Raw genomic sequence first — 83,875 nt, forward strand, 5'->3', positions numbered from 1 at the left:
AGGAGTCGCCATAGAGAAAGAATTACGCATTAACGATCAGATTAGAGTTCCACGGGTTAGAGTGATTGATGAGAACGGTCAGTCACTTGGCATAATGAATACCCGTGATGCCCTGAGGTTGGCTGAAGAACGAGGTTATGACCTTGTTGAGGTTGCTCCGAATGCTAATCCACCAGTTTGCAGGTTGATGGACTATGGTAAGTATAAGTATGAGAAGCAGAAAGAAGAAAAGTTGCACAAGAAGCAGAAAGCAACGACAGTTTTGAAAGAGTTAAGATTTCATCCCAATACAGGTGAGCATGATTTTCAGTTCAAAGCGCGTCATGCGAGAGATTTTATACTTGATGGTCATAAAGTTAAAGCGCAGGTTATTTTCAAGGGTAGAGAGATCTTGCATACCGAGTTTGGTGAAAAAATTTTGAGGAAGTTGATTGAATTTTTATCTGATGTTGCAAAAGTTGAGCAGGATATACGACTTGAAGGAAATTCAATGAGTGTTTTATTTGCACCCGATAGGAAGAAAATTCAGATGTTGAAAGAACAGGAAGAAAAAAATAAACAATTTGGAGGAGAGTCATCAGATGCCAAAAGTGAAGAGCAATCGCGCAGCGATGAAGCGATTTAAAGTTACCGCAACTGGCAAGATAAAAAGGCAAAAGGCAGGAAGAAGCCATCTTGCCACAGGAAAATCAAGGAAAAGGAAAAGGCAACTTCGTAAGCCAACACTTGTTCATCCATATGAGGAAAAAAGGATCAAGCAACTAATTCTTGCGTGATTTTAAAAACTAAATCAATGAATCGGGAAAGATGAGAGCAACGAATAAGCCAGCATCAAGGAGGCGGAGGAAGAAGATACTTGAGAGAGCGAAAGGGTTCTGGGGGATGCGAGGCAACACCCTCAGACAGGCAAAAGACCATGTTGCGAAAGCACTTCAATATTCATATCGCGACAGAAGAACCAAAAAACGTGAATTTAGACGTCTTTGGATAGCAAGGATAAACGCAGCAGCAAGATTAAATGGAACAACTTATTCAAAACTCATTTCAGCTCTGAAAAAGAAGCAAATTGAGATCAATCGTAAGATGCTTGCCGATCTTGCGGTGAATAATCCCGACGCTTTCTCTGAGGTTGTAAAATTTGCCTTTAGTTAAAATTTTTCTCCCATCGTTCGGGTTTGTTTTTTAGCTTAGCCCGATGATGGGAGTTTTTTATTTATTTGAAAAGTTTGAACACAAAGTTTCATTGAAAAAATGATTAATCATATTGAGGAAGTTAAAGCAAAGTTCCTTGAAGAGATTGACGCTATAGAGGACGAAAAACAGCTTGAGGAATTTAGAGTTAAATATCTTGGGCGAAGGGGAATAATTCAAACATTGTTTGATAAACTTAAAGAGATACCCCGTGATGAGAAACCAGTTGTTGGAAAACTTTTGAACGAATTTAAAGAACTTGCTCAAGCAAAATTTAACGAGAAAAAACAGAAGATTGAGGGAAATAAAAAGAAAGTTAAAGAATTAGTTGACCTAACAATTCCAGGGCGATACAAATATACTGGGGGAATGCACCCGCTTACGCAGACGCTTGAAGAGATAAAGAAGATTTTCATCTCAATGGGGTTTGATGTCGCCTCGGGTCCAGAAATTGAAGATGATTATCATAACTTTGAAGCGCTTAACATTCCGCCGGAACATCCCGCAAGAGATATGCAAGATACATTTTTCATCAAGGAAAATATAATTTTGCGAACCCATACATCGCCTGTGCAAATAAGGGTTATGGAATCAAAACAACCACCTGTTAGAATAATTGCTCCAGGAAGAGTTTATAGAAATGAAGCGATAAGTGCCAGGAGTTATTGTTTGTTCCATCAAGTTGAGGGATTGTATGTTGATGAAAATGTTTCCTTTGCAGAGTTAAAAGGAACTTTGCTCTCATTTGCAAAGCAAATGTTTGGAAGCAGTGTTAAGTTAAGGTTTAGACCAAGTTTTTTCCCGTTCACTGAGCCAAGCGCTGAAGTAGATGTTAGTTGTTTTATTTGTGGGGGTAAAGGTTGTAGAGTCTGCAAATACGGGGGATGGCTTGAAATTCTTGGCTGTGGGATGGTTGACCCCAATGTTTTTAAGTTTGTTGGTTATGATTCTGAAAAATACACTGGTTATGCTTTCGGTATGGGAGTTGAAAGGATAGCAATGCTTAAGTATGGAATTGATGACATAAGGTTATTTTATGAGAATGATTTTAGATTTCTTGAGCAATTTTAAATTTGAAAAACAAAATTGAACTTAAGAAAGTGAAGGTTTCGCACAAATGGCTGAAAAATTACATTGAACTTGAAGCAGAACCTGAAGAGGTAAAAGAAAAACTTACAATGCTTGGACTTGAAGTTGAAAGCGTTGAGTATCTTGGGGAAAAATTTAAAAATTTTTATGTTGGGGAGGTTCTGGAAGTAAATAAGCATCCAAATGCTGATAGATTAACGGTTTGTAAAGTCAGCATCGGGAAAGATACACTTCAAATAATCTGCGGAGCCCCAAATGTATCATCGGGTCAGAAAGTTCCAGTTGCTCTTGTTGGTGCGATTATACCAAGAAATCAGCATGACCCCGAAGGAAAGCCGTTCGTTTTAACAAGAGCAAGGATTCGTGGAGTTGAATCATTTGGAATGATTTGTTCCGAATATGAACTTGGACTTGGGGATGATAAAGAAGGTATTCTGGTCCTTGAACCAAATGCAAAAGTTGGACAACCACTTGCTGAGTATTTCGGGCTTGATGATTTTGTTTATGATATCAGTATAACTCCGAATCGCCCCGATTGTTTAAGTCATATTGGGATTGCCCGTGAGCTTGCGGTTGCTTTTGGCTTAAAACTCAAAAAACCAGAGATTAAGGTTGTTGAATCAGATAAAAAAGTTACAGATTACGCTTCCGTTGAGATCATTGATCCACTGAATTGTCCAAGATATACAGCCAGAGTTGTTTTAAATGTCAAGGTTGAACCATCTCCAAAATGGCTTCAAAATTATCTTCAATCTGTTGGTTTGCGACCGATAAATAACATTGTTGATATAACAAACTTTGTCCTTTATGAAATTGGGCATCCGCTTCATGCGTTTGATTATGATAAACTCGCTGGGCATAAAATTATTGTGAAGTGTGCTGAAGATGGTGAAGTTTTTATAACTCTTGATGGCAAGGCAAGGACATTGAGAAAAGATACTTTGATGATATGTGATGCCCAAAAACCTGTGGCAATTGCAGGTGTGATGGGTGGAGCAAATAGCCAAATCACGGAGGAAACAAGAAATGTTTTAATTGAAAGCGCTTATTTCAATCCTATAAGTATAAGAAGAACATCAAAATATCTTGGATTATCAACAGACGCATCTTATAGGTTTGAAAGAGGCGCTGACCCCGAGGCTGTGATCTGGGCTTTAAATCGCGCAGCTCAACTTATGGCTGAAATCGCAGGTGGTGAAGTTCTGCGAGGGATAATTGATGTTTACCCAGTTAAAATTGAACCAAAAGTTGTTAGTTTAAGATTTTCAAGATTGAATTCTATAATCGGGCTTGAAATACCTCGCGATGAAGTCATTAAAATCCTTGAGGGGCTTGAATTTGAGGTTTTGAATCTTGATGAGAAAGGTTTAACAGTTAAAGTTCCAACATTTAGACCTGATGTTGAGCGGGAGATTGATCTTATTGAAGAGGTTGCAAGGGTTTATGGTTATGACAAAATTCCTGATAAAATGCAATCCATCGTTCATTTCTCAGCTGAAAAGATAAAAATTGATTTCCATAATCTTGTTCGTGGAAGGTTGATTGGCGCTGGATTTAAAGAAGTTGTAACAAACAGTATGCTTGATCAGGATAAGGCTGGACTTTTTGGTGAAAATTTTGTAAAAGTTTTAAATCCGTTGAGCAAGGAAATGTCAGCTTTGAGAACGAGTTTAATCCCAAGTGCGCTTGAGGTGGTTAAACATAACTTTGGATATGGTATAAGAAATTTGAAATTTTTTGAAATAGGGAAGGTTTTCAGGATCGCTTTTGATGAGGATGAAAAACAAAAATATGTTGACAATTATGTTGAGGAAGAAAGGCTTTTGATTCTGATGACTGGCGTGGCTGAGCCAGTTTCATATGATTTGAGAGAAAGAGGTTTTGATATTTATGACCTAAAGGGTGAGGTGGAAAAGTTGTTCAGAGGTCTTTTTCTTGAAAATTATCAGTTTATTTATTATTCTAATAATAGTGAGCTTGCGGAGTTTGAGATAGGCATTGAGATAGCTGGAAAATATGCAGGAAAATTGTTTAAGGCAAGCGATGATCTCTTGAAAAAGTTTGATATTGAGGCGGATATATACATTGCTGAAATTGATTTTGAATTGATTTGCAAACATTCAAAAATTGAAGAGAGGCGATATGTAGAATTGCCGAGATTTCCAAGTGTTTATAGAGATCTTGCTTTTGTTGTTGATGAAGGAGTTCCGGTTGGAGAGATTGAGAAAGCGATAAGGGAAAAAGCTGGTGAGATTTTGAAATCAATTCGTTTATTTGATATTTATAGAGGTGAAAGAATTGGAGAAGGTAAAAAGAGCGTTGCTTTTTCGCTTGAAATTCTTTCAAAAGAGAAAACATTGACGGATGAAGAAGTTAATGAGCTGATTAAGAAGGTTGTAAATTATGTTGAACAAAAACTTGGTGCTAAACTTAGAGCATATTGAGATTGAAAGAGATGGAAAATAAAAACGGCGTTTCAAGCTTTATTAAGATTTTTGAAGAGCTTCAGGGAAAATTTGATAAGGTTTTTGAATATGTACAGAATTTGAGAAATGAGAATGAAAGCTTGAAGCAGAAAATATCTTTACTTGAAGCGGAGATTGATGCATTAAGGCGGGAGAACGAGGAGATGAGGAAAAATGGTATTGTTTTGTTCTCTCCTGATGAGAGAGAGGAGTTCAAAAGGAAAGTTTCAGCTTTGCTTGAGAGGTTAAATCGTTATCTTTGAAAAATTTTTGACGCTGGTTTTCCCGTGAGAACAGAAAATAAACTTTTATGGAGAATAATTTGGATTTATCACAATCAAAAGTCGTAAAGGTAAAAATTTTTAACACTGAATATACCTTAAAAGTTGAAGATGAGGATCTTGCTTATAAAGTTGCGGAGTATGTTGATAAGGTGATGAATGAGTTGCATAACAAGTTTCCTGATCAGTCTATTTTGACGATTGCAATTTTGACTGCGTTGAACATTGCTGAGGAATTATTTCGTGAGCGGGCAAACAGAGGATATGTGGAAAGTGAGATAGAGGATTTGTTGCGTGGTTTGTCGTCAAGGGTAGATATGATATTAAGTATATGACCGCGCTGTCAGCTCAGTTTGAGCTTGGGGGAGAACCAGCGTCAAAGACCCATTGGTAGCCTGGCTCTTGGATGCGGATTACAGGCCACGATCCCACCTATTTAAAGGTGGGATTCCGCTGTCCTGGTTTAGCCAGGACATCAAAAGCGGACGGTGGAAGTAAGAAGTATCCAGGCGGGCACCGGTTCTCACCGTTAAGCTTGCTGGGCTGGCAAGCGCGGTTTATTTTTTAAAGTTATTTGAAAAGAAAATCTTGGAGGGAGGACATGGTTGTATACATAGTTATTTCAGCTGCTGTTTTGTTTGCGTTTTTCATAGGGTGGTTTTTTCATTCAAAAGTTGAGGAAAAGAAAATTGGAACCGCTGAAGCTCGGGCTCAAAAGATAATTGAAGATGCAGAGCGCGAAGCAAATAACATCAAGAAAGAAAAACTTCTTGAAGTAAGAGATGAATGGTTTAGGAAAAAGCAAGAATTTGAAGCAGAAGTAAATCAAATAAAGCAAAAGCTTCAATCTTATGAAAAACAACTTCTTTCAAAGGAAGAGAAGCTAAACGAGCGAGCTGAGGAATTAAACCGAAGGGAGCAGGAATTAAATAAAATCCAACAAAAACTTGAGGAACAGAAAAAACTTTTAGAAATTAAACAGATGGAAATTGAGCAGATCATTGAGGAACAAAAAATTCAACTTGAAAAGATAGCAGGTTTAACCCGTGATGAGGCTAAAAAGATACTTATTGATAGTATGGTTTCAGAAGCAAAAGCTGAAGCAGCTAAGATGATTCGCGAGATTCGTGAACAAGCCAAGGAAGAGGCTAAAAAAGAGGCACAAAAAATTATAGTCCAAGCAATTCAAAGAACAGCAGCTGACCATTCGGTTGAAACAACTGTCACGGTTTTACACATTCCAAATGATGAATTAAAAGGGAGGATAATAGGAAGAGAGGGAAGAAACATTCGTGCTTTTGAGCAACTTACAGGATGTGATATAATTGTTGATGATACCCCAGAAGCCGTGATAATTTCTGGTTTTGATCCATTCAGAAGAGAGGTTGCGAAGATTGCGCTTGAAAGATTACTTGCCGATGGTAGAATTCATCCAGCAAGAATTGAGGAGGTAGTTGAAAAAGTTAGGCAGGAACTTGAAGAGGAGATCTTCAAGGTTGGTGAAAATACATTGCTTGAACTTGGAATTCACAATGTTCATCGCGAGATAATTCGGCTTGTTGGGAAGATGAAATACCGTTCAAGTTATGGTCAAAATGTTTTACAACATAGTATAGAAGTTGCTTATCTTGCAGCTATAATGGCGTCAGAGCTTGGTCTTGATGCACATCTGGCAAAGCGAGCAGGTTTGTTCCATGATATAGGTAAAGTTGTTGATAAACAAGAAGGACCACATGCTTTGATAGGTTATGAAATTTTAAGCAGATATGGAGAGCATCCTATTGTCGTTAACGCCGTTGGATCACATCATGAAGATATCCCGATGGAAACACCTATCGCAGCAATTGTTCAAGCAGCCGATGCGATAAGTGGAGCAAGACCTGGAGCAAGAAGAGAATCAGTTGAAGGTTATGTGAGGAGGTTGCAAAAACTTGAGGAAATTGCAAAGTCATTTGAAGGTGTTGCAAAAACATACGCAATTCAAGCTGGTCGCGAAGTGAGAGTTATAGTTGAACCTGACAAAATAGATGATAATCTCGCAGATCAACTTTCAAGAGACATCGCTGCAAAAATTCAAGAGGAGATGGAGTATCCAGGTCAAATAAAGGTTACGGTTATAAGAGAGGTTCGCGCAGTCGCTTATGCGAAATAAGTGCTTTGATTTTATAAAGGTGGGGGGTAATTACCCCCACTTTTTTATTTCTTGAAGAATTTTTAACTTTTAAAAAAAAAGAACAAAATTGCAATTCAAACACGGTATACTGACTATAGGAGTTACGGGAGGAATTGGTTCAGGAAAAACAACTGTATGTAGGTTTTTTGAGGAACTTGGAGCAAAAGTTATCTATGCAGATGATCTCGCTAAAAGAATTATGGAAGAGGATGAAAATCTAAAGAAAAAAATTAAAAAAATCTTTGGTGAAGAGGCTTACATCGGGGGAAAACTTAACAGGAAATTTATAGCTGATATCATTTTCTCTGATGAAACAAAAAAAAGTAAACTTGAATCGCTTGTCCATCCCGCTGTCATAAGGGAAATCATATCGGAGTTTAAAAAAATTGCAAGGGAAAAAAGTTATGATTTTGTGATAGTTGAAGCTGCACTTATATTTGAATCTGGATTTGATAGCGAGCTTGATTATATCATTGTCGTTGATGCCGATGAAGAAGTGAAAATTAAAAGAATAATGGAGCGTGATAATTGTTCAAGGGAGGAAGTTCTAAATAGAATGAAAATGCAGATGAACCCTGCCAAAAAAAGGGAACTTGCGGATATATTCATACAAAATGATGGGGATATTGAGACATTGAGAAATAGAGTTAAGTTTCTCTATTCACTTTTTCAAAAAATTTCAAAATTAACTGGGGATAGTTGATGTCAGTTTTTGAACTTGAAAAAGGTTTATTCTTTCAAACTTACAGACGGCTTGGAGTTCATATCAAGCGTGGTGAAGGGGTTTATCTTATTGATTCAGAAGGGAGAAAATATCTTGACATGATTGCTGGTATTGGGGTGAACGCCTTGGGATATGGGAATGAAAAAGTTAAAAAGGCGATGGTTGACCAGATTGAAAAATATATACATCTCTCAAATCTTTTTGTTCAGGAACCACAGATTGAACTTGCAAATTTACTTGTTCAACTTTCGGGCTATAAAAAAGTTTTCTTCACAAACAGCGGTGCCGAGGCGATTGAAACCGCGATTAAACTTACGAGAAAATGGGGAAGGAAATTTGGGAAGGTTGAAATAATTGCTTTTTCAAATTCATTTCATGGCAGGACCATGGGAGCTCTTTCACTAATGGACAAAGTAAAGTATCGGGATGGATACGAACCTTTTTTGCCTGAAATTTTAATTGCAAGATATAATGATGTTGAAGATATAGAGAAAAAAGTGAGTCATAAAACAGCGGGTGTTTTTCTTGAGTTTATTCAAGGCGAAGGTGGAATTGTTCCTGCAGATGAAAAATTTGTTAAAAAAATTTTTGAACTTCGTGATGGGTTTAACTTTCTTGTAGTTGCGGATGAAATTCAAAGTGGCTTGTGGCGCACTGGAAAATTTTTCGCTTTTGAACATTATAATGTAAAGCCAGACATAATCGCACTCGCGAAGCCACTTGGTGGAGGGTTACCGCTTGGGGCTGTGCTCGGGAATGAAAAAGTTGTTGATGTATTTACAACTGGTGCACATGGCTCAACATTTGGGGGAAACCCTGTAGCGTGTTCCGCAGGTTATGCAGTTATAAAAGAGATTCAAAATGGAATTGTTGATAATGTTAAGTATATCGGAAATTATTTGCAGGAAAAACTTTTGATGCTTAAGGAAAAATATCGTGGGCTTGTAAAAGATATTCGTGGAATCGGGTTGATGGTTGGAGTTGAACTTAGCATTGAATGTTTTGATGTGGTTAATCGTTTGATTGCTAAAGGTATTATCGTAAATTGCACAAGTAATAATGTTATCAGGTTATTGCCACCCCTTATAATAGAGAAGGAGCATGTAGATTTATTTATTGAAAAATTTGATGAAGTTTTAAACGAGATTAAACAATAAAGTTTCAGGAGGTTAAAATGAAGACAAAAAGGTTGAAAATTTGGAACGAACAAGATTATCTTAACTGGGTTAAACAGGAAACACCTCTAAAGGAAAAATACTTTGCGATGTATTCAACTGTATGGGATGCGGTTGTAACAAATCCAAATCTTATGAACATTCCCTTTGATGATCATATGGTTCATCGTGGCGATGGTGTTTTTGATAATTCGCTCGTTATTAATGGAAAGGTTTATCTTCTTGATGAGCACCTTGATAGGATCATTCGCTCTGCGACAGCAATAAGTATAAAAATTCCGTTAACGAAGCAGGAAATGAAAGAGATAATCCTTGAAACAATTGCTATAACTGGAAAAAGAGATTGTATGGCAAGATTTTGGATTTCAAGGGGAACTGGGGGGTTCAGCGTTTATCCTGATGAGTCACCGCGGGGACATTTTTATCTTATTATAACCTCACTCCCAAATTATCCGTCAAGGTATTATGAAGAAGGTTTAAATGTTGTAACAAGTCCTTTTCCATTAAGGCAACCTTTTACTCCCCAGGTTAAAAGTTGCAACTATCTTGCAAATGCTATGATGGAACTTTTTGCGCATAATGTTGGGGCAGATACCGCAATTGGGATTGATTCGGAAGGTTATCTCACCGAGGGTTCAAATAAAAATGTTGCAATCGTAACTTGGGACAAGGTTTTTAAATACCCACGGCTTGAAAAAGTTTTACACGGGACAATGCTTAAAAGAGCTATTTACTTTGCGAATTTGCTTAAGGAAGAAGGCATTTTAAAAGATGTGGTTTCAACAGATATCCCAATAAGTGAGGCATATAATAGCAGTGAGATGATGTTTTTCAGCACGACCCTTGTTGTTGCACCAATTGTAAAATATGACGGAATCACTATTGGTGATGGAAAGCCAGGGAAAATTTATAAAAGATTAAGGGCGATGTTTAAAAAAGATATGACTGAAAACAACGAAGTTTTAACCCCTGTTGATTATGATTAAAAAGTGAGCCCGGGAGGGATCGAACCTCCGACCTCCTGCTTAAAAGGCAGATGCTCTACCACTGAGCTACGGGCCCAAAGCAATACAAATATACAAAATTTTCAATTCTTAAGCAAATTTTAGGCTCTAACATTTAGCGTATCTCCAAAGGGGGTTATTTTTAGTCTTTAAACTAACCTTTCACCTTTGGGTGATGACTTGACAATTGGAAACTTTTTGTTTATTTTTATATAGACATTTGTCTATATGTCTATAATTCAAAACAAAGGAACAAAACGCATGGCAAAGGTAAAAATTTCAAAAGTTGCAAAAGCACTTGCAGATGAAACAAGATGTAAAATTTTTGAATTGATCGCAAGATCAAAAGAAATAAGCTGTAAGGAAATAACCGAAAAAATGGGATTGAGACAGCCGACGATATCACATCATTTGAAAGCTTTACAGGAAGGCGGACTCGTAAATGTTAGAAGAGAAGGACAGTATCACTATTTCAGTTTGAACAAGCAAGTTTTAGAGGAATTTTCAAACTATCTCTCAAAATTTTTAAACTAAAAAATTATGCTCACGAAAATAAATAAATATCGTCGTATTCAAAGAATTATCCCTGGTATAGAAGTAATTGATGGAGCTGGCGTAAGATTGAGAAGATACATTGGCTCACCTTACCTAAATTATCTTGACCCATTTCTTCTTCTTGACGAGTTCAAAAGTGATGACCCTGAAGATTACATCGCAGGATTCCCTCCACACCCACATCGTGCATTTCAGACTTTGACTTATATGGTGTGGGGAAGTTTTGAGCATAAAGATAGCACGGGAAGCACTGGAAGATTAAATTCAGGTGAATTGCAATGGATGAACGCTGGAAGTGGAGTGATGCACTCAGAGATACCACTTATGAAAGAGGGTTTGTTATGGGGATATCAACTTTGGCTTAATTCACCCGCAAGGGAGAAAATGAGCGACCCGTTTTACCACAATTTTAAAGCGATTGAGTTAAATGAGAACGATGTAAAAATAAATCTCCTATCGGGGATATTTAATGGAACCGAGCAGAGAAACTGGGCTTATTATCATTTTTTGTATCTTGATATTAGATTGGTGGAAGGAATTGATTTTGAATATGAAATTCCGGGTGATGTTAATTCATTTTGTCTTGTCTCAGAGGGACAAATAAAATTCCCTGATGGAGCGAAGGTAAATCAACATCATCTTGCGGTTTTAGACGATGGCAATTTAATTAAATTTACTGCGCTTAAGAATTCAGTTGTCTTGCTTGGATGTGCAAAGCCTTTAAATGAGCCCGTCGCTCGCTGGGGACCATTTGTTATGAACACAGCAGAGGAAATTTATCAGGCAATAGAAGATTACCAAAAAGGTCATCTTGTTAAGAAAAGAGCAGTTGATATTTAAAATCATCTTAAAAACAAAAAACGGTGCAAACATGCTTACAAAACTTTCAAATAAGGTTATAAGCGATATAGATTTGTTAGTTATAAGGATAATACTTGGGGTTATCTTTATAGCCCATGGTTATCCGAAGATATTTGTTTTTGGGATCCCTGGGTTTGCTAAATTTTTAGGCGGGCTTGGTGTTCCGCTTCCGGGGCTTTTTGCTGTGATTGTATCTTTGGTTGAATTTGTTGGCGGAATTGTACTCATACTTGGAATTTTCTCAAGATGGGTTGGGTTATTACTTGCGATTAATATGATTGTTGCAACATTGCTTGTTAAGGTTAAGGTTGGACTTATAGATCCGATGGATAAGCCAGGGGTTGGAGCTGAACTTGACCTTGCACTTTTTGCATGTGCCTTAGCAATTCTTGTCTTTGGTCCAGGTTCAATTTCTGTTGAGTTGGGAATCTTTAAAAAAGAAATTTCATAAAAAAGGAGGAAATAAACATGGAAGCGATCTGGGTAATTGGGAGAATTTTATTTTCAGCGCTTTTTATAATGTCTGGCTTTGGGCACTTTAGAAACTATAAAGATATGGTTCAATATGCTCAGATGATGAAAGCACCATCTCCGAATGTAACCGTTCCGTTGACTGGTTTGATGATAATACTTGGAGGGATAAGTGTTTTATTTAACTTTTACTTAACAATCGGTGCGATTTTACTCTTTTTATTTCTTGTTCCAACTGCTTTTATAATGCACAAGTTTTGGGCAGTTCAAGACCCCGGACTTGCTGCGAATCAGATGGCTCATTTCATGAAAAACCTTGCACTTGCTGGGGCTTCATTAATTTTAATTTATCTTGATAGTTTAAGGTGAACTGTAGGGCCCCGACACATGTCGGGGCATTTTTTAAATTAATTCAAAAATTCCCGCAGCACCCATACCACCGCCGATGCACATTGTGACCATTCCATACTTTACATTTCTTCTTTTCATTTCGTTTAAAATCGTCACGGTCAGTTTTGCTCCTGTACAGCCAAGTGGATGTCCAAGCGCAATTGCTCCACCGTTGACATTTATAATTTCTTCGTTTAATCCAGCAAGCTTTATAACAGCAAGAGATTGAGCAGCAAATGCTTCATTAAGCTCAATTAGTCCGATATCGTCAAGTTTAAGTCCCGCAAGTTTTAGTGCCTTTGGGATTGCTTCAACTGGACCAATTCCCATTATTTCCGGTGGGACACCGGCGACGGCGTAAGAGACGAATCGCGCTATTGGTTTTAGTCCAAGTTCATTTGCTTTTTTATCAGACATGACCACAACAACAGCGGCGCCATCGCTCATTTGGGATGAGTTCCCAGCGGTGACTGTTCCTCCTTCCTTAAACGCTGGCTTCAATTGAGCAAGCTTTTCAAGTGATGTATCAGCACGAGGTCCTTCATCGGTGTCAAAAATTTTTTCTTCAACAATTTTTTCCCCTTTCCCATTAATATATTTGTTGACGACTTTAAGGGGGACGATTTCATCTTTAAATTTCCCTTCTTGAATTGCTTTTAATGCTTTTTGATGGCTTTTCAAAGCGAATTCATCTTGCATTTCTCTCGTGATGTGATATTTTTCCGCGACTCTTTCAGCTGTTAAACCCATGCTGATATAAACCTCTGGATAATTTTCAGCAAGATATGGGTTTGCTGAAAATTTGTTCCCGGTCATTGGAACCATGCTCATTGATTCAACCCCGCCTGCGATTATGATATCAGCATATCCAAGTTTGATTCTTTCGGCTGCGAAAGCAATTGATTGTAAACCAGACGAGCAAAATCTGTTGATTGTAATTGCTGGGACGCTTACCGGAAGTCCGGCTCTTAAGCTTGCAATTCTTGCTACATTTAGTCCCTGTTCACCCTCGGGAAATGCGCAACCAATTATAACATCATCAATTTCTTCAGGATTAAGGTTTGGGGTTCTTTTAACGGCTTCAGAGATTACGATTGCAAGCATTTCATCAGGGCGGAAATCTTTAAGTGCTCCCCTTTTTGCCCTTCCAACTGCAGTTCTTACTCCTGTTACTATTACTGCGTCTTGCATTTTAACACCTTTTTATGTTTTTGAAATTAATTTCTTAACGGTTTTCCATATTTTAGTATATGCTGCATTCGTTCTTGTGTTTTCTTTTCACCGCATAGGCTTAAGAATGCTTCACGCTCAAGGTCGAGGATATGCTGTTCGCTTACAATTTGTGGTGATGTGAAATCACCACCTGACATTATATAAGCAAGCTTCTTACCAATGTGAGCTTCATACTCGGTTATGTAATTAGCTTCCCGCATAAGATAAATCCCGACGAGGAAATTTGCATAAAGTTGTTTTCCAAGCGCAACGATTTCAGCTGGGAGCGGTGGTTTATAGCCTTCCTCAACCATAGCAAGCGCTATTTTTTTAGCATCATAAATTAGATAGTCTTTGTTCATTGAAATTGTGTCAAATTCTCGCAAATATCCAAGTTTTTTAGCTTCAAGTGCACTTGTTGAAACTTTTGCGAATGCGATCGTTTCAAATGCTTCTCTTATAAATGGGGTGAGGTCAACATTATCTTGTTTCGGTGCCCTTTGAATTGCTCTTAAAAGCATTTCTTTTGTCCCACCACCAGCTGGGATTACACCAGCCCCAATTTCAACTAAACCAATGTAACTTTCGGCATAGGCGCGAACTTTTGGAGCATGGAGAACAATCTCACATCCACCCCCAAGCGTCATCCCATGTGGGGCAACAACAACTGGCTTGGGAGAATATTTAATTCGCATGTTCATTCTTTGGAACATCCTTACAGCCCTGTCAATTTCTTCCCATTCACCTTCTTGTGCTAACATGAGTATCATCATAAGATTTGCACCTGCTGAAAAATGTTGACCTTGATTTCCAATTACGAGCGCTTCATAATTTTTTTCAAGCTCATCAAGAGCATAATTTGCCATTACGAGAATATCCTCACCAATTGCGTTCATCTTCGTATGAAATTCAAGACATAAAATTCCCTCGCCAAGATGAATCAAACTTGCACCCGCATTTTGCTTTATAACTCTTGATTTATCCTCTTTAAATAAAGCAAGGTTGATTATCTCAGGTTTAGCTTTCATTTCAATATAATCCTTAACTCCGACGACATCATAAAAGTAAATTTTCCCATTCCTTTTCTCATAGAAGCTTTTCTTTCCAGATTTTATCATATCTTTAACCCAATCAGCAACTTTAAATCCATATGATTCAATTTTCTCAATTGAGCTTTCAACCCCAATTAAATCCCACATTTCAAATGGACCTATTTCCCAATTGAAACCCCACTTCATTGCATTATCAATATCAACTATTGTATCGCTGATTTCGGGAATTCTATTTGAGGTATAAGCGAGAACGGCGCTGGTTGTTTTCCAGAAAAATTCACCTGCTTTATCTTTTGCGTTCATCAAAATTTGAATTTTATCTTTCAATCCTTCAGTTGCTTTTGCCATTTCAAGAGACCCTAATTTCACTTTCTGTCTTTCTCTATAGCTCAAGGTTGAGAGATCAAGAACAAGTATTTCACTTTCTCCATTCTTTTTAACACGTTTATAGAACCCCTGCCCAGTTTTTTCTCCAAGCCATTTATTTTCAAGCATCTTTTGAATCACATCAGGAACTTTGAAATAATCCCTCATCTCATCATTTGGGACAGCGTTGTAAAGATTATTTGCAACATGAACAAGTGTATCAAGCCCAACAAGATCAAGCGTTCTAAAGGTTGCGCTTTTAGGTTTTCCCGTCACGGGACCTGTTAATTCATCAACTTCTTCAATTGTAAAGCCATTTTCAAGCATATAGTGTAGAACATACATCACTGCGAAAACCCCGATCCTGTTGGCTATGAAATTTGGCGTATCTTTGCAGTAGACGATTCCCTTCCCAAGGACTCTTTCACCAAATTCAGCTATTGTTTCAATTACTTCTTTTGATGTTTCGGCGGTCGGAATTATCTCAAGAAGTTTCATGTATCTTGGTGGATTAAAAAAGTGTGTACCGAGGAAATGTTTCCTGAAGTCATCGCTTAAGCCATCAGCTATTTCGGAAATTCTGATCCCGGAGGTGTTTGAGCTTACAATTGTTCCGGGTTTTCTAACCATATCAACTTTTTTGAAAAGTTCTCTTTTCACATCAAGCCGTTCAACCACTGCTTCAATTATCCAATCAACCTCAGATAACCAATTTAAATTGTCCTCAAAATTTCCAATTGTTATCAATTTTTCAAGTTCTGGGATGAAGAACGCATTTGGTTTTAATTTTTTAGCTCTTTCAAGACCTTCACGAACAATTCTGTTTCTTACATCGGGGTTTTGAAGTGTTAATCCTTTTGCTTTTTCATCTTCAGTTAGTTCTTTTGGAACGATGTCAAGTAGGTAAGATGGGATTCCTGCATTGGCGAGATGAGCTGCAATTTGTGCCCCCATCACGCCTGCGCCCAGAACAGCAACTTTTTTGATGGGTTTCATTTTTTAATTTTGCCCTTTTATTTTTAAATGGATTTTACTCTTTGTAAAATGAATCAATTAGGTCTTTATACCTTGCTTCAACATTTCTTCGCTTTACTTTCAAGGTAGGCGTGAGGTAATCATCTTCAATTGTCAAGACACCATCAATCACTGCAAATTTTTTTATCGTTTCCCATTGCGCAAGATGCTGATTTACCTGATCAACGATTTTTTGATATAATTCTTGAACTTTTGGATGATTTACAAGTTCAGCATTATTTGAATAAGTTATGTTGTTTTCATGCGCAAATTGTTTTAAAGTTTCAAAATTTGGAAATATGAGCGCTGAGGCAAACTTTCTGCCCTCACCTATCACAATGGCTTTATCAATATATACATTTGAAGAAAGGAGATTTTCAATAACTTGAGGCGCTATGAATTTTCCACCGCTTGTTTTGATTAAATCTTTCTTTCTGTCTGTGATAAATAAAAAGCCATCTTTATCTAAATAGCCGATGTCGCCAGTTTTGAACCATGTATGTTCAAATGCTTTTAAGGTTGCTTCTTCATTTTTGTAATAGCCTTTCATAACATTTGGACCATCAACCAGAATTTCACCGTCTTCTGCAATTTTAACTGCAACGCCGGGGATCACTGGGCCAACCGAACCAATTCTATTTCTTTCAAGTCGGTTTACAGATATAACAGGCGATGTTTCTGTCAATCCATATCCTTGGAGCACTGGAATGCCAGCGGCGGTAAAAATTCTGGCGAGGTCGGGTCTTAATGCAGCGCCACCGGAGACGATGAATCTAAATCTTCCACCAAATCTTTGTCTGATTTTTTTGTAGACAAGTATATCTACAAGTTTATGTTTTATTTTGTATGAAAGGGGAAATCTTTTTTCAGGATCATATTGTTTTGCGATGTTCAGTGCCCAATTGAAAATCTTACGCTTTAACGGGGACATTTTTTGAACCTGGGCAATCATTCGTTCCTCCGCCTTTTCAAGGAACCTTGGAACAGTGGTCATAACCGTCGGTCTTACCTCAAGAAGATTATCAGCAAGTTTATCTATTGATTCGGCATACCAAATTTGAATTCCGATGTAGAGATAAAGATAAATTATCATTCTTTCAAAGATGTGCGAAAGAGGAAGATAAGTAAGAGCAATTTCTTTTTCTGCATCCCATGTAAATAGCGATGCACAGGTCGTAGCGTTTGAGATCAAATTTGAATGTGTGAGCATTACTCCTTTCGGCTCACCAGTTGTCCCAGATGTGTAAATTATAGTGGCAAGGTCGTCGGGTTTAACTTTGGATTTTAACTCATCATAAAGGTTTGGGTTATTTTTATCAAGTTCTTTCCCTTTTTCTTCAAGTTCTTCAAGCGTCATGAGATTATCGGCGGATTTTTCAAAAGTTATAACTTTATCCACGAGTCCAACTTTTTCAATCACAGGTAAAACTCTCTCATAAAGTTGCTTTGTTGAAATAAAGATCATTTTTGATTCCGAATTTGTAAGTATAAACTCAACTTGAGGTAGTGATTGAGTTGTGTAGATTGGCACATCAATTGCACCAATTGAAATTATCCCAAGGTCTGTCAATGTCCATTCGGGTCGGCTTTCGGATAAAAGGGCGATTTTATCTCCAAATCTTATTCCAAGACTGTAAAGACCCAGTGCAATATTTTTAACACGATTGAAAGCTTCATCTGCGGAGATTGATTTCCACACTCCCTGTGATTTGTAGTTCAGGAGTTTGGGATTGCGATATGTTTTTACCCCGAATTCAAAGAGCTCAGCGAGATTTTGAAACTTCACCATAGCAATCATCCCCGTTTTGGTTTTGAGGTCTGTTTACATTCAAAGTTTAAAAATTCCTTTGAAAAAATCAAATTTTTGGAGAGGTTGGAGGAAATGAAGTTTGGCAAATAGGAATAATTTAACTATTGACTTTTAACAAAAAATGTTTTATTATTAAAAGAAATAATGAAAATTAAGGAGGCTGATAATATGAGAAAGCTTCTTTCAATAACGGTGCTTTTAATTCTGGCAGTTTCACTTGCAAACGCTCAGGGTGGCAATTCCGTAAAGCCTGATGTTGAGGCGGCGAAACTTTTTAATGAAGGTAATTCGCTTTTAAGAAGTGGGAATTATAAGGCAGCTATTGAGAAGTATGATGAGGCATTAAAAATCCAACAAGATCCAAGGTTTTATTATAATAAGGGTCTTGCACTTAAGGCTTTGAGGCAGAATGAGGAGGCAATCAAGGTATTTAAGGAAGCAATAAATCTTAAAAATGATTTTGCCCCAGCTTATAATGCCATTGCTGGAATTTATCTGGCTCAGGGAGATTATGATAACGCTATTGAAAATTACACCAAAGCGTTGCAGTATGATAAAAAGCTTGATGTGGCGATGAAAGGAATTGTTGAGGCGTTGCTTGGTAAGTCAAACGCATTAATTCAGGCGGGAAAATTTCAGGAAGCAGTTGATCTTTTAACTCAAGCAACGACTTATAGACAGGATTACCCGAAGGTTTATGTTATGCTTGCGCTTGTTTATAATAAACTCTCACAGCATGATAAAGCAGTTGAGTCAGCAAAGAAAGCAATTGAGATAAATCCAAAAGCCACGAATGCGGATGCTTATTTTGAGCTTGGGATTGCATATAAAAAACTTGGTCAAGTTGAAGAGGCGAGAAAAGCATTTCTTGAGGCGAAGAAAGACCCACGGCTTGCAAGAAACGCACAGTATGAACTTGATCTTTTGAAGGAGCAGTAAATTTTAAAATTTAAATTCCAATTTTTTGCCCGACCTGATTGGTCGGGTTTTTTGTTAAAATAGTGAAATTATGAAAAACGCAGATATAAAATTTTTAGCAAGGGTTGTTTCGCTTGTTTCGCTCGGGAAGACAAAAAATCTTGAAGAGGAGTTAAAGAAAAATCTTTTAATTGAAACAAACCTTAGGAGGGTTGAAGAGGCAATTTTGCAGTGTTATCTTTTTGCGGGATTCCCAGCAGTTATAGAAGGTTTTATTGTTTTGAGAAAATTAGCGAATAAAAGATCAGCAAGACCAAAAGATTATAATGTTAATAAGTTTTATTTAAATGGGGTTAAAACTTGTCAAAAAGTTTATGGTGAGAATTTTGATAAACTAATTCAGAATATGAAGTCACTGCACCCAGATCTCCTTAAATGGATGTTAATTGAGGGGTATGGTAAAGTTTTAAGTAGAGATGTGTTGAGTTTAAAGGAAAGGGAACTTTTGAATGTGGCAATTCTTACCTCGCTTGGTTGGGAAAGGCAATTGTATTCTCATTTGAAAGGGGCATTGAATGTGGGTGTAAAACAAAATGAAGTTATTGAGATTATTGAAACGATTTCCGATATTTGTGGAGCAAAAAAGGCAAATACAGCATTGAGAATTTTTCAGAAAATTTTATCTCTCTCGTAATTTAATAACATAAGCGATGAGATCTGCTATTTCTTGGTCTGTTAATTTATCTGGGGTAAAAAACGGCATTGGGGTTTTGCTTGAGGCTGGTGAGCCTGCACGAACCATCTCAATTATTTTTTCAGGGGTGATCTTTTCGGCAAATATCGGCGGGGCAAGGTTGATTTCATCTAAATGGCATTGTTCACAGGCTTTCTCGTAGATTACTGCGCCATTTTCGGGATTTCCAACGAGATTTAAAATTTTATCTTTGATCTTTTTGACTTTTTCGGCTCTTTTTGATTCATCCTCCCAGGGTAGGATAAGGGGTTGAGATGTTAATTTTTCAACTTCAATATCTCCTGATATGAATTGAAAGTAAGCTAATAACGCCTGAGCATCTTCGGGAGGCAAAGCTTTCAGTGGATTTGAAATTTCTTGTTTTTTCTGATACAAAACAACGCACAGACCAGCTCCAGCTGCTGTTATATTTAATGCCTCTCCTCGGAATTTGCCATACCATGTGACTTTTCTGGTATGAGCACCTATCAAGTTATGCCCCGGTCTAATTTTATCATCGGGATAGTTTAAATCGTCAAAGTCAGCATGGCAGTTTGCACACGCGAACCCTGTAGTCCCATAATTTGAGTCATAAAAAATTTCCCGTCCTCGTTTTACCTCTTCGGGGAGTTTAATTTCTTTTCCACCCCGTGAACACGATGATAAGAAAATAATCGTAAGGAACATAATTGAAATTCGCAAAGACATATGCCTGGCAAATTTAATCTTTGTTTTATCTTTAAGATATCACAAATCTGGATTTTTTTAAAATTTCATGCAAAAGATGTGTGATGATTTATTAACGGGGAAATTCTGATATCTCTTCGGGTTATGTTTTTTCTTTTTCACAATTTTGTTAAATTTTAAAAAAGCAACTTTAATTGAGGAAATGCCCAAGATTGACCTTGTTGAGCTTAAAAAAAGGTTGAAGCAAATAAAGCTCGTTGCATGTGATATTGATGGAACTTTACTGAGTTCGGATAATCAAATCGGAGAAAAAACGATGCAACTTGTGAGAGAATTAAGGAATTTGGGGATTAGGTTTACCCTTATCACGGGACGTGTCCATTCGGCTTCGGTTAAATATGCGAAGATGCTTGGTGTTGACGACCCAATAGTTTCATTAAATGGTGCGCTTGTAAAGTTTCCAGAGGGTGAAACAATAAAAGCCTTTTATCTTCCCGAGAAGCGAGTTCTCAAAGCCCTTGAACTTGCCGAAAGGTATTTTGTTAACATACTTTTTTATTCAGAAGATAAAGTTATCTATACGCCTGAGAATACGATTTTCCCCTCATATATTGGAAATCTTGAAGCTGAAACTATGGAAGTTGATTCATATTATGACCACACTGATAAAGTTCTGCGTGTTGTTTTCAGTTCCGATAGATCACGGATACTTTACAAAATTGCACATAAGCTTGAGCCACCATTTTTCTCAAATATATCAACATCAATATATCCATCCCTTAAATATGATAGATTAACCTATCTTGAGGTAAAACGCAGGGGAATTTCAAAGGCAACTGGTTTGAAATATGTTCGCAAGTATTACGGGTTGAAACGGAAAGAAGTTGTAGGGATTGGCGATTTCTATAACGATCTTGAATTCTTAAAGAAGGTTGGAGTTGCGGTTGCGATGAAAAATGCCGTTGCGGAAGTAAGATTTAACGCTGACTATGTAACAACGAAGACAAATGATGAAGATGGTGTAAGTGAGTTTCTTGAGATTTTACTTGAAGCAAAAAAATTAGCCTGAAATATGAAAATACGAAGTTTTACATCCCTTTTTCAAAGGGATTTGATTTTGAAAGTTCTTATGTTTTTTCTCATTCCCATCTCTGCTGTGTTCTTGTTCAGGAGTCCACATGCGTTTGAATATAAATATGAAATTGGAAGCGTCTGGCTTTATGATGATGTGGTCGCTCCTTTTTCCTTCCCGATATACAAGGACGAAAAACAGTATCAAGAAGAACTTGAGAAAGTTTACAGCAGAGTTTATTTTATTTTTGATGTTGATACACAGGTATACAAGAACCAGCTGAACGAATTACGGAAATTCTTAACTAACTTGAAATCATATCTTGATTTAAAGCAAAATTATCAGGTCAAATTAAATCAGCGGGTTAATTTAAATCTTCTCAAGCATGATTCTATTGAAATTGAAAATTTGAGGGAAAATTTAATTCAGAAGGTCACCAATGATGAACTTAACAAAATTGAATCAATGTATAAAATTGGGTATTTTGATTTCAACAAATTAAAGATTGTTGGGGAGACATATCTTGCGTTGGTTTATCAACCAGTGGGTGTGATCTCGGTTCCAAGATCGGAGTTGAAAAGAAATGAAATAGTTTTAAGAAGGGGGAAGTTTGAGGAGGTTTATAAGCAAGGGAAATTTTATGACCTGAGGGAAAGTTTTGAACTTGCAAAAGAGTTAACACGGAGAAATTTCCCAGAGCTTATTGAGGTTGATTCGGTTTATTTTGATATAATTGCGAAAATTTTTTATTCATTTGTTAAACCAAATTTGGTTTTTAACGAATCTGAGACGAACAATTTGATTGAGCGGGAAAAGAGTAAAGTTTTAAGAACTGCTGGCATCGTTCGTGAAAATGAAAAAATAATATCAAGGCATGAGATAATAACCCCTGATAAGTATTTAAAGCTTGAATCCTTAAAAAGAGCGCAAAAGGAGCGTGGCATTGGAACTGGACAAGTTATAAAAGACCTTGGGCGTTTTATCCTTACGGGGACCCTATTTGCTATCTTCTGGATTTATCTTTACATGTATAGAAAGAAAATTTATTTTGACAATAAACTGCTCTCGCTTATAACTGCTCTTTTTCTTCTGGAAATTTTGCTTGCCTTCTTGATAACAAAGATAAAAACCGGGTATGAGATATACTATCTTATCCTTATACCAGCGTTTTCAATGTTGATGACGGTGATTTTTGATTCAAGGGTTGCATTTTGGGCAACTGTGGTGATCTCACTTATAATTGGTTCTCTTATAGGTTACAATTATGATATAGCATCAGCTTCGTTTGTTGCTGGGACTATTGCTATTTACTCCGTAAGAAGCATTGGGAATAGAATGCAGATTTTCAGGAGTTTCATTTTCATTCTTATTGCGTATGTCTTTGTTATAGTTGGATTTTCTTTTCAAAAATATGAGTCCATTGCTGTTATTTTCGCAAAACTTGGTTTTGCGACGGCTAACGCTTTCCTTTCGCCAATTTTAACATATGGTTTGTTAATTTTTCTTGAGAGAATTTTTGGGATTATGACTGAAATCACCTTGCTTGAGCTTTCTGATTTCAATCATCCACTTTTGCGTGAGCTTTCAGCAAGGGCTCCTGGGACATTTCACCATAGCATCGCAGTTGCAACTCTTGCTGAGGCAGCAGCGAAGGCGATTGGAGCTAATCCTGTGCTTGCACGTGTTGGGGCATATTATCATGATGTTGGGAAAATTTTTAATCCGGAATTCTTTGTTGAGAATCAAATGGAATCAGACAAACTCCACAACTCAATTATGCCTGAGCAAAGCGTTCATATAATCATCTCGCATGTTGAAGAAGGGCAAAAAATCGCAAAAAGATATAAGCTTCCTTCAGAGATAATAAAATTTATCCCTATGCATCATGGGACAACACTTGTGGCTTACTTCTATGGAAAAGCGTTGAAAAGAAAAGAACTTAGAAACATTGAAATTGAGGAAAGTAATTTTAGATATAAAGGACCAAAGCCAGATTCAAAAGAGACTGGAATAGTGATGCTTGCTGATTCTGTTGAAGCTGCTGTTAGGTCTCTTGATGAGAAAACCCCTGAGAACATAGAGAAAACGGTTGAAGCGATATTTGAAAGTAGAATTGAAGATGGTCAACTTGACGAGTCAAACTTGACATTTAAAGACATTGAGGATATAAAGAGAACATTCATTCAGATACTGGTCAACCTTTATCATCCAAGGGTTAAATATCCAGGGCAGGAAGAGATTGTAGAAGAGGCATCTGAAAGAAAGGAAGTTAAGATAAAGGCGAAAAGGAAAGCGAGAAGATTAAAAAATGGCGCAAGTTAAAGGTAAATATGTAGATGAAAGTTTATTAAGAATCCGAAGTGTTAATTGGCAACGCTTTTTAAAGCATTTTCTCAAGTCAATTGAGATTGAAAAAGGTTATTCTAAAAACACTGTTGAATCATATTCAGTTGATCTTGTTCGCTATGTGTCTTTTCTTGAGGACAACGGGGTTGAACATCCAGATTTTGTTAGTGAGGAGTTAATAAGAAAGTATATTCGGGAACTTAGCTTAGTTGGTTTAAGCCCATCAAGCATATCAAGAAATGTAGCTTCAATAAGAACATTCCATAGGTTTTTACTTCTTGAGTCTTATTCAAAGAATTATCCAGCTGAAAACATTGAGCATCCGAAAATAAGAAAGAAGCCACCCGAGGTTTTAACTGTTGATGAGGTTTTTGCGCTTCTTGAACAACCTGATACTTCAACACCACTGGGGATAAGAGACAAGGCGATTCTTGAATTTATGTATGCAACGGGGGTTAGAGTTTCTGAGTTGATAAATTTAAGGCAAATTGATTTATATTTTGATATGGAATTTGTGCGAGTTTTTGGTAAGGGTTCAAAGGAGAGATTGGTTCCAATTGGAAAGGTTGCAATTAAATGGGTGAGGGAATATCAGTTGAAAATTAGACCAAAACTTGCTAAAATTGATAGTGGAGATTTTCTTTTCTTAAGTAGATTAGGAAAGAAATTGACGAGGATGAGCGTGTGGAAAATTGTTAAAAAGTATGCTCTGATGGCTGGGATAAAGAAGGAGATTCATCCTCACACGCTTAGACATTCGTTTGCGACACATCTTCTTGAGGGTGGCTCGGATTTAAGGTCTGTTCAAGAGATGCTTGGACATGCAAGTATAACCACAACTCAAATTTACACTCATATAAGTAATGAGACGATAAGGGAGATCTATTATCTTTACCACCCGAGATCAACTTAAATTTTTTTAAAACCAAAACAAAGAGGAGAAAAACATGGCAGGACAACTTCCAAACTGGGAAAACATAGCAGAAAAAATTAACAGCTATGTTGATGATGTAAGAAACGAATTTGAACAAATGCTTGGTGAAATAGTTGAGATTCCAACTGTCAGCATGGATCCATCTTATAAAAACGATATTGAACGGGGTGCTGATCTTGCGGTTGAATTTTTGAAAAAATTCGGATTTGAAGCGAAAAAATGCACAACCCCTGGAAACCCAGTTGTCTTTGGATCTTATGTAACAGATCCAAAAAATCCAACTGTTGCAATTTATAACCATCTTGATGTTCAACCGGCTGGTGGTCCTGAATGGATTCGGGAACCCTTTAAATTCACCAAGGAAAATGGTAAATATTATGGTCGTGGTACAACTGATGATAAGGGACCGGCGCTTACTGCTTTATTTGCAGCTCGTTTTGCGGTTGAAAATGGGATTCCGATAAACATTAAATTTATTTGGGAATTTGAGGAAGAAAACGGAAGCCCAAATTTTGGATATTTCATCAAGAATTACAAATCGGAACTTAAAACGAATTCTGTGCTTGTTTCCGATACCCTGTGGATTTCTTCAGACAAGCCAGCTATACCTTATGGATTGAGAGGATTACAAGGGGCAAGGCTTGTCCTTGAAACAGGAACAAAAGATGTTCATTCTGGGACAACAGGTGGCTGGGCGAGAAATCCAATTGGGGAACTGTGTCAACTTATTTCACAGCTTTACGATGCAAAAACTGGCAAAGTTAAAATACCCGGATTTTATAAAGATGTGAAGAAATTAAGCGATAAAGAATTAAAAAATTTCCTTTCTTCTGGATTTGATGTGAAGAAAAGAATGGAAGTTTTTGGATTTAAAAGTGTGAGAACAAAGGATAAAGCTGAAGTTTTGAGAAGGATCTGGGCTGAACCAACTTTTGAGGTCCATGGGATTGTTGGAGGTTATACTGGACCAGGGATAAAAACAATAGTTCCGCCAAGAGCTGAGGCAAAGATAAGTATGCGCCTTGTCCCGAACCAGACACCAAAGAAAGCTTTTAAGTTGCTCAAAGATTATGTCAAGAAGCTCAATCCAGATGTTGAGGTTGAACCTGAAAATGCGTTGGAGCCATATCTTGGTGAGTTTGAAGGACCTTATGCGAGTGCAGCTGTGAAGGCAATTGAATATGCGTTTGGCGTCAAACCTGCCTTTATAAGAGAAGGTGGTTCTATCGGTGCGGTTGTCACAATGCAAAAACTTCTTAAAGTCCCAATCGTGATGATTGGTTTGAGTCTTCCAGAACATGGTTATCATGAGCCAAACGAAAACTTTGATTGGAAACAAGCATCCGGTGGGATGAAAGCATTTGTGAGATACTTTTATGAGATCTCCCAGATAAAATGAAAACTTAAAATAAAAGGGGCTTTCTTCCGAAAGCCCCTTTTTAGTTTAAAAACTTGAAACTTAACAAAAATTTTATTATTAATTATACTGTGTTTTTTAGAATTTGTGTTAAACTCTAAAAAACAGGAGGAGGTGAAATTGAAAGCATTAGGGAGGCATCTTTTAATTGAGCTTTTCAACTGTGACAGAAAACTTTTAAACGATGTTAATTTCGTTGAAAAGGTTCTCACAAAATCAGCAGAACTTGCAGGGGCGACGATTGTGAAAACTTTTTTTCACACTTTTAATCCACATGGAGTAAGCGGGGTCGTCGTGATTGCAGAATCACATCTAACAATTCACACATGGCCAGAATATGGATACGCAGCAATTGATGTCTTTACATGTGGCGATGATGTTGATCCATATGTAAGTTATCAGTATCTGAAGGAAAAATTTAAGGCAAAGAGCGCTTACCTTATGGAGGTAAAGCGTGGACTTTCGGAGAATATCATGGGAACGATTACAAAGAAAATATCAGCAGGAGTCCTTGCAGGAGAAAAGTGAAGTAAATACGGATATCCCAAATAGTAGTAAAGAAGATTTTTGGTTTACTGAATACGGTCCAACGAATACTTCTATTTCTTTAAGGGTGAAGTACAAACTTTTTGAAAAAGAAACACCATATCAAAAGATAGAAATTTTTGATTCCTATGATTATGGCAGAGTGATGGCTTTAGATGGCTTCATAATGCTAACTGAAAAAGATGAATTTATTTATCATGAGATGATCTCGCATGTTCCTCTTTTTACTCATCCAGAACCAAAGTATATACTTGTCATTGGTGGCGGAGACGGTGGAGCGGTAAGAGAAATTCTAAAGCATAAATCCGTTGAAAAAGTTGAACTTGTTGAAATTGATGAAGAGGTGGTGAATGCTTCAAAAATTTATTTCCCACAAATTGCCTCATGTCTTGAGGATAAAAGGGTTGAGATAAAGTTTCAAGATGGGGTTGAGTTCATAAAATCAAAAAAGGGAGTTTATGACATAGTTTTGATAGATTCACCAGACCCAATTGGTCCAGCGATCGGGCTTTTTGAAGAAGATTTTTATAAAAATGCTTTTTTTTCTTTGAATGACTCTGGGATTCTCGTTGCTCAATCTGAATCACCCTTTGTTTTTCCAGATTTAATAAAGCGAGTTTACTCAATTTTCAAAAAATATTTCCCAATTGTTTATTTTTACCTTGCTAATGTCCCAACTTACGCAAGCGGTGTGATAAGCTTCATCCTCGGCTCAAAAAAGTTTGATCCGTTAAAAAACTTTGATCCTGAAAGGGTTAGGGGTTTTGACGCCAGTTTTAGATATTACAACGAGAAAGTTCATCTCGCATCGTTTGCTCTCCCGAACTTCTTCACGGAATTGCTTAAATGAACACTTTGAAATGCGGGTTTTTAGAAAAACATATATTCTTATTCTGACTTTGGCTTTTTTTGTTTCATGCGGTTCGGAAAAAGGGGAAGATAAAGATAAAAAATTTGTGCAAGTATATGCCGAGATTTTGTATTTGACGGAAAAATTTAAAACCGACACAATCCAACTTAAGACTAAAATTGATTCAGTTTTGAGTGTAAACCAAGTGGAAATGAAACAGATTGATTCAATTGCGAGCTCATACGGTAAAGACCCGAAGAAGTGGTCCGAATTTTTTGACAAAGTAAAAAAATATCTTGATGAAAAAAGCTTAAATGTCCGACCCAAAAAACATTGATGAAGTATATCTTTACTCTATATGGCTTTCGCACGCTGGTAAAATAAACTTGAAAACAAAAAGTAATGATTTAATTGAAGTTCTTGACACTGGCGAAGTTAATACCGATGACGGGGCTGATTTTGTAAATGCAAGGATTAAAATTAATGAGAAAATTTACCGTGGCGATGTTGAAATTCATGTAAAAGCTTCTGATTGGAAAACCCACAAACATCATCTTGACGATAGATATAACACCGTTATCCTTCATGTTGTTTTTAGAGATGATACGAAAGATGGTTTCGTTCAGACAAGTTCAGGAAGAAAAGTTTTAACTGCGGAAATTGAATGGGAAAGTGAAATTTTTAAAGCAAATGTGAAGAAAAACGATAAAATTAAGTGCTACGATATCAACAAGGTGGTCCCAAATGAGGAAAAGCTTAAATGGATAAGAAAGCTTGGATTGACCCGATTGTTTTTCAAAGCCAGAAATTTAAGCGAGAGGTTGACCGAGATAGTTGATGAAAATTTCTTTTTAATTTCCGAATCGCCCAGAGATTATTTACCAACGCATCAAAGTTATTCCCTTTATCAGTTATCGCATCGTTTTGTGTGGGATCAACTTCTTTATGAAAAGATTATGGAAGGGCTTGGATATTCAAAAAATAAATTGCCATTTCAAAAGCTTTCAAGAAATTTGACATTGAAGTTTATATCTGAACATTCATTTGCTCATTCATATGAAAAACAAATCTTTAAAATTCAATCTTTGCTGTTTGGAGCATCTGGGTTATTAGATCATTTCATTAAAAAGAAAGTTGACCATGAAACGAAACTTCTTCTTGAGGAGATGTATAATGAGTGGATGAATGTGAGGAAATTTTACCATCGTGAGGTAATGCATCATTCCGAATGGAAGTTTTTAGCTGTAAGACCTGCAAATTCACCTGTATTTAAACTTGCTGGCGCTTCGGTTTTAATATGGCGTTTGATACATGATGATTTTTACGCTAAAATAAACGACATAATACTTTCAAATTTAAACCCAATTGAAAAAACACAACACCTTGTGAATTTATTCCGTGTCAAATCCGAAGGTTATTGGGAAAATCATTACAACTTTGGTCGCAGTCGTGGCGTCAAAACTGGGTATACAGTTGGAATCTTAAAGGCAAGGGAGATCATTGTAAATGTTGTTCTACCGATAATGCTTACATTTTCAAGAATTTTCAAAAATGATGAAATTGAGAAAAGAGTTATTGATATTTACAAAAGTTTTCCAAATTTATCAGCAAATTGGATAACGGCAAAAATTGAGGAAGAGCTTTTCAGAGGTGCGGTGAAGCTTTCATCTTCAGGTTTGACACATCAAGGCGGGATTCAGCTTTATAAGTTTTACTGTTCAAATTCCATGTGCAATGCTTGTGCAATAGGAAATAAACTTTTTCTATAAATCACTTTACCTTGTTGATGAAATTGTGAATTTTCTCCCCGAGTTTTTCACCTCCCGTTAGTTTTATGAAAGCGTTGTTCAAATCTGTTACATCCGCAATTTTTAGTATCTCTTCAACTGTTCCAGAGGCTATGATTTCGCCATGGTTAATTATGATGAGTTTATCACAGATTTTTTCAATGACATCAAGTAAGTGTGAAGAGTAGAAGATAGTTCTGTTATTTTCGGCAAGTTTTTTTATGATTTCCTTGAAAACTTGTATTGCATTTGCATCAAGACCGTTCAATGGCTCATCAAGAAACAGAACCTTTGGGTCATGCATAAGGGCGGATATGATCACAATCTTTTGTTTCATTCCCTTAGAAAAACTTAACATTGGCTCGTTTCTATGTTCATAGATTTCAAAGATCTCCATCAATTCAGTTATTCTTTTTATGATCGTTGTTTCATCCATTTGATAAACTCTACCAACGAAAGAGAGAAATTCCATAGGGGTTAATGTTTCAAACACTGCTCCTGATTCTGGGACATAGCCAATTATTTTCTTTACAGCGTTTGGATTTTCAACTATATTTATTCCATCTATATATGCGGTGCCACCTGATGGTTTGATTATACCGGTGAGAATTTTTATCGTTGTTGTCTTCCCAGCACCATTTGGTCCGATATATCCGCAGATCTCTCCCTTCCCGACACTAAAGCTTACGCTGTTTAAAACCGCTTTACCATCAAAGTATTTTATTATTTTGATTGCTTCAATCATCTTAAAATCACCGTAAAGTTTCTCGTTTCGCTGATTGAATTTATGATATTTTCTCCTTTTGTAAAAGTTGCAACCTTCCAGAAGTAAGTTTTGCCACTGTAAAGGGACGAGCCGGTGTAAGAAACGGAAATGGTATCATTTGAGCTTTCTGAATATACAACCCTTTTCCATATTTCATTCCCAAATCTTGATGTTGATATAAAGATAACATAACCAGAGGCATGTTCAACTTTTTTCCACTTGAAAGTTAAATCGTAGCTTGTAATTGCGTTGTTTTCTGGTTTGATTAGTTCAGGTTGCTTCAAAATTATATCATCCTCTTCATAACTTGGTTTGCTTTGAAGTCCACCTTTATCAATAGCGACAATTTTGTAATAGTAGCGTTGATTTAAAGATAGATTCAATGTATCCCTGTAAAAATTTATCGTTGAAGTTCCAACGAGGTTAGAGTCGTGAGTTGTAAAGTTAGGTGTTTTTGATCTGAAAATTTTATAAAGTTTTATGTCCCCATCTGGATTTTTATACCAGCTTAAATTTATGTAGATTCCATCGGGATCGTTATGAGCTTCAACTGTTAATCCATAGGGTTGGACAGGCGGATAAAGGTTTAAAGGTTTTGCTCCCACGATTACACTTGGTTCGCTTTCATTTCCAGAGTTATCAACGGCGGTTATATAATAATAGTATGTTGTGTCATAGTCAAGGTCTTTATCCCCAAATATATTTTCGGATGTTTGCGAAATAAATGAGAAATTTAGGCTATCGGTGGAGCGGTAAATTTTATAAAACGCAAAGTCCGATTCTTTATTCTTTTCCCATACGAGAATTATCATTCCATCCCCCGCAAAGTAGATATACACTCCTTGTGGCGGTGACGGTGGAGTTGTATCAGGTTCTGTTATTTGTTCCATTTCCCTTGCACAGCCGAATATGATGATTAAACAGAATAAAAGAACAAACGCACGCATTTAACTCTGCGAAGATAATTTTATTAATGTTACTTCAGCTGGGGCATTGAACCTTATGGGTGCAAGTGTAAATCCAAGCCCATTGTTAACATTTATCAACATTGAGCCAAGTTGATAACTTCCCGAAACATATTTTGTTTCAATCTTTGAAGGTATAAGCTTGTATCCGAAGATTGAAAAGACGACTTGACCACCATGGGTATGTCCAGCGAGAAAAATTTTATAACCATTATCATGTGCGAATTTAACGAGATTCTCGGAAGGTTGGTGCGTTATGAAAATTTTAAAGTCAGAATTGTTCTTGAGAGCAAGTTCTGAAAGTATTTCACTGCTTGGGCGTTTGCTGTAGATATTTGTTACAAGCGTTAAACCAATGTTTGCACCATCAATTTTCAAGTTTATGTTTTCGTTATCGTATAACCTTAAACCGTATTTTCTCATTTCATTTGCGATATTTCCAATCCCAGCCCAGTAATCGTGATCCCCAACGCATGAGTAAATTCCAAATTTTGATTTTATCCTTGATAACATTTCAACCGCAACAGGTATATGTTCAGTCCCATAAGTTACAAGGTCACCTGTGAAAACAACAATGTCTGGTTCAAGTGAATTTACAAGGTTTATATACCTGTCAATTTTTTCTCTACCTGTTCTGATGTCTGCTTGGATGTCACTTATGTGAACTATTTTCAGGGCATTTAAACTCGGAGGAAGGTTTGAGGATTTTAGATTTATCGTATTAAGTTTTATTGAGTTTGAATCAGCATAGATTTTAACGCCAGAGTATAAAGCCATCGTGAGCGAGATTAAAATTATCAATCTTGGATAGAGAAAATTTATTTTCATTTGAATTGATGAGGTAACAAAAGGAGTGATGAATAATTTTACAATGTCAATTATTAAAATTGGAAACAAAGTTTGAATTGCGAAGACAAGCCCGAACCAAAATGGATAAGTGAAAAAAGCATCAAAGATTCTGTTCCCAAGTCTTAAGGATGAGATTATACCTTGGAAACCACTTATATAACCTATGAGACCAACCAAGGGATAGGACAAAAGATAAACCGGGATAAAAACCGCAAAAAGTTTTACGATGGTTTCGTTTGTGTTTGTAATTTGTTTAACCACGCTTGAGATTTTGACTGAAAGATACAGATAAATTAAAATTAAAAGTCCGAGCAAAAGTAATGTCATTTTCAAAACCCACGGCAAGGCTTCACTTTGAATTTTATTTCTTATTTCTCAAAAATTTTAAAAATTTGTCGCAACAAAAACAAACATTTGGGTATTTTGTTTTTATTTCAGCCTTTTATATTTTTTCTCAAAAATTTTAATATCGTGAATGAATCGTTGTAGAGAGTTTGAGGTGGCTATAAGTGCGGTTCTTGAGGCTGGAGAAGTTTTGATGCGGTATTTCAAGAATAAAAATTATCATATCACATATAAAAGCAAGTTTGGAAAAAGCCCTGTCACCGATGCGGATATTAAATCAAATGAAATTTTGAAGAAGAATATCGTTTCTGTCTTTCCTGATGATGGGTGGTTTTCAGAGGAGACGGCGGATGATATGTTAAGACTGGAAAAACGAAGAGTTTGGATTGTTGATCCACTTGATGGAACAAAAAGTTTTATAAGGGGAGTCTCTGAGTTTACGATTTCAATTGCCCTTGTTGAAGATGGGATTCCCATTGTCGGTGTCGTTTATAATCCGCCAGGTGAGGAATTGTATTTCGCCAGCAGAGGTAACGGTGCGTATTTGTTTAAAGGTGATACATTGAGGGGTTTAAAAAATATAAATGTTGAAGAGATTAAAGATTACCGATTTTACGCATCTAAATCTAAAAAATCAGTTAAAGAGGCAGTGATCATTGCAAGTAGGGGGGAAATTGAGAAGAACGAAACATTGAAAAATTTAGTTGGGAAATTTGGTGAGGTGAGGTTTAGAAAAAGTATCGCATATAAAATCGTTAGCGTTGCAATTGGTTGGGCTGATGCGTTGGTAAGCCTTTCAAGTAAGAATGAATGGGACATCGCAGGGGCTCATGTTATAGCGGAGGAGGCGGGCTTGAAAGTTACCGATTCATTTGGTGAGAAAATTTTTTATAATGAGCGAAATGCTAAAAAGAAAGGGATTATTGTGGCTAATGAGATTTTGCATAATGAAATTTTAAAAATTCTAAATTTACGCAAATGAATCTTTCGTATAAGTTTAAAAAGCACATCATTGAGCGTCTTGGATATACTTGAATCCAAATTTGATTGAAAGTTCGGCTTTCATTAACTCTTTTCCAAGATAAGCAGCGTGCGAGAGCTGTGTGATCCATCCATTTTTAATGATCGTCCAATAGATGGCTTTGGCTTCTTCCCCTTCAATGATTCGTAGAAGTTTATTATCGTAAGAGTAATGTTCAACTATGATGAGTTTTCTTTCCATCTGAGGTATTATTACAAAGTATCCCGCTTTGTCCATCTCAACTTTATCGGGTTTTTTAGCTTTTATGATAGTTACAGTGGAAACTTGAATAGATTTTTTCTCTTTTTCAAAATTTTCGCAGCAAGATTTAGTAACTTCTTCTGAGACTTCTTTAATTTTCTCAAGAATTTTATTTACATCTTCACAGCCAATCATATCCACAACTTTAACTTGTTTCCGAAAGGTTTCCACTTCTTGAAGGGTTACATTTTTTAAAATTGGACGCTTACCGGGAGAGTTTATGATTCTCATATTTTCGTCAATTCCATTTTCCCACAGGGCGATCAAACTTGCTCCACTGCGATGACCCTCAGCATCCTTTCCAACCAGAAGAAGGACATGGATTGTTGGATTTGTTATAGTATTTTTGATCACCTTTTCAATGCCTATGTTTTCTGTCTCGGTTTTTCCGACGATACAGAGTTCCTTCGGTCTAATTTTAGCAAGACTTTCTGCGAGTTCAACGCTTGCAAGAGTTGAAACAGCAACTGGGCAGTTAGCACCATCGCAAAAAGCGAAATACTCCCCTGGAACGGAAGGCCAGATTTTTTCCTTGGTTTCAAAAACACAACTTCCGCTTTCAAAGCTTGAAGATTCGGGGAAAATCTGGTTGAAGACATTCATAGCTACAGCTGGATAGCAATACCTGCATCCAAGACATTCATACTTTACCTCACCCATTTGTCCAAACCACATTTCAAGATTTTCAATTAAGTTTCCAAAGTCAGGAACTGATTTAGAGATGGATAGTAAGCTTTCCAATGTTTCCTTCATACATCCACATTTTCTGCACTTTTCAAGGCTCATCCCCTTTTCAAGCTCGGAGAGAATTTTATCTATTTGAAATTTTTGCGTCATCTTTGTTTTTGCTTTTGTTAGTTTAAAAAATTTTGGGATCTTTTTAAGAACGGATGGAATTATTGCACACACCTTAAATTTAAAAATTCTTTTTTCAGATAAAAACTCAACTATAAACTTCATTTTTTGAGTTGTAGTTTTATTTTAGTTAAATTTAAAAAGTTAGCCCAAATAAATGTAACATTATCCATGAAGGCTTTATTTTTGCTTTTAAGTTTTGTTATATCATATCTGCTATTTGACATAAGAGGGAATAAGGTGGCTAATTTGAAAATTGAATATGGTAGTATAAACATAGATGGCAAATTTTATAATCTTGACCCGAATTTTAAGCGTGGGAAATTTTCTGTTGTTTTTCCATTTATTGCAAGGAGAATTTTTGAGATGATATTTGGGGGTGGGAGTGAGAGGAGAAGATGTGATTTTGAGATTGTTGAATTTGACGAGAAACTTTATGAGAGAAAAAATCCGGAAAACAAAATAACATGGGTTGGACATTCAACATTTCTTGTCCAGATGGACGGTGTTAATTTTATCACGGACCCTATTTTCAGCATGAGGGCAGGTCCATTTGGAAATAAAATTGGCTCAAGGCGATATGTTCCGCCAGCCATGAGAGTTGAGCAACTTCCCAAAATTGATTTCGTTATAATTTCGCATAACCATTATGATCATCTTGATATTTTAAGTTTAAAGAAGATAGTTGAGCTAAATTCTGATGTTAAAATTTTTGTTCCGTTGAAGGTAAAGAAATTGCTTGATAGGGAAGGGATTGGCGAAAATACAGTTGAATTAGATTGGTGGGATGAGTTTAATTTTAAAGGCTTAAAAATAATTTTTACACCAACCCAGCATTTTTCTGGCAGATGGTTAGGTGATTCTAATGAGACATTATGGGGTGGATATGTTATAATCGGGAAGAAAAAATTTTATTTTGCTGGCGACACAGGTTATTTTTTTGGATTTAAATTAATCGGAGATGCTTTTGGTCCTTTTGATATTGTGTGTCTCCCGATCGGGGCTTATGAACCTTCGGAGATGATGAGACCTGTGCATATGAATCCAGAAGAAGCAGTTAGAGCTTATATGGACCTGAAAGGTAGGATTTTTTGTGCGATGCATTGGGGTACTTTTGATTTATCTGATGAAAAATGTGACGAACCACCTAAGAGATTGTTTGAGTGTGTTAAGAAATTAAATCTCAATGTGGATAATTTCAAGATTTTCAAGCATGGAGAGACAATCAAGTGGTGAATTTGTTTTTTAGTGTCTTTTCAATTAAATTTTAAATGTAATTTGTTCGTTCTTTAATGGTTATGCGACCCGTGGGGGTGCTTCCCAAGAGAGATTTTGGGAGGCTGAGAGTATACCCCTTGAACCTGATCTGGGTAATGCCAGCGTAGGGAAACGGGTCGTGACTGAAACTTTCATAGATAAAGCCGTTTTTCCCTATGCTGATTTTGGAAAAACGGCTTTTTTATTTAGTTATCCCCCCCTTTAGCCCACCCCCACGGGATTTAAAAATCCAAATAAAAACAAAAAAACCAAAGGAAAAATGAAAAAAGCATTAACTTTTTTCCTGCTTTTGCAAATTTTTGTGTCTTTCTCATTTGCTCAGGGCAAAGTCAAAGGTTATGTTTTTGACTCTGAAACAAATAAACCACTTCCAGGAGCAAATGTTTATGTGGAAAACTTGACAATTGGCTCGGCAACGGATCAAAATGGTTATTTTGAGATAAGCTATGTCCCGGCTGGGAAAATAGATGTCATTGCAAGTTTTATTGGTTACGCAAGGCAGAAGAAAACAGTTGAAATGGTCCCTGGGGCGGAGGTTAATTTGACTTTTTATCTTAAACCAACCGTGCTCCCATCTCAAACTGTTGTTGTCACAGCTCTTATAGCGACTGAGCGAGAATCTCCTGTTGTTTTTTCAAATTTTGAAAAGCAACAGATAAAAGATTTCTATACAACTCAGGATGTTCCAATTTTGCTTTCGGAGCTTCCATCTGTTCTCTCATACTCTTGGTCGGGAAATGGGATAGGGTATAATTATTTGAATCTTCGTGGTTTTGACCAAAGGCGAATTTCTGTTCTTGTGAACGGGATACCTCAAAATGACCCTGAAGACCATGGGGTTTATTGGCTTGATATGCCCGATTTGCTTGCGAGCGCTGGGAGTGTTCAGGTTCAAAGAGGTGCTGGAAGCGCATTTTATGGTCCACCTGCAATTGGTGGCTCTGTTAATATCATAACTTCAAATTTTTCACTTGAACCAAAAATTTCACTTTTCACAGGTTATGGAAGCTACAATACGAAAAAACATTCAATTGCAATAAATTCTGGATTAATTGAAAACAGATATTTATTTTACAGTCGTCTTTCCTATATAGCCACGGATGGTTACAGGGAGAAATCATGGGCTAAGTTTCCAGCTTATTTCTTTAGCGCGATAAGATATGATGAAAATATGACAACGCAAATCAACCTTTATGGTGGTCCCTTTGAAGATCATTTAGTCTATCGCGGGATCCCAAAATCGTGGGTGAAAGATAAAAGCAAAAGAAGGGCAAATCTAAATTATATGGATGTCACAACAAGAGATGATGAGATTGAAAATTTCAGTCAACCGCATTATGAATTTCTACATGAATGGAGGTTAAGCGATAATTTGGTTTTAAATAATACATTGTTTTACATCCGCGGTGTTGGATTTTGGGATATGGATGCTTCATGGGCTGATACAATTTATTTTCGCCTTTCAAGTCCATATGCGTTGAAATATGGCTTTTCAACATCATCTCAAAATCCTGGTGAAGCTATAGCACGGTATTTCATTGATTTAAACCAATATGGGTGGTTGCCAAGGCTGATGCTTAAACATGATGGTGGGGAATTAACAATAGGTGCTGAATTTAGATTACACAGAGGACTTCATTGGGGAAAGATTGTATGGGCTCAAAATCTTCCAGAGAAGTTACCAAGTGATTACAAATTTTATCAATATAGGGGCGCAAAAGATATAATTTCGTATTATATTCACGAATTTTTCAAGCTAAAACCAAATTTGAAGTTGATGGCGAGTTTGCAATTTGTTTACAATAGATACAGAGTTTATAACGAAAAGGAATTTTATGATTACGATTTGGGCAAATGGGTAAGCAATGAGTTTACAGTTCCGTTTTACTTTTTGAACCCGAAAATTGGGATAAGTTATGATTTAACAAAGAATATAAACATATTCGGTAGTTTCTCAATTACAAGTAGAGAGCCAAGCAGAAGAGATTTATATGACGCAAGTGACGGGCATTGGTATCCGTGGGGCAAGAGACCAAATTTTGAAGTCAGACCAGATGGAAGTTATGATTTCACAAAGCCACTTGTTAAACCAGAGCGACTTTTTGACCTTGAATTTGGAGGTGGCTATTTTTCCGATAATTATAAGTTTACCGCAAACTTCTATTATATGGATTTCAAAGATGAACTTGTGAAAAGCGGACAATTGAATATATTTGGTGATCCAATTGTTGGGAATGCCGAAAAAACGAGACATGTTGGGGTTGAATTAACATTTGAACTGAAAGATTTGTTAATCAATGGATTTGAAATAAGTGGTAATGCGACAATAAGTAGAAATAAAATTATAAAGCATGGAGTTTATGTGTGGGAAAATCCATATACGGGTGAAAAATATTCAACTCCACGAAGAATTCCACTTGATGGTAAAAGAATCGCAGGTTTTCCTGATAATATGGCTTCATTGAGAATTTCTTATAGAAAAAGTGGGCTGTTTATTTCAATCCTTGGGAAGTATGTTGGGGATTTCTATACAGACAATTTCAACCTCATTCCGTCAAATAATGTTAACCGCATAGATAGGAAAGTTGATGCTTATACTGTTTTTGATTTAACAGCGGGGTATAAGATTGATAAGGTTTTGAGTTTTAAAAATGTTGAGCTTAAGCTTCAAGTAAATAATCTATTTAACGCACTTTATGCGGGTTCTGGAGTTGGCGATGAGTTTTATCCTGGGGCTGAGCGAAATTATTTTGTAGGTATTGGGTTTGAATTTTAAATTTTAATTGTCCTGAAATGGGGGTGCATGAGCCCCCGTTTGCTTAAAATTTATATGAGGTGGTTTTGAAAGCAATTTTAATATGCAATGGAAATGCTCCTTCAGAGAGTTTTTTAAAGAAAATTGTTAAAAATTATAACTCTGTTGCTTGTGCAGATGGCGGAGCTAATTTAGCATACAGATTTGGGATTCAACCTGATTTTATAATTGGAGATCTTGATTCAATTGAGAAAAATGTAAAGGATTTCTTCAAGAGAAAGGGTGTTGAAATTATATACGATTCAGATCAAAACAGCACGGACATTGAAAAGGCTGTTAAGTTTTTAATTCATCGGGGATATGTCAGCATTGATATAATATCAGCGATTGGAGATAGGCTTGATCATAACCTTGGGAATTTAAGTGTGCTTGTTAATTACCATGGAAGGGCAAGGTTGAAAATAATCGATGAAAAAACTGAAGTATTTTTTGCAACTGGGAAATTTTCGTTTAAAGCCAATAAGGGTGACATTATTTCACTTATTCCACTTGGTAGGAAGGTTTTCATTTCAAAAACAATTGGATTAAAATTTAAACTTCAGAATGAGAGTTTAACTTTCAGTGGGAGAGGAGTAAGTAATGTTGCAACTGCGAAAAGGGTTTTAATTCGTGTGAAGCGTGGCGGAGTGTTTGTCATTAGAAAATTAAACACCTTGGAACTATGAGAGTTAATTTTGCTATAGAGGATATCATCCTGATTGTGTTGTATTTTGTCAGCGTTCTTTATATTGGTTTTAGAGCAAAAAAGAGCGACAATAATGATGCAGTTGAGGAATATCTGCTTGCTGGGAGAAGCTTAACTCTTCCGATGTTTGTTGCAACGCTTGTCTCAACCTGGTATGGCGGGATTCTTGGAGTTGGTGAATTTACATACAAGCATGGTTTGGCTGTTTGGTTTGTTTTTGGATTACCATATTATGTTTTCGGATCTATTTTTGCATTTGTTCTTGCAGGGAAAGTCCGAAGATCAAAACTTTTTACTATTCCCGATAGGCTTGCTCAGGTATATGACAAAAGGACATCATTTTTGGGGACGATTTTAACTCTTATTCTTGTCACACCCGCTCCTTATTTTTTGATGCTTGGAGTTCTTTTTCAGATTATTTTTGGGGTTGATTTGAAATTAAGCATTGTGATAAGCACGCTTCTTTCGGTAAGTTATCTTTTTGCTGGTGGATTTAGGGCGGATGTTTATACGGATATTTTTGAGTTTTTTCTCATGTTTGTTGGCTTCAGCTTGATAATTCCATTTGCTATTGTAAAGTATGGGGGCATTAACTTTATCGTTTCAAATGTTCCAAGGGAGGTATTGACATTGACAGGCGGGAATTCAATTCAGTATATAATTGCCTGGTTTTTAATAGCGGTTTGGACACTTGTTGATCCTGGTTTTTATCAGAGATGCTATGCGGCAAGAGATGAGAGGACGGCTAAATATGGAATTCTTATTTCAATTTTGTTTTGGATGATTTTTGATTTCATGACTATGACAGCGGGTCTTTATTCCAGGGCGATATTGCCTGGGCTTGAGCAACCGCTTATGGCTTATCCTTTACTTGCTGAGGTTGTTTTGCCAAAGGTTGCGAAAGGTTTGTTTTACATCGGGATGCTTGCAACGATTATGTCAACCTTAAACACGCTTGTTTTTATTTCGGCAGTTACAATTGGTAATGATATAATTTGGAAGCTAAAGAAAACCCATAATGAAGTAAACAAGATAAACTTTTACACAAGGATAGGGCTTATTATAACATCTGTGTTATCAATTTTGCTTGCGATTTACTTTCCTTCAGTTGTTGACCTTTGGTATATAATTGGGACTTTGACGATACCTGGGCTTTTGATACCAGTTATCACAAGTTATTTTGAGAGTTTAACTCCAAGTCCAAGGCATGCATTTTTGATCATGGTTTCAGGTTTTACTTGTTCGTTTGTTTCATTTGTTATCGGTCAAGTTTTTAAAACGCCCTCTGGTGAGCCTATTTATCCGCTTGGGCTTGAGCCAATGTTTCCGGGGTTAATTCTATCTTTTCTGGTTTATGTGCTTGGGAAACTTAGGGATAAAAATTTGTTTTTTAGAGCTGAAAATGTTATTTTTACAAACAAAAAATTGAAAATTTAAAGGTAGGTTCCTAAAAATGGCTCGTTTTGATGTGATTGTAAACAAGACATTTTCGCCGAAAAAGGAGGAAGTTATCAATCAAAGAAAGTGGTATTTAATTGATGCGGAGGGTCAAACCCTTGGCAGGTTAGCCAGTAATATCGCCAGAATTTTAAGAGGAAAACATAAACCGATTTTTTCACCGCATGTTGATTGTGGTGATTTTGTTGTTGTGATCAATGCTGAGAAAATCAAGGTCACCGGGAAGAAAGAGGAGAAGAAATTTTACTTTAGCCATTCTGGTTATCCAGGCGGTGAAAAGTTTGAAAGTTTGCGTGACCTTTTAAAAAGGAAACCCGAATGGGTTCTGTGGCATGCAGTTAAGCTCATGCTTCCGAAGAATCGGCTTGCGAGGAAAATGATAAAAAAACTCAAAATTTACGCTGGACCTGAGCATCCTCATCAAGCGCAAAAACCAGAACCAATACCAGAAGAATTGCTTTTAAAGTAAAACAAAATCTTAGGGTTCAAAGATATGGCTGTAATTTCATATGATGCTGTTGGGAGAAGAAAAACATCCGTCGCAAGGGTTCGCTTGATCCCTGGCACAGGGAAGATAATTGTAAATAAAAGGGAGTTTGAGAATTATTTCCCAATTGAGGCACATAGGGTTGATGTAGTTCAACCTCTTGTTGTGACAAATACACTTGGGCAATTTGATGTGATCGCAAATGTTAAGGGCGGTGGCTTAACAGGTCAAGCAGGCGCAATTCGGCTTGGGATAGCCAGAGCCCTTTTAAAAGTTGATGAAACATATAGAAAAATTTTAAGACAGTATGGACTTTTGACTAGAGACCCGAGGATGGTTGAGCGTAAGAAGTATGGACAGCCAAAGGCAAGAAAAAGATTCCAATTCTCAAAGAGATAAACTTAATAATTACACATACTCTCCGAGTCCCATATTAAATGGGATAATCTTTGCGGAGGTGTTCGGAATTTGCTCCGAATCCCGCAAAGATGTGAGGAGAGTAGAGGATAAACCAAAAACAAAAATGGAGGAAAAATTTTTATGCCGAGAGTTGAGCTTCAACAGTTACTTGAAGCGGGAGTTCATTTCGGGCATTTAACCCGCCGGTGGAATCCGAAGATGAAACCGTTTATTTTTATGGAGAAAAATGGTATCCACATTATTGATTTGAAAAAAACCCAAGAATATCTTGATATCGCTTGTGAAGAAGTTAAAAAGATTATATTGCAAGGGAAGCAGGTTCTATTTGTTGGTACAAAAAAACAGGCGAGGGAAATTATAAGAACCGAAGCCGAGAGAGCTGGGATGCCCTATGTAATTGAGAGATGGCTTGGTGGAACTTTGACGAATTTCGTCACAATAAGAAAAAGCGTTAAGAAATTGCAGAACATTGAGAAAATGGAAGCAGATGGCACAATTGATGAATTAACGAAAAAAGAAAGATTGAGAATCCTACGTGAAAAAGAGAAATATCAAAAGATCCTTGGCGGTATAAGAGATATGGTGACATTGCCGGGGGCAATTTATGTGGTTGACATTAAGAAAGAACATATTGCGGTTTCAGAAGCAAGAAAATTAAATATCCCAATTTTTGCAATGCTTGATACGAATTGTGATCCCGATTTGGTTGATTATCCGATACCTGCAAACGATGACGCAATTAAATCAATTCAACTTATCACAAAAGTTTTCACTGACGCAATTCTTGAAGCCAAAACGGTTATTGAATCTGAAAGATCTCTTGTTGAAGCTGAACGAAAATAAAAACAAAAATTTGAAGGGCTGAAAAATGGAAATAACCCTTGAGCAAATAAAAGCGCTACGCGAGAAAACCGGAGCAGGTATAATGGATTGCAAAAAAGCACTTATGGAAACAAATGGAGATATTGAGAAAGCAATAGAATATCTAAGAAAGAGAGGTGCATCTGTTCTTGAGAAACATGCAAACAGGGAAACGAAACAGGGACTTATTGAAGCTTATATACATGCAGGTGGAAGAGTTGGCGCAATTGTTGAAATTAACTGTGAGACTGATTTTGTCGCAAGGACTGAGGAATTTAAACAGTTGGCTCGTGATATAGCAATGCAAATAACAGCAATGAACCCAAAGGTTGTTAGCAGAGAGCAATTGCCTGAAGAAATAGTGAAAAAGGAATTTGAAATTTATAAAGAGCAGGCACTTGCAGAGGGTAAACCTGAAGATGTAGCAGAAAAAATCGCGCAGGGAAAACTTGAGAAGTTCTTTGAGGAAGTGTGTCTACTTGATCAACCATTTATAAAAGATCAAGGCAAAACCGTGAGAGATTTGATCCATGAAGCTGCTGCTAAGTTTGGTGAAAACATAGTGATAAGGCGATTTGTGAGATATTACCTTGGGGAAAGCGTTGAGAGATAAAAAGGTCTCAGGTTTCTCTGAGACCTTTTTTTATGCTTGAAAATAAAAATCTAAGTCAAAATGCCTCAACAACCAGTTTATAAAAGAATTCTTCTAAAGGTCAGTGGGGAAGCTTTAATGGGAGATCGCGGATATGGAATTGATCCGGTGGTTTTGAATAGATTCGCTGATGAAATTAAAGAAGTTCATGAACTTGGTGTTCAAATTGGAATTGTCATAGGCGGTGGCAATATATATAGGGGAGTTGATGCAGTTGCTGAGGGAATTGATAAAGTTGTCGGGGATCAGATGGGTATGCTTGCGACCGTTATTAATGCACTTGCTTTACAGAGCGTTCTTGAGAAAAAAGGTGTTATGACGCGACTTCAAACCGCGATTGTGATGGAGCAGATAGCAGAACCATTTATAAGAAGAAGAGCAATAAGACACCTTGAAAAGGGTAGGATTGTTATATTTGCCGCTGGGACTGGAAACCCCTACTTTACAACAGATACAGCTGCAGCGTTGAGGGCAATTGAGATAAAAGCTGATGTCATTTTGAAAGGAACTCGGGTTGATGGAATTTATGACTCTGACCCTGAGAAAAATCCTTCCGCCGTAAAATTTGACCAAATTTCTTATCTTGATATTTTAAAACTTGACCTGAAGGTTATGGATTTAACAGCCATTACACTTTGTCGTGAAAATAGTCTACCGATAATAGTTTTTAACATGAACACACCTGGAAACCTTAAGCGTATAGTTCTTGGGGAAAATGTTGGAACAAAAGTTGTACATGTAAATGAGGTTTCCTCAGAAAGGTAAAAACAAAGTGGTTTTAAGCCATGGGCACGCCATCAACAATACCTGAAATACTTAAAGATGCTGAAGAAAGGATGAAAAAATCGGTTGAGATAACAAGGCAGGAACTCGCAAGGATAAGAACTGGCAAGGCAACAACCGCTTTACTTGACGGAATTAAGGTAGATTATTATGGACAGCATTTACCTATTAACAAGGTTGCAACCGTAAGCGTAACTGATCCACATACCTTGACCGTCACACCTTGGGACAAATCTCTGATACCTGTAATTGAAAAAGCAATACTTACATCCGACCTTGGATTAAATCCGACAAATGATGGCAATGTTATACGAATTCCAATCCCACCTTTAACCGAGGAGAGGAGAAAGGAAATTGTTAAACTTGTTAGGAAATTCGGGGAAGAGGGAAAGGTTGCGATAAGAAATGTTAGAAGAGATGCAAACGAGCATTTGAGAAGAATTGAAAAGGAGCAACATATCTCAGAAGATGAAAGAAAAAGAGCGGAAGAGCAGGTTCAAAAGTTAACAGATAAATATATAAAGGAAGTTGATCTGCTTCTTGAGCAGAAAGAAAAGGAGATAATGAGCTTTTAAAGATTTATTTTATGTCCCCATCCAAAAAAACGATAAGAGAGCAAATTTTATCAATTCGGAACTCACTTGATCCAGATGAAGCAAGAAAGAAAAGCAGATTGATTTTTCAAAATTTAAAAACCTTGTCAGTTTTTAACGACGCAAAAACAGTTCATACCTATGTTTCTTCAAAAAAGAATGAGGTTGATACAATTGAAATTATAAGTTATCTTCTCTCTTCAGGGAAAAAGGTTGTTGTCCCTGTGGTTGATAAAGAGAAAAAAATCTTGAGGAATTCGGAATTAAAAAGTTTGACCAATCTTAAAAAATCAACATTTGGAATTCTTGAACCAGAGGAAATAATAGATGTTGATATAAATGAAATTGATCTCGTTCTTGTGCCAGCGATTGCGGTTGATAGGGTTGGAAATCGTATAGGTTTTGGCGGTGGGTATTATGATAAATTTTTAAGTCAGGTGAGTTGTCCGAAAATTGCTCTCGTTTACAATTTTCAAATTGTTGATGAGATAAAACCGTCACAAAATGATATTCCGGTTGATTTTATAGTTACTGAAACTGAAATTATAAATTGCGGGCGCATGAAACAATGAGGTGTAAAGCGCCGTATTTAACAGTAAAAACCAACAAAAATTAATTTAAAAATGAAGCGACTTTACAAATCAAAGCGTGATAGAATCATTGATGGTGTTTGCGGTGGGATTGGGGAATATCTTGGAATTGACCCGGTTATCGTTAGGATAATTTTCATTCTTCTTTTCTTTATGGGTGGTATTGGTTTATTACTTTACATTGCTGGTATGTTGATAATTCCAGTAAATCCTGAGCATAAAGAAGAAAAATTTAAACCCGAAGAAAAAACACAAACCTCAGGTAGAGGTATACTTTTTATATTCGGTGTGATTTTAATAATTATTGGATTGGGTTTGTTGCTTGAAAACTTGGGATGGCCGTTCTGGCGCTTTTTTAAAATCGGATTTAATTATGCTTTTCCCGTTTTTCTTATTGCGATTGGGCTGTTTTTAATAATAAATTATGCACGTAAGAAGCAGGACAGCCAACTTGCTAAAATAGAGGAAGAAAAAACTCAAAATGAAACAGAGTTGGAGAACATGAAACGACTTTTTAGATCAAGGAAAAATCGGATGATATTTGGTGTGTGTGGGGGGCTTGGTGAATATCTTAACACAGATCCAACGGTTGTAAGAATCCTTTGGGTTATACTTGCTATATCCTCGCTTGGAATTGCTGTATTGCTTTATCTTATCATGGCCATAATTGTCCCAGAAGAGCCGGCGGTTTAAGCAAGGTTAAGCACCATAAGTTTAAGTTCCGTCATTTCTTCAATTGCATATTTCAAGCCTTCACGACCAAATCCGCTATCTTTAACCCCTCCATAGGGCATATGATCAATTCTATAAGTTGGATAATCGTTTATTATCACACCTCCAACATCAATTTTCTCAAATGCGTAAAAAATTTTTTTGATATTATTTGTGAAGATCCCTGCTTGAAGTCCATATCTTGAATTGTTGACCATTTGAATTGCCTCTTCAAATGAATCATATTTTTCAAGGGTTACAACTGGAGCAAATACTTCTTGGCAACTTACCTTCATATCTGGCTTAACATCAATTAGGATGGTTGGTTCATAAAATGTGTAATTTCTTTTCCCACCTGTTAAGATTTTAGCCCCATTTTTGACTGCTTCGTTAACCCAATTCTCTGTTTTTATTGCTGCATTTTCATCAACAAGCGGACCAACTATTGTATCTGGTTCAAATGGATTGCCAACTTTTAATTTTTTTGTTTCCTCAACAAAGCGTTTTTCAAATTCAGGGTAGATATCTTTGTGAACATAAATTCTCTGGACAGCTATACAGGATTGCCCTGCTTGACCGAAAGAGCCAAGGGCGATTCTTTTAACAGCGAAGTCAAGGTTAGCATCTGGTTCAACCACAACTGCAGCATTTCCACCGAGTTCAAGTGTGACCTTTTTCTTTCCAGCTATATTTTTTAATCTCCAACCAACCTCGCTACTCCCTGTAAATGTAACCATTTTTATTCGTTCATCTCTTACGAGAAGCTCAATTTCATCAGATTTGCAGGGGACGAGGTTAAATCCACCAGCTGGATAACCAGATTTTTCAATTATTTCAGCAAGCATTATGCTCACGATGGGTGCTTGAGAAGATGGTTTTAGAATTATTGCATTTCCGCTGGCTATCGCTGGGGCAACCTTATGGGCAACAAGATTCAGCGGGAAGTTGAACGGAGTTATGGCAAGTATGATTCCGATTGGAAATCTTTTAACAAGCCCTAATCTTTTTTCTGAATGAGATGCTAAATCAAGTGGTATGATTTCACCATTAATTCTTTTTGCTTCCTCACTTGCGATTTTGAATGTGAAAATTGCTCTATCAACCTCTGCTCGCGAGAAAGTTATTGGCTTTCCCATTTCCCTTGTTATCATCTGGGCAAAATCTTCACGGCGTTTTGCTATTTCATTTGAGATAAATTCAAGTATTTCAGCTCTTTTGTGGGATGGGATTTCTTTTGTTTTTTCAAAAGCGTTTTGCGCTGAGATGACAGCATCTTCAAGATCATCTGGCGAAGCAAGATAAACTTCGCCAGCAATTTCCCCGTTGAAGGGGCTTTTGATTTGGATTTTTCTTGGAGAAGTTCTCCATTCACCATTGATGAAAAATTTATATTCAGTGACCATGGCTGTAGATGTGTTAATTTTATAACTCAAGAATTTCTTTTATCTTCTGAACGACATCTTCAAGGTTTATTAATATTCTTTGACCCGACTTTCTTATCTTTATTTCAACCTGGTTATTTTTTAAATTTCTCTCGCTTACAATTACCTGCAAAGGCATTCCAAGTAGATCAGCGTCTTTAAACTTAAACCCAGGGCTTACATCCATTCTATCATCATAAATTGTTTCAATTTTTTCCCTGTTGAATTTTTCATAAAGTTTATCAGCTGTTTCAACGACAACTGGGTTTTCTGTATTTACAGATATTAGATGAACATGAAATGGTGCGATCGCTTTATCCCAAATTATCCCATTTTCATCATGATTTTGTTCAATATGACAGGCGATTATTCTTTCAACGCCGATGCCGTAACTTCCCATAATTATTGGTTTTTCTTGTCCATTCTCATCAAGAAAGGTTGCTTTCATTGATTCAGAGTATTTCGTTCCAAGTTTAAATATGTGTCCAATTTCAATCGCATTGACAATTCTTAACGGATTTCCGCAGTTGACACAGGGTTCACCCGCTTCAACTTTTCTCAAATCAAAATATCCATCAACTTTGACATCTCGTTCCATATCAATGTTTGCTATGTGATAGTCGTCTTTATTTGCTCCACTTATTAAGTTATTTGCCCCTTTCAATCGGGCGTCAGCTATAATTTTAAAGTTTTTCAATCCAATTGGTCCAATTGAACCTGCATTAGCTCCTGTTAAATTTTTTAATTCATCTGGTTCCATTGGAGTTATTTCACCGCCACCAAGTGCTTTTAGAAGTTTTGCTTCAACAAGTTGGTCATTGCCGAGCATTAAAATCAAAACAGGTTGTCCATTATGTTTGTAGACAAGCGATTTAGCCAGTATATCTGTTGGGACATTTAAAAATTGAGCCAGTTCATTTATCGTTCTAACATTTGGGGTATAAATTTCTTCAAGTGGTTTGCTTTCGGGATATCTTTTTGCTGGTGGAACGTTTGATTGAGCTATTTCTGTATTTGCAGCATAACCACATTTATCACATAAAACAACGGTATCTTCTCCATATGGTGATTCAACCATAAATTCTTCAGATGCGGAGCCACCCATTGCTCCAGTTGAAGCACCAACGATGAAAAATTTTAGCCCACACCTTGTGTAAATTTTTATGTATGCTTGTTTATGAAGTTCGTAAGATTTATCAAGCCCTTCCCATGAGGCATCAAGACTGTATGAATCTTTCATTATAAATTGTCTTCCTCTTATAACTCCACTCCTTGGGCGAGGTTCATTTCTAAACTTAGTTTGAATTTGATACCATATCTGGGGTAAATCTTTATACGATTTTATATGGTGCTTTGCGATAAGGCAAATAACCTCTTCATGTGTAGGTGCCAAAACAAGAGGTCTATTTTTCAATTGAAAGATCACATCACCGAAATCGCGTAATCTACCAGTTTCCTCCCATAGTTCAATTGGATTTAAAGCAGGAAGGTGAAATTCTTGCCCACCAATAGCATCCATTTCTTCGCGAATTATTTGCATAACTTTTTTTGCAACTCTCCATCCAAGTGGAAGAAAAGAATAAACTCCAGCTGCAAGTGGTCGAACAAGTCCGGCTCTTATCATCAGCTTATGGCTTGGCATGGTTGCATCAGAAGGATCCTCTTTCAAAGTTGGAACAAACCCAGAAGATAACCTCATTTAGGGTCTTATTTTTGTTTTTAAATTTGTAATATTTTTTCAAATTTTACTAATTGCGAAGAAAAAATCAAAGAATGGAACTCAACCAACTTTTGTTTGGAGGTGCCATACAAGGTATAAAAGCACAAGCGTGAAAATAATGTAAAGAATATAGATAAAATTTGAGAAGAATTCTTTAAAAAGAGCCCAGATCTCGGCAAATGATTCCTTCATATGTTTTCCAAAATTTTGTTTATTTTTTCTTTAAATTCCACCGCTTTTTCCCTTGCCTTTTGAGCAAAATTTTTGGAATTTGAGGCATAAATAATTGCACGACTTACATTTATAAGAGCAATTTTATCTTTGTTAACCCCATATTTCAACGCAAGTTCAAGATTCCCTTTTTGCTCTCCAATTCCCGGTATTAAAAACAATGTTTCATCGGATAATTCACGAACAAGTTTTATGTCTTCTCCTTTCGTTGCCCCAACAACAAAACCAAGATTTTTAAACTTTGAACTTATAAATCTTTCTGCAATATGTTGGAAAACAAATTTATCAGCACATTTTAGATATTGAAAGTCAAAAGCTCCCTGATTTGTGCTTAAAACCACAACGAACACAAATTTATCCCCAAACTTTACAAAAGGTTCAATTGATTCAACTCCAAAATATGGATTAACTGTGATTGCATCTGCCCCAAGTTCAACAAACAAACTTTTTGCATACATTTCGTTAGTTGAGCGTACATCACCACGCTTTGAATCAAGGATAACAGGTATATCTTTAGGGATTGCATCAATTGTTAATTTTAAAATTTCAAATCCACGGGCACCAAGCGCCTCATAAAATGCGGTGTTAATTTTATAAGCACAAACAACATCGTAAGTTGCTTCAATTATATCGCGGTTGAACTCCAAAATAGAATTAATTGATTTTGGAAAATTATTTGGAATTTTTTCAATGTTGGTATCAAGCCCAATGCAAAGAAGGGAATTATTTTTTGCAAGTGCTTTTTTGAGTTTATAAATAAAATCCATCTTCAAGATAAAACCTTATCTTCAATCTTTTGAAGTCGCCTTAAAATATCTCCAATGACAACATTTTCCTTTTTCAGAGATTCAACCTCTCTTGTAAGTTCGCCAATTTTTTCAACCAATGAATTTATCATAAATACCACATTATCAATTCTTTTATTCGTATCATCAATCCTTAAACTCAACTCAGATCTTGTTTCGTCAATCCTTGCATTTAACTCGGTTCTTAATCCATCAATCCTTTCGTATAGTTCAGCTCTCAACCCATCAATTCTTGCGTATAGTTCAGCTCTCATTTCATCAATTTTTGCATATAGTTCGGTTCTTAGCTCATCAATTCTGCGACTTATTTCGTTAATGTAAGCGTTTGTATCGGAAAGGCGTGCAGAGAATTCATCCATTCGTCCGTGAAGTTTAGAAATGTCTTGTTTTATAACTTCAATTTCAGGCAAAATTACGGCTTTTATTGCTTCAATTATTTTACTTGTTGCATTCGCCATTTAAATCTCCATTTAATGAGTTTTTCTAAATTTAAAACAATTTTTAGATAAATTCAATCCCGTTTGAAGAACTTGAAATTAGCAAAGATAAAATCCTGCGCTATTATAGCCCCTCCCCCACTTGACAATCTAATTTTTATTTGTTATATTTAAGCGTATTTTCTCCTAAAAAATTTAGGTAAAAATAAAAATTGACCTAAAATTATGTTAAAAATTGACGATATTGACCTTAAAATTTTAGACATTCTCCAGAAAAATGGAAGGATAAAGCGTAATGACCTTGCTCAAATCGTTGGACTTTCTGTTCCATCGGTGAGCGAAAGGTTAAAAAAGCTTGAAGATGAAGGGATAATAAAAGGATATACCGCCTTACTTGATTCAAAGAAGCTGGGGAAGGATATAACAGCATTTGTCTTTGTTTACATTGATTCGTCAAGGAATTATCCTTTATTTATTGAGAGGGCTATGGAGGTTGAGGAGATATTGGAGTGCCATTCAATCACGGGTGAGGGATCACACCTTTTGAAAGTTAAAACTGAGAACACATCAACGCTTGAAAAACTTCTTGCGAGAATTCAATCTTGGCCAGGTGTTACTGGGACTAAGACGAATATCGTTTTATCAACGATTAAAGAAACAACGAGAATAAAAATTTTTAATGAGGATTGAACTAAAGTTTTTAAATGGAGGTGTTATCGGTGGGCGAATTTAAAATTGTTGCTGATACGGTTTGGACTATGATAGCTGGTTTTCTTGTTTTTTTCATGAATCTTGGTTTTGCAATGCTTGAAGCGGGGCTTCAAAGGAGTAAAAATGCTGTTAATATCTTAATGAAAAATTTTGTTGTTTTTTCTGTTTCTTCAATTTCTTTTTTCATCATAGGTTGGGGTATTATGTTTGGAGATGGGAATGATTTTTTCGGTATCAAAGGTTTATGGTTTGTTTCGGGGCAGGATAATTCCCCTGCGACTGGCGAAAGTTATCTTGGCGTGTATAAAGCAATAAGTTGGGCATCAGTTCCATTATGGGCGAAATTTTTCTTTCAACTTGTTTTTGCTGGAACATCTGCGACAATTGTGTCCGGAGCTGTTGGGGAAAGGATAAAGTTTAAAAGTTTTCTAATTTTTTCATTCTTGATGATTTCGTTTATTTATCCAGTTGTTGGGCACTGGATTTGGGGTGGTGGATGGCTTAGTAAACTCGGATTTCTTGATTTTGCTGGTTCAACTGTGGTTCATTCCGTTGGTGGCTGGTCTGCGCTTACAGGAGCGATATTACTTGGTCCAAGGCTCGGCAAATATAAAAATGGAAAGATTAATCCAATCCCTGGACATGATTTAACACTTGCTACGCTTGGGGCGTTTATCTTGTGGTTTGGATGGTTTGGTTTTAATCCCGGGTCAACTATGTCGGCAAATTTCTCATATATAGCAAAAATTGCAACAGTTACGAATATGTCCGCAGCTTCAGCAACTTTGTCAGCCTTAATAACATCATGGGTTTTCTTGAGGAAGCCTGATTTAACGATGGTCCTTAATGGATGTCTTGCGGGTCTTGTTGCTATAACCGCTCCGTGTGCTTATGTTTCAGTTTTTTCGTCCCTTTTAATTGGCTTTACGGCTGGTGTGATCGTTGTCTTTTCCGTTTTGTTGTTTGATAAGCTTAAAATTGACGATCCAGTTGGGGCTATATCTGTTCATTTGATGAATGGAATTTGGGGAACGCTTACGGTAGGTTTATTTCATGAGGAAGAGGGTTTAATAAACGGGATGGTAAAGTTGTTAAAAGTGCAACTTTTGGGTGTGATTGTTGTTGGCGTATTTGCATTCACGATTTCATTTGTTCTTTGGCTTATTATAAAAGAAATTTTGGGATTAAGAGTTTCAAAGCAAGAGGAAATTGATGGGCTTGATCTTACTGAACATGGTCAGGTGTGTTATCCTGAATTTTCAATCCTTGGGTCAAGTTCTTTTGCAGTTGAGTTTCAGGAAATTGAACATGAAAAAGTTCCAGAAGTTAAGAAAGTATCAAAGAGAAAACCTCCAATCACTTTGGAAAAGCCCAAGATACTTGAGGCGGAAAGGGCAGATGAAAATAAAAGTTTCAAAATCAAGGTTGAGAATCTGGATAAGAAAGTATTTATCAATCTATGGCGTCAGATGTGTTCGGGGGATTGGAGAAAATTACCCTTGGAATTTAAGGAGATATATCCGAATGTTAAATTATTTTCTGGGGACGAAATTTTATTTTCAAAGGGCAATCCAGATGTCATAGTTGAAAAATTCGCTAAAGTTTTGAGTAGAGCGGGTTTTAAAGGATTTAAGATAAAAATTATAAAAGAGTAATAAAAGGAGGTGTTAAGTATGCTGTGGGTTATTTTTGTTTTTTTCGCTTTGCTTGCAATTTCTATTCTTGCATTTACCTTACTTTATGTTAAGACTCCACCACACCTTGCTTTTGTGAGGACTGGATTCGGGGGTAGAAAAGTTGTGATAGATGGCGGTTCAATTGTTTTACCTATAATTCAGGACATTCAATGGATATCGCTTAAAACATATAAGCTTGAGGTTTTTAAATCAGGTCGTGAGGCTTTTATAACGAAAGATAAGTTAAGAGTTGATATTGGAGCCGAATTTTATGTCAAAGTTGAACCAACCGAGAAAAGCATAGAGATGGCATCAAGAAGCTTGGGTGAGAGCTCGTTTTCTGAAGATGGAATAAAAACTCTTGTCGAGGAAAAACTTATCTCAGCATTAAGAGCTGTTGCTGCGACAATGGATATGGTTGAAATTCATGAGAATAGGCGATTATTTGAAGAAAGGGTTATGGAAAACTTAAAAGATGCCCTTCTTCAAAATGGACTTACACTTGAAAATGTCTCCGTATATTACCTTGATCAAACAGATAAAAACTATTTTGACCCAAACATATATTTGATGCAGAGGGATTAAGGCAGATAACAGCTCAAACTTCAATGAGGTTGAAGGAGAGGAACGAAATAGAAAGGGAAACAGAAGTTGCGATAAAGCAAAAGGATGTTGAAACCTTCAAATTGAAACTCCAACTTGACAAGGATAAGGCTTTTGCTGAAGCTGATCAAAGTTATCAGGTGGAGACATATAAAGCGAAACGGTATGCTGAAATTGAGCAATTTAAAGCTGAGCAAGATAGGATAGCCCGTGAGGCTGTGATCCAAAAGGAACGTTCTATAAGAGAGGCTGAAATTCAAAGTGAAACAGCTTTGGTAAAACAGGCAAAATTTAAAGAGGAAGCCGAGATTGAAAAGCAAAGGGTGATTGAGCAATTAAAGCGTGATGTTGAAATATCAATTTTGCTTAAAGAAAAGGAAAAAGCAGAGGCTGAGGCTTTGAGGTTGCAAGCGAACGCAGTTGAAGAAGAAGCAAAGCAAAAGATAATAACGGTTGCGGAAAAAGCAAAAGCTGAGAGATTGAAGGAAATCGCATTGATTGAAGCATTGAAGGAACTTGAAGTCGCTGAGCAAAAAGCTAAAGCGGTTGAGATATTGGCTAAATCAAAGATGAAAGAGGGTGAATCGGAGGCCTTTGTTAGAATGAAGAAATTTGAGGCGGAAAATGTTTTAAGTGAAAAGATAATCAACAGAGACATTCTATTGAATTTAATTGAAAAAGCCCCAAGTATATTGGGTGAGCTTATGGCGCCCGCAAAAAATATAGAGGGAATTAAAATACTTCAAATAGATGGGTATCGCCCCGACAATTTGCAATCTTCCTCAATTCCAGTTGGAATCATCAACGCAATAATTGGAGCAAGCGCTTTGATCCCAATTTTGAGGGAATTAATAGATTTTGCGAAGGTGGATAAAAATGTCGTTGAAAAAATAGCGGAATATATCCCAGGTATAAAGGGAACAACTAAACAATAAATTAAAAACAAAATTGATAAAATCTCATGAAAAACGAAGCAATTGAAAATGTTTTTAGAATGATCAAAGAACATAAAGTTAAAATGGTTGACTTAAAGTTTATGGATTTCCCAGGTCAATGGCAACATTTCAGCGTCCCTGTGCATGAGTTAACAGAAAAATCGTTTGAAGAGGGATTTGGATTTGATGGTTCAAGCATCCGTGGATGGAAAAGCATAAATGAAAGCGATATGCTCGTTATCCCTGATCCGACAACTGCTTTCATTGATCCATTTATTGAGGTTCCAACGATAAGCTTAATATGTGATGTTTATGATCCTTTAACGAAAGAAAAATATGAAAGATGTCCTCGTTATATTGCTCAAAAAGCGGAAATGTATTTGAAGTCAACAGGAATTGCTGATACGGTTTATTTTGGACCGGAGGCGGAATTTTTCATCTTTGATGATGTTCGTTTTGATCAGAATGCGCATGAGGGATATTATTACATTGATTCAATTGAAGGGCAGTGGAATTCAGGGCGAGATGAAAAGCCAAATCTTGCTTATAAGCCAAGATATAAAGAAGGTTACTTCCCTGTTCCCCCGACTGACTCGCTCAATGATATAAGAAATGAAATGGTGTTGATTATGGAGCAATGTGGTCTTGAAGTTGAAGCGCAACATCATGAGGTTGCAACTGGAGGTCAATGTGAGATTGATTTTCGCTTTGCTCCACTTGTGAGATGTGCAGATAACCTTTTGATCTTTAAATATATTGTTAAGAATGTTGCACGAAGACATGGAAAAACCGCTACATTTATGCCTAAGCCATTGTTTGGGGATAATGGTTCTGGGATGCATTGTCATCAAAGTCTGTGGAAAAATGGACAACCATTGTTCTACGGCAATGGTTATGCGAATTTAAGTGAAATTGCACTTTATTACATCGGTGGAATCTTAAAACATGCCCCAGCTTTATGTGCTTTCACAAATCCGACAACTAATTCGTATAAACGCCTTGTCCCTGGATTTGAAGCCCCCGTAAATCTTGCTTATTCACAGCGGAATAGAAGCGCAGCAATCCGTATCCCCGTCTACTCATCAAGTCCAAAGGCAAAGAGAATTGAAGTGAGATTTCCCGATGGTTCTTGCAACCCGTATCTTGCTTTCTCAGCAATGCTTATGGCCGGGATTGATGGAATCATAAACAAAATTGACCCCGGCGAACCATTAGATAAGGATATCTACGCTCTTCCGCCAGAGGAATTAAAAAACATTCCTTCAACCCCAGGTTCACTTGAAGAAGCGCTGAGAGCGCTTGAAAAGGATCATGAGTTTCTTTTAAGGGGCGATGTCTTTACAGAGGATGTGATAGAAGCGTGGATAAAATATAAATGGGAAAAAGAAGTAAACCCGATGCGTATGCGTCCCCATCCATATGAGTTCGTTATTTATTTTGATGTGTGAAAACTGTCCCCACTTCGGTGGGGGCTTACCCTTATTAAGATTTGCAGAAACCTTTTCACACCTTTGGGGTTATATAGGTAGAAAGGAATCAAATTCCCTTTAAAATGAGCGTATTGAGAGGTGCCAGAAAGTGATTGGGAAATATTTGAAAGAGTTAAAAATGGAGATGAATTAGCGTTTAAGGAAATTTATGAGAAATTTAAGCTTCCACTATATAGATTTTGTTTGCGGATGGTTTTTGATGAAGATACGGCAATTGACATAGTTCATGATGTTTTTATGAAGATATATGAAAATAAAAATTTGATTGAACCTGCTTCTTTTTCCCTTTCAACTTTGCTTTTTAAAATAGCCAAAAATAGATGTTTAAACTTTCTGCGAGATAGGAGAGAAAAAATTCAGGTTGATAGTGTTGAGATAAATTCAGGTTGTGATGTTGAAAAAAATTTTGAAGTCATTGACGCAAAAGAGAAATTGCAAAGAATTTTGAACTTACTTGATGACGATTATAGAGCGATTTTGATTTTGAGAGAGTGGAACGGTTTAAGTTATAGCGAAATAGCAAAAATTTTTGACACGAGCGTTTCGGCTGTTAAGGCAAAACTTTTCAAAGCGAGAAGAAAATTAGCAGAAATTTACAAAAAATATTACGGAGATGAGTAAAATGAAATGCGAAGATATTCAAGAAATACTTAGTTGTTTTGTTGATGGGGAACTCAATGAAAACATTGATTATGCGTTTTCTCATGTTTTTTCATGCCTTGATTGTCAGGAATTTTTAAAAGTCACACTTAAATTTAAAGTTGATGCAAGTAAAGATAAAATTGAATTTCCCGAGGTAGAAGAATTTGAAGTTAAAGGAAAAGGAAACTTGATAAGAAGATTTGTGAGATCTTTAAAGGTTGAAATTCCTATTCCAACGGGACTTCTTTCGGCAGTTGTGGTTATGTTGTTTTTACTTTCCTTTTTGCTTGCTGTTTTTGTCTATGATAAAGCGATGATGGTTGAACAAGGTAAGTTCCAGGTTCCAGTTCACAAGGAAAAAACACGAATCGTGGTTGTTTATGGAATACCGCAGGTCATAGTTTACCCTGATATGAAAATAAAAGAAAAATAAAAGGAGTGAAAATTATGGTTCGGAAAATTTTTATTCTTATGTTGGCGGTGATTTTTATTGCCTGTCAAAAGTCAAAAGAAAATGGGGATTTAAATTCCGAGATATTGCCTTTGACCCCGAAGGCTGAAATCAATAAAGAAAGTTATGCTATGATAGTAGATACCCCGCCAGGGATAATAGGTGGATTAGAAGCAATTCAGAAGAAAATTAAATATCCAGATAGCGCGATAAAAAACGGAATTGAGGGAACTGTGTATGTGATGGCTTATATAAATGAAAATGGAGAAGTTGATTTTGCTGAAGTTATAAAGGGAATAGGTTACGGTTGTGATGAGGTAGCAAGAGATGCTGTTTTACAGATGAAATTTACATCACCCTATCATCAAGGCAAGCCAGCAAAGGCAAGAGTAGTGGTGCCAATAAGATTTAAAATGAGAAAATAAAAAATAGAACAATAGCCCAGCAACAGCAAAACAGTTTGTGACTCGGTTTTAAAAGCGGTGAAGAGGGATTTTTTATCTCGGGGTAAAATCTGCACTAAATTATTGCGCAATATTTAATCATTTCATTATTTTATAGATGAGAAAAACAAAAACTCTGTGTGAACTTTTTATGAGAAGATTAATCATAATTTTTACGCTGTTTTTATATGTTGGCGTTTCTGCTGATGACCTGAAGAAGTATTTTCAACTTGCAGGTGACGAATTTGGTGTCCCAGCTGAATTACTTGAAGCGATTGCATTTGTGAATACAAGATGGGTTCATATTGAGCCTGAAAAACTTGAACCAGCTTGCAATGGTAAACCGCCTGCTTATGGGATAATGGGCTTGCACGATGATAATTGGTTTGGACATAGTTTAGTTGAAGGAGCTAAATTGATTGGCGTTCCAGTGGAGGTCGTCAAGAAAGATTTATATCAGAACATAAGAGCTGCATCTGCGTTGCTTGCCAAACTTTCAAAGGAAAGGGGATTGAAAAAGGGAGTTGCAAAGATTGAAGATTATAAAGATGTCCTCGCAAAGTTCAGCGGAATTCCTCAACCAGAGATAGCTCAGATTTTTGCATACGATGTTTATAAGGTTTTGTCAACAGGGTTTGAAGGGTTTGGTATAAAGATTGAGAAAATGGAAATTGATATGTCAATTTTTCCAGATGATTTATTTGAAAGAGCAAATTTAAAAATTGTAAAGCCAGATGAAATAAATTCAGAAGATTATCCCCCAGCTGTTTGGGATCCGAGCCCAAATTATACAGAAAATAGACCTTACACAACAAGAATTGTAATTCATGTGACTCAAGGGAGTTTTGCTGGTTCAGTTTCTTGGTTGAAAAATCCAGCATCAAATGCGAGCGCACACTATGTTATTCGGAGTTCCGATGGGTATATAGTTCAACTTGTAAGAGAAAAAGACAAAGCGTGGCATGCAAGATGTTGGAATAATTTCACACTTGGGATTGAACATGAAGGTTGGATTCAAGAGCCAGATCGTTGGTTTACCCCTGTTATGTATCTTGAATCCGCCAAACTTGTGAGAAATATGGTTAATAGGTGGGCAATCCCGGTAGATAGTAATCACATAATTGGGCATAATTTCTGGCAACAACCGCAGTGGCCAGTTGTCCGTCAAGAATGGGATTTTGCCACTTATGACCCTATATCAACTTATCCTACATCCTGCAATAATCATACAGACCCGGGATCTGGATGGAACTGGAGTTATTATTTAAGTTTAATTCGTTCTAACCAAGTTCCGCCGAAAGTTATTTCAGTTGTGCCTGAGTCTGGGGCTCGTAATTTTCTTGCTTATAAATCTGTTGTGATTAATTTTTCTGTGCCAATGGATAAAGCATCTGTTGAAACAAATCTTATTATGACTCCCGCTGATACGGTGACATTTATATGGAGTTCTGATCAGCGAACGCTTGAGATAAAACCTAACAAGTTTTGGGAATTTTCAACAACATACACGATAAAGATTGATACAGGAGCTAAGAGTGTTTTTGGTTTAAAGATTGACGGTGATGGCGATGGAGTGCCAGGAGATCCGTATTACATTGAGTTTACGACGACCGCACCTGATATCTATCCCCCAATTGTTGAAAAGGGTTATCCAACGGGTGAGAATGTGAGTATATACGCAGAGATGAAATTTGTATTCAACGAGCCGATTGAAAGCGCAAGTTTGGCAAGCAGAGTTAAGTTAGTTGATGAAAATGATCAGACTATTTCAATTACTGGGGGTAAACATGTTATAAAGAATGACAAAAGTATAGTTACATTTAAACCTTCAAGCCCGCTTTCAAACGATAAAATTTACAAAGTTAAGTTTTTGGCTGGTCTAAAGGATTTATTTGGCAATGCAACGACATCTGATTATGTTTTTGTTTTCAAAACCGAGCCGGGGATTTTCTATCGTGGAAATGTAATTGATTCTTTTGAAACAATTGGTTCGTGGTGGAAACCAACTCAAAGCGGAAGCACAACAGGTATAGACACAAGCGTAACTAATTTCGTTATCTCCGGGGAGAAAAAGATAAGTGCTTCAAACTCTGGTAAATTAATTTATAAATTCACCGGTGAAACTGGCGGAGTTGTAAGAGTTTATAATTCCTCAAAGCCGACAGTTTCAGATGCGAGTGGAGATATTGGACTGTGGGTTTATGGTGATTTGAGTGGAAATCAACTTGAATTCTGGTTTTACAATCCAAATAATTACATTGTAAATCTTGGTCCTGTAAATTGGTATGGATGGAGGTTTATCTCATTCCCAATTTCGTCTGTTCCTGGCTCAAGCAAGCAATTTCACAGCATTGTCATAAGACAGTCCCAAGGTGCTGATAAAGAGGGAGAAATTTATTTTGATGATTTACAAGTTGGCGGAAGAATTACTGCTGTTGCAGATAATACATTGCCATTGGAATTTTCGCTTGAACAAAATTACCCAAATCCATTTAATTCATCAACCTTGATAAGGTTTAGTTTGCCTCAACGTATGTATGTTAAACTTTATGTTTACGATGTTCTTGGAAGGTTCATTGCTTCTGTTGTTGATGAAGAGCTTGAGGCTGGGATTCACACTGTAAAGTTTGAAGCGGAGGATTTGCCTTCGGGTGTTTACTTCTACAGAATTGAAGCTGGACAATTTCTCAAGGTTAGGAAAATGGTTTTGGTAAAGTAAAAGTCCCTGTCTCTTGTGTTTTGAATTGTGGGGGTGTTCAATAGCGATTTTACATTTTAAATTATCGGTTAAATTTGTTTTATTTTTTGTAGTTTCATAAATTGTTTTTGTGATAAGCTTGAAAAAATTTTTTGACGGTGATGAAGAATATCGCAATCCTTGGGTCAACTGGCTCAATAGGAAGAAATGCAATTGAAGTAATTAGAAATTTTCCTGACCGATTTAAGGTTACTTATCTTGCGGTAAATAAAAACATAGAGCTTCTTTTTGAGCAGGTAAAGCTCTTAAGACCAAGAGGTGTGGTGATTTTTGATAAAGAAAAAGCAAGGGAATTTTCAAATTTTGTCAATGGCGAGATTGAAGTTCTTTCTGGAGAAGAAGGATTGCTTGAGGTTGTTAGTAGAGATGATGTTGATGTTGTTTTAAATTCACTTGTTGGATTTTCTGGATTGAAGCCGACGATAAAAGCAATTGAAAGCGGAAAGAGAATCGCCCTTGCAAATAAAGAAACACTTGTTGTCGCAGGTGAGATAATCACAAAACTTTTAAAGGAAAATAATGTTGAACTTATCCCTGTTGATAGCGAACACAATGCTATTTTTCAGTGCCTCGTTGGAGAGAATGTTTCAGACATTAACAGAATAATTTTGACCGCCTCTGGTGGACCTTTTCTTTACAGGGATAAAGTTGAGCTTGAAAATGTAACAGTTGAAGAAGCGTTGAAACACCCAAACTGGAAAATGGGAAATAAGATAACAATTGACTCTGCAACTTTGATGAATAAAGGGCTTGAGGTGATAGAAGCACACTGGCTTTTTGGGTTAAGCGTTGATAAAATAAAGGTTGTAATTCATCCACAGTCAGTGATTCACTCCATGGTTGAATTTGTTGATGGTTCTATAAAAGCGCAACTTGGTGTGCCAGATATGAAAATTCCAATTCAATATGCTTTGACTTACCCTGAGAGAACCTATGCAGATTATGGTAGAGTGGATTTTGTAAAACTTGGTCAAATGACATTTCTTGAACCGGACCTTGATAAATTTGAATGTTTAAGAATTGCCTATGAGGTTGCAAGTATTGGAGGGACTTATCCGACTGTTTTAAATGCTGCAAACGAGGTTGCTGTTGAAGCTTTTCTTAATAAAAAAATCAAATTTACGAAGATACCAGAGATAATAAAGAGAGCAATTGATGCGCATAAACCTAAATTTAACCCTGAACTTGAAGACATTTTAAGGGTTGATTCAGAAACAAGAAAATTTGTAAAAAATTTGGAGGAAATAAGTTAAGATGGAGGTAATAAAGACAATATTTTACTTTGCTATAACAATTGGTGTTCTCGTTCTCGTCCATGAATTTGGTCATTTCATAGCTGCAAAGCTTTCAAAGATGCGAGTTGAGGTTTTCTCTATTGGATTTGGGACGAGGTTAATTGGCAAGAAAATTGGTGAGACAGATTATAGAATCTCTGCTTTTCCTTTGGGGGGTTATGTTAAAATTGCTGGTATGGTTGATGAAAGCTTGGATACAGGTTTCTTGGGTTCAAAGCCCGAGCCCTACGAGTTTAGAAGCAGACCGTTCTATCAAAAATTTTTTGTTATAACAGCTGGTGTAATTATGAACATGCTTCTTGCTGTGTTTCTTTTTTGGGCGGTTTTTATGGTTCAAGGTAAAACATTCAGAGATGTGAATGAGGTTGGATATATAGTTCCGAATTCGCCCGCTTTTGAAGCGGGATTTAAAGAAGGTGATAAAGTTTTAACTTTGAATGGGAAAAGGATAAATTATTGGGACGATATAATAAGAATAGCTTTCGTTGATGATTTGAACAAGGATCTTCTATTTGAGGTTCAGCGTGATGGCGAGAAAAAGTTTATATTGATTCCACGTGAGAAAATACCCGAGTTTTCATCTGAGGAAATTCTTGGAATTTTGCCTAAGCATATTGAAACGATGGTGATGGCAGTTGAACCAGGTCGTCCAGCTGAAAAAATTGGGATACAACCCAAAGATGTGATAATTTCGGCAAATGATGAAAGAATTTATAGTCCTTCACAACTTACATCAATTATAAGATCAAACGCTGGCAAAGAGATAACATTGAAAATAAAACGAAATGATAAAATTTTTGAACAAAAGGTAACCCCCGATCCTGATGGAAGAATTGGGGTGCAAATTACAGGCGTTTACAATGGTCCAGTGAAAAAAGAAAGCTATAATCCAATTGAAGCACTGTGGATTGGAGTTAGAGAAACCTATAGGGTTTCGGCTTTAACCATAAGTGGTATAAAACAGCTCATCACTGGGAAAATTCCTATTCAGAAGGGGATTGCTGGACCTATAAGAATTGCGAAATTTGCTACTCAAAGTGCGGATATAGGTTTTACCGCCTTCCTTGGATTTATGGCTATTTTAAGCATAAGTCTTGCATTTCTTAACATCTTCCCCTTCCCTGGACTTGATGGAGGACACCTTGCAATTTTGATAATTGAAGGAATTATAAGAAAGGAACTTTCATATAAAGTTAAAATTGCAATTCAGCAGGTTGGCATCGTCATTCTTATAATTTTGATGATATTTGTGCTTTATAACGATATCGTTCATTTTTGACTTGTGATTTTACTCACTGAATTAAAAACATGGCGAGATTTAAATTTAAAACGAGGATAAAAATAAAATTTTGGAGTGTGTTATGAAAAAATTTTTGATTTTTATACTTTTTACAACGCTTGCCCTTGGGCAAGTCAGGATACAAGTTACTGCTCCAGCCACACTTGACCAAGTGAATATCGCTGATCTTGATGTTAGTAAGTTAAAGGATTTACCGCTTTTATTTACTGTAATGATCACGAATTCTGGCGACCCGATCAGAGTGAAGCTGCATTTTCAAGTATTTGTGAGAATAGGGAATGAGCCTGAAGATATTTTAGCTGACGCATGGAGTTTGCCATTCACAGTGGAAAGGGGTGGATTAAGTTTTACCAATCAAGATCTTGCTTCGGGGCGAACGGGTATAAAAAGCGATGGAGGAAGAACGCAAATTTATGAGGATAAGATAAAAAGGATAAAAGATCTCGCTCAATCAACGGGAAGATTACCAGCTGGAAGATATAGGTTTTTGATTCAAATCTTGAACGAAGCGGAGCTTTCAATTCTTGACTCATGGGAGAAGGTTTATGAGGTGACGAATCCATCAAGGATTGACCTTGTTTCACCAGCGTATCAATCCGAGGTAAGGACGCAATTTCCAATTTTCAAGTGGATTGCTCCATATTTTAAAGAATTTGAGATTTCTGTTTATGAGAAGCTTCCGAATCAAGAAACACCTGAGGAGGTTGTTTCAGGTGATAGAAATTTGAGATGGAAGTATAAAACAACCGAAACTCAGGTTCAGTATCCTCAGGAAGCTCTCCCACTTGAAGATGGCAAGACATATTTCTGGTATGTTAAGTCATATATTCAGGGCAGTCGTGGGACGGAGGAGGTTAAAAGTGAAATATGGAGCTTTGATGTTAAGCTTGGTGTGCCAGTCACAACGAGAATAACCCCAAGCCTTACTCCCGATCAGAGGCGAAATCTTGAAAATCTTGTAAAGGTTTTAAGGTCAAGTGGCAATTCTGAACTTGCAGATTTGCTGAATGATATTGTGTCTGACCTTGTGATTTTAGTTGATGGAAGACCAGCAACCCCAGCTGAAATTGAGGAAATCCTTAAACTTTTAACGGACAAGGGTAAATACGAAGTAATAATTGAAGAAAAATAAATTTTGATTTGGAAAGATGAAAAGGGAAATTTTTAAACTTGGGCTAATTTTAACATTTGCAATTTTGTTTTTGGGTTTTGTTAGCTATGCTCCAACAATTGCTGTTATCCAACTTGTTAAGAACAAAGCATATCATAAACCGCCAAAAATTGAAGAATGGAAACCAGCTCAGAAAGGATTGGGGCTTGAATCTGGGGCACTTATCAAAACAGATGAAAAATCTTTTGTCCTTGTGAAGTTCCTTGACGGAAGTTTTCTCAGGGTTGATGAAAACACGGTGATTGAAATTGTGGGTGAAAATCCGAAAGGAAATTATTCCCGAAAAGTTAATATTGAAAACGGTGGTGTTGATTTCAAAGTGACGAAGGTTAAAGGTAAATTTGAATTTACAACACCTTTGTCCGTTGCTACAATAAGGGGGACGGAAGGAGTTTTAATTTCCAGAGCTGATGCGGATACTTTGATGGTTAGAGAAGGCATGGTTGATTTTTTGAACAAAATTTCAAATACAAGCAAAACTGTTGGAGCGGGGGAAATTGGAATATCAAGAAAGGATGGAGAAATTTTAACTCGCTCAATGACTGAATTTGAACTGAGGAAATCTCAAGAAATAAAAAGATCAATTGAAAAGAGGGAGATTGAGATAAGAGGTAAAACGGGGGAAGGAAAAGAAATCAAAATTAAAATCAAAGAAAAATAAATACCCCCATGCACAAAATTTTCGCTGTTTTTATTTTAATTTTTCTTTTTGTGACAATTTCCCCCGCCCAAACAAAATATGTTTTGAGCGTTGTCCCAACTCAAAAAGGTATAAGCGGGGAGAACTTAAAATTGAGAATTGAATTCGCAAATGTTGCAGAGATAGCTGAAGTAAAATTATTTTATAGGTCAGCTGGTGAAAGTGAATTTAATCAGATTGAAATCCCATTATCCCGTGAAAACATTGTGATTGTGACGATCCCCGGGAAGAATGTAAAGGCACCTTCGCTTGAAATGTTCATTGAAGTTGTGAATAAAAATCAAGAATTAAGTTATTTCCCGGGCAAAAGCAGAGATGAGTTTATGCAAGTACCTATTTCAGGTTCCGAGGACTCAGAAGCGATCATAATTTTAAGCCCTGAAAAAGGAGCAAGCCTTCGCCCGGAGGATTTGATTGTATCCGCTTCGCTTATAGAGGTTGAAAATTTTGACCCTGGGAAAACTCAAATCTTGTTTGATAATGTTGATGTAACAAATTGGGCAATGATTTCACCTGAACTTGTTACTTTCGTCCCCGATAATTTTAATTTTCAAATTAAACCCGGCGTTCACAAAGTCACTATAATTTTGAAAGATACACTTGGCAAAATCGTTGCAAGAACTTCGTGGGAATTCAATGTTTTGTCCCCTGTTGAGGTTGTGCAAAGAGAGAAGATAAATTATGGGGCGAATTTTGAACTTGAACTAAGGCAAGAATCGGTTAAAAATAGCAGTAATTTTTATATTCGTGGCAGGGGTAATTTCAATGGTAATTACAGATTTTTAAACTTTAACACAAATCTTTATTTGACAAGCGAAGAACGTTCAAATATTCAACCACAACATAGGTTTTTGATTGAGGGTAATTTGTCCGACTGGGTTAAAATTGGGTTTGGCGATGTTTATCCAAATTTTTCATCGCTTGTGCTGAGCGGATATAGAGTTAGAGGTTTCTATGGGAAAGTTGATCTCAGATATTTCCAAATTGAGGTTGTAAACGGTGAAACGAAAAGAGAGATTGAAGGGGCACTTTTAAGGGAAATACCTATTGATAGTTTATCAGAGACGCTCCCGCAAAATAGTATTTATGATACAGCGAGCGGGAAAGTTTTTGTTTATAATTATGGAGTTTACAAGAGAAATCTTTTCGCTGTAAAACCTGCCTTTAAGTTCAAGAAAAATTTTGAACTTGGTTTCACATATCTTGTTTCAGAAGATGATAAAGGGTCAATAAGGTTTGGTGGCAATCCACAAAAAAATGTCGTTTTAGGCTCAAATCTTTTGCTTTCTTTGGATAACACGAGGACTGAAATAAGGGCGCAAGGTGCGCTAAGCGTAAGAAATGAGAACTTGAAAGCGAAAAGCTGGACGGATGAGGACATTGATTCGCTTTTTAAAGATACACCAAGTTTGAGAGATAATTTGAAAAAGTACCGCCCTTTAATTGAAAAGTTTATACCAGTAAATCAATATGTAGTTCCAATAAATCCGCTTGGATTCTCCAGCCTTGCTTATGAGATCGGGGTGAACTTGAATTATTTTGGGAATTTTTTCAAGTTTGATTATATCTTTCACGGGAACGAGTATTTATCTTTCGGGCAACCATATTTGAGGCAAGATATTCGCGGGTTCAAAGTTTTTGATAGGTTGAGGCTGTTGAGAAATCAAGTATTTTTGACATTCAGGTTTGAAAATTTAAGTGATAACACAAAAAAACAGCGTGATTATACCACAAACTTTGTTACATGGGAAGTTTCGGCGATGTATTCGCCACTTATGAATTTACCAAATCTTTCATTAACATATTCGCAATCAACCAGTGATAATGGAGTGCCTAATGCGGATACACTTAGAGCATTGAATGTAAGTGTGAATAAGTTAAGTTTTGACATAAGTTACAGTTTTGAATACATATTTAGAAATCGTGTGAATTTCACCTTTTCTCTGACTGGCTCTGACGATAGAACGATATTAAATTCTGATTTTAAAAATGTGAATCTCCTTCTTTCGCTTTATTCTGATGTTAGAGAAAATATTCGTGGTAATTTTATATTGGCTTTTAACAGTTCAAAATTTAAAAGACCTATTTTTGATACTGCGAATAAGTTTATTGGGGTGCGTGATGAAAAGTTTAATTATGTTTCATTTGGTGGTGGAGCTGATTACAGACTTGGGAAGACGCGGGTTTGGGGTAATCTTGCACCAAGTTTTGGGGATTTGAGGCGACTTTATATTTATTTCGGTGGATCTTATGAGGTTGCCCGAAATCAAAGTTTAAATTTCAATTGTAATTTGCTTTTCTATAGCTATGTTGATGTGGTTGCGTATTTAACATACAGGATAAGTTTTTGAGAGATGGATAAGAAAGTTAAATATGAAGTTTTAAAAATTTCTCTGCTTGTTGCGTTTTTGAGCGCTATAATTTCTTTTATCACAGCTGAATATATTTCCACTTTAAAGGGGGTTGAGTTGAGGACGATAGATTTACGTTTTAATTACAGAGGAAGTGTTTTTAATTTTGCGGATTCCTCAGATATTGTAATTGTTGCGATTGACGAGTCTTCGCTTGATCGGGCTCCTCATAGGTGGCCATGGCCGAGAAGTTATTATGCTAAATTGTTAAGAAATTTAAAGAAAGCTGGGGCTAAGATTGTAGCTTTTGATATCAATTTTGATTCTCCCGATAGAAATCCCGAGAACGACGCTGAATTTAGAAGGGCGGTTGAAGAAGTTGGGAATGTAGTTCTTGCAGGTCGTGAGGCAAAAGGGGCAGCTTTAAAAGGTAGAATTATTGAAGCGAAAAATTTTCTGAGGAACATCTTCATTGGGACAATGGGTTCGTATCCGGGGATAGTTGAGGTTTTACGCGATTATGATGGCGTTTGCCGAAGATATGTGCCCGTTTTTTCCGCAGGTGATACAGTTTTCCCAAGCTTTGGACTTGCGATTTTGCTTTTATATTATGGATTTACAATTGATTCAGTTTATGATTTACCACCAAGGCATCCTTTTGAGAATGGTTTTTTTAAAATTGGCAGTTTGAAAATTCCCAAGTTTGATGATAAAACTTGGCTTATAAATTTTGCTGGACCAGCGGGGACTTTCAAATATATAAGTTTAATTGATGTACTTGATGATGAAGATTTTAAAACGAAGGATGAGCTTATATATGGCGATATAAACACATTTGATAACCCCGAATTTGGGCTTCTTCACGATAAGGTTTTCAAAGATAAAATTGTTATAGTTGGCAGTGCAATTCCAGAATTTAAAGGGGAGCTTGGTGATCTTTTACCAAGCCCGTTTGTTAAGGATGAGAGCAATCTTATGTATGGGGTTGAGATTCACGCAAACGCTGTTGCAACTATTCTTGAGCAAAAATTCATCGTTAAAATTTCTGGTTTTGCTTCATTTTTGATAATTTTTATGATTTCTTTGTTAAGTTTTGCGCTCGCTGTTGGGGTAAGACATTTAAAAATTCGCCCAGAATTTTTAACTGAAATCTTTGGGGTTTTAAGTTTAATTTTACTTTTTGTTTTGTGGAGTTTTGTTGTCATCATTTCTTTCAATAATAATTTCCTTCTCCCTGTGGTGTCACCAGTTCTTGGTGGCACTATTGCTTATATTGGTTCAATAGTTTATCAGTATTTAACCGAGAGAAAACAAAAAAAGCTCATAAAGACGATATTTGGCTATTATGTTCATCCTTCCGTCGTTAATCAACTTGTTTCAAATCCTGAACTTGTTCGTCTTGGTGGTGAGAAAAGGGAGATGACGGTTTTATTTTCAGATTTATGGAACTTCACAACTATAAGTGAAGCGTATCCACCAGAGTTTATTTTCAATCTTTTGAATGAATATTTTGATTCAATGACAAAAGTGGTATTCAAATACGGGGGGACGCTTGATAAATATATTGGTGATGCGATTGTTGCTTTTTGGGGTGCTCCAATTTATTATGAGGATCACGCTTTACGGGCATGTCTTTGTGCATTAAAAATGCAATTTGAACTTGAAAAATTGCGGATAAGATGGGAAAAAGAGGGGAAACCATTGCTTCATATGAGAATCGGAATTAACACTGGTGAAATGATCGTCGGAAACATTGGTGGTTACGGTAGATTTAATTATACAGTCATAGGGGATAGTGTAAACCTTGGTGCACGACTTGAGGCGATAAATAAAGAGTTTGGAACAAGCATAATCATAAGTGAATATACCTACGAAAAAGTTAAAGGTTTTTTCAAAGTAAGAGAGATAGGTGAAATAACAGTGAAGGGGAAAACAAAACCCGTAAAAATTTACGAACTTCTTGATGTTCTGCTCTCGGAGAAGAAACTTATCAAGGTTATGGAGTGAAGTTTTTGTTTTTTAGTCTGGTATAAATTATATAAATTCCATCAAGGACAAGCGACGGTTCATAAAAATCAATTACATTTGTTCGCTCAATTATTGTTTTTGCAAGCCCACCCGTTGCGATAACCTTTGAATGCTGACCTATGATATTTTTAATTCTTTTTATCATTCCTTCCATTGCGTCAATAGCTCCATACATTATCCCAGATTGCATACTTGCGACAGTGTTTTTCCCTATCACATCTCTTGGGAAATGAAGCTCAATCTTGGGTAATTTCGCGGCTCTTCTGTGAAGTTCAGCAGCGCTTGTTTCAATCCCTGGGGCTATAACTCCACCAAGATATTCACCATTTTCGGATACTACATCATAAGTTGTTGCTGTCCCAAAATCAACAACTATAATAGGTCCCCCATATTTTGTATAACCGGCAACGGCGTTGCACAGCCTGTCAGCACCTACAGCGCTTGGGTCATCATATAAAATTTTTATCCCGAGATCAATCTCAGCTGAAACGATAATCGGATCAATTTTGAAATGCTTTTGGCTCATCCAGACGAAAATATCTGTAAGATTCGGAACAACAGATGAAATCCCAACCCCACTTATACTTTTTATATCTATATTCACATCGTTGCAAAAAAATTTGACGAGAAACCAAGCTTCATCTTCTGTTCTCGTTATTAAACTTGAAACTCTCCAATCGTGAAGCAATTTCCCATTTTTGTAAATTCCGAAAACAGTGTGTGTGTTTCCAATGTCAATTGCCAGAAACATTTTCCGTTTGAGATTTTGTTTGAATTTCATTTATGAAAGAAATGATATGTTCCTTAATCTCATCTCTAACTTTTCTGAAAACTTTCATTTTTTCTTCTATTGTTCCAGTTGCTTCGGCTGGATCTTCAAAACTCCAGTGAATCCTTTTTGTCTCCCCAGGGAAAGTAGGACATGATTCCTTGGCTTTGTCACAAACTGTTATTACATAGTCAAAACTTTGTCCGAGAAACTCAGTTACGCTTTTTGATCTGTGATTTGAGATATCAATTCCAATTTCTTTCATTGCTTCAATTGCGAGAGGATGGACAAATGATGGGTGAGTCCCTGCAGAGAAAACTTCAAATTTATTATCCCCCAAATGTCTTAACAATCCCTCTGCCATTTGGCTTCTACAGGAATTTCCAGTGCAAAGGAAGAGAACTCTTATCATTTTCTAAATTTTTTTATTTGAAATGAAAAATAAAAAGGGAGACTTGCGTCTCCCTTTTAGAAAGATCACACTGGCAAGAGATATTTTTCAAGTTTTGCGAGAAGATTTTTCTTAGGCATCGCTCCGACTATTTGTTCAATGACCCGACCATTTTGAAAAAGCAAAAGAGTTGGGATGCTCATTATTCCGTATTTCATCGCCGTTTTTGGATTATAATCAACATTTAATTTCCCAACTTTTAATCTGTCAGCGTATTCATTTGCAATTTCTTCAATTATTGGAGCGATCATCCTACATGGAGCACACCACTCAGCCCAAAAATCTACAAGCACAAGCTTATCTGATTTAAGAACTTCATCCTCAAAGTTCAAATCAGTTAATTCAATTATGTTTTTTGACATTTTTATCCCTTGATTTATTTTGGAATTAGTTTGATATTTTTCTCTCCGAACAATTCTTTTAAACTGTTAATCAAATCAGTTGATGGTTTGACAAGGTTATAAGGAATTTCAAACTTTTGAACAAAAGTTCCGCTATTTACAACATCAATCTCAATTATGCAGTTTCCCTCTTCACACTTTCTGAGAAGTTCGGATAATTTTTCTACCTTTTCTGGGGTTTCATTTTTATCTACTGTAATGATGACTTTGTGTATAAATCTTTCCTTTGCCTCTTCAAGGGGACAAACTTCTTTGACAGTGATTCGCAAGGAATTCCCTTGCTTTTTTGCTTCACCCGTGACTAAAACGAGCGCTTCAACATAAAGATGCCTTGAATAATTTTTATAAACATCGCTGAAAGCAACACATTCTGCTTTTCCGGTGAAATCTTCAAGTTCAAAAATTAACATTTGATTTTTATTCTTATCAAGTTTTGTTTCCATGTCAGTTATAACACCACATACGCGGACGATCTCTCCGTCATGGACCGAATCTGGGTCTCCAAGTTTTGCAGTTGAAAAAGTTTGAACCTCGTCAAAGTATCTCATTAGCGGATGTCCTGAAACATAGAAACCGAGGACATTCCTTTCATATGAGAGTTTTTCCATTTCACTCCAAGGTTCAACATTTGGAAGCGGTGGATAATTTTCTTCTGTTGAACTGTTGCTGAAAAGATCAAACAGACCCACTTGCCCGTTTTTCTTGTCCTTCTTGGTTTTTTCACCATAGTTCATTGCCATTTCCACCGCTTGCAGAAGCTGTGCTCTATGTCCACAGTTTAAGGAGTCAAACGCACCTGCTTGGATCAAGCTTTCAATTGCTCTTTTATTAACAACTCTTAAATCAACTCTTGCGCAGAAATCAAATAAATTTTTAAATTTGCCCCCCTCGTTTCTAACTCTGATTATTTCATTTACTGCGTTCTCACCAACATTTTTAATTGCACCAAGCCCAAACCTTATTGTTTTCTGATTTATGACCGTGAAATCAAGATTACTTTCATTGACATCTGGAGGTAAAACTTTAATTCCCATCCTTCTACAATCTTCAATAAATTGCACTATTTTATCTGTGTTGTTCAATTCGCTTGACATTGTCGCAGCCATAAATTCAGCAGGAAAATGAGCTTTAAGATACGCAGTCTGATATGCAAGATAGGCGTAGGCAACAGCATGACTTTTATTAAATCCATATGATGCAAATTTTTCAAGCATGTCAAAAATTTCTTCAGCAGTTTTTTTATCAACCCCATTTTTAACAGCGCCGTCAATAAACTCATTTCTTTGTTTTGCCATAAGTTCTTTGTCCTTTTTACCCATGGCTCTTCTCATAAGGTCAGCTTTTGCAAGCGAAAATCCAGCAATCTGATTTGCAATTTGCATCACTTGCTCCTGATAAACAACAATTCCAAATGTTTCTTTTAAAATCGGCTCAAGCTTTGGATGGAGATATTCAATAGGTTTTCGTCCGTGTTTTCGTTCAATGTAATCATCAATCATATTTATTGGACCTGGTCTATAGAGTGCGTTCATCGCAGCAAGGTCATTAATGTTAGTTGGTTTTAACCTCCTTAGGTATTCTTGCATCCCAGAACTTTCAAATTGGAAAACCCCAACTGTTCTACCCTCACCAAGAAGTTGATATGTTTTTTCATCATCAAGTGGTATTTCATCAATGTTTATTTCAATTCCATAATTTTGCTTAACTAGTTTTAATGTGTTAACTATGACGGTAAGCGTTCGTAACCCAAGCATGTCAACTTTTAGAAGCCCGGCTTTCTCAAGATAATCTTTATCATACTGTGTCATCAATTCAGTTTGTGGAGTTTGATAGAGTGGAACATAATCGCTTATGTCCCCGGGTGCGATGACGATCCCTGCAGCATGTGTTGAAGGATGGCGATTTAAACCCTCAAGAATAAGTGCATATTTGACGAGTTCTTTTAATTTAGGATCGGTTGTATTTTTAAGCCATTCAAGTTCAGGTCTCTCAAGCGCTTCATTTAAAGGCAATGGTTTACCCAGCTGAACAGGTATATTTTTCGTAATTGAATCAACTACTTGAAGTGAAATTCCAAGAACCCTTGCAACATCTCTTACCACTGCACGAGATGAAAGAGTTCCAAATGTTATTATCTGCGCAACGGATTTCTCACCATATTTTTTCTTAACATACTCAATCACGAGCTCTCTTTTATCATCCGCAAAATCAATGTCAATGTCCGGCATTGAGACTCGTTCGGGATTCAGAAATCTTTCAAAAAGTAAATCATGCTTTAGGGGGTCAATATTTGTAATTCCAAGTGCATATGAAACTATTGAGCCTGCAGCTGAACCACGCCCTGGACCAACAGCGACTCCCATCTTTCTTGCTTGATTTATAAAATCATGCACAATGAGAAAGTAAGTTGAAAATCCCATCCTTTTAATCACATCAAGTTCATATTTGAGCCTATCTTCAACTTCTCTGGTTATTGTTTTGTATCTTTTCTGCAACCCTTCCCAGGCAAGTTTTTCAAGATATTCATCCGGGGTTTTTACGCCAGCGTCTTCCGGAATTGGAAAATGGGGCAGATAATTTTTCCCGAGCTCAATTTCAAGATTACATTTCTCTGCGATTTCAAGCGTTGTTTCAATCGCTTCGGGAAAATCTTTAAATGCTTGATACATCTCCTCAGCTGTTTTGAAATAAACTTGATCTGTTCCATATTTTAGTTGGTAGATGTCCCTGACGGAATTTTTATCTTGAATTGAAATGAAAATGTTGTGAGGAATCGCGTGTTCTTGTTTAATGTAGTGACAATCGTTTGTAGCAACGAGTTTTATCCCTAATTCTTTTGAAAGCCGTGGCATCCCTTGTAAAACAGGTTGTTCTTTATCTATGAAGTGATTTTGAACTTCAAGATAAAAATCATCCCCAAAAATTTCTTTAAATTTTTTAGCCATTTTCTTAGCACCTTCATAATCACCATCAACAAGGTAAGTTGAAACAACACCACCGATGCATGATGAAAGGGCTACAAGTCCATCTTTATATTTTTCAAGGACTTCAAAATCAATCCTCGGTTTATAGTAAAATCCTTCAGTGTGACCAATGGTGATTAGTTTTATCAGATTTTTCCAACCAATTTCATTTTTCGCAAGCAGAACGAGATGTTTGTAATGTGTTTTTTTATTTCTCACCGCAAGATCTGATTCTTCATCTTTGCTTCCCTTCGTTTTATCAAATCTTGATCCTTCCGTGACTATGTAAACTTCACTCCCAATGATCGGTTTTATACCTGCTTCCTTTGCTTTAATGTAAAACTCAAGTGCACCGAATAAAACTCCGTGATCGGTTAACGCAACTGCCGACATTTTGTTTTGAACGGCAGATTCAATAATTCCATCAATTGTGCTTATGGCATCAAGAATACTGTAGTGGGAATGATTGTGGAGATGAACAAACTCCGCCATTTATCACCTTTGTTTTTATTTAACAGCTTTGGAAATAGGGACACGAAAATATAAAAAGTAAGTTTTAAAAATTCAAAAATTTAATTCGTAAGTTTGGGAAGGTAAGACAGGTTAAGACAGAGTTTAACACATTGCGCGGGGTTTTTTTAATAACAAGCGCCAAATTAATTCGTCTTTTTATTCCTAAAGATAAAAACGAAATTATTTTTGGATCTCGCCTTTTTATTTCGTAAGGTCATAAATTGCAAAATTTGAAATGTAAACAGGTCTATCAAGTGATGAATATCTTGTAATAACTTTTATGATATTAGCTGGTTCATCAAAGGCTCTTGCTTCAAGTATGGCGGTTTTACCATTGATCAAACATTTCAAAGAATTTCCTTTAACTTCAATTATGACCTTGTTCGTTGCATTTATGTCAAGATTTAAAGAAGTTGACACTCTTTCACTTTTGACTCTGTGATACTCTATCTCTACTTGATTTAGTTCTTTTCCGTAAGCTGTAGCAAAAAGTATAGTAACAGTGCTGTATCCAAGTATAACATCAAATTCAAGGCGATAATTTTGAGGCAATGTTTCAATTGCCGGTTTTGCTTTGAATTCACTTGAAAATATCTTCATCCATCTTTTGCCTTTATATGTTACAACTTCAGCACTTCCAATCTCAACTTCCCATTTAGATGGTGTTTCTCCCTCATTGTATCCTGTGAAATTATCAGAGAAAATTACTATGCCAGATGTTTCAGATTTTGTGGTTGCGGGTTGTTCAGCTTTCTTTTCTTCAGCTTGAGTAGTTTCTTCTTTTTTCTCTTTGCCTTTATACTCACCTTTAAACTTTTCTCTAACTTGTGCATCAAGGGTAGAAAAGGAGAATAAGATAACTAAAATTAAAATTGCCAATTTCATTGTTGCCCTCAAAATTTAGTTTGAAAATTAGTTAAAACTTTATTATGGAGTTGTTCCAAATATGAGATCCCAGAGCGGACTTGAAACACCAAAAGCTCTATCAGGTGCTTTATAATGATGTTGTAAATGATGCTTCCAGAGATAACGGAGTTTATTTTTAGGTGGTTTGAAATGATGAATTGCATAGTGCGTCATATCGTAAATTATATAGCCCATGACAAAACCCGGGAAAAACGAGAAAGCATAAATTCCAAATGAAAATCTGAAGATGTACCAGAAAATTAAAGCGAGAATTAAACTTGCAGCTGGAGGCATTACAAGTCGTTTCGGGTCATTTGGATATTGATGGTGAACGCCGTGGATCATAAATTGTATTTTAAAGCCAAGAGATGTTTTGGGTTCAAAGTGAAAAACAAATCTATGTAAAAGATATTCAGCAAGCGTCCATGAGAAAACGCCACTTGCAAAAAGTCCAGCGACTGTAAGGGATTTAAAATTTAGTTTATTCAACGAATAGAAAATTAAATATGAAACAATTGGTAGATATATCACAGCTGGGGTTAATGGGTGAGTTTTCGTTAGTGTTTCAAGGAATTTATTTTTAAAAATCGTCGCCGAACCTTTTTTAGGATAAAGATAATCGGGTATTCTGGTAGATGCCCTGACGTATTCAGCCATGTTGTTATGCCCCATATTTTATTTTTGTGAATTTAATTTAAAAAATGCCACAAATAAAAGCAAGCCAAACCCGAAAAGGCATTTAATTTGACTTTTAAATTTTAAAGCATTATATTTACATCGTAGATATTTGATATCCAAAATTAATGGTATAATTTATGATAGTATCAAAGACACTTGATTATGCGGTAAGAACATTGATATACCTTGGCAAGCGACATGGTGGTGGAACAGTTTTGATGAAAGAGATAGCTGAAAAACAGAAGATACCGTTGAGTTATTTAGCTAAGGTTATGAGGCAGCTTGTAAGGGCTGGGATAGTTTTTTCAGAATACGGACCAAATGGTGGATATTCATTGAAGAAATTGCCATCAGAGATAACATTGAGGGATGTTTATGAAGCTGTTGAAGGGGAGTTAAGGATGGTTGAGTGTTTTGATGTTCCTGGGTCAGTTTGTGTTTTTACTTCTTGTTGTGGGCAGGCGGATATATGGCATGAGGTTGAGAAAAAATTTATAGATATTCTTGAAGGCATAACCATTCAAGATGTAATTGCACGTGATTGTGTTTATTCAGAAAAATTCTTAACAATAAACAAAAGGGAGAAAAGACATGCCAACACTTGAGGTTAGAGATTTATATGTGAGCGTTGATGGGAAAGAGATTTTGAGAGGGCTTAATTTCGCTGTTAATAAAGGTGAAGTTCATGCGTTGATGGGACCGAATGGCTCTGGGAAAAGCACGCTTGCTTATACAATAATGGGTCATCCAAAATATAAGGTTGAAGGCGGAGATATTTTGTTTGAAGGTAAAAGCATACTTGAGATGAAGCCAGATGAGAGAGCAAAGCTTGGTTTATTTCTTGCATTTCAATATCCTGTTGAGGTTCCTGGGGTTACTCTTTTTAATTTTTTGTGGAAAGCGATACAGGCTAATAATCTTGATCCAAGGGTGGAACGTATATCCTGGTTGCCGAAATCAGTGGTTGATTATAAAAGGGAGTTGATAGATAAAATCAAGAAGTTAAATATGAGTGAGATTTTTGTTTATAGACCTATTGGGGTTGGATTTTCAGGTGGTGAAAAGAAGAGGATGGAAATTTTGCAGATGGCGATGTTAAAGCCAATTATAGCTTTTCTTGATGAACCTGATTCGGGACTTGATATTGATTCTCTTAAGATTGTGGCTGATGTTGTGAATTCAGTGCGTACCCCGGAGCTTGGTATAGTGATGATAACTCATTATCAAAGGATTTTAAATTACATAAAGCCAGATTTTGTGCATATAATGCTTGATGGTAGAATCGTTAAATCTGGTGGACCTGAGATAGTTGAGAAGCTTGAGCAAGAAGGTTATGCTTGGATCAGGGAAACGGCTGCTGAATCAGCAGATTAAAAATAAAAATTAAAATGGAGAAATTAACATGCAAGCAACGGAAAGAAAAATAGATATTGATTATACAAGATATGACTTTAAGGATGAAATAAAATATATTTATCAGGCAAAGCGTGGTTTAAGTAGAGAAGTTGTTGAGGAAATCTCATATTGGAAAAATGAACCTGAGTGGATGCGGCAGTTTAGATTGCATTCGCTTGATGTTTTTCTCAAAAAGCCGATGCCGACCTGGGGAGCTGATCTTTCCGAGATAAATTTTGATGAATATATTTATTACATAAAGCCGACGGATAGAAAGGGCAAATCCTGGGATGAGGTCCCAGAGAAAATAAGGCAGACATTTGAACGGCTCGGGATACCTGAGGCTGAGAGAAAATTCCTTGCAGGGGTTGGAGCCCAATATGAATCCGAGGTTGTATATCACAGCCTGCGTGAGGATTTGATGAAAAAAGGTGTGATTTTTACAGATATGGATACTGCGGTTAGAGAATATCCTGATATAGTGAGAAAGTATTTTGGCACGGTTGTGCCACCTGAAGATAATAAATTTGCAGCTCTTAACAGTGCGGTCTGGAGTGGTGGAAGTTTTGTTTATGTTCCGAAGGGTGTTAAGGTTGATTTTCCGCTTCAAGCGTATTTTAGGATAAATGCAGAAAGCGTTGGGCAATTTGAAAGAACGCTTATCATTGCGGAGGAAGGCGCAAGTGTTCATTACATTGAGGGTTGTACAGCTCCTATTTATAGAGAAGATTCACTTCACAGTGCTGTAGTTGAGATCATAGCCCTTCCCGGTTCCCATGTCAGATACACGACTGTTCAAAACTGGTCAAAGAATGTTTATAATCTTGTTACGAAGAGAGCAGTTGCTTACGAGGGAGCTTTCGTTGAGTGGGTTGATGGGAATTTGGGTAGCAAGGTGACGATGAAATATCCAGCGGTTTATCTTCTTGGTAAGGGTGCTAAGGCGGAAATTCTTTCAATTGCTTATGCAGGTGCAGGGCAGCATCAAGATACAGGGGCAAAGGTAATTCATGTGGCTCCTTATACAACGAGCAACATCGTTTCAAAATCAATAAGCAAAGATGGAGGTAGAACAAGTTATAGAGGTCTTGTTAAGGTGCAAAAGGGAGCAATTGGTGTTAAGTCAACAGTTAGATGTGACGCTTTGATGCTTGATGAGTTCTCAAGGTCTGATACTTATCCTTATATGGAGATAGAGGAGGAACTTGTAAGTATCGGTCATGAGGCAACCGTTGGCAAGATAAGTGAAGATCAACTTTTTTATCTTATGAGCAGAGGATTGACCGAAAGTGAGGCATTGACACTTGTTGTTCTTGGTTTCATTGAACCATTTGCGAAGGAGTTACCGCTTGATTATGCTATTGAACTTAACAAACTTATAAAACTTGAGATGGAAGGAGCGATTGGCTAAATAAAAATTTCGGAGGTGAGTGAAATGCCATTTTTCATAGTTCAACATAGACATGAAGCAAATAATTGCCCTGCACGAAATCCAGAACTTGGGCAAATTCTTCTTAAACATCTTGCTTCTGCAGGGGATTATAAAGTTGAAATTAAATCCGAAGGTGTTGTTGATGGATCACATAGATTATTCTTGTTCATTGAGTCGGAGAGCCGTGAGAATGTTGAAAATTTCATGAAACCATTTTCTCAATTTGGTGAGGTTGAGATTTTATCTGCTTCGCTTTGCGAATCCGTCGTCCAAAGAGGCGGTTGCTAATTTATTCAAAATTTTTTAACTTTAACCGAAAACTAATTTGCTGGAGATAGAGTAAATGTCAGAAATTGTATTGCCGAATTGTTTAGCCCATGAAACAATAGATAAACTTTCAACCCAGAGAAACGAACCCCTTTGGTTTCGGGAAAGGCGAAATCAGGCTTTTGAAATTTTAGATGAATTAAACCTGCCCGAATCAAAATATACGAAAATAAAAGGATTCAAAGCAGAAGTTTTAAATCCATTTCTTGTCGGTAACCCTGATAAAGTTCTTTTTGATGCAGGTAAACTTGACATCTTCATCGTTCAGGCGAATACATCAACAAAGTATAAAATTTCGCCTGAATATCGTGATAAAATTATTCTGATGCCACTTGTAGAAGCACTTGATAAATATGGGGATCTTGTGCGAGAGAAGATATTTACAAAATTCAGATATGACCAAAATAAATTCACAGCGTTACATCTTGCATTTTTAAATTCTGGTGTTTTTGTTTATGTTCGTGATAATGTTGAGCTTGATAAGCCGATTTACATCGTCAATGAGGTTCAATCTGAAAATGTGGGGATATTTTCACATAATTTGATAGTGATTGGGGAAAATTCGCATGTGACCATTGTTGAGGAAAATCATTGCTGTCTTGGGAGTGAATATGCGGTTGTGACAAATGTTAGTGAGATATTTGGGGGCGAAGGAAGCGGTATCAATTTCATCAGTATAAATAACCTTGGTTATGGGATTTATAACTATATTGAGAGAATTTTCAGTGCTGAAAGGGATGCGAGGATAAACTTTATTGGAAACTGGCTTGGTGGTAGATTTACGATCTCCAAACATTCTGCGTTGCTTGAAAGACCTGGTTCGGAATTAAGGGATGTTCAAATTGCTTTTGGCAATGGATCACAGCATTTTGATTTGACAAGTTACACACAACATTTAAGTCCATATACGAAAAGTAATGTTGTCATGCGTGGCGTTGTGAAGGATAAAGCGAGGGTAAATTTTTATGGACTCGTTGATATTGAAAAAGATGCTCATGATTCCGATTCGTTTTTAAGTGAACATGCGATGCTTTTAAACCCAGGTGCGAGGGCAAATGCGATACCCTCACTTCAAATTAAAAATGCAAATGTAAGGGCTGGGCATGGAGCAACAGTTGGTCAGATTGACGAGGAACAAATTTTTTATCTTATGACCCGAGGGTTGAATGAAAGTGAAGCGAGAAAAACAATTGTTGAAGGTTTTCTTCTCCCAGCGTTTGATGAAATAAGAATTGATTTCGTTCGGGAAAGGATTCAGGAGATGATCCATCAAAAATGGAATATATAAAAATAAAGTTCTGCTTTTTCAATGGACGAACTTCAAATGGAAATCCTTCTTGACCATTATCAAAACCCGAGAAACTTTGGGCACCTTGAAAATCCAGACATAGTTCACGAGGAGGGGAATCCTTCGTGTGGTGATCAGATAAGAATTGAAATTAAACTTGAAGATAACAAAATAGCTGATATTAAATTTACGGGGAAAGGCTGCACGATAAGTCAGGCGTCAGCTTCAATTCTTACAGAAATTGTTAAGGGGAAATCGCTTGATGAGGTTAAAAATTTTAGCAAGGAAGATATGCTTAATGCTCTTGGAATACCAATCAGTCCGATAAGGCTGAAGTGTGCACTTCTTGGATTAAAGGTTTTAAAGGCTGGTATTTATGGGATTAACACCTGGCCTGGTGAAGAGGATTAAAAACAAAATTTTCCATCTGTTATGACAACTGCTGGTGAATATATTGAAATTGCAAATGTAAATGATGTCAGGAGTGGTGAATTTAAGGTTTTTGATGTAAATGGCGAGTCAATAATTTTGATAAATCTTGATGGTGAATTTTTTGCTTACAAAAATCAGTGCTCACATATGGAACTTGAACTAAGTGATGCGGAGATTGAGGGTGAAATTTTGACATGTCCTTGGCATGGTGCACAGTTTAACATAAGAACTGGTGATGTCGTAAGGCTTCCAGCTTCTGAACCGCTTGAAAAATATGAGGTTAAAGTTGAGGGCGATAAAATCTTTATAAAAATTTAAAAAGAACCAACCATGAAAAAGCAACATCAAGAAATTTTAACAACGAGAATTGATCTTGAGAAAATCAGAAACGATTTCCCCATCTTGAATCGGATTATTAATGGACATCAAGTTATTTATTTTGACAATGCAGCGACAACACAAAGACCAAGACAGGTTATTGAGGCAGTTAAAAATTTCTATGAAACCATGAATGCAAACATTCACAGGGCGGTGCATACTTTGAGTTATGAAGCAACCGTTGCTTATGAAGAAGCACATAAGAAAGTCGCCAAATTTATCAATGCTCGCTCATGGCGTGAAATAGTTTTTACAAGGAATGCAACAGAAGCTGTCAATCTTGTTGCTTATGCATGGGGGTTAGCAAATTTGAAAGAGGGAGATGAAATAGTTGTCACAATCATGGAACATCACTCAAATATCGTCCCTTGGCAATGGCTTAGAAAATTTAAAGGTATAACTTTAAAATTTGTTGATATCACGGATGATGGTTATTTAAAAATTGATGAATTTGAAAAATTGATAACCGAAAAAACAAAGCTCGTTGGTGTAGTCCATGCTTCAAATGTTCTTGGGACTATCAACCCGGTTAAAGACATAGTTAAAATCGCAAAGTCTAAGGGAAGCTATGTTTTAATTGATGGAGCGCAATCAGCTCCGCATATAAAAATTGATGTTCAGGATATAGGATGTGACTTTTTTGTTGCGTCAGGGCATAAGATGCTTGGACCAACTGGGATAGGTTTTCTTTATGCTCGGCGTGAGATACTTGAGCAAATGGAGCCATTTCTTTATGGTGGAGATATGATAAGCACTGTTACAATTGAAGGTGCAACTTGGAATGAGTTGCCATGGAAATTTGAAGCTGGGACGCCAAATGTTGCTGGTGGTATTGGACTTGGTGTAGCTGTTGATTATTTGCAGAGCATCGGAATAGATAAAGTTTTTGAGCATGAAAAAGAGTTGTTAAATTACGCTTTTGAAAAAATGGCAGATATTCCTGATATAGAAATTTACGGACCTAAGAAGAATCGGCTTGGTGTTATCTCGTTCAACATTCGGGGTATTCATCCGCATGATATTGCTGGCGTTCTTGATCAACACGGTATCGCTGTTCGTTCAGGGAATCACTGTACCCAACCACTTCTTGCACGGCTTGGGGTTGATAACACAGTGAGGGCAAGTTTCTACATTTACAATACATTTGAAGAAATTGACAGATTTGTTGAAGCTTTGAAAAAAGCTGTTAAAATTTTCAAAAGATAAAATTTTTCAATGTGATGACCCTGCGGTTTCCAATATATCTTGATAACCATGCGACGACGCCTGTTGATCCGCGTGTCCTTGAGGCGATGCTTCCTTACTTTACTGAAAAATTTGGGAATTCCGCAAGTCGTCAACATCAATTTGGCTGGGAAGCTGAAGCAGCGGTTGAAATGGCGCGAAAGCAAGTTGCAGATCTAATTAACGCAAATCCAAAAGAAATCATCTTCACAAGCGGGGCAACTGAATCAATAAATTTGGCTCTGAAAGGAATTGCATTAGCTTATTCTGAAAAAGGTAAACATATAATCACCACTCAAATTGAACATAAGGCGGTGCTTGACTCGTGTAAGCGATTGGAAAAGATGGGCTTTAAGGTTGATTATGTTCGTGTTGATAAATATGGGCTCGTTGATCCAGATGAAATTAAGAAAAAAATTACTTCCGAGACTATCCTTATAAGCGTAATGTTTGCAAATAACGAAATCGGGACAATTGAACCAATTGAGGAAATTGGGAAAATATGTTCTGAGTTCGGTATTTTATTCCATACGGATGCAGCACAAGCTCTGGGCAAAATCCCAATTGATGTTCAAAGGTTAAATATTGACCTTATGTCAATGTCTGCACATAAACTTTATGGACCTAAAGGTGTCGGTGCGTTGTTTATAAAAAAGAAGATGCCAAGAATTAAAATTGTACCTATTATTGATGGCGGTGGTCATGAGGGTGGACTAAGGTCTGGGACTTTAAATGTTCCAGGAATTGTTGGGTTTGGGAAAGCATGCGAGCTCGCAAAGGTTGAAATGAAAGATGAATTTGAAAGAATCAAAAAACTTCGTGATAAGCTTCAGGATGGAATTATGGGCTCACTTGATGATGTTTATTTAAATGGTCATCCTATTCAGAGATTGCCCAATAATTTGAATTTGAGTTTTGATGGTGTTGAAAGTGAAGCAATGCTTATGGGGATGAAGGAAATTGCTGTATCCACAGGCTCTGCCTGTTCGTCTGCAACAGTTGAAAAATCGCATGTTTTGAAGGCAATCGGCTTGAATGATGATCTCATCGCAGGGGCTATAAGATTTGGAATCGGAAGATTTAATACAGGGGAAGAGATTGATTATACAATAAATCGTGTTGTTGAAGTTGTCAAACATTTGCGGAATATCTCGCCAAAGTATAGATTAAAAAAAGAAATGTCAAAAATTTAAAAATAAACCTAACTTTGAACAGATGAAAGAAATGAAAGAACTTCAGATTTTAAAAGACAACTGGGAGGAATTTCTAAAGTTCATGAAAGCTCGTTACCCAATTTATCATCTTTCAAATGTTTTCGTTAGGGATATTGAGTATGCGATAAGAGATTATTTCCTTGATAGAGGAGAGAAGATAAGCTTTGCTGAGGCGGAGTATCTTGCACAAAAATTTGCCGAGTTTTTGGTTGAAAAAGGAGTTTTCAGGGTCATAAAAAATGAGTTCAATAGGGTATGGAGTCTAAACTATCCAGCCTTTAAGAAACCGAGTGTTCAAAAACAGGAAAAATAAAAAACTTAACAACGGAGGAATAAATGGAGCAGATAGGTCAGGAACAAATTGAAAAAATCAAAATTACAGATAGAGCAGCTAAGGAAATAAAACAAATCATTCAAGATAACAATATCCCTGCGGAATATGCTTTGAGAGTTGGTGTAAAGGCGGGAGGATGTTCGGGGTTTTCGTATGTTTTGTTATTTGATGAGGTAAGAGAGAATGATGTTGTGTTTTTATCAAATGGGATAAAGGTGACCATTGATCCCAAGAGCTTATTTTATCTTGAGGGAACGGAGCTTGATTTTATTGATAGTTTAATGGGGCGTGGTTTTGTTTTCCATAATCCGAACGCAACGAGAAGCTGTGGCTGTGGTCATTCGTTCTCTGTGTAAAATGGGGCATGGTTAAAAAATCAAAGCTGAGGAATTAACTTATGGTCACGCGAAGAAAATTTTTGAAAGGAATTGGATTAGCTTTTCTTTCTATTCCCTTTATCAAGTTTTCAAATTTATTTTCACA

At 36.6% G+C, this 83,875-nt stretch carries 83 protein-coding genes, 1 tRNA gene and 1 riboswitch; of the genes, 64 read left to right on the top strand and 20 right to left on the bottom strand.

Translation table 11 applies throughout. The annotated features are described in order from the left end of the window. The 11 genes from infC to AT685_RS01585 all read left to right on the top strand — a co-directional run. A partial coding sequence (gene infC, locus AT685_RS01535; RefSeq protein ID WP_072151256.1) for a translation initiation factor IF-3 occupies positions 1–625 on the top strand: 625 nt, incomplete at its 5' end. Then, on the top strand, positions 582–776 hold the full coding sequence (gene rpmI, locus AT685_RS01540; RefSeq protein ID WP_047134784.1) for a 50S ribosomal protein L35: 195 nt from the start codon (positions 582–584) through the stop codon (positions 774–776). The genes infC and rpmI, both read left to right, overlap by 44 nt. Positions 777–807: 31 nt before the next feature. Further along, positions 808–1,152: a 50S ribosomal protein L20 gene (rplT, locus tag AT685_RS01545; protein WP_072150831.1), complete on the top strand. Its 345-nt coding sequence runs from the start codon at positions 808–810 to the stop codon at positions 1,150–1,152. 99 nt (positions 1,153–1,251) lie between these two features. Continuing rightward, positions 1,252–2,262: a phenylalanine--tRNA ligase subunit alpha gene (pheS, locus tag AT685_RS01550; RefSeq protein ID WP_072151257.1), complete on the top strand. Its 1,011-nt coding sequence runs from the start codon at positions 1,252–1,254 to the stop codon at positions 2,260–2,262. Between the two features lie 2 nt (positions 2,263–2,264). Continuing rightward, complete coding sequence (gene pheT, locus AT685_RS01555) at positions 2,265–4,724, top strand: phenylalanine--tRNA ligase subunit beta (protein ID WP_159420448.1); 2,460 nt, start codon at positions 2,265–2,267, stop codon at positions 4,722–4,724. A gap of 11 nt (positions 4,725–4,735) precedes the next feature. Then, the gene (gene zapB / locus AT685_RS01560; RefSeq protein WP_072211826.1) at positions 4,736–5,008 is read left to right on the top strand and encodes a cell division protein ZapB; all 273 of its coding nucleotides are present in this window, start codon (positions 4,736–4,738) and stop codon (positions 5,006–5,008) included. Positions 5,009–5,055: 47 nt separating this feature from the next. Then, positions 5,056–5,361: a cell division protein ZapA gene (locus tag AT685_RS01565; protein WP_072151259.1), complete on the top strand. Its 306-nt coding sequence runs from the start codon at positions 5,056–5,058 to the stop codon at positions 5,359–5,361. A gap of 266 nt (positions 5,362–5,627) precedes the next feature. After that, positions 5,628–7,178 carry a ribonuclease Y gene (rny, locus tag AT685_RS01570; protein ID WP_072150495.1) on the top strand — a complete coding sequence of 517 codons (1,551 nt, stop codon included), beginning with the start codon at positions 5,628–5,630 and terminating at the stop codon, positions 7,176–7,178. An 88-nt stretch (positions 7,179–7,266) separates the two neighbouring features. Beyond that, positions 7,267–7,902: a dephospho-CoA kinase gene (gene coaE / locus AT685_RS01575; protein WP_081040526.1), complete on the top strand. Its 636-nt coding sequence runs from the start codon at positions 7,267–7,269 to the stop codon at positions 7,900–7,902. After that, positions 7,902–9,080, top strand: coding sequence for an aspartate aminotransferase family protein (locus tag AT685_RS01580; protein ID WP_072151260.1), 1,179 nt, complete (start codon positions 7,902–7,904; stop codon positions 9,078–9,080). Before coaE ends, AT685_RS01580 begins: the two co-directional genes overlap by 1 nt. 17 nt (positions 9,081–9,097) lie before the next feature. After that, on the top strand, positions 9,098–10,084 hold the full coding sequence (locus tag AT685_RS01585) for an aminotransferase class IV (RefSeq protein WP_072151261.1): 987 nt from the start codon (positions 9,098–9,100) through the stop codon (positions 10,082–10,084). 4 nt (positions 10,085–10,088) lie between these two features. Here AT685_RS01585 and AT685_RS01590 read toward each other — a convergent pair. Further along, positions 10,089–10,160, bottom strand: a tRNA-Lys gene (locus AT685_RS01590). Positions 10,161–10,363: 203 nt separating this feature from the next. On the opposite strand from AT685_RS01590, the gene AT685_RS01595 reads away from it, so the two are divergent. From AT685_RS01595 to AT685_RS01610, 4 genes are read left to right on the top strand one after another with little or no spacing between them, the layout of a single operon-like run. Beyond that, entirely contained in the window at positions 10,364–10,636 is a 273-nt protein-coding gene (locus AT685_RS01595) for an ArsR/SmtB family transcription factor (RefSeq protein ID WP_072150492.1), read from the top strand. Positions 10,637–10,642: 6 nt separating this feature from the next. Then, positions 10,643–11,497: a pirin family protein gene (locus AT685_RS01600; protein ID WP_072151262.1), complete on the top strand. Its 855-nt coding sequence runs from the start codon at positions 10,643–10,645 to the stop codon at positions 11,495–11,497. Beyond that, positions 11,469–11,969, top strand: a complete 501-nt coding sequence (locus tag AT685_RS01605) for a DoxX family protein (RefSeq protein WP_081040528.1) — start codon at positions 11,469–11,471, stop codon at positions 11,967–11,969. The genes AT685_RS01600 and AT685_RS01605 overlap by 29 nt, the downstream gene beginning before the upstream one ends. 17 nt (positions 11,970–11,986) lie before the next feature. After that, positions 11,987–12,358, top strand: coding sequence for a DoxX family protein (locus tag AT685_RS01610; protein ID WP_072150490.1), 372 nt, complete (start codon positions 11,987–11,989; stop codon positions 12,356–12,358). Between the two features lie 33 nt (positions 12,359–12,391). On the opposite strand, the gene AT685_RS01615 is transcribed toward AT685_RS01610, so the two are convergent. From AT685_RS01615 to AT685_RS01625, 3 genes are read right to left on the bottom strand one after another with little or no spacing between them, the layout of a single operon-like run. After that, positions 12,392–13,570, bottom strand: coding sequence for an acetyl-CoA C-acyltransferase (locus tag AT685_RS01615; protein ID WP_072151263.1), 1,179 nt, complete (start codon positions 13,568–13,570; stop codon positions 12,392–12,394). 26 nt (positions 13,571–13,596) lie between these two features. Further along, a complete protein-coding gene (locus tag AT685_RS01620; protein WP_072151264.1) occupies positions 13,597–16,005 on the bottom strand; it encodes a 3-hydroxyacyl-CoA dehydrogenase/enoyl-CoA hydratase family protein in 2,409 nt (802 codons plus the stop codon). Between the two features lie 34 nt (positions 16,006–16,039). Further along, the gene (locus AT685_RS01625; RefSeq protein ID WP_159420449.1) at positions 16,040–17,812 is read right to left on the bottom strand and encodes an AMP-dependent synthetase/ligase; all 1,773 of its coding nucleotides are present in this window, start codon (positions 17,810–17,812) and stop codon (positions 16,040–16,042) included. Between the two features lie 189 nt (positions 17,813–18,001). On the opposite strand from AT685_RS01625, the gene AT685_RS01630 reads away from it, so the two are divergent. Both AT685_RS01630 and AT685_RS01635 read left to right on the top strand, forming a co-directional pair. Then, a complete protein-coding gene (locus AT685_RS01630) occupies positions 18,002–18,772 on the top strand; it encodes a tetratricopeptide repeat protein (protein WP_159420450.1) in 771 nt (256 codons plus the stop codon). 70 nt (positions 18,773–18,842) lie between these two features. Next, positions 18,843–19,445: a carboxymuconolactone decarboxylase family protein gene (locus tag AT685_RS01635; protein WP_072150956.1), complete on the top strand. Its 603-nt coding sequence runs from the start codon at positions 18,843–18,845 to the stop codon at positions 19,443–19,445. On the opposite strand, the gene AT685_RS01640 is transcribed toward AT685_RS01635, so the two are convergent. Further along, a complete protein-coding gene (locus AT685_RS01640) occupies positions 19,431–20,171 on the bottom strand; it encodes a c-type cytochrome (RefSeq protein WP_072151267.1) in 741 nt (246 codons plus the stop codon). The two genes, AT685_RS01635 and AT685_RS01640, sit on opposite strands and share 15 nt — an antisense overlap. Positions 20,172–20,373: 202 nt before the next feature. Here AT685_RS01640 and AT685_RS01645 point away from each other — a divergent pair, with 202 nt between their 5' ends. From AT685_RS01645 to AT685_RS01680, 8 genes are all read left to right on the top strand, one after another. Continuing rightward, the gene (locus AT685_RS01645) at positions 20,374–21,240 is read left to right on the top strand and encodes a Cof-type HAD-IIB family hydrolase (RefSeq protein WP_072212623.1); all 867 of its coding nucleotides are present in this window, start codon (positions 20,374–20,376) and stop codon (positions 21,238–21,240) included. A 60-nt stretch (positions 21,241–21,300) separates the two neighbouring features. Then, entirely contained in the window at positions 21,301–23,565 is a 2,265-nt protein-coding gene (locus tag AT685_RS01650; protein WP_159420451.1) for an HD family phosphohydrolase, read from the top strand. Further along, positions 23,552–24,502 carry a site-specific tyrosine recombinase XerD gene (gene xerD, locus AT685_RS01655; RefSeq protein ID WP_072151270.1) on the top strand — a complete coding sequence of 317 codons (951 nt, stop codon included), beginning with the start codon at positions 23,552–23,554 and terminating at the stop codon, positions 24,500–24,502. The genes AT685_RS01650 and xerD overlap by 14 nt, the downstream gene beginning before the upstream one ends. Positions 24,503–24,536: 34 nt before the next feature. Next, positions 24,537–25,922 carry a M20/M25/M40 family metallo-hydrolase gene (locus tag AT685_RS01660; RefSeq protein ID WP_072151271.1) on the top strand — a complete coding sequence of 462 codons (1,386 nt, stop codon included), beginning with the start codon at positions 24,537–24,539 and terminating at the stop codon, positions 25,920–25,922. A gap of 138 nt (positions 25,923–26,060) precedes the next feature. After that, entirely contained in the window at positions 26,061–26,468 is a 408-nt protein-coding gene (speD, locus tag AT685_RS01665) for an adenosylmethionine decarboxylase (RefSeq protein WP_072150778.1), read from the top strand. Next, positions 26,395–27,336, top strand: coding sequence for a polyamine aminopropyltransferase (gene speE, locus AT685_RS01670; RefSeq protein WP_267885897.1), 942 nt, complete (start codon positions 26,395–26,397; stop codon positions 27,334–27,336). Before speD ends, speE begins: the two co-directional genes overlap by 74 nt. A gap of 10 nt (positions 27,337–27,346) precedes the next feature. Next, complete coding sequence (locus AT685_RS01675; protein ID WP_072150773.1) at positions 27,347–27,673, top strand: hypothetical protein; 327 nt, start codon at positions 27,347–27,349, stop codon at positions 27,671–27,673. After that, on the top strand, positions 27,651–29,105 hold the full coding sequence (locus tag AT685_RS01680) for a DUF2851 family protein (RefSeq protein WP_072151273.1): 1,455 nt from the start codon (positions 27,651–27,653) through the stop codon (positions 29,103–29,105). The genes AT685_RS01675 and AT685_RS01680 overlap by 23 nt, the downstream gene beginning before the upstream one ends. A 1-nt stretch (position 29,106) precedes the next feature. Here AT685_RS01680 and AT685_RS01685 read toward each other — a convergent pair whose 3' ends face one another. Genes AT685_RS01685 through AT685_RS01695 form a run of 3 tightly spaced genes read right to left on the bottom strand, consistent with a single transcriptional unit; the run spans position 29,107 to position 32,030 of the window. Then, entirely contained in the window at positions 29,107–29,868 is a 762-nt protein-coding gene (locus AT685_RS01685; RefSeq protein ID WP_072151274.1) for an ABC transporter ATP-binding protein, read from the bottom strand. Then, positions 29,865–30,836 (bottom strand): fibronectin type III domain-containing protein, encoded by a 972-nt coding sequence (locus AT685_RS01690; protein ID WP_072151275.1) that lies wholly within the window; start codon positions 30,834–30,836, stop codon positions 29,865–29,867. Before AT685_RS01690 ends, AT685_RS01685 begins: the two co-directional genes overlap by 4 nt. Next, positions 30,837–32,030 carry a metallophosphoesterase gene (locus AT685_RS01695; protein ID WP_072151276.1) on the bottom strand — a complete coding sequence of 398 codons (1,194 nt, stop codon included), beginning with the start codon at positions 32,028–32,030 and terminating at the stop codon, positions 30,837–30,839. A 148-nt stretch (positions 32,031–32,178) separates the two neighbouring features. Between AT685_RS01695 and AT685_RS01700 the strand changes: the two genes are divergently transcribed. Then, positions 32,179–33,030 carry a 3'(2'),5'-bisphosphate nucleotidase CysQ family protein gene (locus AT685_RS01700; RefSeq protein WP_072151277.1) on the top strand — a complete coding sequence of 284 codons (852 nt, stop codon included), beginning with the start codon at positions 32,179–32,181 and terminating at the stop codon, positions 33,028–33,030. A 27-nt stretch (positions 33,031–33,057) separates the two neighbouring features. Here AT685_RS01700 and AT685_RS01705 read toward each other — a convergent pair whose 3' ends face one another. Beyond that, positions 33,058–34,290, bottom strand: coding sequence for a DUF4346 domain-containing protein (locus AT685_RS01705; RefSeq protein WP_234696212.1), 1,233 nt, complete (start codon positions 34,288–34,290; stop codon positions 33,058–33,060). 66 nt (positions 34,291–34,356) lie between these two features. Between AT685_RS01705 and AT685_RS01710 the strand changes: the two genes are divergently transcribed. The 12 genes from AT685_RS01710 (at position 34,357) to AT685_RS08705 (ending at position 45,500) form a co-directional block, all read left to right on the top strand. Continuing rightward, positions 34,357–35,421, top strand: coding sequence for an MBL fold metallo-hydrolase (locus AT685_RS01710; RefSeq protein WP_081040529.1), 1,065 nt, complete (start codon positions 34,357–34,359; stop codon positions 35,419–35,421). Positions 35,422–35,484: 63 nt separating this feature from the next. After that, positions 35,485–35,591: riboswitch (TPP riboswitch) on the top strand. 131 nt (positions 35,592–35,722) lie between these two features. Next, entirely contained in the window at positions 35,723–38,239 is a 2,517-nt protein-coding gene (locus AT685_RS01715; protein WP_072151278.1) for a TonB-dependent receptor, read from the top strand. 65 nt (positions 38,240–38,304) lie between these two features. Beyond that, the gene (locus AT685_RS01720; protein WP_159420452.1) at positions 38,305–38,943 is read left to right on the top strand and encodes a thiamine diphosphokinase; all 639 of its coding nucleotides are present in this window, start codon (positions 38,305–38,307) and stop codon (positions 38,941–38,943) included. Then, a complete protein-coding gene (locus AT685_RS01725; RefSeq protein ID WP_072151280.1) occupies positions 38,940–40,400 on the top strand; it encodes a sodium:solute symporter family protein in 1,461 nt (486 codons plus the stop codon). The genes AT685_RS01720 and AT685_RS01725 overlap by 4 nt, the downstream gene beginning before the upstream one ends. A 16-nt stretch (positions 40,401–40,416) precedes the next feature. Beyond that, positions 40,417–40,890 (top strand): 50S ribosomal protein L13, encoded by a 474-nt coding sequence (gene rplM / locus AT685_RS01730; protein WP_072151281.1) that lies wholly within the window; start codon positions 40,417–40,419, stop codon positions 40,888–40,890. A 24-nt stretch (positions 40,891–40,914) separates the two neighbouring features. Continuing rightward, the gene (rpsI, locus tag AT685_RS01735) at positions 40,915–41,307 is read left to right on the top strand and encodes a 30S ribosomal protein S9 (RefSeq protein ID WP_072151282.1); all 393 of its coding nucleotides are present in this window, start codon (positions 40,915–40,917) and stop codon (positions 41,305–41,307) included. Positions 41,308–41,448: 141 nt separating this feature from the next. After that, positions 41,449–42,171: a 30S ribosomal protein S2 gene (gene rpsB, locus AT685_RS01740; protein ID WP_072151283.1), complete on the top strand. Its 723-nt coding sequence runs from the start codon at positions 41,449–41,451 to the stop codon at positions 42,169–42,171. A gap of 25 nt (positions 42,172–42,196) precedes the next feature. Continuing rightward, positions 42,197–42,802, top strand: coding sequence for a translation elongation factor Ts (tsf, locus tag AT685_RS01745; RefSeq protein WP_072151284.1), 606 nt, complete (start codon positions 42,197–42,199; stop codon positions 42,800–42,802). A 60-nt stretch (positions 42,803–42,862) separates the two neighbouring features. Beyond that, entirely contained in the window at positions 42,863–43,606 is a 744-nt protein-coding gene (pyrH, locus tag AT685_RS01750; RefSeq protein WP_072151285.1) for a UMP kinase, read from the top strand. 20 nt (positions 43,607–43,626) lie between these two features. Next, positions 43,627–44,199, top strand: coding sequence for a ribosome recycling factor (gene frr, locus AT685_RS01755; protein WP_072151286.1), 573 nt, complete (start codon positions 43,627–43,629; stop codon positions 44,197–44,199). Between the two features lie 11 nt (positions 44,200–44,210). Further along, on the top strand, positions 44,211–44,789 hold the full coding sequence (locus tag AT685_RS01760; RefSeq protein WP_072151287.1) for a 5-formyltetrahydrofolate cyclo-ligase: 579 nt from the start codon (positions 44,211–44,213) through the stop codon (positions 44,787–44,789). A gap of 51 nt (positions 44,790–44,840) precedes the next feature. Further along, complete coding sequence (locus AT685_RS08705; protein ID WP_320409065.1) at positions 44,841–45,500, top strand: PspC domain-containing protein; 660 nt, start codon at positions 44,841–44,843, stop codon at positions 45,498–45,500. Here the strand turns inward: AT685_RS08705 and AT685_RS01775 are convergent. From AT685_RS01775 to AT685_RS01790, 5 genes are all read right to left on the bottom strand, one after another. Next, the gene (locus tag AT685_RS01775) at positions 45,497–46,921 is read right to left on the bottom strand and encodes an aldehyde dehydrogenase family protein (protein ID WP_072151288.1); all 1,425 of its coding nucleotides are present in this window, start codon (positions 46,919–46,921) and stop codon (positions 45,497–45,499) included. The genes AT685_RS08705 and AT685_RS01775 overlap by 4 nt on opposite strands. A gap of 19 nt (positions 46,922–46,940) precedes the next feature. Beyond that, positions 46,941–48,638 (bottom strand): proline--tRNA ligase, encoded by a 1,698-nt coding sequence (locus tag AT685_RS01780; RefSeq protein WP_072151289.1) that lies wholly within the window; start codon positions 48,636–48,638, stop codon positions 46,941–46,943. An 81-nt stretch (positions 48,639–48,719) separates the two neighbouring features. Then, the gene (locus tag AT685_RS08655; RefSeq protein WP_267886269.1) at positions 48,720–48,851 is read right to left on the bottom strand and encodes a hypothetical protein; all 132 of its coding nucleotides are present in this window, start codon (positions 48,849–48,851) and stop codon (positions 48,720–48,722) included. Then, on the bottom strand, positions 48,848–49,657 hold the full coding sequence (gene pyrF, locus AT685_RS01785; protein ID WP_072151324.1) for an orotidine-5'-phosphate decarboxylase: 810 nt from the start codon (positions 49,655–49,657) through the stop codon (positions 48,848–48,850). Before pyrF ends, AT685_RS08655 begins: the two co-directional genes overlap by 4 nt. Positions 49,658–49,659: 2 nt before the next feature. Next, positions 49,660–50,154 (bottom strand): hypothetical protein, encoded by a 495-nt coding sequence (locus tag AT685_RS01790; protein ID WP_072151290.1) that lies wholly within the window; start codon positions 50,152–50,154, stop codon positions 49,660–49,662. A gap of 204 nt (positions 50,155–50,358) precedes the next feature. Here AT685_RS01790 and AT685_RS01795 point away from each other — a divergent pair, with 204 nt between their 5' ends. The 15 genes from AT685_RS01795 to AT685_RS01865 all read left to right on the top strand — a co-directional run bounded on the left by AT685_RS01795 (position 50,359) and on the right by AT685_RS01865 (position 68,666). Continuing rightward, on the top strand, positions 50,359–50,823 hold the full coding sequence (locus AT685_RS01795; RefSeq protein ID WP_072151291.1) for an Lrp/AsnC family transcriptional regulator: 465 nt from the start codon (positions 50,359–50,361) through the stop codon (positions 50,821–50,823). Positions 50,824–50,837: 14 nt separating this feature from the next. Further along, a complete protein-coding gene (locus tag AT685_RS01800; protein WP_072151292.1) occupies positions 50,838–52,499 on the top strand; it encodes an ammonium transporter in 1,662 nt (553 codons plus the stop codon). 18 nt (positions 52,500–52,517) lie between these two features. Next, positions 52,518–53,105, top strand: a complete 588-nt coding sequence (locus tag AT685_RS01805) for an SPFH domain-containing protein (protein ID WP_072151293.1) — start codon at positions 52,518–52,520, stop codon at positions 53,103–53,105. A gap of 23 nt (positions 53,106–53,128) precedes the next feature. After that, the gene (locus AT685_RS01810; RefSeq protein ID WP_072151294.1) at positions 53,129–54,058 is read left to right on the top strand and encodes a flotillin domain-containing protein; all 930 of its coding nucleotides are present in this window, start codon (positions 53,129–53,131) and stop codon (positions 54,056–54,058) included. A 26-nt stretch (positions 54,059–54,084) separates the two neighbouring features. Further along, positions 54,085–55,506 carry a type I glutamate--ammonia ligase gene (gene glnA / locus AT685_RS01815; RefSeq protein WP_072151295.1) on the top strand — a complete coding sequence of 474 codons (1,422 nt, stop codon included), beginning with the start codon at positions 54,085–54,087 and terminating at the stop codon, positions 55,504–55,506. A 120-nt stretch (positions 55,507–55,626) separates the two neighbouring features. Further along, complete coding sequence (locus AT685_RS01820; RefSeq protein WP_072151296.1) at positions 55,627–56,169, top strand: RNA polymerase sigma factor; 543 nt, start codon at positions 55,627–55,629, stop codon at positions 56,167–56,169. Beyond that, positions 56,162–56,623 carry a zf-HC2 domain-containing protein gene (locus AT685_RS01825; protein WP_072264206.1) on the top strand — a complete coding sequence of 154 codons (462 nt, stop codon included), beginning with the start codon at positions 56,162–56,164 and terminating at the stop codon, positions 56,621–56,623. The genes AT685_RS01820 and AT685_RS01825 overlap by 8 nt, the downstream gene beginning before the upstream one ends. A 14-nt stretch (positions 56,624–56,637) precedes the next feature. Continuing rightward, a complete protein-coding gene (locus tag AT685_RS01830) occupies positions 56,638–57,066 on the top strand; it encodes an energy transducer TonB (RefSeq protein ID WP_143713072.1) in 429 nt (142 codons plus the stop codon). 169 nt (positions 57,067–57,235) lie between these two features. After that, positions 57,236–59,803, top strand: coding sequence for an Ig-like domain-containing protein (locus AT685_RS01835; protein ID WP_159420453.1), 2,568 nt, complete (start codon positions 57,236–57,238; stop codon positions 59,801–59,803). 140 nt (positions 59,804–59,943) lie between these two features. Beyond that, on the top strand, positions 59,944–61,095 hold the full coding sequence (locus tag AT685_RS01840) for a 1-deoxy-D-xylulose-5-phosphate reductoisomerase (protein WP_072151300.1): 1,152 nt from the start codon (positions 59,944–59,946) through the stop codon (positions 61,093–61,095). A 1-nt stretch (position 61,096) separates the two neighbouring features. Further along, positions 61,097–62,416, top strand: a complete 1,320-nt coding sequence (gene rseP, locus AT685_RS01845; protein ID WP_072151301.1) for an RIP metalloprotease RseP — start codon at positions 61,097–61,099, stop codon at positions 62,414–62,416. Between the two features lie 82 nt (positions 62,417–62,498). Beyond that, positions 62,499–63,569: a hypothetical protein gene (locus tag AT685_RS01850; RefSeq protein WP_072151302.1), complete on the top strand. Its 1,071-nt coding sequence runs from the start codon at positions 62,499–62,501 to the stop codon at positions 63,567–63,569. 16 nt (positions 63,570–63,585) lie between these two features. Next, complete coding sequence (locus AT685_RS01855; RefSeq protein ID WP_072151303.1) at positions 63,586–64,269, top strand: FecR family protein; 684 nt, start codon at positions 63,586–63,588, stop codon at positions 64,267–64,269. Positions 64,270–64,277: 8 nt separating this feature from the next. Then, positions 64,278–66,659: a hypothetical protein gene (locus AT685_RS01860; RefSeq protein ID WP_072151304.1), complete on the top strand. Its 2,382-nt coding sequence runs from the start codon at positions 64,278–64,280 to the stop codon at positions 66,657–66,659. A gap of 3 nt (positions 66,660–66,662) precedes the next feature. Beyond that, positions 66,663–68,666: a CHASE2 domain-containing protein gene (locus AT685_RS01865; protein WP_072151305.1), complete on the top strand. Its 2,004-nt coding sequence runs from the start codon at positions 66,663–66,665 to the stop codon at positions 68,664–68,666. On the opposite strand, the gene AT685_RS01870 is transcribed toward AT685_RS01865, so the two are convergent. The 6 genes from AT685_RS01870 to AT685_RS01895 form a co-directional block, all read right to left on the bottom strand. After that, a complete protein-coding gene (locus AT685_RS01870) occupies positions 68,656–69,438 on the bottom strand; it encodes a type III pantothenate kinase (protein WP_072151306.1) in 783 nt (260 codons plus the stop codon). The two genes, AT685_RS01865 and AT685_RS01870, sit on opposite strands and share 11 nt — an antisense overlap. Then, positions 69,422–69,868 (bottom strand): arsenate reductase ArsC, encoded by a 447-nt coding sequence (locus AT685_RS01875; RefSeq protein WP_072151307.1) that lies wholly within the window; start codon positions 69,866–69,868, stop codon positions 69,422–69,424. The genes AT685_RS01870 and AT685_RS01875 overlap by 17 nt, the downstream gene beginning before the upstream one ends. A 65-nt stretch (positions 69,869–69,933) precedes the next feature. Then, the gene (trxA, locus tag AT685_RS01880; protein WP_072151308.1) at positions 69,934–70,269 is read right to left on the bottom strand and encodes a thioredoxin TrxA; all 336 of its coding nucleotides are present in this window, start codon (positions 70,267–70,269) and stop codon (positions 69,934–69,936) included. A 14-nt stretch (positions 70,270–70,283) separates the two neighbouring features. After that, positions 70,284–73,763 carry a DNA polymerase III subunit alpha gene (gene dnaE / locus AT685_RS01885; protein WP_072151309.1) on the bottom strand — a complete coding sequence of 1,160 codons (3,480 nt, stop codon included), beginning with the start codon at positions 73,761–73,763 and terminating at the stop codon, positions 70,284–70,286. A 222-nt stretch (positions 73,764–73,985) separates the two neighbouring features. Further along, positions 73,986–74,669, bottom strand: a complete 684-nt coding sequence (locus AT685_RS01890) for a hypothetical protein (protein WP_072151310.1) — start codon at positions 74,667–74,669, stop codon at positions 73,986–73,988. A 42-nt stretch (positions 74,670–74,711) separates the two neighbouring features. Then, positions 74,712–75,347, bottom strand: coding sequence for a sterol desaturase family protein (locus AT685_RS01895; RefSeq protein WP_072150793.1), 636 nt, complete (start codon positions 75,345–75,347; stop codon positions 74,712–74,714). 158 nt (positions 75,348–75,505) lie between these two features. Here AT685_RS01895 and AT685_RS01900 point away from each other — a divergent pair, with 158 nt between their 5' ends. Genes AT685_RS01900 through AT685_RS01950 form a run of 11 tightly spaced genes read left to right on the top strand, consistent with a single transcriptional unit; the run spans position 75,506 to position 83,748 of the window. Continuing rightward, entirely contained in the window at positions 75,506–75,973 is a 468-nt protein-coding gene (locus tag AT685_RS01900; RefSeq protein ID WP_072150792.1) for an RrF2 family transcriptional regulator, read from the top strand. Next, a complete protein-coding gene (gene sufC / locus AT685_RS01905; RefSeq protein WP_072151311.1) occupies positions 75,960–76,742 on the top strand; it encodes a Fe-S cluster assembly ATPase SufC in 783 nt (260 codons plus the stop codon). Before AT685_RS01900 ends, sufC begins: the two co-directional genes overlap by 14 nt. A gap of 28 nt (positions 76,743–76,770) precedes the next feature. Next, positions 76,771–78,174: a Fe-S cluster assembly protein SufB gene (gene sufB, locus AT685_RS01910; protein ID WP_072151312.1), complete on the top strand. Its 1,404-nt coding sequence runs from the start codon at positions 76,771–76,773 to the stop codon at positions 78,172–78,174. Between the two features lie 24 nt (positions 78,175–78,198). After that, complete coding sequence (locus AT685_RS01915; protein WP_072150789.1) at positions 78,199–78,483, top strand: hypothetical protein; 285 nt, start codon at positions 78,199–78,201, stop codon at positions 78,481–78,483. 55 nt (positions 78,484–78,538) lie between these two features. Continuing rightward, positions 78,539–79,810, top strand: coding sequence for a Fe-S cluster assembly protein SufD (gene sufD, locus AT685_RS01920; RefSeq protein ID WP_072151313.1), 1,272 nt, complete (start codon positions 78,539–78,541; stop codon positions 79,808–79,810). Positions 79,811–79,831: 21 nt separating this feature from the next. After that, positions 79,832–80,221 (top strand): Fe-S cluster assembly sulfur transfer protein SufU, encoded by a 390-nt coding sequence (gene sufU / locus AT685_RS01925; protein ID WP_072150787.1) that lies wholly within the window; start codon positions 79,832–79,834, stop codon positions 80,219–80,221. Positions 80,222–80,242: 21 nt separating this feature from the next. Continuing rightward, complete coding sequence (locus AT685_RS01930) at positions 80,243–80,560, top strand: Rieske (2Fe-2S) protein (RefSeq protein ID WP_072151314.1); 318 nt, start codon at positions 80,243–80,245, stop codon at positions 80,558–80,560. 48 nt (positions 80,561–80,608) lie between these two features. After that, positions 80,609–81,826 (top strand): cysteine desulfurase, encoded by a 1,218-nt coding sequence (locus tag AT685_RS01935; protein WP_072151325.1) that lies wholly within the window; start codon positions 80,609–80,611, stop codon positions 81,824–81,826. A gap of 14 nt (positions 81,827–81,840) precedes the next feature. Then, positions 81,841–83,037, top strand: a complete 1,197-nt coding sequence (locus AT685_RS01940) for an IscS subfamily cysteine desulfurase (protein WP_072151315.1) — start codon at positions 81,841–81,843, stop codon at positions 83,035–83,037. Positions 83,038–83,059: 22 nt separating this feature from the next. Then, a complete protein-coding gene (locus AT685_RS01945; RefSeq protein ID WP_072151316.1) occupies positions 83,060–83,371 on the top strand; it encodes a hypothetical protein in 312 nt (103 codons plus the stop codon). Positions 83,372–83,394: 23 nt separating this feature from the next. Next, on the top strand, positions 83,395–83,748 hold the full coding sequence (locus AT685_RS01950) for a HesB/IscA family protein (protein ID WP_072151317.1): 354 nt from the start codon (positions 83,395–83,397) through the stop codon (positions 83,746–83,748). Positions 83,749–83,875: the final 127 nt, after the last annotated feature.

Source organism: Candidatus Kryptobacter tengchongensis (assembly GCF_001458555.1).
Taxonomy (GTDB): domain Bacteria; phylum Bacteroidota; class Ignavibacteria; order Kryptoniales; family Kryptoniaceae; genus Kryptonium; species Kryptonium tengchongense.

What these genes read in the sequence shown, in the direction of transcription:
- frr (WP_072151286.1), top strand. Translation starts at nt 43,627, where the DNA reads ATGGGCACGCCATCAACAATACCTGAAATACTTAAAGATGCTGAAGAA.
- rpsI (WP_072151282.1), top strand. Translation starts at nt 40,915, where the DNA reads ATGGCTGTAATTTCATATGATGCTGTTGGGAGAAGAAAAACATCCGTC.
- sufC (WP_072151311.1), top strand. Translation starts at nt 75,960, where the DNA reads ATGCCAACACTTGAGGTTAGAGATTTATATGTGAGCGTTGATGGGAAA.
- AT685_RS01805 (WP_072151293.1), top strand. Translation starts at nt 52,518, where the DNA reads ATGCTGTGGGTTATTTTTGTTTTTTTCGCTTTGCTTGCAATTTCTATT.
- AT685_RS01615 (WP_072151263.1), bottom strand. Translation starts at nt 13,570, where the DNA reads ATGCAAGACGCAGTAATAGTAACAGGAGTAAGAACTGCAGTTGGAAGG.
- AT685_RS01915 (WP_072150789.1), top strand. Translation starts at nt 78,199, where the DNA reads ATGCCATTTTTCATAGTTCAACATAGACATGAAGCAAATAATTGCCCT.
- rseP (WP_072151301.1), top strand. Translation starts at nt 61,097, where the DNA reads ATGGAGGTAATAAAGACAATATTTTACTTTGCTATAACAATTGGTGTT.
- AT685_RS01705 (WP_234696212.1), bottom strand. Translation starts at nt 34,290, where the DNA reads ATGAAGTTTATAGTTGAGTTTTTATCTGAAAAAAGAATTTTTAAATTT.
- rny (WP_072150495.1), top strand. Translation starts at nt 5,628, where the DNA reads ATGGTTGTATACATAGTTATTTCAGCTGCTGTTTTGTTTGCGTTTTTC.
- AT685_RS01940 (WP_072151315.1), top strand. Translation starts at nt 81,841, where the DNA reads ATGACCCTGCGGTTTCCAATATATCTTGATAACCATGCGACGACGCCT.
- AT685_RS01840 (WP_072151300.1), top strand. Translation starts at nt 59,944, where the DNA reads ATGAAGAATATCGCAATCCTTGGGTCAACTGGCTCAATAGGAAGAAAT.
- AT685_RS01825 (WP_072264206.1), top strand. Translation starts at nt 56,162, where the DNA reads ATGAGTAAAATGAAATGCGAAGATATTCAAGAAATACTTAGTTGTTTT.
- AT685_RS01710 (WP_081040529.1), top strand. Translation starts at nt 34,357, where the DNA reads ATGAAGGCTTTATTTTTGCTTTTAAGTTTTGTTATATCATATCTGCTA.
- AT685_RS01600 (WP_072151262.1), top strand. Translation starts at nt 10,643, where the DNA reads ATGCTCACGAAAATAAATAAATATCGTCGTATTCAAAGAATTATCCCT.
- AT685_RS01795 (WP_072151291.1), top strand. Translation starts at nt 50,359, where the DNA reads ATGTTAAAAATTGACGATATTGACCTTAAAATTTTAGACATTCTCCAG.
- AT685_RS01725 (WP_072151280.1), top strand. Translation starts at nt 38,940, where the DNA reads ATGAGAGTTAATTTTGCTATAGAGGATATCATCCTGATTGTGTTGTAT.
- sufU (WP_072150787.1), top strand. Translation starts at nt 79,832, where the DNA reads ATGGACGAACTTCAAATGGAAATCCTTCTTGACCATTATCAAAACCCG.
- AT685_RS01945 (WP_072151316.1), top strand. Translation starts at nt 83,060, where the DNA reads ATGAAAGAAATGAAAGAACTTCAGATTTTAAAAGACAACTGGGAGGAA.
- AT685_RS01800 (WP_072151292.1), top strand. Translation starts at nt 50,838, where the DNA reads ATGGAGGTGTTATCGGTGGGCGAATTTAAAATTGTTGCTGATACGGTT.
- AT685_RS08655 (WP_267886269.1), bottom strand. Translation starts at nt 48,851, where the DNA reads ATGAAGGAATCATTTGCCGAGATCTGGGCTCTTTTTAAAGAATTCTTC.
- rpmI (WP_047134784.1), top strand. Translation starts at nt 582, where the DNA reads ATGCCAAAAGTGAAGAGCAATCGCGCAGCGATGAAGCGATTTAAAGTT.
- AT685_RS01890 (WP_072151310.1), bottom strand. Translation starts at nt 74,669, where the DNA reads ATGAAATTGGCAATTTTAATTTTAGTTATCTTATTCTCCTTTTCTACC.
- AT685_RS01930 (WP_072151314.1), top strand. Translation starts at nt 80,243, where the DNA reads ATGACAACTGCTGGTGAATATATTGAAATTGCAAATGTAAATGATGTC.
- AT685_RS01895 (WP_072150793.1), bottom strand. Translation starts at nt 75,347, where the DNA reads ATGGCTGAATACGTCAGGGCATCTACCAGAATACCCGATTATCTTTAT.
- trxA (WP_072151308.1), bottom strand. Translation starts at nt 70,269, where the DNA reads ATGTCAAAAAACATAATTGAATTAACTGATTTGAACTTTGAGGATGAA.
- AT685_RS01645 (WP_072212623.1), top strand. Translation starts at nt 20,374, where the DNA reads ATGCCCAAGATTGACCTTGTTGAGCTTAAAAAAAGGTTGAAGCAAATA.
- AT685_RS01700 (WP_072151277.1), top strand. Translation starts at nt 32,179, where the DNA reads ATGAATCGTTGTAGAGAGTTTGAGGTGGCTATAAGTGCGGTTCTTGAG.
- AT685_RS01635 (WP_072150956.1), top strand. Translation starts at nt 18,843, where the DNA reads ATGAAAAACGCAGATATAAAATTTTTAGCAAGGGTTGTTTCGCTTGTT.
- AT685_RS01695 (WP_072151276.1), bottom strand. Translation starts at nt 32,030, where the DNA reads ATGACATTACTTTTGCTCGGACTTTTAATTTTAATTTATCTGTATCTT.
- AT685_RS08705 (WP_320409065.1), top strand. Translation starts at nt 44,841, where the DNA reads ATGAAGCGACTTTACAAATCAAAGCGTGATAGAATCATTGATGGTGTT.
- pheS (WP_072151257.1), top strand. Translation starts at nt 1,252, where the DNA reads ATGATTAATCATATTGAGGAAGTTAAAGCAAAGTTCCTTGAAGAGATT.
- AT685_RS01640 (WP_072151267.1), bottom strand. Translation starts at nt 20,171, where the DNA reads ATGTTCCTTACGATTATTTTCTTATCATCGTGTTCACGGGGTGGAAAA.
- zapB (WP_072211826.1), top strand. Translation starts at nt 4,736, where the DNA reads ATGGAAAATAAAAACGGCGTTTCAAGCTTTATTAAGATTTTTGAAGAG.
- dnaE (WP_072151309.1), bottom strand. Translation starts at nt 73,763, where the DNA reads ATGGCGGAGTTTGTTCATCTCCACAATCATTCCCACTACAGTATTCTT.
- AT685_RS01850 (WP_072151302.1), top strand. Translation starts at nt 62,499, where the DNA reads ATGAAAAAATTTTTGATTTTTATACTTTTTACAACGCTTGCCCTTGGG.
- AT685_RS01650 (WP_159420451.1), top strand. Translation starts at nt 21,301, where the DNA reads ATGTTTTTTCTCATTCCCATCTCTGCTGTGTTCTTGTTCAGGAGTCCA.
- AT685_RS01585 (WP_072151261.1), top strand. Translation starts at nt 9,098, where the DNA reads ATGAAGACAAAAAGGTTGAAAATTTGGAACGAACAAGATTATCTTAAC.
- pyrF (WP_072151324.1), bottom strand. Translation starts at nt 49,657, where the DNA reads ATGGATTTTATTTATAAACTCAAAAAAGCACTTGCAAAAAATAATTCC.
- rplT (WP_072150831.1), top strand. Translation starts at nt 808, where the DNA reads ATGAGAGCAACGAATAAGCCAGCATCAAGGAGGCGGAGGAAGAAGATA.
- AT685_RS01760 (WP_072151287.1), top strand. Translation starts at nt 44,211, where the DNA reads ATGTCCCCATCCAAAAAAACGATAAGAGAGCAAATTTTATCAATTCGG.
- AT685_RS01775 (WP_072151288.1), bottom strand. Translation starts at nt 46,921, where the DNA reads ATGGTCACTGAATATAAATTTTTCATCAATGGTGAATGGAGAACTTCT.
- glnA (WP_072151295.1), top strand. Translation starts at nt 54,085, where the DNA reads ATGAAAAACGAAGCAATTGAAAATGTTTTTAGAATGATCAAAGAACAT.
- AT685_RS01865 (WP_072151305.1), top strand. Translation starts at nt 66,663, where the DNA reads ATGGATAAGAAAGTTAAATATGAAGTTTTAAAAATTTCTCTGCTTGTT.
- AT685_RS01875 (WP_072151307.1), bottom strand. Translation starts at nt 69,868, where the DNA reads ATGATAAGAGTTCTCTTCCTTTGCACTGGAAATTCCTGTAGAAGCCAA.
- AT685_RS01595 (WP_072150492.1), top strand. Translation starts at nt 10,364, where the DNA reads ATGGCAAAGGTAAAAATTTCAAAAGTTGCAAAAGCACTTGCAGATGAA.
- AT685_RS01810 (WP_072151294.1), top strand. Translation starts at nt 53,129, where the DNA reads ATGAGGTTGAAGGAGAGGAACGAAATAGAAAGGGAAACAGAAGTTGCG.
- AT685_RS01675 (WP_072150773.1), top strand. Translation starts at nt 27,347, where the DNA reads ATGCGGGTTTTTAGAAAAACATATATTCTTATTCTGACTTTGGCTTTT.
- AT685_RS01610 (WP_072150490.1), top strand. Translation starts at nt 11,987, where the DNA reads ATGGAAGCGATCTGGGTAATTGGGAGAATTTTATTTTCAGCGCTTTTT.
- xerD (WP_072151270.1), top strand. Translation starts at nt 23,552, where the DNA reads ATGGCGCAAGTTAAAGGTAAATATGTAGATGAAAGTTTATTAAGAATC.
- sufD (WP_072151313.1), top strand. Translation starts at nt 78,539, where the DNA reads ATGTCAGAAATTGTATTGCCGAATTGTTTAGCCCATGAAACAATAGAT.
- AT685_RS01790 (WP_072151290.1), bottom strand. Translation starts at nt 50,154, where the DNA reads ATGGCGAATGCAACAAGTAAAATAATTGAAGCAATAAAAGCCGTAATT.
- AT685_RS01680 (WP_072151273.1), top strand. Translation starts at nt 27,651, where the DNA reads ATGTCCGACCCAAAAAACATTGATGAAGTATATCTTTACTCTATATGG.
- AT685_RS01625 (WP_159420449.1), bottom strand. Translation starts at nt 17,812, where the DNA reads ATGGTGAAGTTTCAAAATCTCGCTGAGCTCTTTGAATTCGGGGTAAAA.
- AT685_RS01690 (WP_072151275.1), bottom strand. Translation starts at nt 30,836, where the DNA reads ATGCGTGCGTTTGTTCTTTTATTCTGTTTAATCATCATATTCGGCTGT.
- AT685_RS01950 (WP_072151317.1), top strand. Translation starts at nt 83,395, where the DNA reads ATGGAGCAGATAGGTCAGGAACAAATTGAAAAAATCAAAATTACAGAT.
- AT685_RS01660 (WP_072151271.1), top strand. Translation starts at nt 24,537, where the DNA reads ATGGCAGGACAACTTCCAAACTGGGAAAACATAGCAGAAAAAATTAAC.
- sufB (WP_072151312.1), top strand. Translation starts at nt 76,771, where the DNA reads ATGCAAGCAACGGAAAGAAAAATAGATATTGATTATACAAGATATGAC.
- rpsB (WP_072151283.1), top strand. Translation starts at nt 41,449, where the DNA reads ATGCCGAGAGTTGAGCTTCAACAGTTACTTGAAGCGGGAGTTCATTTC.
- AT685_RS01900 (WP_072150792.1), top strand. Translation starts at nt 75,506, where the DNA reads ATGATAGTATCAAAGACACTTGATTATGCGGTAAGAACATTGATATAC.
- AT685_RS01630 (WP_159420450.1), top strand. Translation starts at nt 18,002, where the DNA reads ATGAGAAAGCTTCTTTCAATAACGGTGCTTTTAATTCTGGCAGTTTCA.
- AT685_RS01870 (WP_072151306.1), bottom strand. Translation starts at nt 69,438, where the DNA reads ATGTTTCTGGCAATTGACATTGGAAACACACACACTGTTTTCGGAATT.
- AT685_RS01685 (WP_072151274.1), bottom strand. Translation starts at nt 29,868, where the DNA reads ATGATTGAAGCAATCAAAATAATAAAATACTTTGATGGTAAAGCGGTT.
- AT685_RS01835 (WP_159420453.1), top strand. Translation starts at nt 57,236, where the DNA reads ATGAGAAGATTAATCATAATTTTTACGCTGTTTTTATATGTTGGCGTT.
- tsf (WP_072151284.1), top strand. Translation starts at nt 42,197, where the DNA reads ATGGAAATAACCCTTGAGCAAATAAAAGCGCTACGCGAGAAAACCGGA.
- pyrH (WP_072151285.1), top strand. Translation starts at nt 42,863, where the DNA reads ATGCCTCAACAACCAGTTTATAAAAGAATTCTTCTAAAGGTCAGTGGG.
- AT685_RS01565 (WP_072151259.1), top strand. Translation starts at nt 5,056, where the DNA reads ATGGAGAATAATTTGGATTTATCACAATCAAAAGTCGTAAAGGTAAAA.
- AT685_RS01830 (WP_143713072.1), top strand. Translation starts at nt 56,638, where the DNA reads ATGGTTCGGAAAATTTTTATTCTTATGTTGGCGGTGATTTTTATTGCC.
- AT685_RS01620 (WP_072151264.1), bottom strand. Translation starts at nt 16,005, where the DNA reads ATGAAACCCATCAAAAAAGTTGCTGTTCTGGGCGCAGGCGTGATGGGG.
- AT685_RS01780 (WP_072151289.1), bottom strand. Translation starts at nt 48,638, where the DNA reads ATGAGGTTATCTTCTGGGTTTGTTCCAACTTTGAAAGAGGATCCTTCT.
- rplM (WP_072151281.1), top strand. Translation starts at nt 40,417, where the DNA reads ATGGCTCGTTTTGATGTGATTGTAAACAAGACATTTTCGCCGAAAAAG.
- AT685_RS01580 (WP_072151260.1), top strand. Translation starts at nt 7,902, where the DNA reads ATGTCAGTTTTTGAACTTGAAAAAGGTTTATTCTTTCAAACTTACAGA.
- AT685_RS01860 (WP_072151304.1), top strand. Translation starts at nt 64,278, where the DNA reads ATGCACAAAATTTTCGCTGTTTTTATTTTAATTTTTCTTTTTGTGACA.
- AT685_RS01855 (WP_072151303.1), top strand. Translation starts at nt 63,586, where the DNA reads ATGAAAAGGGAAATTTTTAAACTTGGGCTAATTTTAACATTTGCAATT.
- AT685_RS01715 (WP_072151278.1), top strand. Translation starts at nt 35,723, where the DNA reads ATGAAAAAAGCATTAACTTTTTTCCTGCTTTTGCAAATTTTTGTGTCT.